The sequence below is a fragment of the Sphingomonas ginsenosidivorax genome, from assembly GCF_007995065.1.
GTDB classification, from domain to species: domain Bacteria; phylum Pseudomonadota; class Alphaproteobacteria; order Sphingomonadales; family Sphingomonadaceae; genus Sphingomonas; species Sphingomonas ginsenosidivorax.
In genome coordinates this window covers 3,796,783-3,912,125 of the sequence record NZ_VOQR01000001.1, presented here as the reverse complement: position 1 = coordinate 3,912,125, position 115,343 = coordinate 3,796,783, and the positions used below count along the sequence as shown (strand labels likewise).

The 115,343-nt window shown below is 68.3% G+C and carries 102 protein-coding genes (2 of these 102 only partly in view); 48 read left to right on the top strand and 54 right to left on the bottom strand.

Annotated features, from left to right (window positions below):
* The 10 genes from FSB78_RS18000 to FSB78_RS17955 all read left to right on the top strand — a co-directional run.
* A protein-coding gene (locus FSB78_RS18000) for a glycoside hydrolase family 2 TIM barrel-domain containing protein (RefSeq protein WP_147083902.1) crosses the window boundary here: on the top strand, positions 1–933 show its 3' end. 1,422 nt of this gene lie to the left of the window's left edge; the window shows 933 of its 2,355 coding nt (coding positions 1,423–2,355); its start codon lies beyond the left edge, outside the window; it ends in the stop codon at positions 931–933.
* Positions 934–988: 55 nt separating this feature from the next.
* On the top strand, positions 989–1,792 hold the full coding sequence (locus FSB78_RS17995; RefSeq protein ID WP_199743220.1) for an IclR family transcriptional regulator: 804 nt from the start codon (positions 989–991) through the stop codon (positions 1,790–1,792).
* A gap of 30 nt (positions 1,793–1,822) precedes the next feature.
* The gene (locus FSB78_RS17990; RefSeq protein WP_277872735.1) at positions 1,823–2,587 is read left to right on the top strand and encodes an L-rhamnose 1-dehydrogenase Lra1; all 765 of its coding nucleotides are present in this window, start codon (positions 1,823–1,825) and stop codon (positions 2,585–2,587) included.
* Between the two features lie 266 nt (positions 2,588–2,853).
* Positions 2,854–3,168 carry an L-rhamnose mutarotase gene (locus tag FSB78_RS17985; RefSeq protein ID WP_147083899.1) on the top strand — a complete coding sequence of 105 codons (315 nt, stop codon included), beginning with the start codon at positions 2,854–2,856 and terminating at the stop codon, positions 3,166–3,168.
* A gap of 5 nt (positions 3,169–3,173) precedes the next feature.
* Positions 3,174–6,179 (top strand): glycoside hydrolase family 35 protein, encoded by a 3,006-nt coding sequence (locus FSB78_RS17980; protein WP_242008384.1) that lies wholly within the window; start codon positions 3,174–3,176, stop codon positions 6,177–6,179.
* Positions 6,176–7,402 (top strand): glycosyl hydrolase 53 family protein, encoded by a 1,227-nt coding sequence (locus FSB78_RS17975; RefSeq protein WP_147083897.1) that lies wholly within the window; start codon positions 6,176–6,178, stop codon positions 7,400–7,402. Before FSB78_RS17980 ends, FSB78_RS17975 begins: the two co-directional genes overlap by 4 nt.
* Complete coding sequence (bglB, locus tag FSB78_RS17970; RefSeq protein ID WP_147083896.1) at positions 7,403–8,518, top strand: beta-galactosidase BglB; 1,116 nt, start codon at positions 7,403–7,405, stop codon at positions 8,516–8,518.
* Between the two features lie 14 nt (positions 8,519–8,532).
* On the top strand, positions 8,533–11,043 hold the full coding sequence (locus FSB78_RS17965; RefSeq protein WP_242008383.1) for a glycosyl hydrolase 115 family protein: 2,511 nt from the start codon (positions 8,533–8,535) through the stop codon (positions 11,041–11,043).
* Complete coding sequence (locus tag FSB78_RS17960) at positions 11,033–12,580, top strand: MFS transporter (protein ID WP_147083895.1); 1,548 nt, start codon at positions 11,033–11,035, stop codon at positions 12,578–12,580. Before FSB78_RS17965 ends, FSB78_RS17960 begins: the two co-directional genes overlap by 11 nt.
* Positions 12,577–13,539, top strand: a complete 963-nt coding sequence (locus FSB78_RS17955) for a glycoside hydrolase family protein (protein ID WP_147083894.1) — start codon at positions 12,577–12,579, stop codon at positions 13,537–13,539. Before FSB78_RS17960 ends, FSB78_RS17955 begins: the two co-directional genes overlap by 4 nt.
* 85 nt (positions 13,540–13,624) lie before the next feature.
* Here the strand turns inward: FSB78_RS17955 and FSB78_RS17950 are convergent, their stop codons facing one another.
* The 7 genes from FSB78_RS17950 to rhmD all read right to left on the bottom strand — a co-directional run bounded on the left by FSB78_RS17950 (position 13,625) and on the right by rhmD (position 20,486).
* Entirely contained in the window at positions 13,625–14,437 is an 813-nt protein-coding gene (locus FSB78_RS17950) for an alpha/beta hydrolase (RefSeq protein ID WP_147083893.1), read from the bottom strand.
* 2 nt (positions 14,438–14,439) lie between these two features.
* Complete coding sequence (locus tag FSB78_RS17945) at positions 14,440–15,504, bottom strand: glycoside hydrolase family 43 protein (RefSeq protein WP_147083892.1); 1,065 nt, start codon at positions 15,502–15,504, stop codon at positions 14,440–14,442.
* Positions 15,501–16,562, bottom strand: a complete 1,062-nt coding sequence (gene rhaT / locus FSB78_RS17940) for an L-rhamnose/proton symporter RhaT (RefSeq protein ID WP_147083891.1) — start codon at positions 16,560–16,562, stop codon at positions 15,501–15,503. Before rhaT ends, FSB78_RS17945 begins: the two co-directional genes overlap by 4 nt.
* Entirely contained in the window at positions 16,559–17,461 is a 903-nt protein-coding gene (locus FSB78_RS17935; RefSeq protein WP_147083890.1) for an amidohydrolase family protein, read from the bottom strand. The genes rhaT and FSB78_RS17935 overlap by 4 nt, the downstream gene beginning before the upstream one ends.
* A gap of 207 nt (positions 17,462–17,668) precedes the next feature.
* Entirely contained in the window at positions 17,669–18,418 is a 750-nt protein-coding gene (locus FSB78_RS17930; RefSeq protein ID WP_147083889.1) for an SDR family NAD(P)-dependent oxidoreductase, read from the bottom strand.
* Positions 18,415–19,284 (bottom strand): 2,4-didehydro-3-deoxy-L-rhamnonate hydrolase, encoded by an 870-nt coding sequence (locus FSB78_RS17925; protein WP_147083888.1) that lies wholly within the window; start codon positions 19,282–19,284, stop codon positions 18,415–18,417. Before FSB78_RS17925 ends, FSB78_RS17930 begins: the two co-directional genes overlap by 4 nt.
* 17 nt (positions 19,285–19,301) lie before the next feature.
* Positions 19,302–20,486: an L-rhamnonate dehydratase gene (gene rhmD, locus FSB78_RS17920; protein WP_147084306.1), complete on the bottom strand. Its 1,185-nt coding sequence runs from the start codon at positions 20,484–20,486 to the stop codon at positions 19,302–19,304.
* Positions 20,487–20,646: 160 nt separating this feature from the next.
* Here rhmD and FSB78_RS17915 point away from each other — a divergent pair, with 160 nt between their 5' ends.
* From FSB78_RS17915 to FSB78_RS17895, 5 genes are all read left to right on the top strand, one after another.
* Complete coding sequence (locus tag FSB78_RS17915; protein WP_147083887.1) at positions 20,647–21,615, top strand: alpha/beta hydrolase; 969 nt, start codon at positions 20,647–20,649, stop codon at positions 21,613–21,615.
* Positions 21,612–22,376, top strand: coding sequence for a (Fe-S)-binding protein (locus tag FSB78_RS17910; protein WP_147083886.1), 765 nt, complete (start codon positions 21,612–21,614; stop codon positions 22,374–22,376). Before FSB78_RS17915 ends, FSB78_RS17910 begins: the two co-directional genes overlap by 4 nt.
* Entirely contained in the window at positions 22,373–23,767 is a 1,395-nt protein-coding gene (locus FSB78_RS17905) for a lactate utilization protein B (protein WP_147083885.1), read from the top strand. The genes FSB78_RS17910 and FSB78_RS17905 overlap by 4 nt, the downstream gene beginning before the upstream one ends.
* Positions 23,764–24,372 (top strand): LutC/YkgG family protein, encoded by a 609-nt coding sequence (locus FSB78_RS17900; protein WP_147083884.1) that lies wholly within the window; start codon positions 23,764–23,766, stop codon positions 24,370–24,372. The genes FSB78_RS17905 and FSB78_RS17900 overlap by 4 nt, the downstream gene beginning before the upstream one ends.
* Before the next feature lie 143 nt (positions 24,373–24,515).
* Complete coding sequence (locus tag FSB78_RS17895; RefSeq protein WP_147083883.1) at positions 24,516–27,563, top strand: TonB-dependent receptor; 3,048 nt, start codon at positions 24,516–24,518, stop codon at positions 27,561–27,563.
* A gap of 54 nt (positions 27,564–27,617) precedes the next feature.
* On the opposite strand, the gene FSB78_RS17890 is transcribed toward FSB78_RS17895, so the two are convergent.
* The 4 genes from FSB78_RS17890 to FSB78_RS17875 form a co-directional block, all read right to left on the bottom strand.
* Positions 27,618–30,011 carry a beta-galactosidase gene (locus FSB78_RS17890; protein WP_147083882.1) on the bottom strand — a complete coding sequence of 798 codons (2,394 nt, stop codon included), beginning with the start codon at positions 30,009–30,011 and terminating at the stop codon, positions 27,618–27,620.
* A complete protein-coding gene (locus tag FSB78_RS17885; protein ID WP_158638037.1) occupies positions 30,008–32,236 on the bottom strand; it encodes a glycoside hydrolase family 88 protein in 2,229 nt (742 codons plus the stop codon). Before FSB78_RS17885 ends, FSB78_RS17890 begins: the two co-directional genes overlap by 4 nt.
* Before the next feature lie 249 nt (positions 32,237–32,485).
* A complete protein-coding gene (locus tag FSB78_RS17880) occupies positions 32,486–34,279 on the bottom strand; it encodes an IlvD/Edd family dehydratase (protein WP_147083880.1) in 1,794 nt (597 codons plus the stop codon).
* A 24-nt stretch (positions 34,280–34,303) separates the two neighbouring features.
* Positions 34,304–35,446 carry an aldose epimerase family protein gene (locus FSB78_RS17875; protein ID WP_147083879.1) on the bottom strand — a complete coding sequence of 381 codons (1,143 nt, stop codon included), beginning with the start codon at positions 35,444–35,446 and terminating at the stop codon, positions 34,304–34,306.
* A 115-nt stretch (positions 35,447–35,561) separates the two neighbouring features.
* On the opposite strand from FSB78_RS17875, the gene FSB78_RS17870 reads away from it, so the two are divergent.
* Positions 35,562–36,866, top strand: a complete 1,305-nt coding sequence (locus FSB78_RS17870) for a sugar MFS transporter (RefSeq protein ID WP_199743219.1) — start codon at positions 35,562–35,564, stop codon at positions 36,864–36,866.
* 99 nt (positions 36,867–36,965) lie between these two features.
* Here the strand turns inward: FSB78_RS17870 and FSB78_RS17865 are convergent, their stop codons facing one another.
* On the bottom strand, positions 36,966–37,844 hold the full coding sequence (locus FSB78_RS17865; RefSeq protein WP_147083878.1) for an SMP-30/gluconolactonase/LRE family protein: 879 nt from the start codon (positions 37,842–37,844) through the stop codon (positions 36,966–36,968).
* A 95-nt stretch (positions 37,845–37,939) separates the two neighbouring features.
* Here FSB78_RS17865 and FSB78_RS17860 point away from each other — a divergent pair, with 95 nt between their 5' ends.
* Genes FSB78_RS17860 through FSB78_RS17830 form a run of 7 tightly spaced genes read left to right on the top strand, consistent with a single transcriptional unit; the run spans position 37,940 to position 44,714 of the window.
* Entirely contained in the window at positions 37,940–39,469 is a 1,530-nt protein-coding gene (locus tag FSB78_RS17860) for an aldehyde dehydrogenase (NADP(+)) (protein ID WP_242008381.1), read from the top strand.
* An 11-nt stretch (positions 39,470–39,480) separates the two neighbouring features.
* A complete protein-coding gene (locus FSB78_RS17855; RefSeq protein ID WP_147083876.1) occupies positions 39,481–40,350 on the top strand; it encodes a 2-dehydro-3-deoxygalactonokinase in 870 nt (289 codons plus the stop codon).
* A complete protein-coding gene (locus FSB78_RS17850) occupies positions 40,347–40,985 on the top strand; it encodes a 2-dehydro-3-deoxy-6-phosphogalactonate aldolase (RefSeq protein ID WP_147083875.1) in 639 nt (212 codons plus the stop codon). Before FSB78_RS17855 ends, FSB78_RS17850 begins: the two co-directional genes overlap by 4 nt.
* Positions 40,985–41,986 (top strand): AraD1 family protein, encoded by a 1,002-nt coding sequence (gene araD1, locus FSB78_RS17845; protein ID WP_199743306.1) that lies wholly within the window; start codon positions 40,985–40,987, stop codon positions 41,984–41,986. The genes FSB78_RS17850 and araD1 overlap by 1 nt, the downstream gene beginning before the upstream one ends.
* Positions 41,983–42,921, top strand: coding sequence for a Gfo/Idh/MocA family protein (locus FSB78_RS17840; protein ID WP_147083873.1), 939 nt, complete (start codon positions 41,983–41,985; stop codon positions 42,919–42,921). The genes araD1 and FSB78_RS17840 overlap by 4 nt, the downstream gene beginning before the upstream one ends.
* 7 nt (positions 42,922–42,928) lie before the next feature.
* Positions 42,929–43,735: a rhamnogalacturonan acetylesterase gene (locus tag FSB78_RS17835; RefSeq protein ID WP_147083872.1), complete on the top strand. Its 807-nt coding sequence runs from the start codon at positions 42,929–42,931 to the stop codon at positions 43,733–43,735.
* 1 nt (position 43,736) lies between these two features.
* Entirely contained in the window at positions 43,737–44,714 is a 978-nt protein-coding gene (locus FSB78_RS17830) for an alpha/beta hydrolase (RefSeq protein ID WP_242008380.1), read from the top strand.
* A 133-nt stretch (positions 44,715–44,847) separates the two neighbouring features.
* Here FSB78_RS17830 and FSB78_RS17825 read toward each other — a convergent pair whose 3' ends face one another.
* Positions 44,848–46,773 carry a rhamnogalacturonan lyase gene (locus tag FSB78_RS17825; RefSeq protein WP_199743218.1) on the bottom strand — a complete coding sequence of 642 codons (1,926 nt, stop codon included), beginning with the start codon at positions 46,771–46,773 and terminating at the stop codon, positions 44,848–44,850.
* A 183-nt stretch (positions 46,774–46,956) separates the two neighbouring features.
* Here FSB78_RS17825 and FSB78_RS17820 point away from each other — a divergent pair, with 183 nt between their 5' ends.
* Positions 46,957–50,232, top strand: a complete 3,276-nt coding sequence (locus FSB78_RS17820; RefSeq protein ID WP_242008379.1) for a TonB-dependent receptor — start codon at positions 46,957–46,959, stop codon at positions 50,230–50,232.
* A gap of 107 nt (positions 50,233–50,339) precedes the next feature.
* Here the strand turns inward: FSB78_RS17820 and FSB78_RS17815 are convergent, their stop codons facing one another.
* From FSB78_RS17815 to FSB78_RS17735, 17 genes are all read right to left on the bottom strand, one after another.
* Positions 50,340–50,984, bottom strand: a complete 645-nt coding sequence (locus tag FSB78_RS17815) for a DUF6250 domain-containing protein (protein ID WP_147083870.1) — start codon at positions 50,982–50,984, stop codon at positions 50,340–50,342.
* Positions 50,981–53,725 (bottom strand): exo-rhamnogalacturonan lyase family protein, encoded by a 2,745-nt coding sequence (locus FSB78_RS17810; RefSeq protein ID WP_147083869.1) that lies wholly within the window; start codon positions 53,723–53,725, stop codon positions 50,981–50,983. Before FSB78_RS17810 ends, FSB78_RS17815 begins: the two co-directional genes overlap by 4 nt.
* Positions 53,726–53,843: 118 nt before the next feature.
* Positions 53,844–54,944 carry a glycosyltransferase family 2 protein gene (locus FSB78_RS17805; RefSeq protein ID WP_147083868.1) on the bottom strand — a complete coding sequence of 367 codons (1,101 nt, stop codon included), beginning with the start codon at positions 54,942–54,944 and terminating at the stop codon, positions 53,844–53,846.
* Complete coding sequence (gene leuB, locus FSB78_RS17800; protein ID WP_147083867.1) at positions 54,941–55,987, bottom strand: 3-isopropylmalate dehydrogenase; 1,047 nt, start codon at positions 55,985–55,987, stop codon at positions 54,941–54,943. Before leuB ends, FSB78_RS17805 begins: the two co-directional genes overlap by 4 nt.
* A gap of 39 nt (positions 55,988–56,026) precedes the next feature.
* A complete protein-coding gene (gene recO, locus FSB78_RS17795; RefSeq protein WP_147083866.1) occupies positions 56,027–56,758 on the bottom strand; it encodes a DNA repair protein RecO in 732 nt (243 codons plus the stop codon).
* A 54-nt stretch (positions 56,759–56,812) separates the two neighbouring features.
* Positions 56,813–57,703: a GNAT family N-acetyltransferase gene (locus FSB78_RS17790; protein WP_147083865.1), complete on the bottom strand. Its 891-nt coding sequence runs from the start codon at positions 57,701–57,703 to the stop codon at positions 56,813–56,815.
* On the bottom strand, positions 57,700–58,650 hold the full coding sequence (locus tag FSB78_RS17785) for a polysaccharide deacetylase family protein (protein WP_147083864.1): 951 nt from the start codon (positions 58,648–58,650) through the stop codon (positions 57,700–57,702). The genes FSB78_RS17790 and FSB78_RS17785 overlap by 4 nt, the downstream gene beginning before the upstream one ends.
* A gap of 68 nt (positions 58,651–58,718) precedes the next feature.
* The gene (gene uvrC / locus FSB78_RS17780; RefSeq protein ID WP_147083863.1) at positions 58,719–60,644 is read right to left on the bottom strand and encodes an excinuclease ABC subunit UvrC; all 1,926 of its coding nucleotides are present in this window, start codon (positions 60,642–60,644) and stop codon (positions 58,719–58,721) included.
* Between the two features lie 302 nt (positions 60,645–60,946).
* Positions 60,947–61,267 carry a DMT family transporter gene (locus FSB78_RS17775; protein WP_147083862.1) on the bottom strand — a complete coding sequence of 107 codons (321 nt, stop codon included), beginning with the start codon at positions 61,265–61,267 and terminating at the stop codon, positions 60,947–60,949.
* Positions 61,268–61,405: 138 nt separating this feature from the next.
* Positions 61,406–62,029 carry a F0F1 ATP synthase subunit B family protein gene (locus FSB78_RS17770; protein WP_199743217.1) on the bottom strand — a complete coding sequence of 208 codons (624 nt, stop codon included), beginning with the start codon at positions 62,027–62,029 and terminating at the stop codon, positions 61,406–61,408.
* Entirely contained in the window at positions 62,022–62,516 is a 495-nt protein-coding gene (locus FSB78_RS17765; protein ID WP_147083860.1) for a F0F1 ATP synthase subunit B family protein, read from the bottom strand. The genes FSB78_RS17770 and FSB78_RS17765 overlap by 8 nt, the downstream gene beginning before the upstream one ends.
* A 69-nt stretch (positions 62,517–62,585) precedes the next feature.
* Positions 62,586–62,813, bottom strand: a complete 228-nt coding sequence (locus FSB78_RS17760; protein WP_055873230.1) for a F0F1 ATP synthase subunit C — start codon at positions 62,811–62,813, stop codon at positions 62,586–62,588.
* A gap of 40 nt (positions 62,814–62,853) precedes the next feature.
* Positions 62,854–63,612 (bottom strand): F0F1 ATP synthase subunit A, encoded by a 759-nt coding sequence (locus tag FSB78_RS17755; protein WP_147084302.1) that lies wholly within the window; start codon positions 63,610–63,612, stop codon positions 62,854–62,856.
* A gap of 70 nt (positions 63,613–63,682) precedes the next feature.
* Positions 63,683–64,003: an AtpZ/AtpI family protein gene (locus FSB78_RS17750; protein ID WP_147083859.1), complete on the bottom strand. Its 321-nt coding sequence runs from the start codon at positions 64,001–64,003 to the stop codon at positions 63,683–63,685.
* Between the two features lie 275 nt (positions 64,004–64,278).
* Positions 64,279–64,671 (bottom strand): YdbL family probable chaperone protein, encoded by a 393-nt coding sequence (locus FSB78_RS17745; protein ID WP_147083858.1) that lies wholly within the window; start codon positions 64,669–64,671, stop codon positions 64,279–64,281.
* Positions 64,671–64,850, bottom strand: a complete 180-nt coding sequence (locus FSB78_RS17740; protein WP_147083857.1) for a YnbE family lipoprotein — start codon at positions 64,848–64,850, stop codon at positions 64,671–64,673. The genes FSB78_RS17745 and FSB78_RS17740 overlap by 1 nt, the downstream gene beginning before the upstream one ends.
* Positions 64,851–64,897: 47 nt before the next feature.
* On the bottom strand, positions 64,898–68,008 hold the full coding sequence (locus tag FSB78_RS17735; protein ID WP_242008378.1) for an intermembrane phospholipid transport YdbH family protein: 3,111 nt from the start codon (positions 68,006–68,008) through the stop codon (positions 64,898–64,900).
* Between the two features lie 90 nt (positions 68,009–68,098).
* Here FSB78_RS17735 and radC point away from each other — a divergent pair, with 90 nt between their 5' ends.
* Positions 68,099–68,785, top strand: a complete 687-nt coding sequence (gene radC / locus FSB78_RS17730; protein WP_147083856.1) for a RadC family protein — start codon at positions 68,099–68,101, stop codon at positions 68,783–68,785.
* A 257-nt stretch (positions 68,786–69,042) separates the two neighbouring features.
* Here the strand turns inward: radC and FSB78_RS17725 are convergent, their stop codons facing one another.
* Positions 69,043–69,543 carry an EF-hand domain-containing protein gene (locus FSB78_RS17725; protein WP_147083855.1) on the bottom strand — a complete coding sequence of 167 codons (501 nt, stop codon included), beginning with the start codon at positions 69,541–69,543 and terminating at the stop codon, positions 69,043–69,045.
* A 201-nt stretch (positions 69,544–69,744) separates the two neighbouring features.
* Here FSB78_RS17725 and purB point away from each other — a divergent pair, with 201 nt between their 5' ends.
* Positions 69,745–71,037 (top strand): adenylosuccinate lyase, encoded by a 1,293-nt coding sequence (gene purB, locus FSB78_RS17720; RefSeq protein ID WP_147083854.1) that lies wholly within the window; start codon positions 69,745–69,747, stop codon positions 71,035–71,037.
* A 44-nt stretch (positions 71,038–71,081) separates the two neighbouring features.
* Here purB and FSB78_RS17715 read toward each other — a convergent pair whose 3' ends face one another.
* Both FSB78_RS17715 and FSB78_RS17710 read right to left on the bottom strand, forming a co-directional pair.
* Positions 71,082–71,708, bottom strand: coding sequence for an HAD family hydrolase (locus FSB78_RS17715; RefSeq protein ID WP_147083853.1), 627 nt, complete (start codon positions 71,706–71,708; stop codon positions 71,082–71,084).
* Positions 71,705–72,004: a DUF3572 domain-containing protein gene (locus tag FSB78_RS17710; protein ID WP_147083852.1), complete on the bottom strand. Its 300-nt coding sequence runs from the start codon at positions 72,002–72,004 to the stop codon at positions 71,705–71,707. Before FSB78_RS17710 ends, FSB78_RS17715 begins: the two co-directional genes overlap by 4 nt.
* Positions 72,005–72,040: 36 nt before the next feature.
* Between FSB78_RS17710 and FSB78_RS17705 the strand changes: the two genes are divergently transcribed.
* On the top strand, positions 72,041–72,403 hold the full coding sequence (locus FSB78_RS17705; RefSeq protein WP_147083851.1) for a response regulator: 363 nt from the start codon (positions 72,041–72,043) through the stop codon (positions 72,401–72,403).
* A 303-nt stretch (positions 72,404–72,706) separates the two neighbouring features.
* Here the strand turns inward: FSB78_RS17705 and rpmG are convergent, their stop codons facing one another.
* Positions 72,707–72,874 carry a 50S ribosomal protein L33 gene (rpmG, locus tag FSB78_RS17700; protein WP_017977469.1) on the bottom strand — a complete coding sequence of 56 codons (168 nt, stop codon included), beginning with the start codon at positions 72,872–72,874 and terminating at the stop codon, positions 72,707–72,709.
* A 169-nt stretch (positions 72,875–73,043) separates the two neighbouring features.
* Here rpmG and FSB78_RS17695 point away from each other — a divergent pair, with 169 nt between their 5' ends.
* The 4 genes from FSB78_RS17695 (at position 73,044) to FSB78_RS17680 (ending at position 75,794) form a co-directional block, all read left to right on the top strand.
* Positions 73,044–73,382: a hypothetical protein gene (locus FSB78_RS17695; protein ID WP_242008377.1), complete on the top strand. Its 339-nt coding sequence runs from the start codon at positions 73,044–73,046 to the stop codon at positions 73,380–73,382.
* Between the two features lie 11 nt (positions 73,383–73,393).
* Entirely contained in the window at positions 73,394–73,945 is a 552-nt protein-coding gene (locus FSB78_RS17690) for a TMEM165/GDT1 family protein (RefSeq protein WP_242008376.1), read from the top strand.
* A gap of 64 nt (positions 73,946–74,009) precedes the next feature.
* On the top strand, positions 74,010–74,195 hold the full coding sequence (locus tag FSB78_RS17685) for a DUF1328 domain-containing protein (protein WP_147083849.1): 186 nt from the start codon (positions 74,010–74,012) through the stop codon (positions 74,193–74,195).
* A 6-nt stretch (positions 74,196–74,201) separates the two neighbouring features.
* Positions 74,202–75,794, top strand: a complete 1,593-nt coding sequence (locus FSB78_RS17680; protein ID WP_147083848.1) for a cisplatin damage response ATP-dependent DNA ligase — start codon at positions 74,202–74,204, stop codon at positions 75,792–75,794.
* A gap of 461 nt (positions 75,795–76,255) precedes the next feature.
* On the opposite strand, the gene FSB78_RS17675 is transcribed toward FSB78_RS17680, so the two are convergent.
* The 3 genes from FSB78_RS17675 to FSB78_RS19695 all read right to left on the bottom strand — a co-directional run bounded on the left by FSB78_RS17675 (position 76,256) and on the right by FSB78_RS19695 (position 78,846).
* A complete protein-coding gene (locus FSB78_RS17675; RefSeq protein WP_147083847.1) occupies positions 76,256–76,885 on the bottom strand; it encodes a carbonic anhydrase in 630 nt (209 codons plus the stop codon).
* Positions 76,886–77,150: 265 nt separating this feature from the next.
* Entirely contained in the window at positions 77,151–77,987 is an 837-nt protein-coding gene (locus tag FSB78_RS17670; RefSeq protein WP_242008374.1) for a glutaminyl-peptide cyclotransferase, read from the bottom strand.
* Between the two features lie 25 nt (positions 77,988–78,012).
* The gene (locus tag FSB78_RS19695) at positions 78,013–78,846 is read right to left on the bottom strand and encodes a cold-shock protein (protein ID WP_147083846.1); all 834 of its coding nucleotides are present in this window, start codon (positions 78,844–78,846) and stop codon (positions 78,013–78,015) included.
* A 430-nt stretch (positions 78,847–79,276) separates the two neighbouring features.
* On the opposite strand from FSB78_RS19695, the gene FSB78_RS17660 reads away from it, so the two are divergent.
* From FSB78_RS17660 to rpoN, 5 genes are all read left to right on the top strand, one after another.
* Positions 79,277–79,897 carry a ribonuclease D gene (locus tag FSB78_RS17660; RefSeq protein ID WP_147083845.1) on the top strand — a complete coding sequence of 207 codons (621 nt, stop codon included), beginning with the start codon at positions 79,277–79,279 and terminating at the stop codon, positions 79,895–79,897.
* Positions 79,897–80,553 carry an LPS export ABC transporter periplasmic protein LptC gene (gene lptC / locus FSB78_RS17655; RefSeq protein ID WP_147083844.1) on the top strand — a complete coding sequence of 219 codons (657 nt, stop codon included), beginning with the start codon at positions 79,897–79,899 and terminating at the stop codon, positions 80,551–80,553. The genes FSB78_RS17660 and lptC overlap by 1 nt, the downstream gene beginning before the upstream one ends.
* A 5-nt stretch (positions 80,554–80,558) precedes the next feature.
* Positions 80,559–81,098, top strand: a complete 540-nt coding sequence (locus FSB78_RS17650; RefSeq protein WP_147083843.1) for an LptA/OstA family protein — start codon at positions 80,559–80,561, stop codon at positions 81,096–81,098.
* A 61-nt stretch (positions 81,099–81,159) separates the two neighbouring features.
* A complete protein-coding gene (gene lptB / locus FSB78_RS17645; RefSeq protein WP_242008373.1) occupies positions 81,160–81,948 on the top strand; it encodes an LPS export ABC transporter ATP-binding protein in 789 nt (262 codons plus the stop codon).
* Between the two features lie 132 nt (positions 81,949–82,080).
* On the top strand, positions 82,081–83,577 hold the full coding sequence (rpoN, locus tag FSB78_RS17640) for an RNA polymerase factor sigma-54 (protein WP_147083842.1): 1,497 nt from the start codon (positions 82,081–82,083) through the stop codon (positions 83,575–83,577).
* Positions 83,578–83,701: 124 nt separating this feature from the next.
* Here rpoN and FSB78_RS17635 read toward each other — a convergent pair whose 3' ends face one another.
* Positions 83,702–84,700: a ligase-associated DNA damage response exonuclease gene (locus FSB78_RS17635; protein WP_147083841.1), complete on the bottom strand. Its 999-nt coding sequence runs from the start codon at positions 84,698–84,700 to the stop codon at positions 83,702–83,704.
* 186 nt (positions 84,701–84,886) lie between these two features.
* Positions 84,887–85,492, bottom strand: a complete 606-nt coding sequence (locus tag FSB78_RS17630) for a hypothetical protein (RefSeq protein WP_147083840.1) — start codon at positions 85,490–85,492, stop codon at positions 84,887–84,889.
* Positions 85,493–85,582: 90 nt separating this feature from the next.
* On the opposite strand from FSB78_RS17630, the gene FSB78_RS17625 reads away from it, so the two are divergent.
* The 3 genes from FSB78_RS17625 to FSB78_RS17615 all read left to right on the top strand — a co-directional run bounded on the left by FSB78_RS17625 (position 85,583) and on the right by FSB78_RS17615 (position 90,594).
* Positions 85,583–88,006 (top strand): ligase-associated DNA damage response DEXH box helicase, encoded by a 2,424-nt coding sequence (locus tag FSB78_RS17625; protein ID WP_147083839.1) that lies wholly within the window; start codon positions 85,583–85,585, stop codon positions 88,004–88,006.
* A gap of 180 nt (positions 88,007–88,186) precedes the next feature.
* The gene (locus FSB78_RS17620; RefSeq protein WP_147083838.1) at positions 88,187–89,125 is read left to right on the top strand and encodes an aspartyl protease family protein; all 939 of its coding nucleotides are present in this window, start codon (positions 88,187–88,189) and stop codon (positions 89,123–89,125) included.
* A 68-nt stretch (positions 89,126–89,193) separates the two neighbouring features.
* Positions 89,194–90,594 (top strand): M20/M25/M40 family metallo-hydrolase, encoded by a 1,401-nt coding sequence (locus tag FSB78_RS17615; protein ID WP_147083837.1) that lies wholly within the window; start codon positions 89,194–89,196, stop codon positions 90,592–90,594.
* Between the two features lie 147 nt (positions 90,595–90,741).
* On the opposite strand, the gene FSB78_RS17610 is transcribed toward FSB78_RS17615, so the two are convergent.
* Positions 90,742–92,703, bottom strand: coding sequence for a potassium transporter Kup (locus FSB78_RS17610; RefSeq protein ID WP_147083836.1), 1,962 nt, complete (start codon positions 92,701–92,703; stop codon positions 90,742–90,744).
* 101 nt (positions 92,704–92,804) lie between these two features.
* On the opposite strand from FSB78_RS17610, the gene pdeM reads away from it, so the two are divergent.
* Positions 92,805–93,467, top strand: a complete 663-nt coding sequence (gene pdeM / locus FSB78_RS17605) for a ligase-associated DNA damage response endonuclease PdeM (RefSeq protein ID WP_147083835.1) — start codon at positions 92,805–92,807, stop codon at positions 93,465–93,467.
* A 140-nt stretch (positions 93,468–93,607) separates the two neighbouring features.
* On the opposite strand, the gene msrA is transcribed toward pdeM, so the two are convergent.
* The 4 genes from msrA to pabB form a co-directional block, all read right to left on the bottom strand.
* Entirely contained in the window at positions 93,608–94,267 is a 660-nt protein-coding gene (gene msrA, locus FSB78_RS17600; RefSeq protein WP_147083834.1) for a peptide-methionine (S)-S-oxide reductase MsrA, read from the bottom strand.
* Between the two features lie 50 nt (positions 94,268–94,317).
* Positions 94,318–94,461: a hypothetical protein gene (locus FSB78_RS19345; RefSeq protein ID WP_199743216.1), complete on the bottom strand. Its 144-nt coding sequence runs from the start codon at positions 94,459–94,461 to the stop codon at positions 94,318–94,320.
* Positions 94,462–94,759: 298 nt separating this feature from the next.
* Positions 94,760–95,959 (bottom strand): pyridoxal phosphate-dependent aminotransferase, encoded by a 1,200-nt coding sequence (locus FSB78_RS17595; RefSeq protein ID WP_147083833.1) that lies wholly within the window; start codon positions 95,957–95,959, stop codon positions 94,760–94,762.
* 47 nt (positions 95,960–96,006) lie between these two features.
* Positions 96,007–97,740, bottom strand: a complete 1,734-nt coding sequence (gene pabB / locus FSB78_RS17590; protein ID WP_199743215.1) for an aminodeoxychorismate synthase component I — start codon at positions 97,738–97,740, stop codon at positions 96,007–96,009.
* Positions 97,741–97,817: 77 nt separating this feature from the next.
* Between pabB and FSB78_RS17585 the strand changes: the two genes are divergently transcribed.
* Complete coding sequence (locus FSB78_RS17585) at positions 97,818–98,474, top strand: MBL fold metallo-hydrolase (protein ID WP_147083832.1); 657 nt, start codon at positions 97,818–97,820, stop codon at positions 98,472–98,474.
* A 252-nt stretch (positions 98,475–98,726) separates the two neighbouring features.
* Here FSB78_RS17585 and FSB78_RS17580 read toward each other — a convergent pair whose 3' ends face one another.
* Positions 98,727–100,346, bottom strand: a complete 1,620-nt coding sequence (locus FSB78_RS17580) for a M28 family metallopeptidase (protein ID WP_147083831.1) — start codon at positions 100,344–100,346, stop codon at positions 98,727–98,729.
* Positions 100,347–100,555: 209 nt separating this feature from the next.
* On the opposite strand from FSB78_RS17580, the gene rpmF reads away from it, so the two are divergent.
* The 5 genes from rpmF to FSB78_RS17555 all read left to right on the top strand — a co-directional run bounded on the left by rpmF (position 100,556) and on the right by FSB78_RS17555 (position 103,619).
* A complete protein-coding gene (gene rpmF, locus FSB78_RS17575; RefSeq protein ID WP_147083830.1) occupies positions 100,556–100,735 on the top strand; it encodes a 50S ribosomal protein L32 in 180 nt (59 codons plus the stop codon).
* A gap of 110 nt (positions 100,736–100,845) precedes the next feature.
* On the top strand, positions 100,846–101,874 hold the full coding sequence (gene plsX / locus FSB78_RS17570) for a phosphate acyltransferase PlsX (RefSeq protein WP_147083829.1): 1,029 nt from the start codon (positions 100,846–100,848) through the stop codon (positions 101,872–101,874).
* Positions 101,871–102,839 (top strand): beta-ketoacyl-ACP synthase III, encoded by a 969-nt coding sequence (locus FSB78_RS17565; RefSeq protein ID WP_147083828.1) that lies wholly within the window; start codon positions 101,871–101,873, stop codon positions 102,837–102,839. The genes plsX and FSB78_RS17565 overlap by 4 nt, the downstream gene beginning before the upstream one ends.
* Positions 102,840–102,908: 69 nt before the next feature.
* On the top strand, positions 102,909–103,205 hold the full coding sequence (locus FSB78_RS17560; protein WP_147083827.1) for an integration host factor subunit alpha: 297 nt from the start codon (positions 102,909–102,911) through the stop codon (positions 103,203–103,205).
* Positions 103,206–103,208: 3 nt separating this feature from the next.
* The gene (locus FSB78_RS17555; protein ID WP_147083826.1) at positions 103,209–103,619 is read left to right on the top strand and encodes a MerR family transcriptional regulator; all 411 of its coding nucleotides are present in this window, start codon (positions 103,209–103,211) and stop codon (positions 103,617–103,619) included.
* A 97-nt stretch (positions 103,620–103,716) separates the two neighbouring features.
* Here FSB78_RS17555 and FSB78_RS17550 read toward each other — a convergent pair whose 3' ends face one another.
* The 8 genes from FSB78_RS17550 to rpmI all read right to left on the bottom strand — a co-directional run bounded on the left by FSB78_RS17550 (position 103,717) and on the right by rpmI (position 111,488).
* A complete protein-coding gene (locus FSB78_RS17550) occupies positions 103,717–105,285 on the bottom strand; it encodes a peptide chain release factor 3 (RefSeq protein WP_147083825.1) in 1,569 nt (522 codons plus the stop codon).
* Between the two features lie 305 nt (positions 105,286–105,590).
* Positions 105,591–106,466 (bottom strand): aldose 1-epimerase family protein, encoded by an 876-nt coding sequence (locus tag FSB78_RS17545; RefSeq protein WP_147083824.1) that lies wholly within the window; start codon positions 106,464–106,466, stop codon positions 105,591–105,593.
* A 111-nt stretch (positions 106,467–106,577) separates the two neighbouring features.
* The gene (gene pheT, locus FSB78_RS17540) at positions 106,578–109,016 is read right to left on the bottom strand and encodes a phenylalanine--tRNA ligase subunit beta (protein WP_147083823.1); all 2,439 of its coding nucleotides are present in this window, start codon (positions 109,014–109,016) and stop codon (positions 106,578–106,580) included.
* Positions 109,013–109,144 (bottom strand): hypothetical protein, encoded by a 132-nt coding sequence (locus tag FSB78_RS19690; RefSeq protein WP_277872727.1) that lies wholly within the window; start codon positions 109,142–109,144, stop codon positions 109,013–109,015. Before FSB78_RS19690 ends, pheT begins: the two co-directional genes overlap by 4 nt.
* On the bottom strand, positions 109,141–110,235 hold the full coding sequence (gene pheS, locus FSB78_RS17535) for a phenylalanine--tRNA ligase subunit alpha (protein ID WP_199743303.1): 1,095 nt from the start codon (positions 110,233–110,235) through the stop codon (positions 109,141–109,143). Before pheS ends, FSB78_RS19690 begins: the two co-directional genes overlap by 4 nt.
* Positions 110,236–110,354: 119 nt before the next feature.
* Complete coding sequence (locus FSB78_RS17530) at positions 110,355–110,675, bottom strand: GIY-YIG nuclease family protein (protein WP_147083821.1); 321 nt, start codon at positions 110,673–110,675, stop codon at positions 110,355–110,357.
* Positions 110,676–110,900: 225 nt separating this feature from the next.
* Entirely contained in the window at positions 110,901–111,266 is a 366-nt protein-coding gene (gene rplT / locus FSB78_RS17525) for a 50S ribosomal protein L20 (RefSeq protein WP_147083820.1), read from the bottom strand.
* An 18-nt stretch (positions 111,267–111,284) separates the two neighbouring features.
* Entirely contained in the window at positions 111,285–111,488 is a 204-nt protein-coding gene (gene rpmI, locus FSB78_RS17520) for a 50S ribosomal protein L35 (RefSeq protein WP_147083819.1), read from the bottom strand.
* A 187-nt stretch (positions 111,489–111,675) separates the two neighbouring features.
* Between rpmI and FSB78_RS17515 the strand changes: the two genes are divergently transcribed.
* The gene (locus FSB78_RS17515) at positions 111,676–113,820 is read left to right on the top strand and encodes an AsmA family protein (protein WP_147083818.1); all 2,145 of its coding nucleotides are present in this window, start codon (positions 111,676–111,678) and stop codon (positions 113,818–113,820) included.
* A 336-nt stretch (positions 113,821–114,156) separates the two neighbouring features.
* Here the strand turns inward: FSB78_RS17515 and FSB78_RS17510 are convergent, their stop codons facing one another.
* Complete coding sequence (locus FSB78_RS17510) at positions 114,157–114,999, bottom strand: inositol monophosphatase family protein (RefSeq protein ID WP_147083817.1); 843 nt, start codon at positions 114,997–114,999, stop codon at positions 114,157–114,159.
* A 67-nt stretch (positions 115,000–115,066) separates the two neighbouring features.
* Here FSB78_RS17510 and FSB78_RS17505 point away from each other — a divergent pair, with 67 nt between their 5' ends.
* Positions 115,067–115,343, top strand: the 5' portion of a protein-coding gene (locus tag FSB78_RS17505; protein ID WP_147083816.1) for a peroxiredoxin. Its footprint extends 287 nt past the window's final position; only the first 277 of its 564 coding nucleotides appear in the window; the start codon lies at positions 115,067–115,069; the stop codon falls past the right edge of the window.

The window sequence follows — 115,343 nt, the reverse complement described above, 5'->3', positions numbered from 1 at the left end:
CGCGAGACCGAACTGGCCAAGGCGCATGCCGACATGCCGAGCCGGATCATCATCGGCACCGAGAACAGCAAGAATCGCGAGAGCTGGCTCGTGGTGCGCGACGACCCCGCCTATTCGGGCATGTTCCTGTGGACCGGCGCCGATTATCTGGGGGAAGCGGACCGGATCGGCTGGCCCGCGATCAGCAATCCTTCGGGCTTGGTAGACCGCATCGACGCGGTGAAGCCGATCGGCTGGGAGCGGCAGAGCTGGTGGTCGACCAAACCGATGGTCAGGATCGCGCGTCGCGTCACCAAGGTCGTCGACGTCAGCGAGATGCCGACGATGGTCGGGATCGCGGTGCCGCAGCCCAAGGGTCCCGGCGCGCTCGCCGACTGGTCCCCCGCCGACCGCGCGGCGCATGACGAGACGGTCGAGGTCTACAGCAACGCGCCCGAGGTCGAGCTGCTCGTCGACGGCCGCTCGCTCGGCCGCAAGCCACGCAATGCCGACGACCGCGCGCGCCAATGGACGGTGCCGTTCGTCCCCGGCACGATCCGCGCCGTCGCCTATGACGGGAAGACGGTCGTCGCGCGCGACGCACTCACCACCGCCGGCGTCCCCGCCGCGGTCCGCCTGACCCCGACGCAGCGGACAATCGGGCACGGCTTCGACGCAGTCGGCTTCGTCGAAGTCGCGGTGGTCGATGCGAAGGGCGTCGTCGTCCCCGATGCCGCCCCCGCGCTGACAGCGAGCGTGACGCACGGCACGCTTGCCGCGTTCGACAATGGCAGCATCACCGACCACACCGCGTTTACCAGCCCGACCCGCAAGGCGCAGGACGGCCGCGCGCTGCTGATGGTGCGTGCGGACGCGGGCACTGCCCCCGTCGCCATCCGCGTCACCGCGCCGGGATTGAAGCCCGGGACCGTGACGCTGACGGTGACGCCATGACCCGTCGCGCAATCGCCGATTGCCAGCATGCAGACCGCGGCTCTAGGATATGGGCATGACGACATCCACGGCCACTGCCGAACAGCCCGAAACCGCCGGTAGCGCAGTCGGCGCGGGCAGCCAGACGCTCATGCGCGGGCTCGACCTGATCGAGGCGGTAAGCCACGAGGTGCTGACGCTCAGCGAACTCGCCACCAAGCTCGACCTGACCAAGAGTACGACGCATCGCCTGCTGAGCGCGCTGGTCGATCGCGGCTATCTCGCCTTCACCCCGCGCGCCGGTTACCGGCTGGGGCCCAAGCTGTTGCTGCTCGGCACGCTCGCGCAGGCACAGGCCGATCTCGTGCAGGTCGCGCGGCCCTATCTTGAGGACCTGTCCGCCTCGACCGAGGATACGGTGCATCTCGGCATCCTCGACGGCGACGCCGCGCTCTATCTCGACAAGGTGCCCGGCCGCCGGCGCATCACCATCTCGAGCCGCGTCGGCGATCGCCAGCCGCTCACCTCGACGGGTCTCGGCAAGGCGCTGATGCTCGATCACAGCCCGAGCTACTGGAAGGACCGCTTCGCCACCGAGCAGGCCGCCAGCGCGTTCAAGGTCGATCCCGTGCTCTGGTTCGATCGGATGCAAGGCTATGCCGCGTGCGGCCGCGCGTTCGATCTCGAGGAGAACGAGGATCAGGTGCGCTGCGTGTCCGCCCCGATCCGCGACGCCGCGGGGAAGATCGTCGGCGCGATCAGCGTGTCGAGCGCGGCGCAATATATGAGCGACGACCGCATGACCGCGCTGACCGACGAGGTCCGCGACACCGCCGCCGCGATCAGCCGCGAACTCGGCCACGAGCCGACCCCGCGCTGACCCCGCGCCGACCCGATTTCCAAGGAGACTATCATGTTGCTCGAAGGTAAAACCGTGCTCGTCACCGGCGCGTCCGCTGGTATCGGCCGCGCCGTCGCGATCGGCTGCGCGCGCCACGGCGCCGATGTCGCATTGAACTTCGCCCGCGACGTGGCAGGCGCGGAAAGCGCCGTAGCCGAGATCGAGGCGCTCGGTCGCAAGGGTATCGCGATCCAGGGCGACGTCGCCGATCCCGCCACCGCCAAGGACTTCGTGTCGCGCGCGACCGAGGCGCTCGGCCGCGTCGACGTGTTCGTCAACAATGCCGGCATCTGCCCGTTCCACGCCTTCCTCGACATGCCGGTCGAGACGTTCGAGCGGACCATGCAGGTCAACCTCCACGGCGCCTATTTCATGGTGCAGGCGGCCGCCAACCAGATGGTCAAGCAAGGCGATGGCGGCTCGATCATCGCGATGTCGTCGATTTCGGCGCTCGTCGGCGGCGAATACCAGACGCACTACACGCCGACCAAGGCGGGGCTGCATTCGCTGATGCAGTCGGTCGCCATCGCGCTCGGCAAGTACGGCATCCGCTGCAACTCGCTGTTCCCCGGCACGATCCTCACCGACATCAACAAGGAAGATCTCGCCGACCAGGGCAAGCGGACGTACATGGAAGGCCGCATCCCGCTCGGCCGGCTCGGCCAGCCCGACGATCTGGTCGGCCCGACGGTCTTCCTCGCCTCCGACCTTTCCAACTACGTCACCGGCGCGTCGCTGCTGGTCGACGGCGGGGCCTATGTGAACCTGCAATAAGGCGATCCGTCTGCGCTGGTCCGTCATCCCAGCGAAGGCTGGGATCTCCCGTGGCTAGCGCGTGACATAGCTGCACGAGGCCCCGCCGCTGGGGTGACGGACTGAGGGAAAGGGGGGAGGCTTGGCGCGCAACCGCCCCCGCGCGACATCGGCTGACCCGGACGCAATACCACGCCGAAGCACACGGTTAGGATTTGACGACGGCCATTCACACCTGTACCAAATAATACAGGTAAATACCACATAATGGGTATGGGAGAGCCGGGATGACGATCCATGCATTCAAGATGCAGCTGAAGCCCGGTGTGATCGACGAGTATCGCAAGCGCCACGACGAGATCTGGCCCGAGCTCACTGCGCTGCTGACCGACAGCGGCATCCATGACTATTCGATCTTCCTCGATGAGGACACGCTGTCGCTGTTCGCGGTGCTTAAACTGCGCGAGCCGAACACGCGCGAGGCGCTGCCGCACCATCCGGTGATGAAGCGCTGGTGGGACCATATGGCGCCGCTGATGGAGGTCGAACCCGACAACCGGCCCAGGGAATGGCCGCTGCCCATGCTGTTCCACCAGGATTGATCGCGGTGGTCCGCCTGTTCACCGCCGCGTTGCTGTCCTCCGTCCTGAGCGTCCCCGCGCAGGCGCAGGTCGCGTCGCCGACGCAGAACCTGTCCGCGCCCGTGAAGACGTTCGGCCGGGTGTCGTACGATGCGCGCTCGCTGATGATCGACGGCAAGCGGCAGGTGATCTGGTCGGCGGAATTCCACCCGTTCCGCCTGCCCAGCCCCGACCTATGGCGCGACATCCTGCAGAAGCTGAAGGCGAGCGGGTTCAACACCGTCGCGATCTATTTCGACTGGGGATACCATAGCCCGAAACAGGGTGTGTACGACTTCACCGGCGTCCGCGACGTCGACCGCGTGCTGCAGATGGCGGAGGAGGAAGGGCTCTACGTCATGACCCGCGCCGGGCCGTATGTGAACGCCGAGCTGTCGCGCGGCGGCTTCCCCGGCTGGCTGGTCAACCAGCGCGGCCGCGCCCGCACCGACGATCCCGCGTATATGGCAGCGGCGGACGAGTGGCTGACGAAGATCGACGCGATCATCGCGCGCCACCAGATCAACGCCGATGCCAAGGGCCGCAAGGGCACCGTCATCCTGCACCAGATCGAGAACGAGCTGGCGCTGACGACGCCCGCGCAGCGCCGCTACATGGATCACCTCTACGCCAAGGCCCGCGCCGACGGCATCACCGTGCCGATCTTCCACAACGACCAGGGCCGCAACGGCTATTGGGTGCCCGAGAGCTCGACTATCCAGAACGTCGTGAAGGGGCCGAACGACCTCTACGCGTTCGACGGCTATCCCGGCGGCACCTGCACCGTCGAGGGCAAGCCGACGCGCGGCTCGGCGGCGCCCGACTGGGGCTTTTACGGCCCCGGTGGCGCGAAGGGCGGCGCGTCCGCCTCGCCTAACACGCCGGGCTTCCTCGCCGAATTCGGCGGCGGCTGGTTCGATTATTGGGGATCGAACGGCGGCTACGAATGCAACGCGATCCAGCGCGGCAAGCGGTTCCAGCGCGTGTTCTACGGCACCAACCTCGCCAACGGAATCGACATCCACAGCGTCTATATGGGCTATGGCGGCACCAGCTGGGGCTGGCTGCCGGGTCCGGTGGTGTTCACCAGCTATGATTACGGCTCGGCGATCTCCGAGGACCGCGGCATCCGGCCCAAGGCGCAGGAGATGAAGCAGCTCGGCGGGCTGATCGCGACCGTTCCCGATCTTGCAGGCATGGTGCCGGCGGGCGCGGTGCAGGTCTCGTCGCCCAATGTGCAGGTGTACCACAACAAGAACCCCGAGAGCGACGCGCGCTTCCTGATGGTGACGCACAAGCCGTCGAACGGGCGGACCGACGACAGCTTCACGATCGCCGCGGACCTGCCCGACGGGCGGTACAGCTTCCCCATGCGACTCAACGGCTATGACGCGAAATGGCTGGTCGCGGGCGTCACGCTCGGCAAGCAGCGGCTGGTCTATTCGACCTCCGAGCTGCAGAGCGCGCTGACGATCGACGGCAGCGACCTGATGCTGCTCTACGGCCGCGCGGGCGAGCCCGGCGAGACCGTGTTGCGCTACACCAGCGCACCCAAGGTCACATTGCTCGAAGGCACCGTGACGAGCGCGTTCGATGCAGCGAAAGGCGACCTGAAGCTCGGCTACGCGCACCAGGGCCGCGCGGTAGTCCGGATCGAGGGCGGCGGCCGTCCCGCGGCAACGCTGATCCTCGCCGACGAGGACGAGGCGGTCCGCTACTGGCGCGACGGCAGCGCCTTGGTGCGCGGTCCGGCGCTGCTCCGCCACGCGACCGCGACCAGCGGCACGCTCGCGCTGACCGGCGATACCGATGCGCAAACGCCGATCGAAATCTGGGCGCCCGCCTCGTCCAAAATGGTGCGCTGGAACGGCGCGCCCGTCACGCTCACCTCCTCCGTGCTTGGCAGCCGTACCGGCACGCTGCCGGGTCCCGCCGCGGTCACACTGCCCGCGCTGACTGGCTGGCGGATGGCAAAGGGGTCGCCCGAAGCGGACCCCGCGTTCGACGATTCACGCTGGCAGGCGGTCGACACGCGCGCGAGCGGCAGCATTACCGCGCGGCCCGACGGCCAGCCCAATCTCGGCATGGACTCCTACGGCTTCCACGACGGCGACGTCTGGTATCGCGGCCGCTTCACCGGCACGCCCGACGCCAAGTCGATCGCGCTGTTTTACGGCGGCGGTGGCGCGGGGATGCTGCAGGTCTGGCTCGACGGCAAGTTCATCGGCCAGCACGAATTGCCGGTCGGCCTCCCCCGCCCGATCACCACCGCACTCGCGAACTTCGCTCTTCCCGCCGCCGCGCAAACCCCCGGCGAGCATGTGCTGAGCGTCACCGTACGCAACAACGGCCACAACTGGGACCTCGACGCCGACGATTTCCACAAGGAAGCGCGCGGGCTGATCTCGGTATCGGTCGCGGCACCGGGCGGGCGCAGCTTCGGCGTGCCGATCGCGTGGAAGATCCAGGGCAAGCAGGGCGGCGAGGACCTCGCCGATCCGGTCCGTGGGCCCGCCAACAATGGCGGCCAGTTCGGCGAGCGCGCGGGCTGGTACCTGCCCGGGTTCGACGACCGGCGCTGGGCGGCGGCGATGCTGCCCGCCGCGACCGCGACCGCGGGCACGACCTGGTACCGCACCGGTTTCGACCTCGCGGTACCCAAGGGCCAGGACGCTACGATCGGCCTTGCCTTCGGCGACACGACGAAGCCGCGATCGGTCGCGCAGTACCGCGTGTCGATGTTCGTCAACGGCTGGAACATGGGCCAGTTCGTCGCGCATGTCGGGCCGCAGCGCGTATTCCCGATCCCGGAGGGTATCCTGAACCACCGCGGCACCAACCGTGTCGCGCTCGCGGTCACCTCGGACGGCGCACCGGGCGATACGCTCGAGGCGGTCAAGCTGGTAACGCTGCGCAATGTCAGCGGCGGCGCGCCGGTGACGATGGTCGCCGCACCAACGCTTCCGTCCGAGCTGAAGGGGCCGAAGCCATGATCACGCGCCGTGGTCTCGGCCAAAGCGCGGGCGCGGCGTGGCTGCTCTCGCTTACGCGCGGCGCGGGCGCGGCGGCGGACGACCGGCGCTCCCCCTATCTGCTCGGCGCGGATGTCTCGTGGATCCCCGAAGACGAGGCCGCGGGCGCGACCTATTACGAGGATGGCGTGCGCAAGGATCCGCTGCTGATCCTGCACGATTTCGGGTTCAACGCGATGAAGCTCCGGCTCTTCGTCGCGCCGCAGAACGGCTATTCGCGGCAGAAGCCGGGCAGCCCGTGGTGCGACCTGCCGCGGACGATCGCCTTTGCAAAACGGATTAAGGCGGCGGGGTTCCATCTGTCGCTGACGCTGCATTACTCCGACGACTGGGCCGATCCGCAGCATCAGGACAAGCCCGCGGCCTGGGCGAAGCTGCCGTTTCCGCAACTTGTCGAGGCGGTCCATCGCCACAGCGTCGACACGCTGTCCGCAATGGCGCGCGCTGGCGTCGCGCCCGACCTGGTCGTGATCGGCAACGAGACGACGTTCGGCATGCTCTGGCCCGACGGTCGCGTGCCGTTGACGATCGCGACGGGCAATCCGCAGACCGACGCGGTGCACATGAACGTGCCCGGCGCGGGCGGCTATGATCGGTTCGCGGCACTGCTAAAGGCCGGCATCGCCGGCGCGCGCGAAGCGGTGCCAGGCGCACAGGTGATCGTCCACAACCATCTCGGGCGGCACTGGCCGATCGTCAAATACTGGACCGACAACCTCATCCAGCGCGGCGTCCGCGTCGATGGCGTCGGCTTCTCCTGCTACCAGCAGCAGGCGCAGGGCGACTGGGCGCGCACCTTCGCCGAATTCACCAAGGCCTATCCGGACCTGGGCTTCGTCGCGCTCGAATATTCGTCGCGCAAACGCTACGTCAACGACCTCGTCCACGCGCAGCCGCATGGCTGGGGTAGCTATATCTGGGAGCCGACGCGGCACCAGGAAGCGATCTTCAACCGCGACGGCCGCAACGCCGGCGAAGGCGCGAAGCCCGATCTGCTCTCGCAGGGCGTCAACGCCGCCGAGGCGCCAGGTGCAGTACCGCCGCTCAAGCCGCCCGCCGGAACGCCCGCATCGAACGGCGTCACGCCGCCGACCGGTCACGGCGGCCGCTACGACGCCGACCCGAAATTCCGCGCGCTCTATCAAGCCATGGCGCGCGACTACCACCTCACCAGGAGACGATAATTGGCTGCCCTCACCCACGACATTCCCCGCGCGGAGGTCACGCACGCGATCGCCAAGCTGATGGACAACCTCGTCAACATCAAGGACGAGACCGGCGAGTTCCTGCTGCACCTCGAAGACGGGCGCATCATCGACACCAAGGGTTGGGCCGGCTGGGAATGGACCCACGGCGTCGGCCTGTTCGGGATGTGGCGCTATTACGAGCAGACCGGCGACCAGGCCGCGCTCGCGATCATCAAGCAGTGGTTCGAGGATCGCTTCGCCGAGGGTACGCCGACCAAGAACATCAACACGATGGCGCCGTTCATCACGCTCGCCTATCTCTACGAGCACGAGCCGGACCCGCGCTACGTGCCCTATCTCGACACCTGGGCCGAGTGGCTGATGGCGCCCGATGGCCTGCCCAAGACCGAGGAAGGCGGCTTCCAGCACATCGTCTTCAACGACGAAAATCCCGGCGAGATGTGGGACGACACGCTGATGATGTCGGTGCTGCCGCTCGCCAAGATCGGCCTGCTGCTGAACCGGCCGCATTATGTCGAGGAGGCCAAGCGCCAGTTCCTCGTCCATATCAAATATCTGTTCGACAAGAAGACCGGGCTCTGGTTCCACGGCTGGGACTTCAACGGCCGCCACAACTTTGCGGAAGCGCTGTGGGCGCGCGGCAATTGCTGGGTGACGATCGCGATCCCCGAGATCATCGAGATCCTCGATCTGCCGCAGGGCGATGCGTTCCGCACCTTCCTGATCGACACGCTCGCCGCCCAGGTAAAGACGCTTGCCGAGACACAGGATGCCGAGACCGGCCTGTGGCACACGCTGATCGTCGACCCGACCAGCTATCTCGAGGCGTCCGCGACCGCGGGCTTCGCTTACGGGATCCTGAAGGGCGTGCGGAAGGGCTATCTGCCGCGTCACTATGAGGCGGTCGGGATCAAGGCGGTCCGCGGCGTGCTCGCCAATATCGACGAGGCCGGCGAGCTGCAGCAGACCAGCTTCGGCACCGCGATGGGCGACACGATGCAGTTCTACAAGGACATCCGCCTGACCTCGATGCCGTACGGCCAGAGCCTCGCCATGGTCGCGCTCGGCGAATTCCTGCGGTCGTACATCTGACCCTGCCGCGCGTCTTGCGGGCGGTCGCCGTCGCCGCGGCGGCGGTCTCAGCGCCGGCATTCGCCGGGCCGCTGGCGTCGTTCGACGGCGGCGGCCTCGCACTCGCGGACGCGCGCGGCGTGGCGCGGGTGATGACGGCGCCCGGCGACTTTCCGGTCGTCGGGATCGCCGCCGCCGATCTGCGCCGTGACCTGTCCGCGGTGTCGGGGGCGAGCGCCGACAACGGCACGCAGATCTGGCTCGGGACGCTCGGGCGCAACCCGAAGATCGACCGGCTGGTGCGCCAGCGCAAGCTCGACGTCTCGCGCCTGCGCGGGGCGTGGGAAAGCTTTGTCATCACCACCGTCGTGAACCCGGCGCCGGGGGTTGCCTCCGCACTTGTGATCGTCGGCAGCGACCGTCGCGGCACCGCGTACGGCGCGTACGAGCTGACACACGCGATCGGCGTGTCGCCCTGGCATTGGTGGGCAGACGTTGCGCCCGAGCGGCATCCGCGCATTTATGCTGCAGCAGGGCTGCAGCATTTCGGGCCGCCCTCGGTGAAATATCGCGGCATCTTCCTCAACGACGAGGACTGGGGGCTTGCCCCCTGGGCAGCGACGACGTTCGAGCCCGAGGCCGGGACGATCGGGCCCAGGACGTACGCGAAACTGTTCGAATTGATGTTGCGGCTGAAAGCCAACATGGTGTGGCCAGCGATGCACAAGGTCACTACGCCGTTCAATGCGAACCCGGCCAATGCGGCGCTCGCCGATCGCTACGGCATCGTGATGGGGTCGAGCCACGCCGAGCCGATGCTGCGCAACAATGTCGGCGAGTGGAAGGCGCCTGCCGAGGATTTCAACTACCTCGCCAACCCCGGCGGCGTGTCGAGCTATTGGCGCAACCGCGTCCGCAGCAACGGCGCGTACGAGAATGTCTGGACGCTCGGCATGCGCGGGATCCACGACAGCGGGATCGTCGGGCCGACCACCGACGACGGCCGGCGCCAGCTGCTCGAACGTATCTTCGCCGACCAGCGCGCGATGCTTCCCAAGCGCGCGCCGCAGGTGTTCACGCCGTACAAGGAAGTGCTCGACGTCTATCGCGGCGGCCTGAAGGTCCCGGGCGACGTCACGCTGATGTGGCCCGACGACAATTTCGGCTATATCCGCCACCTCCCCGACGCAGCCGAGCGCGCGCGGCCGGGCGGGTCGGGCATCTATTATCACCTGTCGTATCTCGGTGCGCCGCTCTCCTATATCTGGCTGTCGACCACCCCGCCCGCGCTGATCCGCGAGGAAATGGGCCGCGCCTGGGATGCGGGCGCGCGGCAGATGTGGGTGGCCAATGTCGGCGACCTGAAGCCTGCCGAACTCGCGACCGACTATTTCCTGCGGCTTGCATGGGACGTGCCGGGGACGCGTGCGAAGCCGATCGATGCCGTGGTATCGGACTGGGCGGCGGATAGCGTCGGGCGCGACCTGGGGCCCGAGCTCGCGGCGATCCTCGCGGAGCACCACCGGCTGAACTTCGCGCGGCGGCCCGAGCATCTGCAATGGTGGCTGCCGGGCCAGCTGTCCAAGGCCAGCCCGCTCACGCCCGACGAGGTCGCCACCCGCCTCGCCGCCTTCGACGCGCTGAGCGCGCGCGTCCGCGCGGTCGCGCCGAAAATCGCCCCGGAGCGGCGCGACGCGTTCTTCGAACTGGTCGACTATCCCGTCACCGCCGCGGGACTCGCCAACGCGCGCGTGTTCGAGGCCGAGACGCATGACCGGCTGCGCGACACGGATCCGGCAGGCGCCGCTGCCGCCGGAGACCGAGCGCGCGCCGCCGATGCTGCACTGACGACGCTGACCCGGCGCTACAATGACGAGCTCGCCAGCGGCAAATGGCGCGGCATGATGGCGGTCGAACCCGCGGACGGCCAATGGCGCCGCTATCGCCTGACCCCGCCGATTTTACCGACTGCAGAAGCATCTCTCACTGTTCCCCGGCGGAGGCCGGGGCCCAGTTGGGAAGGCTCTAGTGGCAGCGGGGCGCCCTCCGTTACCGCCGCTATCCCAACTGGGCCTTGGCCTTCGCCGGGGAGCGGTAGCGGGTTGGCGACGACATCCATCCTCGTCGAAGCAGAAACCACTCAATCGCCGCGCACCGGCTGGCGCCTCGTCGACGGTCTCGGCCGCAATGCCACGGCGATTGCCGCGTCCACGCCGACCACGCTGTCCTATGCGGTCACGCTGCCGCCGGGCCGTTGGCAGCTCGCCGCGGAAGTGCTGCCGACCTACCCCACGATCGAAGGCAGCGGGCTGAAACTGGCGGTCGCGATCGACGGCAACCCGCCAACGACCATCGCCGCCGAGCGCCGCACCGGCGATTCCGCCTGGGCGCGCGCGGTGCTCGACAACCGCCTCGACCTCGCTCTCCCTACCCCGCTGACCGGCGGCGCGCATACCATCGTCGTCACGCTCGACGATCCCGCGCTGATCCTCGACGCGCTCCGTTTCGACCCCGTGCCCATCCAAGGACTGCCCCATGGCCACTGATCCGATCGCCGCCAACCCGGCGCTGCCACTCGCACCCGCACGGCCGGTCCGCTGGTACAATCTGCTCGCGTACGGCTCGAACGACGTGCTCGGCGCGGGTTCGATGGCAGTGATCAGCACCTGGATCCTGATCTTCTACACCAGCTTCTGCGGGTTGTCGGCGGGCGAGGCGACGATCATCTTCGGCACCGCGCGCGTGCTCGATGCGATCACCAGCCCGACGATCGGGCATCTGTCCGACGGTCTCGGCCGGACCTGGCTGGGCCGGAAATTTGGGCGTCGCCGCTTCTTCATCCTGGCCGCGATCCCGTTGCTGCCATCATTCGCGATCATGTGGGTCGCGGGTCAGAATTTCTGGTATTATCTCGTCACCTACGTGCTGTTCGAGATGGTCTACGCGATGGAGATCATCCCGTACGAGACGCTCGCCTCCGAAATGGCGACCGACTACAAGACCAAGGCGAAGTTCGCCGGCGCGCGCATCCTGCTCGGCCAATGCTCTGCGATCGGCGCGGCGTTCCTGCCGGGATGGCTGATCGCGTATCTGGGGCCGGATTCGCCCGACACCTATCTGTACATGGGCATCATCTTCTCGGTGCTGTTCATGGCTGCGGCGGGGTTGCTCTATGCGTTCAGCTGGGAGCGCCAGCGGCCGCCCGGCCTCGACGAACTCGAGGATGCCGAGGAGCGCCCGACGCTCGGCGCGGCGTTCAAGGCGCTGTACCGCAACCTGTTCTCGACGCTGCGCATCCGCGCGTTCCGCCTCCACCTCGGCATGTATCTGGGCGGCTATATCAGCCAGGACATCTACAACGCCGCCTTCACCTATTTCGTGATCTTCGCGCTTGCCGGATCGACCGCGATCGTCGCGAACCTGGTCGGTGTGACGTACATCGTTCAGCTGGTCGCCGTGGTGCTCGCGATCAACTTCGCGTTGCGACTGTCGCCCGCGGCCGCGTACCGGTTCGCGGCGCTCAGCTTCGCGATCGGCGTGCTGGTGTTCCTCGGCATGTACGGCGCGGGCTATACCGCGACCTCGGCGCTGTTCTGGCTGCCGGTGGTGTTCGCAGGCCTCGGCCGCGGCGCGCTCAACTACATCCCCTGGGCAACCTACAACTACATGGCCGATGTCGACGAGATCGTCACCGGACGCCGTCGCGAAGGCGCGTTCGCGGGCGTGATGACGTTCGTGCGGAAGATGAGCCAGGCGCTGGCGGTCATTCTGGTCGGCCAGGTGATGCAGGCGTCAGGCTTTCTCTCGAAGGCGCCGACGCAGAGCCCTACCGCGATCGCCGCCATCGTCGGCGTGCTGGGCGTGGGGACGATCGCGATGCTGATCTTCGGCGTGCTGGTGTCGACGCGCTTCCGGCTGACGCCGCGTACGCACGCGATCCTGCTCGATGAGATCGAGCATTTCCGCGGCGGTGCCCGGACCCCGACAAGCCCCGAGAACGCACGCGTCGTCGAGGACCTGTCGGGCTGGTCCTATGACCGCCTGTGGGGCAACAATCCGGTCGCCGAGGCACAGGCCAAGTGATCGGTCTGGCGATCGCGCTGCTCGCCGCATCGCCGCCCGTCGCGCCCAAACCGCTGTTCCGCGATCCGGTGCACGACGGCGCGGCGGACCCGTCGACGGTCTATGATCCGAAGACGCGCGAATGGGTGATGTTCTACACCAACCGCCGCGCCGACCTGCCGATGGACGATCCGGAGGACGTGCGCTGGGTGCACGGCACCGCGATCGTCACCGCACGGTCGAAGGACGGCGCCCGCTGGCGCTATGGCGGCGTCGCGGCGATCCCGGCAGCGTGCACCGGCGCGACCTTGTGGGCGCCCGACGTCGAGCGGTTCGGCGGAACGTGGCACATGTGGGTGACGGTGGTCCCCGGAATCTTCCGCGACTGGAACGCCCCTCGCTTCCTAGTCCATCTTACCAGCAAGGACCTCAAAAGCTGGAGCTGCGACGAGCGTCTCGACCTAGGGTCGGACCGCGTAATCGATGCCAGCGTCGTCGCGCTGCCCGCTGGCGGCTATCGCCTGTTCTTCAACGACGAGCGAATGAACAAGGCGATCCGCACCGCCGACAGCAGCGACCTGGTCCACTGGAGCGTCAAGGACCGGCTGACCGACACCCCCGGCGAAGGCCCCAAGGCCTTCCGCTGGCGGGGGCGCTGGTGGCTGGTGTCGGACGCCTGGAAGGGCCTGCTGCTGATGCGCTCCGATGACGGCACCGCGTGGACGCGCCAGCCGGGCTATCTGCTCGCCGACCCCGGCAAGGCCGAGACCGATCGCGCCAAGGGGCAGCATCCCGACGTCATTGTCGCGGGCGACCGCGCGTACATCGTCTATTTCGTGCAGCAATCGGGCGAGCCGCGCGCGGCGTCCGATCCGGAGTGGCACCGGCGCAGCGTGCTGCAGATCGCCGAACTGCGCGAGAAAGACGGCGTGATATCAGTCGATCGCGAGGCGCCGACCGAGGTCGTGCTAAAGCCTTGATCGTTCTCCCGCGAACGCGGGAGCCCAGGGTTACGGGCGCTGCGCTACCAGACCCTGGGTTCCTGCGTTCGCAGGAAAACCGGGACTAGAGAAACCCGACCTGCCGCAGCCATGCTTCGCACAGCATCGGCCAGATCGACACCGGCATATCCTTCGTATCCAGCGCGAAGCCATGCGGCGCGTCGCCGAACACGTGAAGCTCCGCCGCACCACCCGCCCGCTGCCACGCGGCATGCAGCCGCCGCGCATTCTCGACCGGCACGACGGGATCGTTGCCCGCATAGACGATGAACGCAGGCGGCGGCGCCGGCAGCAGCTGCGCATCGGGCTGCAGCCGGTCGTACATCGCCTGTTTCTCGACCGGCGGCAGGGACGGCTTGTCGGCGATGATCGTGCGCCCCTTCGCATTGGTCGAGATCGGCGCGTAGCCGATGACGAACAGGTCGGGGCGATCCGCGTCAGATCGCGCAACCCAGTCCGACGGATATTCGGCAGCGAGGCACGCCGCGAGATGCCCGCCCGACGACAGGCCGACGACGCCAACCGGCGTGTCGTCATGCGCGCGGATCAGCCGCATCGCCTCGACTGCGTCGTCGAGCGGTGCGGACGGTCCGTTGGCGGCGTTCGGGAATCGGTGGATCAGGACATAGGCGTTGTACCCAAGCCCGGTGAGCCAACGTGCGACCTGCACGCCTTCGCGCCCGACCATCAGCGCGGTGTAGCCGCCGCCGCCCAGCACGAGCATCGCGCGGCCGTTGAGCTCACGCGCCCGAAAACCGAGCAGTACCGGCGCCTCGACCGCGGAAACCACGGCGACATCGGGTACGGTGGCAGGATCGTCGAACGTCACCGCGGCCGCGTCGCCCCAGAGCGGCCAGACGCTATCGGCGCCGAGCATGCTCAACACCCCGGCGCCGCGCCGTCGAACGACGAATGCCCCGGCACGCACGGGTGCGTCGGATAGGCCTCGCCGTCGAGCTCGGTCGCCTCGCGCACCACCGACAGCCGGTCGCCATCGTCGCGCATCTCGTAGAGTTTCCCGAGCGCATAATTGAACGGCCGGTGGACGATCATCATCAATTTGCCCTCGAATGTGTGGAACAGCATGCCGTGGCCGCTGTCGCGCTCGACCAGCGTGCCGAGCTGCTCCCACGGCCCTTCCAGCCCGCCGGACGTCGAGCGCGCCTGCGCCTCGACATAGCCCTTTTTGCCGTAGCTCGACCACAGCATCAGCAGCTTGCCGGTCTTGCTGCGATAGAGTTCGGGGCCGTCGGTCACGTACACGGTGTCGCCGTCGGGCTGCTTCTGCCCAACGACCCACGACGCCTCGTTCGCACGGAACAGCACGCGCGGCGGTCCGGCGGCGGCGAGGTCGTCGGTGAGCGGGATCGCTTCCATCGTGCCCACGGTCGTCTGCCACCATTCATGCGCATAGACGAGCCAGGGCTTGCCCCTGGGATCGACGTAGAGCGACCCGTCGAGCGTCATCAATTCCTTCGGCGCGATCGGCTCGCCACCGCGCACCAGCGTGTACGGCCCGTCGATCCGGTCGGCGACCGCGAGCACGGTGCCCCGCCGATAGGTCGCGCGCGCGCCGTTGCGGCCGAGTAGGGCTGCGGAATCATGATAGGTCGTGAAGAGGTACCATTTCCCCTTCCACTGATGCACTTCGGGCGCCCAGCTGCCCGCCTTGGCCCAGACGGTGTCGGGCAGCACGAAGGCGAGCTTGGGCTTGCTCCAATGCTTCAGATCGCGGCTGGTATAGACCATCGTGCCGAGCCGCGTGTCGCCGGTCATCGCGACTTCGTTGCGCGTGAACAGGTGATAGGTCTTGGTCGTCTTGTCCGCGACGATCCACGGGTCGTGGAGATGCATCGCGGTCAGCACCAGCGGCGCGTCGTTCGCCGGCGCAGCGGGTGCGGCACCGGCAAGCGCGAGCAGCCCCGCCAGGAGGATTGCCTTCACGCCGCAACCGCCAGGCTGTTGCCATAGCCGATCACGACGGTCGCGAGGATCAGCACGCCGATCCCGCTCCACACGATTGCCTTGATCTTCGCGCCGGCCTCGCGCCACTCGCGGAACGCGAAGCCCCAGAGCGTGCCGAAGATGATGATGCTCGCCATGTGCAGCGTCCAGCTCGAGAAGCCGAGGCGCCCCATCTGGCTTTCGCCCATCGTGTAGAAGAAGAACTGGAAATACCAGGTCACGCCCGCGAGCGCGCTGAGCGCGAAATTGGCGAGCAGCGGGGGGCGGACGCCGTCGTTAGTGCGCCCCGCCCACTGGCCTGCGCTGCGGTTCTTTCGGATCAGGAACGCGCACCACAGCCCGTTGGTGATCAGCCCGCCGAACATCACGAGGCACAGCACCGGCAACCCGGTCCAGAGCGGCCCGGTGCCCGCCGCCGCCGACAGTGCCTTGATCGGCTCGCCTGCGGCGAGCCCGAACGCGAAGCAGGCCGACATGATGCCGGCGCCGATCGCGACGAGAATGCCCTTCTTGAAATCGAACTCGGCAACCACCGCCGCCTTCTGCGCCTCGGTCAGCAACGCATCCTTCTTCGCGCCGGCAAACGCGACGATGACGATCCCGACCAGGGTCAGCCCGATGCCAGCCAGCACGATGCGCCCCGACTGGGTAGCGAGCAGCTTCTCGTGGAACTCCCCGGTGAACAGCGGCGGGATCAGCGTCCCGAACACGGTGCACAGTCCCAGTACCACCGCCATCCCGAGCGAAAGCCCGAGATACCGCATCGTCAGCCCGTAGCCGAGCCCGCCAAAGCCCCAGAGCAGCCCGAACACGATCGGCCACCAGAACGCGGTCGAGGGCGCCTGCCCGAGAACGCCGAGCAGGTCGTTGGTCTGGAGACCCGCGAAGAACCACGGCGCGAACAGCCAGGAGAAGATGCCGCCGGTCAGCCAGTAGATTTCCCACGACCAGCGCTTCACGCCGCGGAACGGCACGTAGAAGCTCGCCGAGGCGAGGCCCCCGAGCCAATGGTACATCACGCCGACCAATGGATTCATATCTCTAGCCCCAGACGATAGATGCGGTTGGCGTTGCGGCCGAACATCGCGCGACGGTCGTCGTCGGTGAAGTCGGCGGTGATCGAATGATACGCCTCGAGATAGCGGTCGATCGGCGCGAAAAGCTTGTCGGTGGGCGTGTCGCTCGCGATCATGCAGCGATCGGGGCCGAACAGGTCGATCGCCTCGAGGACGAACGGGCGGACCTGCTCGAGAGTCCAGTCGCGCGCGATGAAACCGAGACCCGACAGCTTGATCGCGACATGCGGGATCGCGGCGAGCGCGCGGAGCCCGGCGCGCCAATCGGCGATACCATCGGGGTCGCTCAGCACGGGCATGCCGAGATGGTTGATGATGACGGGGACGTCGGGGGTGCGCGCGAACAGCGGGGCGGGGCCGGGCATCTGCGCAGGGTAGCATTGCAGGTCGAACGACAACTCGTGCGCGGCGAGCTTTGCAACGCCCGCCTGCCACTGCGCGTCCTGCGTGACGTTGCGCGGCGTGTAGCTGCGCAGTGAGTCGCGGTGCCAGTTGACGATCTGCCGGATGCCGCGGACGTGAGGGTGCGCGGCCTGCGCGGTGAGCTGCGTGTCGACATCGGGGTCGTCGAGCGGTGCGTAGGCGACGATGCCGCTCGGCAGGCCGTCGGCGTCGGCGATCGCTTCGAGCCAGCGCGTTTCGTCTACTGCCTGCGCAGGGTCCGCGCCTGCGTCGACGTGCACCGCGCCGACGACGTTCCAGCGCGCGAGGTCGGCGCGGTAGTCGGCGATGCCATAATTGCGCGCGATCGCGGCAACGCTGCCATTGGGGCCGTCTTCGCCGAACGGCGGCGTCAGCCACGCATAACGGATGTGGGCGAGGTCCCAGAGGTGGATATGGGCATCGACGAACGGGATCATTGCGGCCTCTCCGGGGGGGGTGCCGTGCCGCTTCGTGTCGAGTGGCTGCGGCGGTAAGGTGCAGTTCGGCGCCACCTCATCCTCCCCCGCCAGGGGGAGGTGGCTGGCGTAGCCAGACGGAGGGGGCGGTAACGACGACATCTGTTTCGTGTCCGCCCCCTCCGTCACCTACGGTGACACCTCCCCCTGGCGGGGGAGGATTGCGGTCTAGAAAGTAGTCCGGCCGCCTGAGGTGTCGAACGTCGATGCGGTGGTGAAGCTGCACTCCTCCGACGCCATGAAGCACACCATCGCGGTCGATTCGTGGATTTCGCCGAGACGACCCATCGGGATCTTGCCGCGCATGTAGTCGACCTGGCTCGCCGGCAGCTGCGCGAGGATCGGGCTTTCGAACGTCGCCGGCGTCAGTGCGTTGGCGATGATGTTCTTCGTCGCGAGTTCCTTGCCGAGCGACTTGGTCAGCCCGATCACGCCCGCCTTCGATGCCGAATAGGCCGATGCGTTGGGGTTGCCTTCCTTGCCCGCGACCGACGCCAGGTTGACGATCCGGCCATAGCCGTTCGCGAGCAAATACGGCACGACCGCGCGGCAGCAATAGAACAGGCCGTTGAGGTTGATGTCGATGACCCGCCGCCAGCTGTCGAGCGGGTATTCGTGCACCGGTCCGGTCGCGCCGGTGATCCCGGCCGAGCAGACGAGGATGTCGACCTTGCCCATCGCCTCGACGCTCGCCGTCGCGGCCGCTTCGACCGCGGCCTGGTCCGAAACGTCGAGCGCGACGACGTGCGCCGCGCCGATCTCGTCCTTCGCCGCCGCCAGCGCGTCGGCGTTCAGGTCCCAAAGCACGACCTTGCCACCTTCGGCGACGATGCGCCGGGCGACGTCCTTGCCGAGACCCGACGCGCCGCCGGTTACGATCGCGCAGCGACCGTCGAAGCGTCCCTGATAGACGCTCATGCGAGCTTGCCCGCGCCGAGGTGACGCCAGGCCACCACGTCTTGACGCTGCGTGCCGAGCTTGGCGATGCCGAGCTCCATCACGTCGCCTGCCTTCAGATACATCGCGTCGGGCTTCTTGCCCTCGCCGACGCCCGGCGGCGTGCCGGTGATGATGATGTCGCCGGGGAACAGCGTCACATACTGGCTGGCATAGGCGATGATTTCCTTCACCGAGAAGATCATCGTTGCGGTGTTGCCGGTCTGCATCCGCGTGCCGTTGACGTCGAGATACATGGCGAGGTCCTGCGGATCGCCGACCTCGTCCGCGGTCACCAGCCAGGGGCCGACCGGGCAGAAGGTGTCGTGGCCCTTGCCCTTGCTCCACTGCGTGCCGCGCTGCTTCTGGTTGAAGCGCTCCGACACGTCGTTGGCGAGGACGTAACCGGCGACGTGGTTCAGCGCATCCGCTTCCTCGACGTAGCGGCAGGTGGTGCCGATCACGACGCCCAGCTCGACTTCCCAGTCGCTGTGCGTCGAATCCTTCGGCAACACGACCTGGTCGTTGGGGCCGGTCAGGCTGGAGAGCGCCTTGCCGAACATGATCGGCTCGCTCGGGATCGGCAGGTTCGATTCGATCGCGTGGTCACGGTAGTTGAGCCCGATCGCGACGATCTTGCCGACGTTGGCGATCGGGACCCCGTAGCGCGGCGTCCCCTCGACGACCGGCAGCGACGCCACGTCGATCGCGGCGAGCTTGGCCAGCGCGTCGGGCGCGAGCGTCTCGGGCGTGAAGTCGGCATGGTCTGCGAGCGAGCGGATGCGCCCGTCGGCATCGACCAGGCCCGGCTTTTCCTGGCCCAGCGGACCGTAGCGGCACAATTTCATGGGAAGCGGCTTTCGACTTAGTGGGTGTAAGGACGGTGCATCGGGATATCCCGATTGAGCTCGACGCCGAAGCCCGGCGCGTCGAGCGCGCTGGCTTTCAGCCGGCCGTTCTGCGGCACGGGCTCGCCGATCAGCTGCGGGTGGAACATCGGCACAACCTCGGTCGGCCCCGGATGCATCATCAGGAACTCGGCGAACGGCGAATTGTGGCGCGTGATCACGAAGTGATAGCTGTAGACGCTCGACCCGTGCGGCACGACCATCTTGCCATGCGCGTCGGCCAGCGCACTGATCTTGAGCAGCTCGGTCACGCCCCCGCACCAGCCGACATCGGGCTGGATGATGTCGCAGCAATCCATCTCGAGCAGCATGCGGAAGCCCCAACGCGTCGCTTCATGCTCGCCGGTGGTGACGAGCATCCCCTTGGGAACGTTGCGCTTCAATTCCGCATAGCCCCAATAGTCGTCGGGGCTGATCGCCTCTTCGATCCATTTCAGACCATGTTCGTGCGCCGCGATCGCCAGGCGGGTGGCGTAGTCGACGTCGAGCGCCATCCAGCAATCGAGCATCAGCCAGAAATCGTCGCCGCACTTCGCGCGCATGTCGGCGATCATCGCGATGTTCTTCTTCATCCCCTCGACGCCCTCGGCGGGGCCGTGGTGGAGCGGCATCTTGCCGCCGATGAAGCCGAGCTCCTTGGCGATGTCGGGACGCGCGCCGGTCGCATAGAATTGCAACTCGTCGCGCACCGCGCCGCCGAGCAGGTGATAGACCGGCTCCTGGCGCAGCTTGCCGAGCAGGTCCCAGAGCGCGAGATCGACGCCCGAGATCGCGTTCACCACGATCCCCTTGCGACCGTAATATTGCGTCGAGAAGTACATCTGGTCCCAGATCTTCTCGTACTCGGTCGGGCTGCGTCCTTCGAGGAAGCGCGCGAGATGCTTCTCGACGATGAACGCCGCGGGCTCGCCGCCGGTGGTGACCGCAAAACCGATCGTGCCGTCCTCGGCCTCGATCTCGACGACCAACGTGCCCAGCACGTTGATGCCGAAGCTCTGCCGCGACTGGCGATATTCGGGATAGCGGCTCATCGGCGTGGCGATGTGATCGTCGATCCAGTGGCCTGCGCCCTGGTCGTGATAGTCGGCGCCACCGCCGCGGACGACGAACGCCCGGACATGCTTGATCTTCGGCAAGGACACGATCGCCACTCTAAGCTCCTCATTCCCCTTCCCGCCACCTCCTCGAACGGGATGCAGGCGGTGTCGGCGCTGTTTACTTTATTCCACTTTATGGGATAGATCGTTACTTGATGAGAATGGCCGCGTCAAACGCAGACTCGGCCGGGCAGAGGAAAAGCGGATGAACGTGGATCGGAGGAGCGTCCTTGCGAGCGCCGCCGCGCTTGGTGCGGTATCGGCGCTCCCGGGTTTCGCGCAGGCAGCGATCCCGCTGCCCGCCGGTTTCGAACGGATGCCGCTCTGGCCCGCGACCCCCCCCGGCGGCGCGGGCGTTCGCGTCACCGAAGTGTCGGCGCTGCGCTACCCCGAACTCGGCACCGATACGCTGTACCAGGATCATGTCGTCACGCCGACGCTGACGATTGTCCGCGCGGCGCGCCCCAACGGCGCCGCGCTGCTGCTGATCCCGGGCGGCGGGTATCGCCGCGTGTCGACGGGTCTCGAAGGCTATGTGATCGCGCGCCGCTTCGCCGCGGCGGGCTATACGTGTTTCGTGCTCAGCTACCGCATGCCCGCGGATGGCTGGACGGCCGGCGCCGATACGCCGCTGCAGGACGCGCAGCGCGGGCTCCGCCTCGCGCGCAGCCTGGCGGCGCGCGAGAAGTTCGATCCGGCTCGGGTCGGCGTGATCGGCTTCTCCGCGGGCGGCCACCTTGCCGCCTGGCTCTCGACCCGGGCCCCGCGCAAGACCTACGCCCCGATCGATGCGGTCGACCGCCAGCCACTGGGCGTGGCGGCTGCTGCGCTGATGTATCCCGTGGTCACGCTGCGCGATCCGTTCGCGCATGCGGGATCGCGCGAGCAGTTGCTCGGCGCCACCCCCGCGGCCGACCGCGTCGCCGCCTATTCGATGGAAGACGGCGTGATGCCCGTACCGCCGCCGGTCTTTCTCGCCCACGCGTTCGACGACAGGACCGTGCCCTACCAGAACAGCCTGCTGATGGCGGCCGCGCTCCGTGCGCAGGGCGGCGCGGTCGAATGCCAATTGTACGAGGCGGGCGGACACGGCTTCGGGATCGGTGCAAAGACGCCGGCGGCGAGCGGCTGGTCCGACGCCTACTTCACCTTCCTGCACAGGCACGGCGTATGACCCCTACCCCTCCCCGAGTGGCCCTGTTCGTCACCTGCCTGGTCGACATGATCCGGCCTCAGATCGGCTTCGCGGCGATCCGCGCGCTCGAGGCGGCCGGGTGCGAGGTCGTGGTGCCCGACGCGCAGACCTGTTGCGGCCAGCCCGCGCTCAATTCAGGGGACCGCGACACTGCCGCTGACCTCGCAAAGCGCGCGATCGCGATGCTCGAACCCTTTGACCATGTCGTCATCCCGTCGGGATCCTGCGCGGCGACGGTGCGCGTGCATTATCCCGAGATCCTCGAACACGACGCCGAATGGGGCCCGCGCGCGATCGCGCTGGCGGCGCGGACGTTCGAGATCCTCGCTTATCTCGACGAGGTCCGCGGCTGGAAACCCGAGGGCGTCGCGCTGGATGCGACCGGGACCTATCACGACAGCTGCTCGGGCCTGCGCGAACTGGGCATCAAGCGCCAGCCGCGCCGGCTGCTCGCCGCGGTCGAGGGGCTGAGCCTCGCCCCGCTGGCGGGGGCGGAGACGTGTTGCGGGTTCGGCGGCACCTTCTGCGTCAAATATCCCGCGATCTCGAACGCGATCGTCGCCGAGAAGGCGACCGCAATCGACGCGACCGGCGCCGACCTGCTGCTCGCCGGCGATCTCGGCTGCCTTATGAACATGGCGGGCAAGCTCAACCGCGAGGGATCGAAGGTCCGCGCGTTCCACGCGGTCGAACTGCTCGCCGGCATGGGCGACGGCCCCGCGATCGGCGAAGAGGCATGAGCGCCTTCACCGACCGCGTCGACACCGCACTCGCCGACCGCAACCTGAAGATCGCGGTCGAGCGTACCGCGGGCACAGCCGAGGCCAAGCGGACGATCGCTGTCGAGGCGTTCCCCGACTTCGAACGCGCCCGCGACCGCGCCGCGGCGATCAAGGACCATGTGATCGCCAATCTCGGCCTGTACCTCGAACGCTTCGAGGCGAATGCGGTCGCGGCGGGGGCGAAGGTCCACTGGGCGCGCACCGCGGACGAGGCCTGCGAGATCGTTATCGGCATCTGCAAGGCCGCGAACGCCAGGAGCGTCGCCAGGTCCAAGTCAATGCTGGGCGAGGAGATCGGCCTGCCGCACGCGCTCGAAGCGGCGGGGATCACGCGGATCGAGACCGATCTCGCCGAACATATCATCCAGCTGGCCGACGAACGCCCCTCGCACATCATCTGGCCGGCAATGCACAAGACGCGCGAGCAGGTGTCGGTGCTGTTCAAGGCCAAGCACCGCGATCCGCACCAGGAAGAGACGATCGCGGCAATGGCCGAAAGCGCGCGCCGCCACCTGCGCGAAGGCATGCTCGCCGCCGATGTCGGCATTTCCGGCGCGAACTTCCTCGTCGCGGACAGCGGCGCGGTCTGCACCGTCACCAACGAAGGCAATGCCGAGCTCTCGCTGGTCCCGCCGCGCGTTCATATCGTCACTGCCGGGATCGAGAAGATCGTGCCGTCGATGGGGCATGCGGTGCATATGCTGCGGATGCTGTCGCGCTCGGCGACCGGCGCGGCGCTCAGCCAGTACACGACCTTCTACACCGGCCCGCGGCGGCCGGGCGACCGCGACGGGCCGGAGGAGATGCACATCGTGCTGGTCGACAATGGCCGCACGATGATGCGCGAGACGGGGCTTGCCAAGATGCTGCGCTGCATCCGCTGCGGCGCGTGCATGAACCACTGCGTCGTGTTCCGGCAGATCGGCGGCCATGCGTATGGCGCGACCTATCCCGGGCCGATGGGCGCGGTGCTCACCCCCGCCTTCGACGGGCTCGCCAAGAACCGCGACCTGCCCAATGCGTGCACGCTCAACGGCAAATGCCAGGAGGTGTGCCCGGTGCGCATCCCGCTGCCGACGCTGTTGCGTGGCTGGCGCGAAAAGAGCTGGCGCGAGGGGCTGGAACCCACCAGCCTGCGCGCCGGGCTCGGCACCTGGGCGTGGTTCGCACGGCGGCCGGCGCTCTACCGTGCCGCGACCGCGTCGACACTACGCGCGATGCGGCTGATGGGACGCGGCGGCTGGCTGTCGAAACTGCCGCTCGCCGGTGCCTGGACCGAGCATCGCGACATGCCCAAACCCGCAGCGCAGAGCTTCATGGCGCAGTACAAGAAGGGACGCCGGTCATGACCCCGCGCGACGCCATCCTCTCGCGGCTGGGCGGCACCGCCACGACCGCGGCGATCGACGCCGAGGCCACCGCGCTGCTGATCGCGCCCGAACGCCCGCGCGTCGATCCGGCCGCACTGGACGAGAGCTTCCTCGAGATGCTGACGCTGCCGAGCATCGCCGCGACAGTCGAGCGGATCGGATCGCTCGACCAGCTGCCGCGTGCGGTCGCCGCCTATCTCGCCGCGCAGGGCCTGCCGCCGGTGCTGTGCGTGCCGCCCGACCCGCGGCTGGCGGCGCAAGACTGGGCGGGGCTGACGCTCCATGACCGCGTCGCACCCGACGAGAACGCAGTCCTCGCCTTCGCACGCTGCGGCGTCGCCGAGACCGGATCGCTGGTGTTCGAGACCAGCCCGACCGCACCGATGCTCCCCAACTTCCTCGCGCTGCACCACATCGTCGTCGTGCCGCGGATCGTCGCGCAGCTCGAGGACGCAATGCTCGGCGGGTCCCAACCGCGCGCGCATTACTGGGTCACGGGCGTTTCGGGCACCACCGACATCGAGGGCACCTATGTCCGCGGGGCGCACGGTCCGCGCTTCCTGCACGTCATCCTGACGGCTTGACGTCGGGCGGCGGCCGCACCCCAAAACCTGACTGACGCCAATTCACTTGCAATTTCGATCAATTATCAGATAAAACGGAACTCCATCCTACATATTGAAACCGGCGGGACGATCGGTGTTTTTTCCAAGGTGAGGTTTCCTGCATGAACCATACGCATATCCGGGCTTCGATCCGCAGCAGCACGTCCCTTGCCGCGCTGGCGCTGACCGCATGCGGGCCCCAGGCGTTGGCGCAGACCGCACCGATCCCCCCCGCCCCGACCCAGCCTGCCGCAACCCAGCCCGCCCCGACCCAGCCTGCAGCACCGCAGCCGGCCGATCCGCAGACCGACGCCGTACCTGCCGCTGCGCCTGACGCCACGCCTGTTGCCGGCCCCGAAGGTGAGGCCGACATCGTCGTCACCGGCTTCCGCGCCTCGCTCGACAGCGCGCTGAACGCCAAGCGGCGCGAGACCGCGGCGATCGACAGCATCGTCGCCGAGGACATCGGCAAGTTCCCCGACAGCAACCTTGCCGAATCGATGCAGCGCATCCCGGGCGTCGCGCTCGCACGCGGCGACGGCGGCGAAGGCAAGAACATCTCGGTTCGCGGCCTCGGCGCCGGCTTCACCCGCGTCCGCATCAACGGCATGGAGGGTACCGCACAGACTGGCGCCTCCGACATCTACGGTGCGCAGAACAGCGGCCGCAGCTTCGACTTCAACGTCTTCCCGACCGAGATCTTCAACGCCCTCGCGGTGCGCAAGACGCCGTCGGCGGATGTCGAGGAAGGGTCGCTCGGCGCCACCGTCGACCTGACCGCGCCCAAGCCGCTCGGCCAGTCGAAGGACTTCGTGATCAGCGCGACCGTGAAGGGCCTTTGGAACGAGGTGTCGAAGGACGTGAACCCGCGCGGTTCGCTGCTCATCGCGAAGAAGTTCGGCGACGGTCGCTGGGGCATCCTCGGTTCGCTCGCCTATCAGGAGCGCAACATCCGCGAGGTCGGCTATTCGGCGGTCGACATCCTGTCCGCCAACACCAATGGCGGCTTCTGCTCGCCGATCGGCGTGACGCCGTCGGTGCCTGCGGTCGGATCGAAGGGTGCAACCGCGACGCAATGCTATCCGGGCAACCCGCGCACCGGGTCGATCGCGGCCTACAACGCCGTGCAGGCCGCACGTCGTCCCGACCTTCCCAACACGCCCGGCAGCGGCGCGTTCTTCCCGCGCATCCCGCGCTATCTGAACTCGGAGCAGAAGCAGCAGCGCATCGGCGGCACCGCGACGCTGCAGTTCCAGCCCGACGAGAAGACCGACATCTCGGTCGACCTGCTCTATTCGCGGTTCCACGTCGTGCGGAACGACAATTACATCGAGGCGATCTCGTTCGGTCGTTCGGGGTCGAACAACGGCATGCCGAACACGTCGATCAAGGACATCACGCTCAGCCCGCTCGGCTCGGTGCAGAGCGCCAGCTATGACGGCGTCGACATCCGCTCCGAGGGCTTGCGCGACAACTTCGTGTCGACGTTCAAGCAGGCGAACATCAACTTCAAGCACGACTTCTCGGATGCGCTGACGGTCACGACGCTGTTCGGCATGAACAAGTCGCGGCTGCAGACCAAGCAGCGCTTCCAGTATTTCATGGACGCGATCGATAAGCCGTTCACCTTCGCGTACAACGGCAACACCACGCCCGACCTGGGCTTCGGCTTCGACGTCGCGAACCCCGCCAACTTCAACTATGCGCCGGGTCTTGCCGACGGTACCGTGCTCGGCGGCTTCAGCTTCCAGGGCGCGCCGCGCTACAACCAGACCACCGGGCTGACCGGCGAGACCAACCTCGACTGGAAGGTCGCCGATTTCTTCACGGTGAAGACGGGCGCGCAATATCGCCGCGCCAACTTCACCACGCTCGGCACCGGCTATTTCACCTCGGACATCACCACCAAGTCGCTGCCGGCCGGCGTCACGCTGGCCAGCCTGTCGATGCAGATCGAAGGCGTGAACGACCTGTGGGGCCACAGCGCGCCTGCGAGCTGGGCGTCGCTCGATCCGACCAAGATGATCTCGACGCTGGGGCTCGACACCGCGCGGACCTGCGGCATCTCGTGCGGCACCGGCCTGTCGCGCGTGCTCGAGGAGGAGAAGAGCGGGTACCTGATGGGCACGTTCGATCTCGAGGATCGCCTGCCGGTCGGCATCCGCGGCGACTTCGGCGTTCGCTACGTCCACACCGACCAGGCATCGAGCGCGATCATCCCGTCGCCGCTCGCGACCTCACCGACCGGCGTCACCGGCCAGTTCAATTCCGCCAACCGCTCGTATGACAACTGGCTGCCCTCGGGCAATCTGGTCATCGAGCCGGTCAAGAGCCTGTTGCTGCGCTTCTCCGCATCGAAGGTGATCGCACGGCCCGAGCTCGCTTCGCTCACCCCGTCGGTGACGATCAACCCGGTCACGCGGTCGGGCAGCCTGCAGAACCCGAACCTGAAGCCGATCAGCGCCAAGACCTTCGACGCCGCTGCCGAATGGTATTTTGCCCCCGGTTCGCTGCTGTCGGTCGCGTACTTCCACAAGAACGTCGACACCTTCGTCCAGAACGTCCCGCAGACCGTCGCGTTCAACACGCTGGGTCTGCCCGAGGCGCTGCTCGCCGGATCCAACACCGCAGCGACCGAGCTGTTCGTGATCTCGCAGCCCGCCAACACGCCGGGCGGCAAGCTGAACGGCGTCGAGGTCAACGCGCAGATCCCGTTCACCTTCCTGTCGTCGCCGTTCCTCAGGAACTTCGGCGTGCTGGCGAACTACACGCACGTCACGTCGAACATCACCTACATCACCGCGACGGCGAACGGCGCCGTAACCGCGACGACGCAGGCGGATCTGCTCGGCCTGTCGAAGAACACCGCGTCGGGCACCGCGTACTACGAGGACAAGAAGTTCAGCCTGCGCGGTACCGTCAACTATCGCGACCCGTTCCTGCGCGGCGTCCCCGCATCACCGGGCAGCGACCTCCAGGTCAACGACAAGACGATGTACGTCGATGCCTCGGCCTCCTACGCCCTCACCGACAACATCAAGCTGCTGGTCGAAGGCACCAACCTGACCGACGAACAGAACCGCATCTATACCGACAGCAAGCGTCAGGACACGCTGTTCCAGACGCGCATCGGGCGCACCTTCACGATCGGTGCGAACCTGCAGTTCTGATCGGAGATCGCCGCGACCCTTCACCGTCCCCCCGCGAAAGCGGGGGGACGGCAGCTAGCGCGCGGTCACAACAAGCTCGCGCTCCGGCACTAGCCGGGCCCCGCGGATCTCGGCGACCTGCGCCGTCCCCGGCAACATCTTCCGCGCCTTCGCGTCCAGATAGATCGGCGCATCCGCACGCAGCGGCAGGACCGTGAGCGTCCAGGGCTTGCCCAGCCGCTCCGCGAAACGGCGCAACCCGATCCGCCAGACCCGCCCGTCCCAGAACGCATCGTCGAGCATCGTGTCGCCATCAAACAGCCGCGCGATGTCACCGCGGTAGTCGATCTCGAGAAACGCATCGCCGCCGGCGGGCAGCGCGCTGCGCGGTATCGTGAACGACCAGGCCGCGGCGGCACGATGCGCCTCGGGCAGCGGCTGCATCGCCGCCTTGGCCGGACCGCCGACCTGGACCGGCGGCGCCTCGCCGGCCGGGCGCAGCGGCGAGAGCGCGATATCGCGGGCGCGGTCCGTGCCGACCGTCGCGGCATACTCGCCGGCGCGCGTCTGCGGCACGGACAGGGCCGCCTGCGGCAGCATCGAGAAGGCGAACCGCGTCTCGCCGCGCTGGCGCAGCACGAGGCGGCCGCCGTCGACGAACAGATCCGCATCGGTGAGCACCAGCCGCCGCTGGCCGAACACGTCCCCGACCCAGGCGCGCTTCGCCGAGGCCTGGTCGAGCACGATCAGGCGCACCCGGCGTCCGTCGCGCGCGGTCGCGGTGATCGTTCGCGTCGCCGACGGCGTCACGCTCGCCAGCACCTGCCCCGCTGCATCGCGCCGCGACGGCACGGACAGCGTCGTGCCGGGTGCAAAGGCGAGCCCCACGACCCCAGGCCCGGTCGCAGCCAGCACATGGATCGGCCCCGCCGCGTCGGTCAGCCGCGTCACCGGCTGCGCGGTCGCCCAGGCCAGCCGGACGCCGTCGAGGTCGAGGTTGATCGGCCAGACGAAGCTCGCATCCGCGGCGATGTCGACCGGCGGCAACCGTACCACGCCGTCCTTCAGCGCCACCTCGAACCGCACGTCGCGGCGTGCGGGCATCGCGGACTGCCGGACATGGTTGTTGACGAACAGGAACGCGGACGCGCCGTCCGAGCGCACCGACCAGCGCAGCGTCGCGAGGTCGGCATTGCCGCTCGGCACCACCGCCGGCTCGCGCGCGGTCATCGTCGCGAGCCGGTCGCCATAGGCGTCGAGGAAATAGTGCAGCGGGCGCAGCGCGGCGCTGACCGGTCCGACTTCGCCATATTGGCCGAGCGGCGCCTGGAAGTCGTAGCCGATCTGCGGCACGTCGTTGTACCCGCCCGACGCCTGCGTCTCCTCGATCGCGCGGCCGTCGACCAGCGGGTTGGCGCCGCCGTGGAACATGTAATAGCCGAGCAGATTGACGCCCGACCCGAGCTGCGCGGTGATCGCGGCGGAGACGTCGATCGGGTCGAGCAACGGCCGCCGCCGGTACATCACCGGCACCCCCGCGCCATATTCGGCGCCGAGGAACGGCGTGTCCGCAGTGTCGGCATCTGCGTCGCCGACCTTCGCGCCGCGGGTCTGCGCGCCGAGATCGCCGCTCACCCGGCTGCGGAAGCGGAACAGGTAGTTTTCCTTGGGTCCCAGCGGCCCAGTCTTCGCCGACCAGGGTTCGTCGACATACCCCCCCATCACCGGCACGACCTGCCCGCGCGGATAGATGGTGTGGTCCCAGCCGGTCACCGTGTAGAGCGGCACGTCGTAGCCGATCCGCCGCGCAAGCGCCTTCAGCGTGGCGATATGCCCGCGGCCCTGCCCCGGCCCGTCGAGATTATATTCGTTCTCGATCTGCATCCCGACGATCGGCCCGCCATCCTTCCACAGCAGCCCGCGGACCTGCGCGCACATGCCGGCCCAGAAGCGGTTCACCTCAGCGAGGTACGCCGCGTCGTCGCTGCGCGGCCGCGTGCGCGCCACCACCCAGTCGGGGATGCCGCCGAACCGCGCCTCGGCATGCGCCCAGGGCCCGGGGCGCAGGAAGAAGAGCATGCCGTGCTTGGCGCAGAGCTGGACGAAGCGGCGCAGGTCGCGGTCGCCGGTCCAGTCGAGTTTGCCCGGCGCGAGCTCGATCTGGTTCCAGATCGCATAGCTCGAGACGATGGTGACGCCCGCCGCCTTCATCTTGAGGATCTCGGCCTCCCACTCCGCCGCGGGAGTCCGCGTGAAGTGGAATTCGCCCATCACCGGCAGCCAGGGGCGGCCGTTACGGGTCAGATACTGGCTATTGATCCCGATCGTGCCGCCGGGCCCCTTGGCGGTCCCCATGTGCAGCTGTCCGCTGCGCGGCGCTGGCGGCGAGGCGGCGGCGTCGACGCGCACCGTCTCTTGCGCCGACGCCGCGGTCGTCACGAGCAACAGGCCGATCAGCGCGCGCCTCATTTGGGCACCGCGAAGCTCGGCGTCTGCGCGCGGACATAGGTTTCCCACGCGGCCCGGTCATGGAACTCGAGGCCCTTGCTCCACGCCGCGCCCGAATAATAGACGAACGGCTTGCCCGGCGTGACCTTGAGGATGACGAGGTAGTTGTCGGCATCTTCGGTCACCTTGGCGATCATCGCCGGGTCGACCATCAGCGCGACCGCCATCGCGCCCTTGTCGGGATCGGTCGGGCCCCAGAAGCTGAACCGTCCGGTCTTGGCGTCGGCGGTCAGCGTGCCCGCAGCGGGCGCCGTGGGCCGTTTCTGGATCCCGATCCCGACCAGCAGCGGCTCGGCCGTATCGGACGACAGAGTCGACACCATCCGCGTGAAATTGGTGCCGAGCGGCAGCGTGAAGCGCCGCGTCTCCCACACCTTCCGCCCCGTATCGACCGGCCAGGGCGCGTAGTCGACGCTGAAATCGGCGACGTCGGGACCGTCCTTGAGGATGCGGTACTTCGCCCAGTTGCGCGAGGTCCACAATTTGTTGGCCTGCCAGATGCCCAGGCCGCCCGCCCCGCGGAACGTGTTGACGTTGTAGAAGTCGATGCCCTCGCCGTGGAAGTCGTGCTGCTTCCCGGTCTTGAGCTGGCGCTCCATGAACGGCCACGGCACGATCTTGCCCCAGGCGTCGATCCCCGAAGTCGAGGGCGGCTCATAGGCCTCGAGCGCGGGGCCGTAGATCCGGTGCGCGGTGCGGTCGTTCTCCCACAGGATATCGTCGTAGCGATACGGCGCGAATTTCACGCTCGCACGCGGCGCACGCTGGTCGGCTGGCGGCGGCGTCAGCGGCAGCGTCAGGCGCGGATTGACGATACCGTCGGCACGGGCGGGCGCGTCGGCCCCATCGCGCGCCGGATCGAAGCCCAGGTCCGATACCGCCTTACGCTCCGCGTTGCGCCGGTCGAACGCCGCCTTCTCCGCCGGCGTCAGCCCCGCCGGCTCGGGACGCAGTACGGGGACGGCCGGCCGGACCGGATCGCGCGGGGGCTCGGCGAGCGGCAGCGGGGTCACCGGCCCGCCCAGCCGCATCACCTCCAGCCCTGCGAGGATCAGCGCGCCGGTACCATAGAGCGCATGGTCGTCGGCCTTGGTCGGCCAGGGCTGGTCGCCCGTCATCTGGACATGGCCGAGCAACCCGTCGGGCTGGATCGCCTTGGTCAGCCCGGCCCAGCCGCGCAGCACGACGGGCAGATAGGTTGTCCGGTCGAGGAACCCGTGGTTGATCCCCCACGCCATGCCGTAGACGAAGAACGCCGACCCCGACGTCTCCGCACCCGCCGGGTCCTGCGAATCGAGCAGGTTGGCGGGCCAGAGGCCATCGTCGCGCTGCAGCTTGGCGAGGCTCGCCGCCATCGTCGTAAGCGTCTCGACGTAGCGCGGGCGCGACGGATAATCGGCGGGCATCGATTCGAGCACGCGCGCGATGCCGCCGACCACCCAGCCATTGCCACGCGACCAGAACACCCGCTTGCCGTTCTTCGCAAAGCGCGTCCCGAACCGGGCGTCGCGCAGGTACAGCCCCTCCGCCGGTGCCCACAGCGCGTCGTGCGTCCGCCACCACGATGTGTTCATCGCCTTCAGATAGGCGGGATCGCCGGTCTGCACCGACATCCGCGCCAGCACCGGCGGCGCCATGTACAGCGCATCGCTCCACCACCACACCAGCCGCCGCGGCGCCGGGTCGAGCGTTAGATAGGGCAGCGCGTAATCGAGCCGCGCGCGCGTCGCGGCGATCTCCGGCTCGCGCCCGCTGCGTGCGTACAATTCCTCATAGGCCTCGCCGAGCGCGATATTGTCGGCATCGAGCATCGCATAGGGTCGCGACCCGCCCTGCAGCCCGAAATTGAAATGCTCGGCGGTGTCGCGCAGGAACGCGGTACCGCCCGACGCATCGGACACCCGCGTCAGCCGGGTCAGCGATGTCAGGAACGCCGCGCTGACCCAGTTCGCCGTGAGCGGCCGGACCACGTCGCCCTTCAACGCCATCGGCCGCGCCCGCAGGTCGGCGATCTGCGTCGCCGCGGTGTGATCGAGCAATGCCAGCACGCGACGCGGGTCGGGTATCCGCTTGCTGTCGAATGCGACGTTCGGTCGCGCCGGTGCGGCAACCACAGGACCGCTTGGCGGCATTTGTGCTGAGGCCGTTCCGGCCATCAGCAGCGGCAGTATGGCGAACAACCTCATCATCGCTCTCCCGTTCATCGCGGTCTGCGCCGCCAGATAATGAACAGGCATACCGCTATGTGGGTAGAGCGACAAGGCGGCATGTATGACAACCGCGAGGCATTGCGATTAGCGAACCAGTAGTCGCCTCCCCGGCGAAGGCCGGGGCCCAGTTGGGAAAGCCTAGGTGACGAAGCACAGTGCCTGGTTACCGCCGTACCCCAACTGGGCCCCGGCCTCCGCCGGGGTACTGAAACGAGGGGTGAACCCCTAGTGGTTGTCGCGTGGCAACCCCATGGTCTGCGCGATCCGCTGATACTTTTCGGCGCCTTCAAGGATCGCGCCGGTGTTCATCTGCCCGACCACCGCGCGCTGGATTTCCTGCCACGGTGTCTGCGACGCGGGATAGCGATAGCCACCCGCCGCAATCAGGTCGGCACGGCGCTGCGCCAGTTCCGCGTCGGAGATCAGCACGTCCGCCGTCCCCTTGTTGAGGTCGATCCGCACCCGGTCGCCGGTCTTGAGCAGCGCGAGGCCGCCCATCGCCGCCGCCTCGGGGCTGGCGTTGAGGATCGAGGGGCTTCCGCTCGTCCCCGACTGCCGCCCGTCACCGATGCACGGCAGCGCGTGGATGCCTTCGGTGATCAGATAGGCCGGCGGCCGCATGTTGACGACTTCCGCCGCACCCGGATAGCCGATCGGCCCCGCGCCACGCATGAACAGCAACGTCTCCGCCGTGATCCCGGTCGCGGGATCGTCGATACGGTGATGGTAATCCTCCGGCCCGTCGAACACGACCGCGGGACCCTCGAACGCGTCGAGATCGTCGGGGTTCGACAGATAGCGTTCGCGGAATTCGAGCCCGATCACGCTGGTCTTCATCACCGCCGCGTCGAACAGATTGCCCGACAGCACGATGAACCCGGCATCGACCACCAGCGGCTTGTCGAACGGGTGGATGACCTTCTCGTCCTCGATCGCGACGCCGCGGCAATTGTCGCCCATCGTCTTGCCGTTGACGGTCAGCGCGTCCTCATGGATCAGCCCCTGGCCCATCAACTGGTTGACCACCGCGGGCACGCCGCCCGCGCGGTAATAATCCTCGCCCAGATATTCGCCCGCAGGCTGCAGGTTCACCAGCAGAGGCACCTTGTGCCCCTCGGTCTCCCAGTCCTTGAGCGGCAGGTCGACGCCGATGTGGCGCGCGATCGCCGACAGGTGGATCGGCGCGTTGGTCGACCCGCCGATCGCCGAATTGACGCGGATCGCGTTGTGGAAGGCGTGCTTGGTCAGGATGTCGGAGGGCTTCAGGTCCTCGGCGACCATCTCGACGATGCGCTTGCCGGTGCGGTACGCGCATTCCTGGCGATCGCGGTACGGCGCGGGGATCGCGGCGGAAGCGGGCAGCGACATGCCGAGCGCCTCGCACAGCGAGTTCATCGTCGTCGCGGTGCCCATCGTGTTGCAATAGCCGGTCGACGGCGCCGACGACGCGACCAGGCGGATGAACTCCGCATCGTCGATCTCGCCCGCGGCGAGCAGCTGGCGCGCCTTCCACACGATCGTGCCCGAGCCGGTCCGCTCGCCCTTGTGCCAGCCGTTGAGCATCGGCCCGACCGACAGCGCGATCGCGGGGATGTTGACGGTCGCCGCCGCCATCAGCGCGGCCGGCGTGGTCTTGTCGCAGCCGATCGTCAGCACCACGGCGTCGAGCGGATAGCCGTACAGCACCTCGACCAGCCCCAGATACGCCAGGTTGCGGTCGAGACCCGCGGTCGGCCGCTTGCCGGTTTCCTGGATCGGGTGGACCGGGAATTCGAGCACGATCCCGCCCGCCTCGCGGATGCCCTCGCGGACGCGCTCGGCGAGGACGAGATGGTGGCGGTTGCAGGGGCTGAGGTCGCTGCCGGTCTGCGCGATGCCGATGATCGGGCGGCCCGACTGGAGTTCCTCGAGGCTCAGCCCGAAGTTCAGGTACCGCTCGAGATACAGCGCGGTCATGTCGATATTGTCGGGATTGTCGAACCAGGCGCTGCTGCGCAGCTTACGCGGGGGGGTCGTCATTACAAAAAGCTCCGGTAGGTCAGGTCAGCGCGTCGTCGACACGCGGAAGATCAGGCTGTGGTGATAGGGATGCGTCGGATCGACGCGCGCCGACCCGAAGGCGGGCTGGTTGGGCGTGTCGGGAAACTTCTGCGGCTCGAGCGCGATGCCGTCGCTCATCCGGTACAGATGGCCCTGCTTGCCGATCAGCGTCGTGTCGAGGAAATTGCCGGTATAGACCTGCACGCCGGGTTCGGTGGTGAGCAGTTCGAGCACCCGGCCCGATGCGGGATCCTCCAGACGCGCGGCGAGCTCCGGCGTCCTGGTCAGCCCCTTGTCGAGCACGAAATTGTGATCATAGCCGTGGCCGAAGACGATCTGCGGATCGCGGCCGTCGCGCACGCCGTCGGACAGGATGCGCCCTCGGGTGAAGTCGAACACGCTGCCCGCGACCGGTTTCAGCTCGCCGGTCGGGATCAACCGTTCGTTGACCGGTGTGAAGCGCGCGGCGGGGATGGTCAGCCGGTGGCCGAGCACGTCGACGGGCGCGCCTTCGCCACCCAGGTTGAACAGCGCGTGGTTGGTCATGTTGACCACCGTCGGCGCGTCGCTGGTCGCGTCGAAGTCGACCGTCAGCGCGCCGTGATCGTCCAGGCTGTAGGTGACCTGCACCTTGAGCGTGCCGGGATAGCCCTCTTCGCCCGCCGGGCTGGTCCGCGCGAGCGTGACGCTCGCCTTCGCGCCCTGCTTGATGCCAACCACGCGCCAGGCCTGCTTGTCGAAGCCCTTGGGCCCGCCGTGCAACGCGTTGGTCTTGTCGTTCCTGGTCAGCTGATAGGTCTTGCCGTCGAGCGTGAAGCTGCCGCCGGCGATCCGGTTGGCATAGCGCCCGATCGTCTGGCCCCAGTAGTTCGGGTGGTCGACATAGTCCTGCAGCCGGTCGTAGCCGAGCGTGATGTCCGCCATCTTGCCGGTGCGGTCGGGCGCGTTGAACGCCTGCAGCAGCGCACCATAGCTGACGATCCGCGCACTGACGCCGTCCGCGCCGGTGAGCGTCACCGCCTCGACCACGCTACCGTCGGCGAGCTTGCCCCAGGGCGCGCGCTCGGCCTTGGCGGCATGGGCGGTCGCCGGCAGCATCGCGCCCGCGACCAGCGCCCATCCAGCCGTGGTAGCGATACCCCTCATGTTCCACTCCTGCACGTCGATGATTTTCCGTTGACCGGTCGCGGTAAATTTAGTCAGACATATCGAAAGAACGCAAGCGCGACGAGCCCTGCCGACGCGCGACAAGGAGAGACTGATGGCCGGACCGCCGCTGAATGCCACCCCGACGGGCACGGCCACCACCGGGGAAGCACCGACCTCGTACCGGTCGGCGCTGACGCTGCTTGCCAGCCTGTTCTTCATGTGGGGGTTCATCACCGTCATCAATGGCACGTTGCTGCCGCATCTGCGCAGCGTGTTCGACCTGTCCTACACGCAGACCACGCTGATCGAATCGGTATGGTTCATTGCCTATTTCTTCGCCTCGATCCCGTCGGCCAAGCTGATCGAGCGGATCGGCTATCAGCGCTCGATGGTCGTTGGGCTCGGCATGATGGCGGCCGGTGCGCTGGTGATGGTGCCGGCGGCACGGCTGCCATCCTATGAAGTGACGCTGTTCGCGCTGTTCGTGATCGCGAGCGGCATCACGCTGCTGCAGGTTGCGGCCAACCCCTATGTGGCCGTGGTCGGCAGCCCCGAGACCGCGTCGTCGCGGCTCAACCTGGTGCAGGCGTTCAACTCCGCCGGCGCGACGCTCGCGCCGTTGTTCGGCGGCTACCTGATCCTCGGTCGCACGACCTCGGGGACGGCCGCCGCCGGTGCGGCTGCGCTGACGCCGGCGGAAAAGCTGGCCGACGCGCAGTCGGTCGTGCTTCCCTATGTGATCGTCGCCGTGGTGCTCGCAGTGCTGGCGGTGGTGATCGCGCGCTTCCCGCTGCCGGCGATGGGTGCCGCCACCCGCCGCAGCGCCAAGGCCGATCGCAAGGGCCATTCGCTCTGGGCGCACCGCAACCTGGTGTTCGGCATCCCCGCGATCTTCATCTACCTGATCGCGGAGATCGGCGTCGGCAACCTGTTCATCAACTTCGTCTCGCAGCCCGAGATCGGCAACCTGACGCACCAGCAGGCGTCGAACTACCTGTTCCTGCTCTGGGGCGGAATGATGGTCGGCCGGCTGGTCGGCGCGTTCGTGATGCAGAAGATGGAGGCCGGTCACGCGCTCGCGATCGCCAGCATCGGCGCGACGATCGTGATGCTGATCGCAGCGGTGACCACCGGCCATGTCGCGATGTGGGCGCTGATCTCGGTGGGGCTGTTCCATTCGATCATGTTCCCGACGATCTTCACGCTCGGCATCCGCGACCTGGGGCCGCTGACCGAGGAGGGCTCGGGCCTGCTGATCATGGCGATCGCGGGCGGTGCGCTGGTCGTGGTACAGGGCTGGCTCGCAGACAGCTACGGGCTGCAGGCCTCGTTCTTCCTGACCGCGGCGTGCGAACTGTACGTCCTGTTCTACGCGCTCTGGGGGTCGAAGCCGGTGGTGCGCGGCGGGCTGAGCTGAGGCGCCCTTATGCCGTCACCCCAGCGCAGGCTGGGGTCTCCCGCGGCTGGCCATGCGGCCCGAACCGGGAGATCCCAGCCTGCGCTGGGATGACGGTGGTTACGAACGCAGACGCGCCACCGGTACCGGCAGCCCGGGCACCTCGACCTCGAACATGAACACACCGCCCGCCAAGGGCTGCTCGGCCAGCTCCGCCTCGGTCAGATCCGCCTTCGCGGTCGTCGCATAGGCCGTGCGCAGGTCCGGCCCGCCCAGTGCGACCTTCGTGACGTTCGCGCAGGGGAAGCGCACCTCGCGCAGCAGGCTGCCGTCGGGCGCATAGCAGCGCGCGCACCAGCCGCCCCAGATCCCGACCCAGACATTGCCCGCGCTGTCGGTGATCGCGCCGTCGGGATTGCCGTGGTCGGGATCGATCCGCACGAAGTCGCGCATCGCGCCGGGCTCGCCGTCCGCATCGATCGTCACCGCGTGGAGGACGCCGCCCGCGGTATCGACATGGTACAGCGTGTCGCCACCCGGCGCGAAGGCCGGGCCGTTGGTGATCGGGACCGCGGGAATCGCCGTCGTCGTCACCGCCGCGCCGTCGAACCGGTGCAGCCGCCCGGTCGGCAGCTCGCAGCCATCGTCCATCGACCCGAACCAGATCGTCCCATCGGCGTCGACCGTCGCGTCGTTGAGGCGGTTGCCCGGCAGATGCGGCTCGACCTCGGCCAGCGGCGTGAAATCGCCCGTCGCGGGATCGAACGTCGCGAGGCCGGTCTGTAGCCCGGCGATCATCCTGCCCCCCTCGGCAGGCAGCACCCAGCCGACCTGCGCGGGCGCCGGCCAGCTTTCGACCGCGTCGGTCGCGGGATCGAGCCGGTGGACACGGTGCTGCTTGATATCGACGAACCACAATTGCTGCGCGGCGGCATCCCAGACGGGGCCCTCGCCGAGCGTCATGGCTCCCTGCCAGACCGTCCTGACCGCTTCTTCCATCTCGCCTCTCCTCGTCGCACCGTTCGTGCCCATATTGCTGGCGGCGCGGCGACTGCCTATAGCCAATGATTAGTCAGACAGAACAGGTGAGAGCGATGACCGACGGTACCAACACGCAATTCGATGCGATCGAGGCGCTCACCGGCAAGCCGATCGCCGCCTATTCGGTCAGCACGCTGGACGACGTGGCCGCTGCCTGCGCCGCTGCCGACGCCGCGTTCGACGCCTATCGCGCGACCGACGCCGAAGCGCGCGCGACCTTCCTCGAGGCGATCGGCGAGGAGATCGTCGCGCTCGGCGACGCGCTGCTCCAGACCGCGCACCGCGAGAGCGGCCTTCCGCTCGCACGCCTGACCGGCGAGCGCGGCCGCACCGTCGGCCAGCTGAAGCTGTTCGCCGATGTCGTGCGCGCCGGCCTCTGGCGCCAGGTGCGCCTCGACAGCGCACTGCCCGACCGCGCGCCGCTGCCGCGCTCCGACCTGCGGATGCGGATGATCCCGCTCGGCCCGGTCGCTGTGTTCGGCGCGTCGAACTTCCCGCTCGCCTTCTCGACCGCGGGCGGCGACACCGCCGCCGCGTTCGCCGCGGGCTGCCCGGTGGTGGTCAAGGGTCACCCCGCGCATCCCGGCACCGACGCGATGGTCGCCGGCGCGATCCGCGCAGCCGCCGCGCGCACCGGCATGCCCGACGGCGTGTTCGGCCATGTCCGCGGGCCGAGCAACGACCTCGGCACCGCGCTGGTCCAAGACCCGCGAATCGCCGCGGTCGGCTTTACCGGCTCGCGCCGCGGCGGCCTCGCGCTCGTCCAGCTTGCGCAAGGCCGCCCCGTCCCGATCCCGGTCTATGCCGAGATGTCGAGCATCAACCCCGTCGTGCTGATGCCCGCCGCACTCGCTGCGCGCGGTGCGGCGCTCGGCACGGCGTTCGTCGGATCGCTGACGATGGGCTCGGGGCAGTTCTGTACCAACCCCGGCCTCGTGCTCGCGATCGAGGGTGAAGGCTTCGACGCGTTCGTCGATTCGGCGGTCGCCGCGATGACCGGTCACGACCCGCAGCCGATGCTGACCGGCGGCATCCGCGAGGCCTTTGCTACCGGTACCGCAGCGCTCGCCGCCAACCCCGCTGTCACGCAGGTCGCCGCCGGCCTCGAAGGCGACGGCATCGCGCGCGAGATGGCGCGGCTGTTCACCACCGACGCCAGCGCGTTCCTGGCCGATGCTGCGCTCGGCGAAGAGGTATTCGGCGCCTCGTCGCTGGTCATCCGCTGCCGCGACCTGGACGAAGTGAAGCAGGTGCTTCGTTCGCTCGAGGGGCAGCTGACCGCGACGATCCAGCTCGACGCCGACGACCACGCCGCCGCTGCCGAACTCGTGCCCTTGCTCGAGCGGAAGGTCGGCCGCATCCTCGTCAATGGCTGGCCGACCGGCGTCGAGGTCAGCCACGCCATGGTCCATGGCGGTCCCTTCCCCGCCACCTCGGACGGGCGCTCGACCTCGGTCGGCAGCCTCGCGATCGACCGCTTCCTGCGGCCGGTCTGCTACCAGGACCTGCCCGCGTCGCTATTGCCAGCGGACGTGCGCGACGGCGCCGCCGGTCCGAAGCTGGTCGACGGCACGCCTGCGTGAACGCAAGGACGATGGGCGCCTATATCGCGGTCGATTGGGGCACCACCAATCGCCGCGCCTATCTGATCGATGCGGGCGGCGCGGTGCTCGACACCGTCCGTGACGACCGCGGCGTGCTGGCGATCGAGCGATCGGAGTATCCGCGCGAAGTGGCCGCGTTGCGCGAGCGGCTCGGCGCGCTGCCGGTGATCGCGGCGGGGATGATCGGGTCGACGCGCGGCTGGGTCGACGCCCCCTATGTGCCCGCGCCCGCCGACCTCCCCGCGCTCGTCGCGGCCCGCGCGGACATCCCGGGCGAGGATGTTGTGATCGTGCCGGGCGTCTGCCTGACGGGTCCGCGCAGCGACGTGATGCGCGGCGAGGAGGTCCAGGTGCTCGGTGCGATCGCCGCAGGGCTGGCGCCCGCCGACGCGCTGTTCTGCCAGCCCGGCACGCACAACAAATGGGTCCACACCGTGGGCGGCCGGATCGTCGACGTCTCGACCGCGATGACCGGCGAGCTGTTCGCGTTGCTCCGCGGCAACGGCGTGCTCAAGGGGATGCTCGACGGCGACGTCGCCGATGGCCCTGCGTTCCGTGACGGGGTCGCGCGCGGCGCAGGCGCCACCGACCTGCTCGTCGCGCTGTTCGAGGTGCGCGCGGGCGTCCTGCTCGGCGCGCTGCCGGCAGACGACGCCGCATCCTTCGCCAGCGGCGTGCTGATCGGTGCCGATGTCGGATCGCGCAACCTGAGCGACCGTGACGTCCATCTGCTTGCGAGCGGTCCGCTCGCCGATCTCTACGCAGCGGCGATCCGCCTGCGCGGCGGCCGCGTCGTGGCCGTCGACAACCAGGCCGGCTTCCTCGCCGGCATCCATGCAATCTGGGGACTGACCCGATGACCGATCCTGCTGCAAGTTTCGCAAAAGCATTCGCCGCCTGTCCGCTGGTCGCGGTCCTCCGCGGCCTGACCCCGGCAGAGGCGCCCGCGATCGGCGACGCGCTGGTCGATGCGGGCTTCACGCTGATCGAGGTCCCGCTCAATTCGCCCGATCCGTTCGACAGCATCGCGCTGCTCGCCAAACGGCTGGGCGACCGCGCGATCATCGGCGCCGGCACCGTGCTGACCACCGCCAACGTCCAGCGCGTTGCCGATGCCGGCGGCACGCTGATCGTGTCCCCCAACACCGACACCGACGTGATCCGCGCGAGCGTCGCCGCCGGCCTAATCTCGCTGCCCGGCTATTACACCCCGTCCGAAGGCTTCGCCGCGCTCGCGGCCGGCGCGCACGGCCTGAAACTCTTCCCCGCCGAGGGCGCCGCGCCCGCCTATCTCAAGGCGCAGCGCGCGGTGCTGCCGAAGGAGACGAAGGTGCTCGCGGTCGGCGGCATCACGCCCGAGACGATGCAGCTCTGGCACGACGCCGGCGCCGACGGTTTCGGGCTCGGCTCCAACCTCTATCGCACGGGCAAGTCCGCCGCGGACGTCGCGCAGGACGCGGGCCGGTTCGTCCAGGCCCTCAAGGAGATCGCATGATGGCCCAACGCCTGCTCCAGCATCGTGACGCCGCAGGCAAGCGCCGGGTGATCTTCGCCGATGACGACGCCGCGCATTTCCTGTCCGGGGTAGAGACCACGCTCGAACTCGCCGGGGCCGCGATCGCCGAGGGCGCGACGCTCGCCGCCGCCGCGCAGGCGCGACTGACCGACGAGACGGTCGACCTCGCCGCCGAACTCGCCGCCGAACTCGCCGCCGGGCGGCTGCTCCCCGCGATCGACCACCCCGATGCCGCGCGGCTGATGCTTGCGGGCACCGGGCTGACGCATCTCGGCTCGGCGTCGGGCCGCGACGCGATGCACAAGGCCGCCGCCGAGGGCAAGCAGACCGATTCGATGCGCCTCTTCCTCGAAGGCATGGAGGGCGGTCGCCCCGCGGCGGGCGAAACCGGCGCGCAGCCCGAATGGTTCTACAAGGGCGACGGCCAGTCGCTGGTCGCCCCCGAAGCGCCGCTCAACGCGCCGTCATTCGCGCTCGACGGCGGCGAGGAACCCGAACTCGCCGGCATCTACCTGATCGGCGACGACGGCACGCCGTTCCGCCTGGGCGTCGCGCTCGGCAACGAGTTCAGCGACCATGTGACCGAGCGCCACAACTACCTCTGGCTCGCGCATTCGAAGCTGCGCCAGGCATCGCTCGGGGCCGAACTGCTGCTCGGCACGCCCCCCGCCGACGTGCGCGGGACCAGCCGGATCGTGCGCGACGGGACGACCGTCTGGGAGAAGCCGTTCCTGACCGGCGAGGACAACATGTCGCACGCGCTCGGCAATCTCGAGGGGCATCACTTCAAATACGCGCCGTTCCGCCGGCCCGGCGACGTCCATGTCCATTTCTTCGGGACGGCGACCTTGTCGTGCGCCGACGGGTTCCAGACGCAGGCGGGCGACGTGTTCGAGATCGAGGCGGCACCGTTCACGTTGCCGTTGCGTAACCCGCTCGCCTTCGCCCCCGAAGCCGCCGTCGCAGTGCGCGCGCTGTGAGCGATCCGATCCGCCTCGCAGTCGTCGGCATGGGCAAGATCGCGCATGACCAGCATCTGCCCGCGATCCGTGACAATGCCGAGTTCCGACTGGTCGCGACGGTCAGCCGCCACGGCGAGGCGACCGATGGCCTGCCCTTTTTCGCGTCGATCGACGAGCTCGCGGCGAGCGGCCTCGCGGTCGATGCCGTCGCGCTCTGCACGCCGCCGCAGGTGCGCCGGTCCATCGCGATGACCGCGATCGCCAAGGGCTGGCACGTCTTCCTCGAAAAACCGCCGGGCGCGACGCTCGCCGAAGTCGTCACGCTGTGCGACGCCGCCGATGCCGCCGGGATCAGCCTGTTCGCCAGCTGGCACTCGCGCTACGCCGCCGGGGTCGAGCCCGCGCGCGCCTGGCTCGCCGAGCGCACGATCACCAGGGCGACGATCACCTGGCGCGAGGACGTCCGCGTCTGGCACCCGGGGCAGCACTGGATCTGGGAGCCGGGCGGGTTCGGCGTGTTCGATCCGGGCATCAACGCGCTGTCGATCGCGACCCGGATCCTGCCGCACGCGTTCTTCGTCGAGCAGGCCGAACTCGACGTGCCCAGCAACTGCGCCGCCCCGATCGCCGCGCGCGTCGACTTCCGCGATACGCAAGGCACCGCGATAGCGATGGACCTGGATTTCCGCCAGGAGGGCCCGCAGAGCTGGGACATCGTCGTCGAGACCGATGCGGGTACGCTGACGCTCGCCAAGGGTGGCGGCGAGCTGTCGTTGCCGGGCGGCGAGACGCCGGCCGGCACCGCGCTGCATGGCGAATATCCAGGCCTCTATGCCCGCTTCGCCGAGATCGTCCGCGCCGGCACGTCGGACGTCGACGTCGCGCCGATACGGCTCGTCGCCGACGCCTTCCTGCGGGGGCGGCACATTCCGGTAGACCCCTTCGTCGAGTAGGATGACCATGCCCAGATTCGGACTTCGCCTTACCGTCGCCCTGCTCGCCGTCGCCGCGGTCGCACCGTCGAGCGCGAAGGCGCCTGCCACGCCGCCGCGCATCTTCATCGCGAGCGATTCCACCGCGCAGGACTACAAGCCCGATAAATATCCGCAGTCGGGCTGGGGCACGATGCTGCGCTGCGCGGTCGATCCGGGCATCGTCATCGAGAACCGCGCGATCGGCGGGCGCAGCACCAAGAGCTTCATGGCCGAGGGGCGGCTCGACGCGATCGCGCGCGACATCCGTGCGGGCGACACGCTGCTGATCCAGTTCGGGCACAACGACGCCAATATGGCGAAGCCGGAACGCTATACCCCGATCCCGGACTATGAGAGCAATCTGAAGCGCTTCATCGGTGTCGCCACCGCCGCTGGCGCGCATGCGGTGCTGCTGACGCCCGTCACGCGCCGCGCCTTCGCCGGCGGTCATCCCACGCGCAGCTTCCCGACCTATTCGGACGCCGCCAAACGAGTCGCCGCGGAGACCGGTACGCCGATCATCGACCTCGCCGCGCTGTCCGAACGCTGGATCGAAGGGGTCGGCCCGGAGGACTCCGCGCGTTATTACCTGCACTACAAGGGCGCGGCCGGAGCCCCCGGCTATCCGAACGGGGTCGACGACGACACGCATTTCAGCGAACTCGGCGCCCGCCGGATCGCGGATATCGTCGCGACCTCGCTCAGCGAGCTGACGCTGCCGATCGCCGCGCACGTCCATGGTGACCGCCCCGCACTGACCCGCGCCGACCCTGCCGGCGGACCGGCCTGCTGAGATGCCAGATACGATGATCGACCGCCGCACCCTCATCGTAGCGTCCCTAGCCGCCCCGCTCGCGACGACGCTCGCGAGCCCCGCCGGCGCGGCGCCCGCGCCGTCGCGCTTTCCGATCTGGCCGGGTGTCGCGCCGGGGATGCCGACGCCGCCCGTCGTCGATGCCTTCGTCAAGCGATCGCCGACCGGCGCGCCCGACGACATCGCTTGGCCGCACGTCGCGACGCCGATGCTGACGGTGTCGCCGGCGGCGGCACCGACCGGTGGCGCGGTGCTGCTGATTCCGGGCGGCGGCTATTCGCGCGTCGCGGTCGGCCGCGAGCCGGGGTCGGTCGCGCGCTGGTTCGCCAGCCAGGGCATCACCGCGTTCGAGCTGCTCTATCGCCTGCCGCACGATCACTGGGCGGCCGGACCCGATACCGCGCTGCAGGATGCGCAGCGCGCGATGCGCGTCATCCGCGCGCGCGCCGCGACCTGGGGGATCGACCCCGCCTCGGTCGCGACGATCGGCTTTTCGGCGGGCGGCCACGTCACCGCACGGCTCGCGTCGCGCGCGTCGCTCGGGACCTATGCGCCGGTCGACGCCGCCGACCGGCTGTCGGCGCGGCCGGTCGTGGCAGGTCTCATGTTCCCGGTGATCACGATGACGGGGCCGCTGGCGCACGCGCAGTCGAAGCGCGAATTGCTCGGCCCCAACCCCGACGAGGCGACCGCGCTGCGCTATTCGGCGGAACGCGACCTGCCCGCCGACATGCCGCCGACCCTGCTCGGCCACGCCGCCGACGACGCCACCGTCAAGGCCGCCAACAGCATCCGCATGTTCGAGGCGCTGCAGGCGGCCGCGATCCCGTCGGAACTCTATATCATCGAGAAGGGCGGCCACGGCGCACCGCTGCTCAAGCCCGACGGGTCGGCGAACCTCTGGCTGGAGCGCTACCTGCTCTTTGCCGGACGGCATGGGTTGAAGGTCCGCGCCTGACGCCACCGCCGCCCCTCACCCGTCACCCCAGCGAAGGCTGGGGTCTCGTGCGGGAGGGCGTCCGGCCCGAACCGGGAGATCCCAGCCTTCGCTGGGATGACGGGAGGGAGGGGCCCCTCCCCATTCCCGGGCGTTACTTTACGTCCTCGGTCTCCATCGGCTCACCCAGATAGAACCCCGTATGCGGCGGCTGGTTGTACGCGGTGTTCTGCCACGCGACGCCCGCACGATAGACCGGATCCTGCGTCAGCGTGACGTAGCGATGCGTGGTCGGGAACGGCGTCGTGTAGATCCGCAGTTCGCGATTGTCCGCGCTGCGCCACACCACCTCCTCGCGCCAGTCGCCGATCAGGTCGGCCTGCAGCGTCGGGTTCGCCTTGGTGCCGTTGTCCGACGCCATGCCCTCGCCCTTCAGCAGCGTCGTCGCGGTGCCGGTCCGCCAGTCCCATTTGCTGATCGTCGTGCCGTCGAGCAGTTCGCGCAGCCGGTCGCCATCCCACCAGATCGCGAAGTTGGTCTGGCGCGGATGCGGGCCGATCGCCTTGCCGTGGACGTCGAACAGGTCGGGCGAGTTCGATCCCCACATCTCCTCGCCGAGATGGCGCGGGTCGATGTCCGCGGACAGCCCGCGGCCGGTGTCGGTCTCGGCCGGCTTTGTCCACAGCACCTCGCCGGTCCGCGCGTCGAGCAGCGCCGATCCGATCCCGCCGTTGCGCTTGACCTCCTCGTGGACGCCGAACTTCTCGAGCCCCGGGCGAGAAGGATCGAGATCGCCGACATGCATCGCATCACCGTGGAACAGCGGCTGCGTCCACAGCCCCTTGCCGGTGTCGTCGATCGCCATCGACCCGTAGATCACCTCGTCGCGGCCGTCGCGGTCGACGTCGGCGATGCTCATCTGGTGGTTGCCGCGGCTTGCATAGTCGGCATTGCCCGGCGCCGAACTGTCGAAGGTCCAGCGCTTGGTCAGCTTGCCGCCGCGATAGTCCCAGGCGGCGACGACAGTGCGCGCATAATAGCCGCGCCCGAACACCATGCTCGGCAGCCGCCCGTCGAGATAGGCGGTGCCGGCGAGGAACCGGTCGACGCGGTTGCCGTAGCCGTCGCCCCAGACGCGGTCCATCTCGTCATAGCTCGGGGTCAGGCTGGCCGAACGCGGCGGATCATAGGCCGCGGTCGCCAGCGCGCGGCCGGTGCGGCCGTCGAACACGGTCAGGAACTCGGGCCCCTTGATGATCCGCCCTTCGAGCGGCGCGACCTTGGTGCCGTCCGCCAGCACCTTCGCGCCGGTGCGGTCGCGCTGCGGAACCTCGCCCTCACGCCCGCGCCAGTCGGCCTTCGCGTCGCCGATGATCGTGCCGACGCCGTCGACGGTGGCGTCGGCGGTCTTCATCGCGACTTCGGCGCGCCCGTCGCCGTCATAGTCCGCGACCTGGAACTGCGTGTAGTGCGCACCCGCGCGAATGTTGCGACCGAGATCGATCCGCCACAGCCGCTTGCCGTCGAGCGTGTAGGCATCGACGAAGACGTTGCCGGTATAGCCGGCCTGGCTGTTGTCGTGGCTGTTGCTCGGATCCCATTTCAGGATGATCTCGTAGCGCCCGTCACCGTCGAGGTCGCCAACGCTCGCGTCGTTGGCGTTGTAGCTGTAGCGCTCGCCCGACGGTGTCACGCCGTCCGCCGGCGGGGTCAGCGAGATCGAGAGATAGCCGGGCTTCCACACCGTCGCGGTGCCGAGCGACGCCCGCGCGCCCGCCATACGCACCGAATAGCGGCCAGTGCCGTCGCCCTTCGCATCGACGAAGTTGGTCGAATCGCTCACCGGCGCCGGCGAGATCTTGCGATCGTCGCGGTAGACATCGAACCGCGCGCCCTTGGGATCGGCCTGCAACGAGCGCCAGCTGACCAGTACGCCGCCTCCCTGCGCCGGGACCGCGACCACGCCGCGATCCAGCCGCTCGGTCACGCGCGCGGCAGAAGCTGCCGCTGCGACGAGGGTCGGCACGAGCACCGCGCATGCCCCTGCGAGCCACAAACCCCTGGATATGCCGTTCTTCATGCTGCCTCTCCTGTGATGCGATTCCGTCACACTTGCTGCCATATCGTAGCAGGACTTTAATTTTTCCAATCTATATTATTGCATTCCATATGTTGGCAACATAAACGATCCGTCATACCGCGTCGCCAGACATGCGGGTCGACGCCGCCGACGGTTCGGACACGGCGTCCAGAGGGGATCGACATGACCGACGCTCAGAATTTCACCGCATCCCGTTCCACGTCGCGCCGCATCACGCGCGCGGTATGCGGAACGACGTCGTCGATGGCGATCGTCCTGGCCTGTGGCATTGCCGGCATGGCGAGCGCGCAGACCGCCGCCCCGACCACGACCCAGACGCCAGCGGCGACGCCGACGGTGACCCCGCAGACCCAGCCGCAGCCCGAAACCGCCCCCGCGCAGGCCGACGCCGCCGCGTCGCCGTCGTCGGCCGCAACGGTCGAGCCCGACCCCGCCGACATCATCGTCGTCGGCACGCGCGCCTCGCTGCAGTCGGCGATCGCGCGCAAGCGCAACGCCGGCACCGTGGTCGACTCGATCGTCGCCGACGATATCGCCAGCTTCCCCGACAAGAATGTCGGCGATTCGCTCGCCCGCGTCACCGGCGTCCAGCTGAGCCGCGACTTCGGCGAGGGCACGCAGGTCTCGATCCGCGGCGTCGAGCCCGACCTCAACCGCATCGAGATCAACGGCGTCACCCAGGCGAGCGCCGAAGGGAACCGCGCCGGCGACTTCCGCGAGCTCGCGACCGAGCTCGTCAAGTCGATCGACGTCTACAAGGGCTATTCGGCCGACCTGACCGAAGGCGGCCTCGGCGGCACCGTCAGCATCGAGACGCGGCGTCCGCTCGAGCTGAAGGATCCGCTCGCCAGCCTGGTCGTCTCCGCGCAGCATCTCGAAACGCGCGACAACTGGCGCCCGCGCATCACCGCACTCGTCGGTACGCCGCATTTCCTGATCGATGGTCTCGGCGTGCTGGCCAACGTCACCTACGAGAACAAGCAGCTCCGCCAGGACTATATCAGCAACACCAACTGGCGACGGATCGCCGATTTCGACCGGTCGAACGAGAAGACCGTCGCCAACGCCGACTATGCCAATTTCAACACCTATGCGAGCTGCGCCGGTGTCGGCGGTGCCAACGCGTCGGCCGCGACCGCGCGTCGCCTCGCCTGCGAGACGCAGTTCTTCGACTGGGTGCCTACCGTGCCCCGCCTGCGCCAGCGTCGCATCGACGACCAGCGCGTCTCGGCCGACTTCCAGGTCCAGTATGAGTTCGCGCACAATTTCCGCGCGTTCGGCGAGGCCGTGCTCAACAACCGCAAGCAGCAGTTGAACGACGTCAACTACTCGCTCGACCTGTCGCGGTTCGAACGCTTCAACTACGACGCCGCGCTGCCCGCTGGCCTGAACGGTGGCACCTCGCGGCCGCAGATCGCCGCCGGTACGTCGACCAGCGAGAACCATGTCGTCACCAGCGTGCAGACCGCGCTCAACTCGGTCAATGTCGGCACCGCCGCCGCCCCGAACTGGAACGGCGCCAGCAACATCCTCAGCGTCCAGCGCCGCGACTTCTCCGATGACCAGCGGACCCGCTACTATTTGACCGGCTTCGACTGGGACGTCGGTGATCTCAAGCTGAAGGGCCTTGCGTCGCACTCGACCGGCCGGACGATCCGCGACACCAACCTGATCTCCTATTCGACCGGCATCAGCGGCGTGACGGTTGATCGCCGCAACGATCTGGGCGTGCCCGTCTTCGTATTCCCCGAGAATTTCGATCCCGCCTCGACCTCGGCCTATGTCCGCCCGGGCGGCGTGAACGCCGCGGGCCGCCAGGCTGGGCCGACGGTGCAGTATCGCCCCGAGGACAAGAACAACAGCGAAGACCAGCTGAAGCTCGACGCCGACTGGGAGACGCACCTGCCGTTCCTGACGAGCATCGAATATGGCGGCCAGTTCCGCTGGCAGAAATACGAAAACTATAACGGCGGCGGCACGCGCCTGTTGACGCCAGCGGTCTCGGCGAACCCGTCGACTGGCGCGGCGGCCGTTCCGGCGGTGTATCAGACCAGCGCGAACGTATCGTACACGACGGTCGTGACCGACACGCCACCCGCGGTGCGGTCGCCCAACACCTATTACATGAGCCAAGCGCAGTACGCGCAGTTCATCGCGAGCAACAGCGGTGTCCTGCCGGGCGCACCGCTGTTCACCAACCTGCAGGGCGCACCCGCCGGCTTGCCGTCGCAGCTGTCGATCCCGAACTTCAACGCTGCCAATCTCGGGACGATCTACGACCTGTCCGGGTTCGACCAGGACCTAGTCCGTAGCGCCGACGGCCAGTCGCAGATTCCCGCGGTGTTCATCAAGGAAAAGGTCGCCGCCGCGTATCTGAAGGGCAATTTCGAACAGGAACTGCTCGGGATGCGGCTCACCGGCAATGCCGGCCTGCGCTACATCAAGACGGTCGACGAGGGACGCGGCACCAATATCAGCCGCCAGACCCGGATCCGTCCGGGCACCGGCGTACCCGGGATTCCGGCGGTCATCGAAACCGTCGTCCTCGGTGCCAACGCCCTGTCGCTGAGCAACAGCTACACCGACTGGTTGCCGGCGTTCAACGCGGCGCTGGAGATCACGCCCAACCTGACGTTCCGCGCCAACTGGGCAAAGAACCTCGCACGTCCCAAGCCGACCGATCTGGTGCCGAACATCAACTGCCTCGACGATACGACGGTCGACATCACCGGTCTCCAGGATGCGTGCACCTCGGGCAACCCCGACCTCGTGCCGTACCGTGCCGATCAGTGGGAGGTGAACCTGGGCTGGTTCCCCAATCGCGATACCGCGGTCAGCATCGGCTATTTCAAGAAGTATGAGTCGAGCTTCATCATCTCGAACGTGACGCGGCCAGACGTGAACCTGTTCCAGGACGGCACGCTGTTCACGGTGCGTCAGCCGGTCAATGGCTTCGGCGCGCTGCTCGACGGCATCGAGGCGAGCGCACAGACCGCGCTCACCTTCCTGCCCGCGCCGTTCGACGGTTTCGGCGCCAGCGGCAACGTCACCTATGCACGCGCGATCCGGACCAACCTGACCAACGTCGCGACCGGCGAGCCGCTCAACGACTATCCCGGCCTGTCGAAGTGGACCGCGAACGCCAGCCTCTATTATGACAAGGACTGGCTGAACATCCGCGTGAACTACAACTACCGGTCGAACTGGCTGGTCACGGTTGCAGACGTCAACTTCGACAACAGCCCGATCTACCGCCGCGCCGAAGGCTATATCGACGCCAAGGTGACGTTCCGCTTCCCCGAGCAGCATACCCAGCTGTTCATGGAAATGCAGAACATCAACAAGGAGTCGTCGAAGAGCTACATCGACAAGGCGCGCCCCGTCGAATATTACTATGCCGGCCAGCGTTTCTTCGCGGGCTTCCAGCTCAAGTTCTAACTCGGACCCGTGCCCGGTCCTGACGGATCGGGCACGTTGCGGCTGTCGGCACCCCGACGCGCAGTCGCTCGCTATGGCCAGGCCCCGTGCCTGGCCTTTTTTTGGGATCAGAGCCGCAGCGACGTGACGGTGACGTTGCGGATCCGCAAATGGCTCTTGGTCGTGCGCAGCCCGAACAAGCCGCTCGTATAGGGGGCGGGATCGGTCAGCGCGAACAGCGGCTTGCCGTCGCGCTCGACCGCGATCCGGCTACCATCCGCGATCAGCCGCACGTGCATCCAGACGTTCGGCGTCAGCATGTCGCCCGGCGCTTGCCTGTCGTCCTGCGGCCGGAGCGGTCGGTCTCCGGCACGCCCGATATAGCGCCGGAATCGCGTCGTCGTGTTCCGGTTGCCGCCGATGCCGACATAATAGGTTTCGAGCCCGTCATAGCTGGCGAACGCGCCGTCACGGGGGCGCAAGGTCGTCGTGCCCGGGTCGCGCGCCATCCAGAACGCGTTGACGTCGCTGACCGCGTCGTTCGCGCCGCCCGCCGATACCGCCATCACATCGTAATCGATCCGGACCGGGCCACTCAGCCGCTGGCGGTACCAGAGCGTGACGCCGTCGGGCGATTGGACATCGATGACGCCACGCTGGATCGACACCTTCGCGCTGCCCTTGTCGGCCTCGATCCGCCACTGAGGCGACCCGTTGCGCGCATCGCCCGCGCTCGCACTGACAAGCAACGCCAGTACCATCCAGCGCATCATGGCGCGCCGTCCATAACCTGTGCGAGCAGCACGAGGTTCGCCGTCGCGGTCACGCCCCATTGCGCCGCGTCATTGGTCGAGACTTCGGTGATCTCGTCGACGGGTTTCAGCACCGCAGCGCCCTCGACACGGTGCGCCGCGCGCGACTGGTCGCGCCCCTCGCGGTCGCCGGTCCCGGTGAACTCCGCCCAGGCCCGCCGCGCCAGCGCCGGATCGTTCCGCTCGCGCGCGGCATAGGCGGTGAAGCGCGAATGCGCCTGGCGCAGGCCGCGTCCCTTGCCGCCGGACCCGGTCTTCGCGCGGAACGCGGCGTCGGGCGCGTTGTAGAAGGCGCAATAGTCCAGCCACGCCTCGCGATAGGCGGGCACGTCGAGCAGTTGCAGCAGCTCGGCGGTGATCTCGAACACACCGAACACACCGTTCAGGTGGCTGAGGCTCACCTGGTCGGCTTGCCCCATGAACCGTCCGGTCTTCAGGTCGAACGGCGCGCCGCCGGTGAACCATTGCTTGGGCAGCGCCGCGATCGACTCCATCCCCGCGACGATGCGGTCGCGCCAGCGCGTGTCGCGCGTGCGCTCCCATTCGGTCAGCCACGCACCCAGCATCGATCCCCAGACGGTGCCGAACTGCACGAACACCTGCCCCGCGGGCAACGCGGTCGTCGTCGCCACCGCGGACGCGCCGCCGGGGGGCAGCGAGCCTTCGTCGCGCGCGCTGACCTTCCGGCCGATATTGACGGTCTGCAACGCATAGTCGCTGTCGACCAGCGCGCGCATCAAGTCGCCCGAGCGTTCGTCGGTGGTCATGTAGTAATAGAAGCGCTTGAACGCGGCGTTCGAGACGCGCTGCTGCTTCGAACTGTCGCCCCAATGCTGCACGCCGTGGCGCGTCCCCAGCCCCTTGAAGCGCCCGACATGATAGACGTCGACCTCGCTGGTATGCCGCGTCATCGCCTCGGCCATACGGAACAGGTCGCCGCGCCCGGTGCGCAGATAGGCATACCACAGCCACAGATCGGTCGAGAGTTCGCTATTGTCCCAGGCGAACCCGCCAATGTCGTAGCGCCAGACATGACGGTCGTTGTCGTAGCTGTGCATGACGTCGCCATAGTTCCAGAACCCGTACCAGCGGCGCTGGTCGACCTGGCCGACGTAGAAGTCGAGCTCGCGGGTGCTGCGCGTCTCGATCGTCGCGCGCGCGGCGCCGCCACCGGCCCGGTCCGGTGCCCAGATGCCGAACAGCCCGGCCTCGTGGATACGCTGCGGCGTCGCGACCAGCCGCGGCGGATGCGCGACCAGGACCGCCATGTCGACCAGCGCGTCGCGCGAGGGCGTCGCGTCGAGCGCCCAGAGCCGGAACTCGGTCGTCCGCGCGATCCCGAGCGAGTCGCCCCAGCCCGGCTCGTAATCCTCATAGGTGATGTCGAGTCCCTGGTTCTGCCGGACGTAATCCGTCATCCCCATCTCGTCATGGTAGAAGCGCAGGTCCATCGCCGGCGCATCGGGCGCATGATACCAGATCGTGAAGCGCGCAGTCTCGCTCGCCGCATCACGGATATCGAGCCGGACCGGCGGACGCTGCCAGAAATCGCCCATCCCGAACGCCACGCCACCGCTCGGGGATCCGACATAGCCGAGCCCCGGCGCGCGCCCCGCGGTATCGACGTCGATCCAGCCATGCCCGGGCTTCGTCCGCTTGGTGATCGTGAAGCCGTCCGAATTGGGCTGGCGCAGCGTGAAGTCGCCCCAGGCGGGGATGTAGCGCAGTTCCCCGCGCACGTTGGCGGGCATGCCCGCCTCGGCCGGCGTCCGCAGCCCCGCCACCTGCGCGTCGCGGAACGCCTTGCCCGGATCGCGGCGCAGGCCCGTCAGCGGCCGCACCGCCTCGGCCCACAACCCGCCCTTTTCGCCCGCGAAGCGGACATGGCGGTCGTGCGGCGCATCCGACATCGGCACGTCGCCGGTCAGGCCGAGCCCGCGCACGAAAACCTTTGCCGGATCCCCGTCGAAGATCAGGCTGTGGACGATCCGCACCGACTGCGCGCCGGCGTGGAAATAGAGCCGCAGCGAAAACGGCATCGTGCCCGCGCCGTGATGCCCGTCGACCTTGATCACCGCGCGCAGCGGCCCGCGCTGCTCGATCGTCGCCGCCGTGATCATCCCCACCGCGCGCGTCATCGCCGGCGGCGTCCCGCCCTCTCCGTCGTCAAGGTCGGGGCCGTCCTGCACCGTCGCGACCAGCTTCACGTTACGCATCGTCTCGCGCGTGCCGACGCTGGCCGCGACGATGATCGCCTCGCCGCGCCGCCCGATCCGCCACTGCCGCGTGCCGACGCTCACGACGATCGCGTCCGCGGTCTCTCGCACCGCGACCGGCATCGCCGGTCTGGCGCCGGCACCCGGCTGCACGCGCAAGCCAGTCGCGCGCCCCGCATCGGCGGCGATCGCATGGCCCGTCCACTTGATCGATCCGTCCGGCCAATAGGCCATCGGCCAGGTCTGCACCGCCTCGGTCCCGAGCCGATAGCCCTTCGCTAGCCGCGTGCCTCGCGGCCAGGGCTGGCCCCAGCTCTGTCCCTCGTGACCGGCCGGCGGTGCGCCGTCGAGCCAGTGGACGTCGCTGTCACTCTGCGCCCGCACCGGTTGCACGGCGGCGTCGACCGCGGCCGGGACCGCCGCCAGTCCGCCGGCCATCGCGGTGGCGGAGAGGAAGCTGCGGCGGGTGATCGGGCTGTCGGTCATGGCACTCTCCTGCATGCGTCCGACGTTCCGTCACGCCGCTGCATCATTTGAGACCATGTTCTAAGTATTGGGAGGTAGCGTCAATAACTTATCCGCCTGCCCGCGGTGCCGACACGCGCTAGTAACGCCCCCAAGTGAATTTCGACGACAGCGCGTAGTTCCACACCGCCCCGACCAGCACGCCGATCAGCGCGGACACCGCCCAGGCGCCGTCGCGAACCTCGTGCAGGAACGCCGCGACGCCGACGTTCGCGACCGCGCCGACCGCGCAGATCACCGCGAACGACACCCAGCCGTCGAGCAGCTGCCGCCACCCCTTCAGCCGCCGGTCGCGATAGGTCAGCGCGTTATTGAGGAAGAAATTGACCGTCAGCGCCGCCAGCGTGGCACCAAGCTCGCCGACCAGGAACGACGCGCCGAGCCCCAGATACAGCGCGGTCAGCACGCCCATGTGCACGCCGACGCCCAGCACCCCGATCGCGGAGAACATCGCGAACCGCACGGGTACGACCCGCCCGAACATCCGGTCGTACAGCGCGATCAGATATTCGAGCGCGACGACGTGATCGAGCTTGCTCTCGCCCTCGGTGCGCGTCCGGAACGTGTAGGGGAGTTCCACGAACCGCAGTGGCCGGGGCGAGGCGGTCAGCAGGTCGAGCAGGATCTTGAACCCGATCCCCGACAGGTGCGGCGTCAGGTCGCGCACGACCTGCGTACGGATCGCGAAGAAGCCGGACATCGGGTCGCTCAGATCGACCTTGAGCACGCGGCGCGACAACCGAGTCGCCAGCGCCGATTTCGCCACCCGGTCGCGGTCCCAGTCGCCGGTCCCGCCGCCGGACACGAACCGCGAGCCGACCGCCACGTCGAGATCGTCGCCGCGCAACCTGTCGAGCATCGCGGGCAACAGCGTCTCGTCATGCTGCAGGTCGCCGTCGATCACCGCGACGACCGGGGCCGCGGTCGCGCACATCCCCTCGATGCACGCCGATGACAGCCCGCGCCGGCCGATCCGCTGGATCACGCGGATGCGCGGGTCGCTCCGCGCGATCTCGCGCGCCTGCGCCGCGGTGCCGTCCGGGCTGTCGTCGTCGACGAAGATCGCTTCCCAGTTCACGCCGCGCAACGCCTGATCGAGCCTGGCCACCAACGTCGGCACGTTCGCCTTCTCGTTGAACGTCGGTATGACCACCGCGAGTTCGAGAAGGTCGGATGTCATCCGATCTGTGCGAGAACGGCGTCGCCCATCGCAGCAGTCGAAAGCGTACCGCCCAGATCGGGCGTCCGCGCGCCGCCCAGGATCGCGGCGGCGACGGCGGCCTCGATCCGGTCGGCGGCCTCGGGCATGCCCAGCGAATGTCGCAGCATCATCGCCGCCGACAGGATCGCGGCGCAGGGATTGGCCTTGCCCTGCCCGGCGATATCGGGCGCCGAACCATGGATCGGCTCGTACAACCCTTGCCCCGACCCGTTGAGCGTCGCGGACGGCAGCATGCCGATCGAGCCTGCGCACATGCTGGCCTGGTCGGACAGGATGTCGCCGAACAGATTGCCCGTGACGATGACGTCGAACTGGCCGGGGTTGCGCACAAGCTGCATCGCGGCGTTGTCGACATACATGTGCGTCAGTTCGACATCGGGATAGTCGGCGGACAGCGCGATCACCACGTCGCGCCACAGCTGCGACGTCTCGAGCACATTGGCCTTGTCGATCGAGCAGAGCCGGCGCTGCCGGGTCCGCGCGGTCTCGAACCCGACGCGGGCGATGCGAGTCACCTCGTCCTCGTCGTACGACATGATGTCATAGCCCTCGCGCCGGCCGGCGGCGGTGGTGCGGATGCCCTTGTCGCCGAAATAGACATCGCCGTTCGTTTCGCGGACGATCACCAGATCGATCGCGCTCGCGACCTCGGGACGCAGCGCGGAGGCATCCTCCAGCCCCTTGAACAAGGTCGCCGGGCGTAGATTGGCGAACAGCCCGAGCTCCTTGCGCAGGCCCAGGATGGCCTGCTCGGGACGCAGCGACCGTTCGAGACCGTCGCAGCTCGGATCGCCGACCGCACCGAACAGGATCGCATCCGACCGCTTGGCGAGTTCGAGCGTCGCGGGCGGCAACGGATGCCCCAGCTGGTGATAGGCCACGCCGCCGACCAGCGCTTCCTGATAGGAAAAGTCGAGGCCGAGCGCGTCGAGCACGCGGCGCGCCTGGGCGGTGACTTCGGGGCCGATGCCGTCGCCGGCGAGTATCGCGATCAGGGGCATGCTATCTCCTCGGTGCTGCCTGTGCCGGGCGAACCCCCGTCACGCAACCGCCCTTTTGAGACGATCGACCAGCCGCTCGCGCGCGGCCAGCGTCTCCACACGCCGATCGACCAGGATATCGCGCGCGAGAAAATGCTCGGTCAGGCGCAGGCCATCGAAAATGTCGTCCCACGACGCCTCGCCGCCGGTGCGCGCGAAGGCGGGCAGGCGCAGCAATTTGGCCTCGTACCCGAACGCCGCACCACGCCCCACCGCGGCCCCGCTGCGCGGGCTGACGAAATCGAGGTCCTCGGTACCACCGCTGGCGACGCAGCGATCGAGATCCAGCCCGAAGCCGAGTTCGGCGAGCAGCAACAACTCGTACCGCACCAAGGCCGCGGCCCAGCCCCGCGCCGACGGCGCCGCCTCGATCGCGTCCAGGGTCCCGCTTAGCGCGTCATGGACGCGGGGATAGGCCTGCGCCTCGGGCAATGCGGTCGCGGTCAGCGCGGTCACCCATTCAAGCGCGGCGGCGGCGAGCGGCTCGCCGTGCAGCGCAGCGCGGCTGTGGACGAGTTCGACGGTCAGCGACGCGAGCTGCTCGCCGGTCCGCGCGCGCCATTCGCCCTGGACCAGGTTGGCGGGCTGCAGCACGGGCCGCATCTGCCGCGACCGGCCGCCACGGACATAGCCGGGCTGGACGCCGTCGTTGCGGGTCAGCGCACGCACGATCGCGCCATGCTCGCCATGCTGGCGGACGGCGACGACGATGGCGGGCGCGCGCAGGTGCATCGGGTCTTATAGGCGTGTCCGACGGCGAAACGATATGCCGCCCGAGACGATCGGCTATCGCCGGACTCGCTTCGCCAGCCGCTGCAGGATCGGGTGCGCAGCGGCCCGTTTCGCGCGCGCCATGGCGCCGTCGAACGTGCCGAGCGCCGCCATCACGCCGCGGTTCGCCAGTGTCGGGCGCAGCAGTAGCAGGTCGACGCACGCCGTTCCCGTCGTTGCGAACTGGCGCTTGTGCTGCCCCTCGCCTTCGGTGAAATCGAACCGCGCGAAGCGGTCGGCGAACAGCTGGCGCATCGCCTCCATCTGCAGCACCGCGCCGGGCGACAGGTCGTTATGCGCGGGATCGTGCCCGACATGGTCGTAGCGCAACGACTCGCCATCGGCGGTGCAGCACAGATACGCCACCGGCCTGCCGTCGACGAACAGCAGCCACGCGCGTACCCGATCCTCGGCGGCCAGGCGCAGGCAATGCCCGGCGTCCTCGGGCAGCCCTGATCCGAGCAGCCGCTCCTGATAGGTCGTCGCCGACACCGCGCGCGCCAGCGGGTGGAACAGCATGATCTCGGTCGGCGTGCGATAGGCACGGATATCGAGAGTCCCGCCGGACGCGGCGGCGAGCTTCTTGGCCTTGCGCTTCAACCCCGATCGCGCGCTGCCCGACAGGCCTGCGAGCCATGCGTCGACACCGATGCGAAGATCGGTGTGATAGCGCACGTAGCGCTGTCGAACCGCGCAGAGCAGACCCCGCCGATCGAACGCAGCCAGCGTCGCCTCGGGCAGCGACGTGACGATGACCCCGTCCGCATCGGCCGGCAGTGACGGCAGCGCGGGCGTCTGCGCCGCGAGCACGGCATCGAGCGACAACCCGACCCGGACTAGCCGTCGCGGGACCGATGCCAGCGTTCGTGCACCGACCTGGAACCGCAGCGGTACGACCGCGGTCATGCGCGTTCGGCGACCCAGTTCGACCAGAGCTGCTCCGCCTGCCGCCAACGCTTGCGCAGCCGGTCGGGACCGAGTGGCAGGTCCTGGCGGTCGAGCGGCAGATCAGGCCGGTCGGCGAAATGCACCGTCGGCAGCACGTCGCGCATCTCGGAAAGGATCGCGCACAGCGTCCGGAAGCGGCGGACGTGCACGGCATTGGCGCGCGTCCCGCTGCGATTGGCGAGTTCGAAGCCGTGGCTGACGATCGTTACCGCGGCATGCTCCGAGACCGCGGCATGTTCGAGCGCGTCGTAGCTTTCGCCGACCGACAGCGCACAGAGCTGGAAGGTGCGCAACCGGCCCGGGCTGTCCTCGATCACCGTCACCGGCACCTCGACGACGCCGCGCGCGGTCGGGGCGATCTGGCGCGGCGGCAAGGTGATCCGGCTCGCGTCGGGGGCTTCGGCGCCATTGTGGCTGCTGTCGTACACGAAGCCGAGCGAGGCCAATGCGGCCAGCGTGTCGTCGTTCGCCGCATAGCTGCCGGCACGGAAGGCGATCGGTGCGGGCGCGCCCGCGGCGACGAGCAGGTCGCGCGCCTGCGTCAGCAGATCGATCTGTTCAGAAAGGCTGTACCGGTAGAGCGCGAAATGCCCGAACGTCGCGCCGCGATCGCCAACCGTCGCGCCGGTCCAGTTGGCGTGGAGGTGGAGCTGCACCTCCTGCCCCGCGGCAAGGATCGTCTCGACGATACGGCGGATCGGATCGAGTCCGAACAGTACTGCCGGCATCGGATCGACGAAGAAGCACGCCTTCAGGTCGTGGCGGGCGAGTTCGGCGAGTTGATAGCGGATCCCGACATCGGCAGGCTCGATCGATCGCTCGTAGATCGCGTCGACGCCGAGCCCCGCCGCGTGATGCCGCCACGCGAACTCAGTGTCGACGGTCAGGAAAACGGGCGTGGTCACGCAGGCTCAGCTACCAGCCGATGGTGAACATTGCGTTTCGACAGCGAGTCTCCCCCTTTTTGGGGACGTTATCGCGAATGGTAGAAATCGTACACCTGTTGCGCGACCATCGCCGACACGCCGGGCGCCTGTTGCAGGTCCTGCAGGCTCGCGTTGCGCACCGCGCGCCCGGTGCCGAAATGCATCAGCAGCGCCTTCTTCCGCGCCGGGCCGATCCCGGGCACTTCGTCGAGCGGGCTCGCGCCGATCGCCTTGCTGCGCTTGTCGCGGTGCGCGCCGATCACGAAGCGGTGGACCTCGTCGCGCAGCCGCTGGAGATAGAAGAGCACCGGCGCGTTGACGGGCAGCTGGAATTCGCGTCCGTCGAGCATGTGGAACACCTCGCGCCCCTCGCGGCCGTGATCGGGCCCTTTGGCGACGCCGACCAGGTTGACGTCCTCGATACCAAGGTCCTCGAGCACAGTGCGCGCCGCACTCAACTGGCCCTTGCCGCCGTCGATCAGCACCAGGTCCGGCCACTCGCCCCCGTCCCGATCCGGGTCCTCCGCCTGCGCCCGCGCGAACCGCCGCGTGAACACCTCACGCATCATCCCGAAATCATCCCCCGGAGTCGTCTCCTTGTTCTTGATATTGAACTTGCGATACTGACCCTTGCGGAAGCCCTCTGGCCCGGCGACGACCATCGCGCCGACCGCGTTGGTGCCTTGGATGTGGCTGTTGTCGTAGACCTCGATGCGATTGGGCGGTTCGGGCAGGTCGAACAGGTCAGCGACCTCGCGCAGAAGCTTCGCCTGCGTGGTCGACTCCGCCTGCCGCCGCTCGATTGCTTCGATCGCATTGCGCTTGGCCTGGTCCATCAGGCGTGCACGGTCGCCGCGCTGCGGCACCTGGATCGCGACCTTGTAGCCGGCCCTGTCGCCCAGCGCCTCGACCAGCAGCGCGCCTTCGGGCAGCTCGCGGTCGAGCAGGATCTGCTTGGGCGGCGGCACCTCTTCGTAGAACTGGCCGAGGAAGCTGGTCAGCACCTCGTCCTCGGGGACGTCGTTGGTGTGTTGCGGGAAGAAGCTGCGATGGCCCCAATTCTGGCCGCCGCGGATGAAGAACGCCTGGATGCCGATCAGCCCGTCCTTGCACGCCATCGCGAAGATGTCGGCGTCGCCCACCCCTTCGGCGTTGATCGCCTGCGTCCCCTGGATGAAGGTCAGCGCGCGCAGCCGGTCGCGCAGCAGCGCGGCGAGCTCGAAGTCCATATTCTCCGCAGCAGCCTGCATCTGCGCGCCGAGCTTGGCCTGCACGCCGGTCGACTTGCCGCCGAGGAACGCCTTGGCGTCGTCGACCAGTTCCTTGTAGCCCGCCGCGTCGATCCGCCCGACGCAGGGCGCCGAGCAGCGCTTGATCTGGTAGAGCAGGCATGGCCGGTCGCGGGTTTTGAAGAAACTATCGGTGCACGAGCGCAGCAGGAACAGCTTCTGCAGCGCGTTGAGCGTGTTGTTGACGCTCCCGGCGCTCGCGAACGGGCCATAGTAATTGCCCTTCGCACGCCGCGCGCCGCGATGCTTCTGCACCCGCGGGAAGTCGTGGTCGTCGCGGAGCAGGATGAACGGAAACGACTTATCGTCGCGCAGCAGCACGTTGTAGGCGGGGCGATAGCGCTTGATCAGCTGCGACTCGAGCAGCAGCGCCTCGGCTTCGTTGTTCGTCGTGACGATCGTCATCGACCGCGTCTGCGCGACCATGCGTTGCAGCCGCTTGGTCAGCCGCTCGACCTGAACGTAGTTGGCGACGCGGTTGCGGAGCGCGCGCGCCTTGCCGACGTACAGCACGTCGCCGCGCGCATCCTGCATCCGGTAGACGCCGGGCCGCACCGGCAGCGTGTCGAGCACGTTGCGGATCGCCGCGACCCCCGCCTGCAGATCGGGCGCTTCGCCACCGCCGCGGACGGTAAAGGTGGATTTGTCTTCGTTGAACCGGTCGGGGGAATTGGGGGACGACATGCGTGCGATCTAGGGATTGCGGCGACTCAACGCCAGCGGAGTGGTTCGTCCAGAAGGACTGGGTTCACGCAAAGCCACGAAGACGCGAAGGGAAGATTTGGTTCGCGCGGAGGCGCGGAGGGCGCGGAGAGGAAGGACCCGCGGCTTAGACCGCCGGAGGCTCCGATCAGTCGGAGATGGCCGATACCGCAGTCCCGGCCAAGCCACCTCCGCGCCCTCCGCGCCTCCGCGCGAAAACCCTTCTCTTTGCGTCTTCGCGCCCTAGCGTGAGGCAGTCTACCTGCCCCTCCGGGGCGAGAAGATTAGGTTTGCGCGAACAGCTTCGTCCCGACGATCCCGATCACCGTCAGCGCCATGAACGCGGCCTGCACGCCGCCGACCTTGTCGCCGAACAGGATGACGCCGCCGATGATCACGCCGATCGCGCCCGCACCCGTCCAGATCGCATAGGCGGTCCCCGCCGGCAGCCCTCGCATCGCGAGCGCCAACAAGCCCATGTTCACGAAGCTGAGGATGATCGGTACGCTCGACGCCTGCCAGGTCGCGACGGTGGCAGCCCATTTCAGGCTGAGCGCCCAACAGATCTCGGTGACGACGGCAATGCCGAGGATGATCCAGGACATACGAATCTCCAACGGGCTCAAGTTGGAGATCCGGCCGCCGGAAACCCGGGAAGAGACGGCCGTCGAAGACGGCGCCGCGATCGCGCGAGCGCCGTCGGAAAAGTTCACGGCCCCGGGGCTAGCCGGAGCGGCGCAGGATCAGATGGGGCGGCCGAGCCCCGAGATCGAGCGATCGATCATCGCGCGGTCGGCGTCGGCACCGAGATGCTCGGTGATGAGCACGCCGGCAGCCTTGGTCGCCGCATCCGCGGCGCGGGCGCGAACCTCGGCGATCGCAGCGCGTTCGGCGGCGGCGATCTTGCCCTCGGCCATCTTCGCGCGGCGGTCCATCAGGTCCTCGGCGCTCGCCTTGGCCTTGGCGATGATCGCGGCGGCGTCGTGATGCGCATGCGCACGCATCGCCTCGGCCTCGCCATGCGCGGCCTTGGCCTTCGCCTCATACTCGGCGCGCAGCGCCTCGGCTTCGGCGCGCAAGGCCTTCGCCTCGTCGAGCTGCGTGCGGATCAGAGAGATCCGGCCGTCGAGCATGCGCCCGATCATGCAGGGCACCTTCTTCCACAGCATCAGCGCGACGACGATCAGCGCTGCGACGGCGACCCAGCCCGTCGAGTTGAGGCCGAGCACGTTGTCGACCGGGTCGACGACGTGATGCACGGTACCGGGCGCAGTGGTGTGACCTTGCAGCCCCTGGTTGTCGATGGCCCCCTCGGGCGCCATGCCCTCGGCCGCGATGACCTTGCCGGGAGTATCGGGATTAGCCATGCGCCGTCGTCCTGCGGACCGCATCGCTCGCCGCGTCCAGGCTGACCTGGAGACCGGCGACCTTGGCGGTCAGTTGCTGTGCGATCTCGGCTGCCACACCCGACAGGTTCGACAGCGCCTCTGCCTTGGCGTTGGCCACGGCGAGATCGTGGTGGCCCAGCCGTTCGGCCAGTTCGACGTCGGCAGCATGGATCTGTTGCTCGAACGTCGCGGTCGCACGCTTGGCGGCGGCCGCCGTCTCGGCCTGTGCCGCGGCGCGGGCGCCGTCCATCTCGGCCTGCCAGTCCGCCTGGACCTTGTCGGCCTGGGCACGCGCAGCCTCAGCCGCCGCCAGATCGCCGGCGATCCGCGCTTCGCGCGCATCCACAGTGGATACGATCTTCGGTACCATCGCCTTGCCGATCCCGAAATACAGGATGCCGAAGGTGATGAGCAGCCAGAAGATCTGCGACGCGTAGGTGGCGGCTATCTGGGAAATCTGAGGCATTGCGTGTCCCTAAAGTCGCAAAAGTCGCATGGATCGACCGGACGCGGGGCGCCCGATCGATCCGGCAAATCAGGCGACGAACACCAGGATGATCATCGTCACGAACGCGAGCAGACCGAGAAGCTCGGCGGCTGCGAAACCGATGAACAGACGGCCCTGCTGGCTGTCGGCCGCGCCGGGGTTGCGCAGTGCGCCGGCGAGGAACTGAGCGAACACGTTGCCCACGCCGAGTGCGGCGAGGCCCATGCCGATCGCGGCCAGACCGGCACCGATCATCTTTGCTGCTTGTGCGTCCATGTCGAAAACTCCCTTGGAAAATCAGTAGTGAAAGAGAAAATTAGTGCAGGTTCACGGCGTCGTTCAGATAGACCGACGTCAGCAGCGCGAACACATAAGCCTGGATCGCAGCGACCAGCAGCTCGAGCAGCGTGATCCCGATCATCAGCACGAAGCTGGGCAGACTGACGATCGCGACATAACCCGGCCCCATGTTGATGCCGTTGATCACGAACGCGGCGAGCACCTTGAGCAGGATATGCCCCGCAGTCATCGCAACGAACAGTCGCAGACCCAGCGAGAAGGGGCGGACCAGGAACGACATCAGCTCGACGACGAAGATCAGCGGGATCATCAACGCCGGCGTGCCGCTGGGCACGAACAGGCTGAAGAAGTGGAAGCCATGCTTGCCGAAGCCGACGAGCAGGACGATCCCGAAGCTGATCAGCGCCAGCACGCCGGTGACGGTCATGTGGCTGGTGATCGTGAAGGGGTGGACGCCGGGGACGATGCCGAACGGCAGAAGCCCGATGATGTTCGCGAACAGGATGAACATGAACAGCGAGAACACGTACGGCACGAAGCGCTTGCCGCCCGGTCCGACGTTCTGCTCCATCATGCCCGAGATGAAGCCGGTGAAACCCTCGACCGCCATCTGCCAGCGCCCGGGCACCAGATCGCGCTTCATGCCGCCGATCATGAATGCCCACAAAGCGGCCAGCGTCACCACCATCCACAGCGCGGAATTGGTGAAGGACAGGTCGTAACCACCAACGATCCAGTGCGAGCCGAACGCCGGCTCGATCAGGAACTGGTGCATCGGATCGATCTTGCCGCCCTGTTCTGCCGCCACGTGGAATCCCTGCCGTCTTGAAACGACAAACGCCCGGCTACTCCGGGCGTTCGCCTGAAATTCGAATGATCTGCCTGAACGCGACCGCTATCCCTAAGAACAGCAGCACGATCAGCCCCCAAGGGCCAGTGCCGAACCAGTGGTCTATCAACCAGCCGATCAGCGCACTGCCGACGAGACTCCCGATCAGCGCGGAGATGACGCGATTGCCTTGCGAATAACCTCGCTCGGCGTCCGGTCCTCTCTGCCCCGTATTGAGCGCCTCTCGACCGCGAGCTTCCCGCAATCGCTCGTCGAGCGCGGAAAGCCGTGGATCTTCGACACCCTGGGGGTCCTGTCCGGGTTCGTTCTCCGCCACGCATGCCCCTCCACCTGTTATTGACCGGGTGAGAAACGCGCAGCGACGAGCGATCCCGCCAAGGCGCGGTCCGTTTAGAAAGGGGGGGTGGCCAAGTCAACCGTGTGACGGGACTGTCATGGTCGGCGCCGACCGGCACCCATCGACAGACACCTCGCCCCGGCGACCCTCGCTCTCCCCGGATATGAAAAACCCCCGCCGAGCAAGATCCGATTCTCGTCGGGCTGACGCCCGTCGGCAGGACCAGCCTTCTTCGCCGGGGCGATGTCGTTCCGTCAGACGCAACGCGAATCGCGCTCCGGCGCCGCCCCCGTCCGCGTCTTCCATACGCCGTCGGGCGTCTTGTATTTCTCGCCCGCGCTGGTCTGCGCGATCAGGTTGCAGCCGCTGGTGAACGCGAGCTGCTCGACGGTCGCGCCGCTTGCCTGCGCCTTGGCGGTATAGGCCGACTTGCGCTGGATGTTGATGTTGTTGACCAGCGCGCGCAGCTCGCCGCTCGCCGCGCCGACGAGTCCCAGATAGCCGTCGGGCTGTTCTCCGACCTCGCCGCCGGCCCGCGCCGCGGCATAGGCCGGATCACGCTGCGCGATCGCCGCGGTCGAAAGGCCGCCCAGGGCCACGGCGGCGGCAACCATGACATGGACCCTGTTCTTGGTGAACGCGTTCATCAGAAAATCCCCGGATTCTGCTGGATCACCTGTTTCGCCTCACCATCGAGTCGAACCACGACGTCCTGCGTCACTTTGATGTTGAGGTTGATCTCGATCGGCTTGTCGGGCGCCGAGACGTTGACGCACCCCGACAGGCTCGCCGCACCCAGAACCGACACGATGATCATCCTCGTCATCCGACCCAAGATCGGCATCCTCTCCAACTTCTGCAATCCTGTTTCGCTCATGGCACGATTCTGCTTTCGGTGGACTGAATGTCGGGGGGAAGAACGGGGGACGCCGGCGGACGCCTGAGCAGCCGCTTCGGGTCGTAGAAGCTCTGCGCCGAATCGAGCAGCCCGCGAAACGGCGCCGCGATGCGGATGTTGAACACGAAGGGGAGCTTTTGCAGCCGGCGGATCAGGAAGTTCGATTTCGCCCCCGCGCCCTGGCTCACGCCCGCGAACCGGACGTCGGTGACCATCTCGCCCGCCAGCGGTCCGTTCATCCCAACGCTGAGCGAGCGGTAGCGCAGCGACTTCAGCGCCTGGAACGCGATATTGCTCCACAGGCCGAGGTCCTTCTGACTGAGATCGCCGACATAGGCGATCGTCCCGCCGCCGGGGCGCACCTTGAGGTCGCCGCCCTCAATTCGCCCGCCGGTGTCGTCGAAGATCATCGGCAGCACGCCGTCGAACACCCCGGTGGCGTTCAGGTTCTTGAAGTCGAACTGCTGCAGGAACTGGTCCGCGGCCATGTTCGCGATGTGGAACGTCATCCGGCGCTCCTTGGGGGCGGAAAAGTCGAGCAGCGTCGGATCGAGCGTCAGCGCCCCCCCCGCAAACGGCCAGCGCCCGCCCTCCACCTGCACGCGCGCCCCGGGCAGCGTCTGGTAGCGGATCGTGCCATCGCTGACCGGGATACCCGGGTTGAGCGTGGCGATCGTCGCCACCTGCCCCGGCGCGCTCTGCAGGTTCAGCAGGTCGGTAAAGCGGATCTCGGTGGCGATCCCCGATACCGGCCCGAATGCCGCGGCCAGGTCGGTGCCCGCGGTGCGGAATACGCCGGTGCTGGTCACGCCAGCCGGCGTCCAGGCGATATGGCCTTCACCCGAGACACTGCCATTCACGTCGGCGATCACGCCGTAGGTCAGCGGGGTCAGCGCATCGGGCTGCAGCGCGCCCTTGGCAAAGGCTATTCCGGCCACCGCAAGGTCGGCGCGCCCCGCGCCGGCGCCGAGATCGTGGCGCAAGGTCACGTCGGCGACCCTGGTATTGCTGATCGGCTCGACCAGAGTGCCGGCTGCCGTGATCGTGCCGTTCGCCAACGCGAGCGTGACGGTTCGCGCGGCAAGCGGCTTGAACCGTGCGGCCGTGGCGGCATCGGACACGCCCATCGCGCCCGTCAGCGACAATACCCCGCCTGCCAGCGCCCAGTCGCCCTCGGCGCCGCCGAGCAGCAGCGGCACGTTGGCGATCTGCCCTGCCCCCCCGGCAAAGCGCCCGCCAAGGCCGTTCGCGTTCGCGCGCCCCTCGACCCGCGCAAAGTCGAGCCGGGTCTGGCGGTCGGGCATGCCGATCCGCGCACCGACGCCATCGACCACGAACCCGCGATCCGCGAGCCGCAGCGTGGCGCCCGTCGTCGTCAGCGCGATCGGCGTCGTGCCCAGCCGGCCCGACAACGTCGCCTCGGCGACCCGGATCCCGCCGCCGATCCGGCCCTGCTCGACACGCACCAGCGCGCCGTCGACCGGACACAGCGTCAGCCGTGTCGGTGCCAGCACCAATCCCGACACCGCCAACCGCCGCAGCGCGAGCGGCGCGCAGGCCGGATTGACGACGAGTCGCGCGCGGCCGTCCCAGGTCGCGGTGACCGGCAGCGACAGATCGTCCACGCGATCGTCGCCGACTCGCCCGCTAAGCGTCGCGGTAGTGCGGATCGCGGTCGCCCCACCCGGCGTCGCGCCGAAGGTCATCGGCGTCAGCGCGAGGCGCGCGCCGCCCGCCGTATAGGGCGCCATCCGCGCGACACCATGGATCGCGGCACCCGCGCGGGGCTGTGCCAGCGATATGCGGCCCTCGGGCAGGCCGCCGCCGCGCATCGCCACCACGGTATCGATCCGGACGCCGCCTGCGGGCCAGCCGACCGTCACCCCGCTGCCCCCAGACACGGTGATACGTCCGCCACTGCGCGCGGCGATCGCGAGGCGCGACACCACCGCCAATCCCTTGCCGCTGCGAAGCCGGAACGCCACCGCGCCGTCTCCGCCGAAATCGCGCGCAGCCGCGGCGAGCGCGCGGGTCGCGGCCTCGGCGAGCGGTGCGACGGGTGTGCCGGCACCCGACGCACTGAGCGCCGTGACGCGCCCCACCACGGCCGGCGCGACCGCGGCCCCGCTGGCGCGGACATTGCCGTCGAAGCGCGTCTCCGCATCGAGCCGATAGGCGCCGGCGAGCTGGAGTTGCGCGGCACGGCCCGCCTGTGCCTGCACCCCCGCCGCGGTCAGGTCGAGCGTGCCGCCGGTCGCCGCCGCGCTGCCATCGAACGCGATCGTCCCGCGCACGCCACCCGATGCGACGCCGGGCGCCCGCGCCGCGCCGGTTGCGAGCCGCGCGGTCCCCCGCCAGCGATCGAGTGCCGCGGACAGACCGAGATCGACCGTCGTCGCAACGCCGGACACCTGCGCCGTCCCGCACCCGATCCGTGCCGCGCGGACCGGGCCGGCGATGCTCGGCTTGTCACCATCGACGCGCAGCCGCACCGCCGCCGTCAATCGCGAAGCCGCGCAGCCGCCGATAGCGAGGGCATCGCTCACCGCGGCTAGCGACCCGCGAAACCCGTCGTTCAGCACTCCCGATCCCGACAGCTTCAGCCCGACCAGCCCCTGCGGCGTCTCCAGCCGCATCCGCGCGTCCGCGACATCGACGTCGAGCGCGGGCAGCGCGAACGGCTTGCCAGACGGCGCTGGCAGCAACCGGTCGATCGCGCCCAGCGATACGCGTCCATCGACCAGCCGCCCGCGCAGCCGCACATGCCCGGCGCGCACGCCGACGAGGTAGGGCCCCGACAGCCCGATCCCGGTCCGCGTCTCGACCCAGTCCGCGACTAGGTCCGGGTTCGCCGGATCGCCCAGCATGACGTTGGTCAGCCGCTGCCCGGCAAGCCCGAAATCGCTGATGCCGTAGCGCGCGGGCACACCCGCCTCCGTCAGTTCACGGTCGATGAACCCTTCCGCGATCGGCCGCCGCGCCACCCACAACGTGCCGAGCGCGACCGGCACGAGCAGCGACGTGCCGAGCAGGATCGGGTAGCGCCGACGGCGAGGGGTGGCCCCTGTATCGCTCGTCTCGCTCACTCATCCACTCCAATCACGCGTGGCCCGAGCATAGGCGGGACCCTGCGCCACAGCAATTGCGCGCCGCGCGCGGCCTGCTAGCATCGTCGCATGGCCGATGGCGACGCCCCAGACGACAAGACGGGCCACCGCGCACGGCTGCGTCGGCGTCTCGCGATCGGCGGCGACGCGCTGCTCGACCACGAACTCGTCGAATATCTGTTGGCGCTCGCGATTCCGCGCCGCGATACCAAGCCGCTCGCCTATGCGCTGCTGCGCGAATTCGGGGGGATCGGCGGCGTCCTTACCGCCGACGGCGAGGCGCTGGCACGCGTGCCGGGCATGGGCGAAACCTCGATCGCCGCGATCAAGATCGCGCACGCCGCCGCAATCCGCCTGCTCCAGGCCGAGGTTGCCGCGCGGCCGGTGCTCGCCAACTGGCAGGCGCTGCTCGATTATCTGCGCGCCGACATGGCCCATCACGCGATCGAGCGGTTCCGCGTGCTGCATCTCAACACCAAGAACATGCTGGTCCGCGACGAGGTGATGAGCGAGGGATCGATCGACCAGGCCGCGGTCTATGTCCGCGAGGTGATCCGCCGCGCACTCGAGATCGGGTCGGCGGCGATTATCCTGGTCCACAATCATCCGAGCGGCGACCCCGCCCCCAGCCGCGCCGATATCGACATCACGCGAACGATCGCGGAGGCCGGCAAGCGACTGGGGATCGCGGTGCACGACCATATCATCATGGGCACCGGCGGGCATACGAGCCTTCGGGCGCAGGGGTTGATCTAGCGGGGGCAAGACCGGCTCTGCTCTCACTATCCTGCCCCGACGCCGTCATTCCAGCGCAGACCGGAATCGCCTCACGGCGGACGCGACGCAGCCCAATAGGAAGATCCCAGCCTTCGCTTGGATGACGAATGTGCCGGGTGGGCTGACGAATCTTCTCTTCCGCGTGAGCGCATTCCACGCAAACCCGCGTGAGCGCATTCCACGCAAAAAACCGCCGGGTGCGAACCCGGCGGCCTTCTCCGCGTGACGAGGCGGCTTTAGCCCTTGGACAGGAACCCGGTCAGTTCCTCCTTCGTCACCGACTTGCTTTTGTTGGTGTCCGCCTGCGCGAACGCGGCGGTGTTCCACTTCTTGGCCTCCGCCGTGCCCGACTTGGCGCTGGGATCGGTCTTCGCCTTGAGCGCATCCATCCAGCCGGCGAACTCGACCTGGCTCAGCTTGCCGTCGCTATCTTTGTCATAGGTCGGGAACTCCGAATCGACGACCTGTGCCACCTGGCTGCCCGTTGCGGCCTGTTCGGTCGGCGCCGCACCCATCGCCTGGGGCACCGCAGGGTCGGCCTGTGCCGTCGTTGAAGGCGCCGCGGTCGTGGATTGCGGAGTCGCGGGCGCCGCATCGGTAGTCGTCGCAGGCGTCGCCGGAGCAACGGTGCCCGTGGTGCTAGCCCGTGCTGAATTCGGGCCAGCCTGTGGCGCAGCCTGCGCAAGCACGGGGGCGGCGATGGTCATTGCACCGGCGAGAAAGACATACTTCAACATTACGTGTCTCCGTCTGTTATCGGGGCTGTTACTCAAAGACCACAGAAGCGATCTTTCGAACAGGTCGGGGAACAAACCGCCGACTGCCGCAATAGGTTCCCAACGCCGTGGTTTGTGCCCGTGCCGCGGGCCTGCTACCCGCCCGCTTCGGGGTTCGCCGGCAGCGCGGGCCCATCCTGTCCTGCGATCCAGAGGTAACCCATGGTCCCCCGCTATTCCCGTTCCGACATGGTTGCGATCTGGACGCCCGAAGCGCGCTTCCAAATCTGGTTCGAGATCGAGGCGCACGCCACCGACGCGCTCGCCGAACTCGGCGTCGTCCCCAAGGAAGCCGCCGCGGCGATCTGGGCCAAGGGCGCGTTCGAGGTCGACCGGATCGACGAGATCGAGCGCGAGACCAAGCACGACGTCATTGCCTTCCTGACCAACGTCGCCGAACATGTCGGCCCCGAGGCGCGCTTCATGCACCAAGGCATGACCTCGTCCGACGTGCTCGACACCTGCCTCGCGGTGCAGCTCGCCAAGGCGAGCGATATCCTGATCGCGGATATCGACGCGCTGCTCGTGGTGCTCAAGCGCCGCGCAATCGAGCACAAGATGACGCCGACGATCGGCCGCAGCCACGGCATCCACGCCGAACCCGTCACCTTCGGGCTCAAGATGGCGCAGGCCTATGCCGAATTCGCACGCAACCGCGCACGGCTCGTCGCCGCGAAGGACGACGTCGCGACCTGCGCGATCTCGGGCGCGGTCGGCACGTTTGCGAACATCGATCCGTTTGTGGAATCGTACGTCGCTGAGAAGCTCGGCCTGTCGGTCGAGCCCGTCTCGACGCAGGTCATCCCGCGCGATCGCCACGCGATGTTCTTCGCGACCCTGGGCGTCATCGCCAGCTCGATCGAGCGGCTCGCGACCGAGGTCCGCCATCTGCAGCGCACCGAAGTGCTCGAAGCGGAGGAGTATTTCTCGCCCGGCCAGAAGGGTTCGTCGGCGATGCCGCACAAGCGCAACCCGGTGCTGACCGAGAACCTCACCGGCCTCGCCCGCATGGTCCGCGGGTACGTAACCCCCGCGCTGGAGAACGTCGCGCTGTGGCACGAGCGCGACATCTCGCACTCGTCGGTCGAGCGCTATGTCGGCCCCGACGCGACGATCACGCTCGACTTCGCGCTCGCGCGGCTGACCGGCGTGATGGACAAGCTGGTCGTCTACCCCGAGCGGATGCTCAAGAACCTCAACAAGATGGGTGGCCTCGTCCATTCGCAGCGCGTGCTGCTCGCGCTGACCCAGGCCGGCGTCAGCCGCGAGGATTCGTACCGCCTCGTCCAGCGTAACGCGATGAAGGTGTGGGATTCGGACGGCGCGCTGTCGCTGCTCGACCTGCTCAAGGCCGATCCCGAGGTCACGCTGTCCGACGCCGAGCTCGAGGACAAGTTCGATCTCGGCTACCACCTGAAGCACGTCGACACGATTTTCGCCCGCGTCTTTGGCTGAGGCGATGAAAGACCTGCCGCCCGTTCACCGCGGGCGGCGGGCCGTCAGGCGCTGGCGGGCGTTGCGTCTGCGAAGCGCGCGGCGATCCAGTCCGCCGCTTCGCGCCAGTCGTCGATCCGCGCATGCGCGTCGGGCGCCTTGGGCACGTGCACCGCGAGCGTCGGTTCGGACACCATGTGCAACCGGTGGACGCCCGGCGCGTGCTTGGCGACCGAGCTATGATGGACCGACAGGTCGTCGACGAACACGGTGACCGTCGCGCCATAGTCCGCGACCAGTCGCGCGACCGGATCGCCCTTGCCGCCCTGGTTGCAGACGACGCGGTGTGCGATCCCGAATTCCGCGAGCTGCTCGATCCGCGGCTGCTGGCAGTCGTCCTGCAGATTGGTGAGGATCACGATGTCGGCGATCGCATCGAGCCGCTGCAGCGCTTCGACCGCGTGCGGCACGAGCGTCTGGCGGTGCATCTCGCCCGGGAAGAACTCGCCGAGCATGCTCCACATCTCCTCGCGCGTCGGCGGCGGACCGCCGTCGCGGCGAGTCATCGCGTCGGAAAAGTCGCCGTGCTGCATCGCGAAGTCGATGTCGTGGCGCTCACCGAGCCAGGTGCCGAAGTGCCGGACCATGTGCAGCAGCACTTCGTCGCAGTCGGAAATCAGCAGCGGCTTCATGCGTCGAACTCCGGTCCGTCGATCTGGGCGCGGGCGCGGACCAGCGCCTCGGGCCTGACGCCCAGCGAGTCGGCGCAGGCGATCAGGTCTGGTTCGTAATTCTCGAGGAAGCCGAGCACCGCGGACATCACCGCAGGCTCGCCGGCGCGCGTCCGCAGGTCGTCGGGGTCGAGACCGGTCATCGCGAGCAGACGCTCGGCGCGGTCCTGCTCGCTCAGTATCCAGACCAGCGCCTGCAGCGCGAGGCTCTCCGCATCGCCCCTGTCGGCGACTTCGTTTGAATCGCGCGTCCGCATTGCCTATCGTCGCCTCTTATCGAAGGGACCGCTCGGGTGGCAAAGAAGGTGCTCGTTGTCGAGGACAACGAACTCAACCTCAAACTTTTCTGTGACTTGCTGAGAGCGCACGAGTTCGTGGCCGAACCGGTGCGCGACGGGCGCGAGGCGGTGGCGCGCGCGCGCGACTTCGCCCCGGACCTGATCATCATGGACATCCAGATGCCGCATGTGACGGGGTACGAGATCATCCTCGAGCTGAAGGCGGACGAGGTGCTGAAGACGATCCCGGTGATGGCGGTGACCGCCTATGCCGGCCGGGACGACGAGGACCGGATCCGCGCGGCAGGGGCGGATGCCTATGTGTCAAAGCCGATCAGCCTGGCGCGGTTCATGGATGCGGTGGGGGCGCTGGTCTAGGGCGCCAGGCTGTCTACAGTCACCGGCCGTTGCCACCCGCCGTCATCCGTTGCCTCCCACCGCCGTCACCCCAGCGAAGGCTGGGGGCTCCCGCGGTAAGGGCGCGACCTGTAACCGGGAGATCCCAGCCTTCGCTGGGATGACGGATTTGTGTGAGCGTGACGGAAGCGTGGTGGGTGACGCGACATGGCGGGCGGGACGACTGTCTTCAGCACTGCCGCAAACGCGCGAAAGCCGCGGACGCTGGCGCCCGCGGCTCTGGATCGCTGGCAATACGAACGGTGCCCATAGGCGCCGCGCGGATTACTTGATCTTGGCTTCCTTGAACTCGACATGCTTGCGCACGACGGGATCGTACTTGGAGAAGGAGAGCTTCTCGGTCTTGGTGCGGGGGTTCTTCTTGGTGACGTAGAAGAAGCCGGTGTCCGCGGTGCTGACGAGCTTGATCTTGACGGTAGTCGGCTTGGCCATGCGCCCAATCCCTAAAGCTGTAAAAATGCGAAAGCGGCGGGCAATGCCGCCGCTCTATCAGGGAGTGCGCATGGCGGATCGCGGTGCCGAAGTCAACTCCCGGCCAGCGGAAACCACGTGTTTACCACCCCGGGTGCAAGATGCACGGATAAGACAATGGAGGCGGACGATGGGGCGGATGTCGGTGCAAGGGGATGGATCGGGACTGGGCGTGGTGAAAGCCGATCTGGCGGCGCGGATCGCCGCAATCGACGTGCGCGCGCCCTATACGCAAGCTCGCGAGCTCGCGCCCGAGATCGATGCGATCCGCGTCATCGCGCATCGCAACGGGCTCAACCCCGTAGTCACGGTCGCGCATTTCGTCGATTCGGCGTTGTCACGCGGGGAGCATGGCGCGCTGGTGCATGGCTGGCTGTCGATCCTCGGCGATGCGATCGTCAGCGAGCGGCAGGACGTGCAGGCGTGCCATGCGTTTGCGGCGGCGTGTTCGGTGCGGCTGGCGGGGTAGTGGATGTGTTAATGGCGGCGCTGGTCGCCGCGGCGCTGGCGCAGGTCGGGGATCGCACGGTGTGGCTCACGGCGATCCTTGCGGACCGATTCGGCACGGGCAAGGTGATCGCGATGGCGGCGCTGGCGCTGATGGCGGCGAGCGGGCTGGCTGCGGCCGCGGGCGCCGTGCTCGCGCCGATGCTGGCGCCCAATGCCAAGCAGCTGATGCTCGCCCTGGCCCTGCTGTTGCAGGGCGGCGGCGCGCTGTTTCCCGCCAAGGCACCCGAACGGCTGGAGCGATGGCGGATCGGCGCGGTGGCGACCGCGGCGCTCGGGCTGTTCATCCTCGCGTTCGGCGACGGGGTGCAGTTCATCGTCGTGACGCTCGCCGCGCGCACTCCGGTGCCGGCGCTCGCCGCGGTGGGTGCGACGATCGGCTCGCTGGCGGTGGTCGTTCCGGCCGCGGTGATGGGGGAAGCGGCGTGGACCAGGCTGCCGCTCCGGCCGCTGCGGATCGCGATCGGGATCCTCTTCCTGGTGGTCGGCGCCGTGCTGGGTCTTGGGGCGGTCGCGCTGATCTAGGAGAACCGTCCCTGCCGGAACGGACGTCCCGCTCGCCTGTTGTCGTTTCAACAGGAGATTTCCCATGCTGAAGCTCGCCATCACCTTTCTCGTCATCGGCCTCGTGCTGGCGCTGCTCGGCTTCGGCGGCGTCGGCGGCGCGTTCATCGGGATCGCCAAGATCCTGTTCTTCATCGCGATCGCGCTGTTCGTGATCTTCCTCGTGCTCGGGCTGCTCGCGGGCAAGGGAATCAAGAACGCGATCGACTGACGCCCGGTGCACGCCTTCTCCGCCCTGCTCGATTCGCTGATCTACACGCGGTCGCGCAATGCGAAGCTGAAGCTGATCGCCGATTACCTGCTGGCGACGCCCGACTCGGATCGCGGGTGGGCGATGGCGGCGCTGACCGGCGATCTCGACCTGCCTGGCGTCAAGCCGGCGATGATCCGCGCGCTGATTGAGTCGCGGGTCGACCCGGTGCTGTTCCGGATGAGCCGCGACTATGTCGGCGATACCGCGGAGACGGTCGCGCTGCTGTGGCCCGAGCCCGTGGTGCCGGTCGACCCCGCGCCGCTGTCGATCGCGCAGGTGGTCGACGGGCTGATGCATTTGTCGCGATCGGATGCACCGGCGGTGCTGGCGGGGATGCTCGACCGGTGCGATGCGGAGGAACGGTTCGCGCTGCTCAAGATGGCGACCGGCGCGCTGCGCATCGGCGTGTCCGCGCGACTCGCCAAGACCGCGCTTGCCAACGCGTTCGGGCTCGAGGTCGATGCGGTCGAGGAAGTGTGGCACGGATTGTCGCCGCCGTACGAAAGCCTGTTCGCCTGGGGTACCGGTGCCGGCGCGCAGCCGACCCCGGCGGACGTGCCGGTGTTCCGGCCGTTCATGCTTGCGCACGGGTTGGAGGATGGCCGCGTCGACCTGGCCGACTATGCCGCCGAGTGGAAATGGGACGGCATCCGCGTGCAGATCGTCCACGTCGCCGGGATCACGCGGCTCTACAGCCGGACCGGGGACGACGTAACCGGCAGCTTCCCCGAGGTTGCAGCGGCGTTCTCGACTCCGGGCGCGGTCGACGGCGAGTTGCTGGTCAGGGGCGAGCACCAGGGCGGGACGCTGGAGGACGGCGGCGGGGCTGCGAGCTTCAACGCGCTGCAGCAGCGGCTGGGACGCAAGACCGTGTCGGCCAAGATGCAGGCCGACTATCCGGCGTTCGTGCGGCTCTACGACATATTGTTCGACGGCGCGGAGGATCTGCGCGAGTTGAGCTGGACCGATCGACGCAGGCGATTGGAAGCCTTCATGCCGAGGTTGGACCCGGACCGCTTCGATCTGAGCCAGGTGATCGAGGCGGAGGACTTCACCGCGCTGGAGGCGATCCGCGCGGGGGCGCGCGATGCGGCGATCGAGGGCGTGATGCTCAAGCGGCGCGACTCGCCCTATGTCGGTGGGCGGCGCGTCGGGCTGTGGTATAAATGGAAGCGCGATCCGCTGACCGCGGATTGCGTGATGATGTACGCGCAGCGCGGGTCCGGGCGGCGGTCGTCCTTCTATTCGGACTATACGTTCGGCTGCTGGACCGAGGAGGGCGAGCTGCTGCCGGTCGGCAAGGCCTATTCGGGGATCACCGACGAAGAGCTCAAGATGCTCGACGGGTTCGTGCGGCGCAACACGCTCAACCGGTTCGGGCCGGTGCGCGAGGTCGAGAAGACGCTAGTGCTCGAGATCGCCTTCGATTCGCTGCACGAGTCGAAGCGGCACAAATCGGGGGTCGCGATGCGCTTCCCGCGGATCGCGCGGATCCGGACCGACAAGCCGGCGGCCGAGGCAGACCTGATCAATACGCTGCGGCGGATGATCGTCTGAGCGGAAGGTGACGAAAGTCACGCCGACGAGTATGTTCTCGCGTCATGCGGCAGGGGCGATTCACGGGTCGAACGAGCGATCCGGGCCTGCCAAAACGCGGCGTGTAGGACAGCGAAATCCTCCCTTGAGGGAGGAAGGGCACCGCCGCCCGACCATCTGCCGTCATTCCCGCGAAGGCGGGAATCCATACTGGCTGGCGCTGATGCAGGACCGCTGGCTCCAAGGGTATGGATCCCCGCCTCCGCGGGGATGACGGAGTGGCGGGGATGACGGAGTGGCGGGGATGACGGAGTGGCGGGGACGACGGAGGGCGGGGGTGACGGAGGCCGGGATGACGGGATCCGCGGGGACAACGGCATCCGCGGGAACGACGGCCCCCGCGGGGACGATGGCCTTCGCGGGGAGGACGATCGCGGACGGGGTCGGATGGACCTGCCGCCGACGATCGTCCCGACCGGCCCTTAGGCGGCGGCGAATGCGCCGTTTTCGCCGAGAACCATCAGCTTGCCGTCGTCGATCGCGAACACCGCGCCTTCGAGGCTGAGCGTGCCGGCGTCGAGCCCGGCCTGGACGAACGGGAAGGTCTTCAGGTTCGCGATCGAGACCTTCACGCCTTCCTTCTCGAGCGCGGTCTGGCCGTCCGCGCCCGTGCCGACATCGGCGACGACCTTTTCGCGCGCGTCGTCGAGCAGCTTGATCCATTCGGCCACGAAGCCGCCCTCGCCGGGCTTCGCATCGCGCAGCGCGCCCGACAGCGAGGCCTTGACGCCGCCGCACTGGCCATGACCGAGGACGAGGATTTCCTCGACCTTGAGCACGGTGACTGCGAATTCGACCGCGGCGGACACGCCGTGCAGACCGCCGCTGGGATCGAACGGCGGCACGAGGTTGGCGACGTTGCGCACGACGAAGACCTCACCCGGGCGCGTGCCAAAGATTGTCGCAGGGTCGACCCGGCTGTCGGAGCAGGCGATCACCATGACCTTCGGGGTCTGGCCACCGGCGAGCTCGGTCCATTTTTCGCGCTCGTCGATCCATTCGTTGCCGCGGAAGCGGTAATAGCCGTCGATCAGATCCTTGAACTTGCGCATGTAGTGCCTTTCGCTGTTTGGGGCCGTTTCGGGCGTGAGATGGTGGTTCATGAACTTTTTGTCATCTTCGCAGTGCCGCGGAATTCGAGGAAGCGCGCGGAATTTGCGGCGAGTTGCGACCGAGACGTTCAACTTTGGCTGTGGGTGAGACACGTCCGCACGGTACGCGCCCATGCGCGAGCCGGCCTCCGCATTCTGCAACGCCGCGGGCTCGATCCGGGTCCCGGCGCTCCCGCACCGCACGCCCTTTCGCAGAGCACAACCTTCAGCGGGGTTCGTCTATCCGGATCTCGAACAGCGTGGGCCAGTATTTGCCCGTCACGAACAGGCGATCGCCCTTTGCGTCCCAGGCGATGCCGTTGAGCACCGAATCGGTGCCGGTCGGGCCGATCTCGGCGACCAGCGGGCGCAAATCGATGACCGCGGTGACGCGGCCGGTGGCGGGGTCGATGCGGACGAGGAAGCCGGTGCGCCAGACATTGGCGAGCACGGCGCCGCGGACATATTCGAGTTCGTTGATGTCGCGGAGCGGCCGGCCGTCGATCGTCACGGGGACGCGGCTCCGTTCGGCGAGCGTCTTTGGATCGCGGAAGATCAGCGTGGGCGAGCCGTCGGACTGGATCAGCCGGGTCGCGTCCGCGGTCAGGCCCCAGCCTTCGCCGGTGTAGCGGGCCCGGCTCCCGGGCTTGAGCGTGCGGACGTCCCAGTGATGCGCGATGCCGTCGTGCCAGGTGAGGCTGATCAGCTGGCCGGCCCAGAGCGCGAGGCCTTCGCCGAACTGCGCGGGCGGGATCGTCGCTCTGGCAAGGATCTTGCCGCTGGCAAGGTCGACGCGGCGGACGTCGGACGCCCCCTCCTGCCCCGTGCTCTCGTAGAGCGCGCCGTCATGCCAGAGCAGGCCTTCGGTGAAGGCCCTGGGATCGTGCGGGTAGCGCGCAACGATCGTCGCGCCGAGCATCGGCGCCTTGTCGGACGTGGACGTGGCAACGGGTGACGGCGCGGGCTTCGCAGCAGGCACTGCCTGCCCGGCTTCCGCCGCGCGCACGAAAACGGCCGGCCCCGCCAAGGCGAGACCGACCGCAATCATGAACTTTCCGATCACGGATGGGTCCGGATCAGAAGTCGGTTCAGCCGCCTGCGCTAAGGTTGACGGCAGCGTACTTGCCGCGACGATCGACCTCGAGCTCGAACTCGAGCTTGTCGCCCTCGTTCAGCGTCGACATGCCGGCGCGCTCGACGGCCGAGATGTGGACGAACGCGTCGGGCTGTCCGTCGTCGCGCTGAATGAAGCCGAAGCCCTTCATCGCGTTGAAGAACTTGACCGTGCCGGTCGCCTTCTCGCCGGTCAGCTGACGCTGTGCGCCACCGGCACCTGCGCCGCCACGGGGCGCTTCGTCACGGTCGCGCGGCGGGCCGCGGTCGGTGACGGCCATCGGCTCGCCGTCGATCTTGAGCTCGGTTGCCGAGATGCGGCCACCGCGGTCGACCAGGGTAAAGCCGAGCGGCTGACCCTCGGCCAGGCCGGTCATGCCAGCCTGTTCGACGGCGCTGATGTGAACGAACACGTCCTCGCCGCCGTCATCGCGGACGACGAAGCCGAAGCCCTTCTGCGCGTTGAAGAACTTGACCACGCCGGTGCCTTCGCCAACGACCTGGGGGGGCATGCCGCGGCCTGCGCCGCCGCCACCGCCCGAGAAGCCGCCGCCACCGCCGCCGCTGCGGAAGCCACCGCCGCCGCCGCCGCCGCCGCCGAAGCGATCGCCGCCGCCGCCGTAGCTGCTGCCGCCGCCGAAGCGATCGCCGCCGCCGCCGTAGCTGCTGCCGCCACCGTAGCTGCTGCCACCGCCGTACGAGCTGCCGCCGCCGAAGCCGCTGCCGCCTTCGTCACCGCCACCGAAGCTGTCGCGCTTGTCGCGGCCGCGCCCGCCACGGTTCCCGCGGCCACCTTTATCGAAACCCATAAGCCCTGATCGTCTTCCCGGTTCGCCCGCAAATCTCTCCAAAAACCCCCGTGCCGGACGACAAACGCAGGTTCTCCGGCGCGAAACCTTTTGCGCCTTACCGGTACCCCTAGCGCAAAATGCAAGCGGTCGCGAACAGAATCTTGTTCGGAGTCAACCATTCCGGAGGAATCATGGCCGAACCGTGGCACGGAAGGCACGGGTTGAGGCATTTTCGTGCGTGATGCTGATGTGGGTCAGGAACACGGATCAGGGCCAACACCCGGTCGTCATCCCCGGCTTGGCCCGGGACCCGGGGGTTACGGGCGGAGTCGTCAGAGCCTCCGGGTCCTGACTTTCGTCAGAGTGACGCAAGGGGATCGACCGGCGCGTGTGTGAGCGGCGCGATACACCGCTTGAGCGGGGGTGCGCGGACCGCTAGGGCCCGGGGATGACCGTATATCTGCACGAACACGACATTCCCGCCGACTTGTTCGCCCCCGGCGCATCGATCGCGGTCGATACCGAGACGATGGGACTGATCACGCCGCGCGACCGGCTGTGCCTGGTGCAGCTGTCGGACGGCGGGCCCGACGAGCATCTGGTGCGATTCGCGGCGGGCGCCGGCTATGATGCGCCGAACCTGAAGGCGCTGCTCGCTGATCCCGCCCGGCTGAAGCTGTATCATTTCGGCCGATTCGATATCGCCGCGGTCCAGCATTATCTCGGCGTCGTCGCAGCCCCGGTCTATTGCACCAAGATCGCATCGCGGCTGGTGCGGACCTATACCGACCGGCATGGCCTCAAGGAGCTGGTGCGCGAACTGCTCGGGCAGGACATCTCCAAGCAGCAGCAATCGTCGGACTGGGGCAGCCCGACCTTGAGCGACGCGCAGAAGGACTATGCGGCGTCGGACGTCCGCTTCCTCCACCGGTTGAAGACCGAGCTCGACATGCGGCTCGCACGCGAAGGCCGGACGGCGCTGGCGCAGGCGTGCTTCGACTTCCTGCCGACGCGCGCGGCGCTCGATCTGGCCGGATGGCCCGAGATCGACATCTTCGCGCACGCCTGATGATCACCACGGTCCCACCCTCGGCGGTCGCGCGGCGCGAACGGTCCAAGCGGCAGCTCTGGGCGCAGCCCGGTGGCACGCACGACCGGCTGATCGCGGTCGCGCGCGTGGGGCTGCCGACGCTGATCGGCGTGCTGGCGGCATTCCTGGTGATGGCGCCGCTGACCGCGGGCGGCGACGTGTCGTTCGTGCTCGACAAGAACAAGGTCGATGTCGCGTCCGAGCGGCTGAAGCTGCAATCGGCGCAGTATCGCGGGCAGGATTCGAAGGGCCAGGCGTTCCGCTTGGATGCCGGGTCGGCGATCCAGAAGAGCTCGGCCGAGCCGATCGTCCAGCTCAACAAGCTCGACGCGCATATCCAGCTGACCGATGGCCCGGCGCAGATCAAGGCGAACACCGGGCGCTACGACATGGACACGCAGAAGGTGCAGCTCGACGGGCCGCTGAACTTCACCGCGGCGGGCGGCTACGACCTCAAGACCAACGATGCGACGCTCGACCTCGCCAACCGGACGATGCGCAGCGGCGGTGCGGTCAACGGCACCGTGCCGCAAGGCGTGTTCAGCGCCAACGCGCTGCGCGCCGACCTGGAAGGGCGCACCGTGACGCTCGATGGCAATGCGCGCTTGCGGATCGTCCCCAGAGGGGCGAAATAGCCGCCATGCGCCTGTCCCTTCTCGCCGCCCTGCTCGTTTCGCTGCCCGCGAGCGGCGCCCTTGCGCAAAAGGCGCATAATTCCAACGCGCCGATCGATTTCGGCGCGGATCATATCGAGCTGCAGGACAAGGCCAACCGCGCGGTGCTGTCGGGCAACGTCTCGGTCAGGCAGGCCGAGATGACGCTGAATTCGGCACGGATGACGGTCGCCTATACCGGCGAGGTCGTCGGCGGGAACCCGCAGGTATCGCGGCTCGACGCGAGCGGCGGGGTCACCGTCAAGCGGCCGGACCAGACCGCGCGCAGCCAGTACGCGATCTACGACCTCAACCGCCGCATCATTACGATGCTGGGCGCGGTGACGCTGACCCAGGCGGGGAACACCGTGAACGGCGGGCGGCTGACGATGAACCTGGATAGCGGGCGCGCGGTGATCGACGGATCGTCGGTGGCGGGCAGCAAGGGCGCGACCGGCGCGACGTCGGGCGTGACGCAGACCGGCGGGCGCGTGACGGGGACGTTCTCAGTCCCCAAGCGCAACTGACCGGACGGTCCCGGCGACCGTCCGCGACTTAGAATTAACCTGTTTTTGCGAGACGTTGGCCATGGACGCGACCACCCCGCCCCCGATCGACGGATCCGCGACGGCGCCGATCGTCGAAGCGCCGGTCGCGCACGGACTCCAGGTCGTCTCGATCGCCAAATCCTATGACAAGCGCACCGTTCTGACCGACGTGTCGGTGTCGGTCGGGCGCGGCGAGGTCGTCGGGCTGCTCGGGCCGAACGGCGCGGGCAAGACGACCTGCTTCTATTCGGTGATGGGGCTGGTGAAGCCCGATTCGGGCCGCATCATGCTGGACGGCGAGGACATCACCAGCCTGCCGATGTACCGCCGCGCGATCCTGGGGCTGGGATATCTGCCGCAGGAGACGTCGATCTTCCGCGGGCTCAACATCGAGAAGAACATCCTCACCGTGCTTGAGCTGTCCGAGCCGGACAAGGCCGCGCGCGAGCGGAAACTCGATACGCTGCTCGAGGAGTTCGGGCTGACCCGGCTGCGGACCGCGCCGGCGATGGCGCTGTCGGGCGGCGAGCGACGGCGCGCGGAAATCGCGCGCGCGCTCGCGGCGGATCCGTCGATTATGCTGCTCGACGAGCCGTTCGCGGGGATCGACCCGATCTCGATCGCAGACATCCGCGACCTGGTGAAGGACCTGAAGCGGCGCGACATCGGCGTGCTGATCACCGACCACAACGTCCGCGAGACGCTGGAGATCGTCGACCGCGCGTATATCATCTATGACGGGCGCGTGCTGTTCTCAGGGTCGCCGGCCGAGCTGGTGGCGGACGCCAATGTGCGGCGGCTGTATCTCGGCGAGGGGTTCTCGCTCTAGGGCTATGGGGACCAACGCGCCTCTTTCCGTCATCCCAGCGAAGGCTGGGATCTCCCGGTCGGAGGGCGCGCCCTTGCCGCACGAGACCCCAGCCTTCGCTGGGGTGACGGGTTTGGGTTGGGGCGGCCGTCCATGAGTCTCGCGCCGCGTCTCGACCTGCGCCAGTCGCAATCGCTCGTGATGACGCCGCAGCTGCAGCAGGCGATCAAGCTGCTCGCGCTGTCGAACCTGGAGATCGAGGGGTTCATCGCCGAGGAGGTCGAGCGCAACCCGCTGCTCGAGGCGAGCCCGGCCGAGGACGGCGACATCCCCGATCGCGAACCGGTCGCCGAGGTCCGCGACGAGCGCGTCGCGGCGGACGAGTTGCTCTCGGGCGCGGGCGGCGCCGCCGAGCCGGCGCTCGACGTCGACTATGCGACCGAGAGCCATCAGCAGGACAGCATCGCCGACGGCGGCAGCGGCAATGACGGCGCGCTGTCGATGACCGGGGCGAGCACGGGCGGTGCTGGCGGCGAGGACGGGCCCGATCTCGACGCGTTCGCGGATACCGGGCTCAGCCTTGCCGACCATCTGATGGCGCAGGCGGGGTCGGTGGTGGGGCAGGATGATGCGTTCATTGCAGCGCATCTGATCGACCAGATCGACGAGGCGGGGTATCTGAGCGTGCCGGTGCGCGAGATCGCCGAGCGGCTGGGCGTGCCGCTGGCGCGGGTCGAGCGCGTGCTGGGCATCATCCACACCCTCGATCCGACCGGGGTCGGCGCGCGCGATCTCGCCGAATGCCTCGCGCTGCAGGCGAAGGAGGCGGACCGCTACGATCCATGCATGGCGCGACTGATCGAGAATCTCGACCTGCTCGCGCGCGGCGAACTGACGCGGCTGAAGCGGATCTGCCAGGTCGACGACGAGGACATGGCGGACATGATCCGCGAACTACGCGGCTACGACCCGAAACCCGGGTGCCGCTATGGCGGCGAACCGTCGCAGGCGGTGGTGCCCGACCTGTTCGTCGCGCGCACCAAGACCGGCTGGGGGATCGAGATCAACAGCGCGACGCTGCCGCGCGTGCTGGTCAACCGGAGCTATTATACCGAGCTTGCAGGCGGCCAGCAGGACAAGGCGTCGAAGGCGTGGCTGACCGAGTGCCTGGCGAGCGCGAACTGGCTGGTAAAGGCACTCGACCAGCGCCAGCGGACGATCATCAAGGTCGCGACCGAGATCGTGAAGCAGCAGGAGGCGTTCTTCCTGAAGGGCGTCGCCCACCTGCGGCCGCTGACGCTGAAGCAGGTGGCGGATGCGATCGAGATGCACGAATCGACCGTCAGCCGGGTGACGAGCAACAAATATGTGAGCTGCGCGCGCGGGCTGTACGAGCTGAAATATTTCTTCACGTCGGCGATCCAGGCGGCGGACGGCGGGGATGCGGTGTCGGCGCAAGCGGTGAAGGCAGCGATCCGCGGGCTGATCGCGACCGAGGGGGCGAAGATTTTGTCGGACGATACGTTGGTCGAGCTGCTCAACGCGAAGGGGTTCGACATCGCTCGGCGGACGGTGGCGAAATACCGCGAGGCGCTGGGGATCGGGAGTTCGGTGCAGCGGCGTCGGGCTCGGACGTTGGAAGGGGCGTAACCTTCGCTCCTCCGTCATGCTGAACTTGGTTCAGCATCCACGTCCACTCGGGCGCTATCGCCTGGGGACGGGTGGACCCTGAAACGAGTTCAGGGTGACGGAAAGTGACGGGCGTGACGGGGGGTTAGTCATCCTCGTCCTCGAAGCCCACCAGCGCCAGCGCGCGTGCCTTGATCTGGCGGGTCATGCACCAGTGGACGAGGGCGTCCTCGCGGCCGTGGGTGACCCAGACTTCCTTGGGGGCGATCTCGGTCAGGGTGGTGGTGAGTTCGTCCCAGTCGGCATGGTCGGACAGGATCAGCGGGAGTTCGACGTTCTTCTGCACCGCGCGCTGGCGGACGCGCATCCAGCCGCTGGCCATCGCGGTGATCGGGTCGGGCAGCCGCCGCGACCAGCGGTCGTTGAGCGCGCCGGGCGGGCACATCACGACATGGCCCGCCATCTCCGCCTTCCTGGTGTCGCCGACGGGGATGAGGTCGCCCAGCCGGACGCCGTGCTCGACATAGAGGTCGCAGAGGCGTTGCAGCGCGCCGTGGATGTAGATCGGCGCCTCGTGCCCGCGCTCGCGCAGTTCGGCGATGACGCGTTGCGCCTTGCCGAGCGCGTAGGCGCCGACGACGACGCACCGATCGGGGTTGGCGTGGAGCGCCGCGATCAGCTTGTCGATCTCGTCGCCGGTGTCGGGGTGGCGGAAGACGGGCAGGCCGAACGTGGCCTCGGTGACGAAGACGTCGCATTTGACCGGTTCGAACGGCGTGCAGGTCGGGTCGGAGCGGCGCTTGTAATCGCCCGAGACGACGATGCGTTCGCCGCGATAGTCGAGCACGATCTGCGCGGAGCCGAGGACGTGGCCGGCGGGGACGTAGCCGATGTCGACCTCTCCCATCCGGATCGTTTCGCCGTACGCGACGGAGTTGCCGGCCTGCGGGCCGTAGCGCGCGTCCATGATCGCGAGAGTCTCGGGCGTGGCCCAGACCGCCTCGTGCCCGCCGCGGGCGTGGTCGGCATGACCGTGCGTCACCAGCGCGCGTGCGACGGGGATCGAGGGGTCGATCCACGCGTCGATCGGCTTGACGAGGATGCCGTGCGGGTGGGGTTCGAGCCAGTCGCCGAGCTTTGCCATGGGGGTAGTACGCGCGGGGGGTGGGTTGGGTGCCAAACGGGGGTCCCTATCCTCCCCCGCCAGGGGGAGGTGGCGCCGAAGGCGTCGGAGGGGGCGGTGAGTGATGCGCTCTCGACCCGCGCACTGCGCGTCCGCCCCCTCCGTCACGCTGCGCGTGCCACCTCCCCCTGGCGGGGGAGGATCATTCTAGCGCCGCCGGCCGACGTGGACGGTCGCGAGGATGCCGTCCATTGCGGCAGCTGCCACCGCCTGGGTCGGCGCGGTGCGCGACGGGGCGCCGGCGGCCTTGATGCTGTAGGTGATGCGGTCGACCGCGTAGCACGTGCCCTCGACCACGGTGCGCAGGTTGGTCGCAGCGATGCCCTGGCTCATGCCGGCGTCGCCGTTGCTGTACGCGGTCCAGCGATGGCCGCCGAGCATGCGGTCGGGCAGGCGCCGGCCGTTCGGCCCCTTCGCGCCGTCGGTGCCGCAGCGGGCGATGACGCCGGCGTCGCGGCTGAAGCCGATCTGGACCATCTCGATCACCTGACCGACGCCGTCGCGGGGCTTGGCGATCTGCCAGAAGCGCGCGACGCCGATACCGCGGCCGACAGGCTTGCCGTCCCACATCGTGCGCCAGCCGGCGGTCATCAGCGCGCGGCCCGAGAAAGTCCGCGTCGGGTTGAGATTGGCCGGGTGCGACAGGCGGACCCGGCCGCCTGCGCCGACGAAGAACTTCGTCGCGGCATCGGCATTGGCGAATGGCAGGAGGGCGAGCAACGACAGTGGCAGGAGGCAATAGCGAAGCAGCACGAAGAGCCTTTCGATCGGGTCGGACGTCAAAAAACAGGACGCGGGGCGCACGTCCATGGCGGTCCGACATTACGCCCCCATATCACGACGATGCGTGAACAGGCCGTGACCGACCTTCCCCCGATCCTGGAAAACTGGTTCGCCGCACGGGGTTGGCGGCCGCGGCGGCATCAGGTGGAGATGCTGGAGCAGGGTCGCGCGGGGCGACATGCGCTGCTGGTCGCGGCGACCGGCGCGGGGAAGACGCTCGCCGGGTTCCTGCCGACGCTCTCCGAACTCGTCGAGGACCCGACCGAGGGGCTGCACACGCTGTACGTATCGCCGCTGAAGGCGCTGGCGGTCGACGTGCAGCGCAACCTGATCACCCCGATCGAGGAAATGGGGCTCGACATCCGCGTCGAGACGCGGACCGGCGACACGCCGTCGGACAAGAAGGCGCGGCAACGCATCAAGCCGCCGCAGATCCTGCTGACGACGCCCGAATCGCTGTCGCTGCTGCTGAGCTATCCCGACAGCTTCACGATGTTCGAGGGGATCCGCACGATCGTGGTCGACGAGGTCCATGCGTTCGCAACCGGCAAGCGCGGCGACCTGTTGTCGTTGTGCATGGCGCGGTTGCAGCGGATCTCGCCGGGGATGCGACGCGTCGCGCTGTCGGCGACGGTCGCCGATGCCGATGGCTATCGCGCGTGGCTCGCCCCCGATGGCGATATCGACCAGGTCGCGAGCGTGGCTGGCGAGGCGGGCGCCGAGCCCAATATCGAGATCCTGCTCCCTGAGGGGCGGATCCCCTGGTCGGGGCATTCGGGGCGCTATGCCGCGGAACAGGTGATGACGCAGATCGAGGCGCACCGGACCTCGATCGTGTTCTGCAACACGCGCAGTCTGGCGGAACTCATCTTCCAGGATCTGTGGAAGGTGAACGTCAATTCGCTGCCGATCGGGGTGCATCACGGGAGCCTCGCCAAGGAAGCGCGGCAGCGCGTCGAGGGGGCGATGGCGGAGGGCAAGCTGCGCGCATTGGTCGCGACCGCGAGCCTCGACCTGGGGGTAGACTGGGGCGATGTCGACTGCGTGATCCAGATGGGCGCGCCCAAGGGATCGTCGCGGCTGCTGCAGCGGATCGGGCGCGCGAACCACCGGCTCGACGAATCGTCGGAGGCGATCGTCGTGCCGGGGAACCGGTTCGAATATCTGGAAGCGCGCGCGGCGCTGGATGCGGTCGAGGCCGGCGAGCTCGATGCCGACATCTTCCGCGAAGGCGGGCTCGACGTGCTGGCACAACACGTGATGGCGTGCGCGTGCGCGGCGCCGTTCCACCAGGACGCGCTGCTCGACGAGATCCGCTCCGCCCTGCCCTATTCCGCGCTGCCGACCGACACGTTCGAGCGTGTGCTCGGGTTCATCCGCGACGGGGGCTACAGCCTCAAGGCCTATGACAAGTTCAAGCGGCTGACGCAGGATGCCGATGGGTCGTGGCGCGTCAGCCACCCTAAATTCATCGGCCAGCATAGGCTGAACGCAGGAATCATCGTCGAGGCGACGATGCTGCAGGTGCGGTTCAACAACGGGCGGCAGCTCGGCAAGGTCGAGGAAGCATTCGCGTCGACGCTGTCGCACGGTGACACCTTCTTCTTCGCGGGGCTCAGCCTCGAGGTGATGAAGATCGACACCGAGGATTTGATCGTCCGTGCGACGTCGCGGCCGGCGCGGATCCCGACCTATGGCGGCAGCCGGATGCCGCTGTCGACCAACCTGGCCGCGCGGGTGCGCGAATTCCTCGCGACGCCGCAGGAATGGTCGCGGTTTCCCGACGATGTGCGCGAATGGCTGGAGTTCCAGGCCTATCGATCGGTGTTGCCCAAGCCGGGGCAGCTGCTGGTGGAAACCTTCCCGCGCGAGGGGCGGCACTACATGGTCGCGTACAGTTTCGAGGGGTGGAACGCGCACCAGTCGCTGGGCATGCTGATCACGCGGCGGATGGAGACGCAGGGGCTGAAGCCGCTCGGGTTCGTCGCGAACGACTATGCGATCGCGGTGTACGGGCTGGAGAAGATCACCGACCCGGCGTCGCTGTTCTCGTCGGACATTCTCGAGCACGAGTTCGTCGACTGGGTGCAGCAGTCGCACCTGCTCAAGCGCGCGTTCCGCGAGGTGGCGGTGATCGGCGGGCTGGTCGAGCGGCAGCATCCGGGCAAGCGCAAGACCGGCAAGCAGGTCACCTTCTCGACCGACCTCATCTACGACGTGCTGCGCAAATATGAGCCGACGCATCTGCTGCTCGAGGCGGCGTGGGCGGATGCGCGCGCGCGGATGACCGATGTCGGGCGGCTGGCGAACCTGCTCGACCGGGCGGCGGACACGATGCTGCACGTCGATGTCGAGCGGGTGACGCCGCTCGCGGTGCCGGTGCTGACGCTGATCGGGCGCGAGAAGGTGTCGACGGGGAATGCCGACGACGCGCTGCTGGTCGAGGCGGAGGCCTTGGCGGCGGAGGCGATGCGGGTGGATTAGAGGTTCCAATCCTCCCCCGCCAGGGGGAGGTGGCGCGCGTAGCGTGACGGAGGGGGCGGTAAGCGCCACCTCTGTTCCGCGTCCGCCCCCTCCGTCGCCTTCGGCGCCACCTCCCCCTGGCGGGGGAGGATTGGACGAGGGCCGCTTGCCAAAGGGCCGGATCGGGCGCAGCTTGGGTCCATGAAGGGCCTGATCGCCGTGTTGCTCGCTGCCGCGTCGCCGCCGGCGCAGCTGGTGATTCCGCCGCCGACGCCACCGCCTTTGCCGCTGACCGACGAGAGCGTGCTGCTGCTCGGCGACGTGGCGAGCCGGATGACGGTGCCGGTCAGGATCGGCACGCGCGGGCCGTGGCCGTTCGTGATCGATACCGGTGCCGAGCGGACGGTCGTCGCGCGCGAGCTGGCGGGCGTGCTGGGGCTGGCGTCGGGCGGCAATGTCCGCGTCACGACGATGACGGGGACCTCGACCGTGGATACCACGCTGGTGCCGGGCCTGGCGGTCAGCACGATCCGGCAGAACGTGATCCGCGCGCCCGCGCTCGAGGCGCGCAACATGGGGGCGCTGGGCATGCTCGGGATCGACGTGCTGCAGGAGCACAAGGTCCGGATCGACTTCGACCGCAAGCGGATGACGCTGCAACCCTCGACCCGGCGGCGCACGATCGCGCGCGGGACCTCCGACGAGATCGTCGTCACCGCGCGATCGGTCTATGGCCAGCTGATCGTGACGGACGCGCATTGGCGGAACACGCGGATCGCCGTCATCATCGACACCGGGTCGCCGGTGACGATCGGCAACGCCGCGCTGCGCGCCGCGATCGGCGGGCGCGCCAAGCCGATCGGGCCGATCAGCGTGGTCTCCGCGACCGGGCAGCAGCTGGTCGCCGACGGGCATCTGGTCGACGACGTCACGCTCGGCGGGATCGGCTTCACCAACGTGCCGATCGCGTTCGCCGAGGTCGCGCCGTTCCGCCGGTTCCGGCTCGACACCCGCCCCGCGATCATGATGGGGATGGACATGCTGCGGCTGTTCCGCGTCGTCCAGATCGACTTCGCCAACCGCGAGATCCGCTTCACGGTGCCGCGCAGCGGGGCCGCGCCGCCGCGGTTCGGGATCTGAGCAACCGGGGAGGTTGCGTGGCCTCTCGATTGCCGCTCTATTTGGCGCAGACGACAAGAGGGGGACGCATGACCATCCGCAAGGCCTTGATGGCCGCTACCGCGCTGCTGACGATTCCGGCCGCCGCCACCGCGCAGTCGCGGCCCGACCAGAAGGCGTTCTTCGGGCTGTACAAGGAGCTGGTCGAGACCAACACGACGCTGTCGGCCGGCAGCTGCACGCAGGCCGCGGCGCAGATCGGGGCGCGATTGAAGGCGGCGGGCTATGCCGACGCCGACCTCACCTATTTCTCGGTGCCCGAGCATCCCAAGGATGGCGGGCTGGTCGCGGTGCTGAAGGGCAGCGACGCGAGCATCAAGCCGATGCTGCTGCTCGCGCATCTCGACGTGGTCGAGGCCAAGCGCGAGGACTGGGTCCGCGATCCGTTCAAGCTGGTCGAGGAAAGCGGCTATTATTACGCGCGCGGCACCGTCGACGACAAGGCGCAGGCGGCGATCTGGTCCGATACGCTGATCCGCTTCAAGACCGAGGGCTTCCGCCCCAAGCGGACGGTCAAGCTGGCGCTGACCTGTGGCGAGGAGACGACGTTCGCGTGGAACGGCGCGGAATATCTGGCCGCGAACAAGCCCGAGCTGATCGCCGCGGAGTTCGCGCTGAACGAGGGCGGCGGTGGGCGGCTGGGCGACGACGGCAAGCCGCAGCTGCTCGCGATCCAGGTCGGCGAGAAGGCGGCGCAGAACTATACCTTCGTCGCCACCAACGCCGGTGGGCACAGCTCGCAGCCAACGCCCGCCAATGCGATCTACGAGCTCGCCGATGCGGTGAAGGCGGTCCAGGGCTATGAATTCCCGGTCCGGTTCACCGATACGACGCGCGCGTTCTTCACCGCCACCGCGAAGAGCAGCCCGGGCGAGACCGGGGCTGCGATCACGCGGCTGCTGGCCAACCCCGAGGACAAGGCGGCCGACGCGATCGTCAGCCGCGACAAGGCGCTGCATTCGACGCTGCGCACGACCTGCGTCGCGACGTTGCTCAACGCCGGCCATGCCGAGAACGCGCTGCCGCAGCGCGCGACCGCGAACGTCAACTGCCGGATCTTTCCGGGCGAGAGCGTCGACGGTACGCTCGCCAAGCTGAAGGAACTGGCGGGCGCGAAGGTGACGGTGACCGCCAACCAGCCGGTGCGCCCGACCGCGATCCCGCCCAAGCTCGATCCGAAGATCACCGGGCCGGCGACCAGGATCGCGGCGAAGTATTTCCCGGGGCTGCCGCTGTTGCCGCTGATGTCGACCGGCGCGACCGACGCGGTGTTCATCGGGGGTATCGGCATCCCGGTCTATGGCGCGCCGGGGATCATGATCGAGAAGGATTTCGGCGGGATCCACGGGCTGAACGAGCGGATCCGGATCGAGTCGCTGTACCGCGGGCGGGATTACCTGTTCGACCTGGTGAAGGCGTATGCGGGGTAGGCTCGACCTCGCCCAGCCCTAGCCGTCATTCCCGCGCAGGCGGGAATCCATACTGGCTGACCGCGCGGCTCCATCGCGATCGTCGGAGGATATGGATCCCCGCCTCCGCGGGGATGACGGACTTGGGGTGAGCGCTCCTGCCCGCCCCTAAACCGTGACCTGTTCGCCGAGCTCGAGCACTTTCCCCGGCGGGATGCGCAGGAAGTCGGTGGGGTCGCTGGCGTTGCGCTGCAGGAACATGAAGATGCGGTCCTGCCAGGGCGGCATGCCCTTTTCCGCGTCGGGCTTCAGCGTGTTGCGGCCGATGAAGAACGAGGTGCGCATCGGGTCGAGGCCGAGCTGTTCGCTGCGGCTGCCGACGCCGAGGTCGCGCGGCACGTCGGGCGATTCCATGAAGCCGTAGGTCAGCACGACGCTGGAGAAATCGTCGTTGACGCGCTCGACCTGCGCGCGGTCCTCGTCGGCGACGAACGGCCGGTCGGCGGTACGGACGCTGACGATCAGGTTGCGCGCGTGCAGCACCTTGTTGTGCTTGAGGTTGTGGAGCAGCGCGCCCGGCGTCGCCTTGGGGTTGGCGGTCAGGAACACCGCGGTGCCCGCGACGCGCTCGGGCGGGCGCTTCTCGAGTGCGGCGGCGAGGTCGAGCAGCGGGATGCTCTGGCGCTGTTCGAACGCGCGGACGATCTTCTTCCCGCGGACCCAGGTCCAGATGATCAGCCCGATCGCGGCGGCGACGACGAGCGGCACCCAGCCGCCCTCGATCACGCGCAGGATGTTGGCGCCGAAGAAGATCAGGTCGAGCGTCAGGAACGGCAGGATCGCGGCGAGCGCGAGCGGCCGCGACCAGTTCCAGCGATGCCGCACGACGATATAGGCGAGCAGCGTGGTCACCACCATCGTGCCGGTCACCGCGATGCCGTACGCCGCGGCCATCGCCGACGAGGTCTTGAACTGGATCACGAGCACCAGCACGCCGAGCAGCAGCAGCCAGTTGATCGCGGGCAGATAGATCTGCCCCGCGAAATTCGCCGAGGTCTGGCGGATGCGCAGCCGGGGCAGCAGGCCCAACTGGATCGCCTGCTGCGTCAGGCTGAACGCGCCGGTGATCACCGCCTGGCTGGCGATGACGGTGGCGAGCCCGGCGAGCACGACGAGCGCGGGCCGGACCGGCTCGGGCGCCATCAGGAAGAACCAGTCCTGGTTGACGAAGGGCACGCCGCGCCCTGCGGCATCCTCGAGCCGCGACAGCGCGAACGCGCCCTGCCCCAGATAGTTGAGCGCGAGCGCGGGGAGCACGAGCAGGAACCAGCCGAGCCGGATCGGCTTGATGCCGAAATGGCCCATGTCGGCGGTCAGCGCCTCGGCCCCCGTAACCGTCAGGAACACGGCGCCGAGCACGAACAGCCCGATCACGCCGTGCGTGGCGAGGAACATGATGCCGTAGCTCGGCAGGAAGACGCGGACGATCGAGGGCTCGTCGGCGATATGCCAGAGCCCCAGCCCGCCGATCGCGAGGAACCAGAGGATGCAGACCGGGCCGAACAGCTTCGAGACGTGCGCGGTGCCGCGCGACTGGATCAGGAACAGCGCGACGAGGATCGCGATGGTCAGCGTGCGGACCATGCCCTCGGAGAAGATGTGCGCCGCGCTGGGGATCGTGCGCAGCCCCTCCATCGCGGACAGCACCGACAGCGCCGGCGTGATGATCGCGTCGCCGTAGAACAGCGATGCGCCCGCTGCGCCGAGCACGATCGCGACTCGCGGTCGCACCCCGGTCGCCCGCCTGGCAAGCGCGGCGAGCGCGAGCACCCCGCCCTCGCCCTGATTGTCGGCGCGCATCAGGAACAGCACGTATTTGACCGTGACGACGAGGAACAGCGACCACAGCGCCAGGCTGAGCACGCCGAGGATCTCGGACGGATCGATGCCGTCGCCCGCGGTCTGCGACAGCGCCTCGCGGAACGCATAGAGCGGGCTGGTGCCGATATCGCCGAACACGACGCCGATCGCGCCGACGGTGAGCGCCAGCAACGCCGGGTGCACGTGCACATGCGCCGCCGAGGATGCGGTGGCGTTGGGATGGACGGAAATTCCGGTTACGGACGACATGGCGCGAAAAGCGCTCCTCCACGGATGACGGCGCGCTTTACGCCGATTGCGGCGGCGCACAAGAGCTTGATTCGCAGCAGCACCGGCGGCATGGCGGGCGGATGGTTCCCTTTTCGTTCGGCGGACACGCGCTTTTGGCGTTGCCCCAGGGGGCGCTGTTCTGGCCCGCGCGCCGCGCGTTGCTGGTCGCCGACCTGCATTTCGAGAAGGCGAGTTGGTTCGCGCTGCGCGGGCAGATGCTGCCGCCCTATGATTCGATCGCGACGCTCGCCGACCTGACCGCGCTGGTCGCGGCGACGGGCGCGGACGAGATCTGGTGCCTGGGCGACAGTTTCCACGACGTCGATGGTTGCGACCGGTTGCCCGAGCGCGCGCAGGACATGCTCCGCGCGCTGACCGGGTCGACGCGCTGGACCTGGATCACCGGCAACCACGACCGCCAGATCCTCGACCGCTGCGGCGGCGAGGTGGTCGACGAAGCGGTGGTCGACGGGCTGGTGCTGCGGCACGAGGCCGACCGGGCGGAGACGCGGCCCGAGCTGTCGGGGCATTTCCACCCGAAGCTGCGCGTGCGCGTGCGGGGCAAGCAGGTGGCGCGGCGGTGCTTCGTGGCGACGACGACCAAGCTGATCCTGCCCGCGTTCGGGGCGCTGACCGGGGGGCTGGACGTCGATCATCCGGAGATCGTCCGCGCGGTCGGGCTTGGCGCGGAGGCGCTGGTGCCGGTTGCGGACCGGATGCTGCGGTTTCCGGTCGCGGCGTAGGACACTCTCAATCCTCCCCCGCCAGGGGAGGTGGCACGCGTAGCGTGACGGAGGGGGCGGAGAGGCAAACACCTGTTCCGTGCCCTCCCCCTCCGACGCCTTCGGCGCCACCTCCCCCTGGCGGGGGAGGATCGGAAAGGTCAGCTGGCGATCGTCGGGAAGGCCTTGCGGAACGCGGCGAGCTTGGGCTTGTCCCAGGCGACGATGTACGGGTGCGTCGGGTTCCGGTCGAAGAAGTCCTGGTGATACGCCTCGGCCGGATAGAAGCCGCCGGTCTCAATTCTGGTCACAATCGGCTTCGCGAACGCGCGGGTCTTGCCGAGCTGCGCGATGTACGCGCGGGCGACCTGCGCTTGCGCCGCGTTCTGCGGGAAGATCGCCGAGCGATAGCTGGGGCCGCTGTCGGGGCCCTGGCGGTTCAGCTGCGTCGGATCGTGCGCGATCGAGAAATAGACGCGCAGCAGCGTGCCGTAGCTGACGCGGCGCGGGTCATAGGTGATCTTGACCGCCTCGGCATGGCCTGTGCTCTCGGTCGAGACCTGGTCGTAGGTCGCGGTCGCGCGCGTGCCGCCGGCATAGCCGTTGGTGACCGAGGTGACGCCCTTCACATGCTCGAACACCGCTTCCAGGCCCCAGAAGCATCCGCCCGCGAAGATCGCGGTCTGGCGGCCCGGGGTGGCGGGCACGTCGGTCGCGACCGCGGGAATGACCACCGCGCGCTCGGCCTGCGCCATGCCGGTGGTCACGCCGAAACCGAGCAGGGCAGTCGCGCCGGCGATGGTGAGGAGGATGTTCTTCATGGACGACATATGGGTTGCCCGGGGGCCGTCGCCAAGGACTGCGGGAGGCCTCAGCGGTCCTGGACGATGCCCGAGACATGCGTGCGCAGCGCCTGGGTTTCCGCTGCCGGCTGGAGCACGAGCAGCCCGATCGCGCCGAGCACGAAGCCACCGCTGAACTGCCACAGGAAACTCGACTTGATGATGCTGCGCATTGTTTGCGTCCCTTGAGTGTCGATGCCGATGCCGCCCGATAGGACAGCGCCAGTGCCGTAACCGCCAGATCGTCCCGATCCCGGTTCTGCACAATGTCGTTTTTAGAAACGCTCCGGTGAACGCCGCGTGATGCGGGCGTTCATCGCAGAGCAGGGTTGCGCCCTCTTCGATCCTCCCCCGCTAGGGGGAGGTGGCGCCGAAGGCGACGGAGGGGGCGGACACGGAACAGGCGTTACCCTGCCCGCCCCCTCCGTCAGGCTGCGCCTGCCACCTCCCCCTGGCGGGGGAGGATTGCGGTTACTTCAGCGCCGCGCAGGCGGTCTGGATGCGGGTGCAGGCTTCGCGGAGCAGCGCGTCCGAGGTCGCGTAGCTGATCCGGAACGCCGGGCTGAGACCGAACGCCGCGCCCTGCACCACCGCGACCTTGGCATCGTCGAGCAGATAGCCGACCATCGCCTCGTCGGTGTCGATCAGCCGGCCCGACGGGGTCGACTTGCCGATCAGCTCGGCGAACGACGGGTAGACGTAGAACGCCCCCTCGGGCGTCGGGCAGTGCATGCCGTCGATCTGGTTGAGCATCGACACGACGAGATCACGACGCCCCTGGAACGCGGTGTTGCGCTCGGCGAGGAACGACTGGTCGCCGTTGAGCGCGGCGACGGCTGCGGCCTGCGCGATCGAGCACGGGTTCGAGGTCGACTGCGACTGGAGCTTGGCCATCGCCTTGATCAGCCACGACGCGCCCCCTGCGTAACCGATCCGCCAGCCGGTCATCGCATAGGCCTTCGAGCAGCCGTTGACGGTCAGCGTGCGCTCGAACAGCTCGGGACACGCCTCCGCGATCGTCGCGAACTTGAAGCCGTCATAGACGATATGCTCGTACATATCGTCGGCGAAGATCCACACGTGCGGGTGCCGCGCGAGTACCGCGCCGAGCGCCTTCAGCTCGTCGATCGTGTAGCCGGCGCCGGTCGGGTTGGACGGCGAGTTGAGGATCACCCACTTGGTTTTCGGCGTGATCGCGGCGTCGAGCGCGGCGGGATCGAGCTTGTAGCCGACCTCGGGGCCCGCCTTAACGATGACGGGGACGCCGCCGGCGAACTGCACGACGTCGGGATAGCTGACCCAATAGGGTGCGGGGATGACGACCTCGTCGCCCGGGTCGATCGTCGCGACCATCGCGTTGAACAGGGTGTGCTTGCCGCCGACGTTCACGCTGATCTGGTCGGTCGCATAGGTCAGGCCGTTGTCGCGTGCGAACTTCGCGGCGATCGCCTGCTTCAGCTCGATCGTGCCGTCGACGTTCGTATACTTCGTCTGGCCGGCGCGGATCGCAGCGATCGCGGCCTCCTTCACGAAGTCGGGCGTGTCGAAATCGGGCTCGCCCGCGCCAAGGCCGATCACGTCGACACCGGCGCGCTTCAGTTCCAGCACGCGGCTGGTGATGGCGAGCGTGGGCGACGGGCTGATGCGGCCGAGAGCGGCGGAGGCGTGCATGACGGAACCTTTACGGTAGGGGCGGCGCGGCTATGCCCCGCGACGCGCTATTTCGCAACTGCAACAATGGCAGGAACGAGGCCGCGGAGCGCATTTCCGATACGGAATCCGTGGGTCAGGTCGGCGCGGGTGAGCCGGCCCTCGACCGCCTGGCCGGTCGCGAGCAGCTCGGCGCGGAGCACGCCCGGCAGCAGCGCGCGGGCGGGCGGCGTGACCAGGGTTTCGCCGCGCGGCACGAACAGCGAGGTGAAGCTGCCCTCGGTCAGCGTGCCGTCGGGATGTTCGAACAGCACCTCAAAGGTGCCGGCCGCACGACGCGCCGAATCGTAGAAGCTGCGGTCGCTGGTCTTGTGCACGAGGCGAAAATCGCTCGGGTCGACGGGCAGCGGGACGATCGCGACCTCGGCGAGCGCGGGCGAGAGGGGCAGGCTGCCGACCTCGATCGCGACCGCGCCCGACGCGGCGAGCAGCAGGCGGAGCCGGCGCGGTTCGCGCAGGCGGAAGGTCGCGGCCTGGAGCTCGTTGCGCATCGCGTGGCGGTCGAAGACGAAGCCGAGCGCATCGGCGCTCGCCTTCATCCGCGCGAGATGGCGTTCGAGCAGCGGGATGCCGGTCTCGGGATCGAACGCCATCGTCTCGATCAGGTCGAGCGGGCGCTGCCCCGCGGTGACGAACGCGGCCTTGGCGAGGCATTCGCGGCGCTCCTCGCCCGCCTCGCTGTCGGCTACGACGCCCGAGCCGAGGCCCATCGTCGCGGTGGTGCCGTCCACCTCCAGCGTGCGGATCGCGACGTTGAACATCGCGTCGCCGTTCGGGTCGAGCCGGCCGATCGACCCGGTGTAGAGCCCGCGGGGGCGTGCGTGTTCGACCTCGGCGACGATCTCCATCGCGCGCTGCTTGGGCGCGCCGGTGATCGAGCCGCAGGGGAAGAGCGCGGCGAGGACGTCGATCGCGTCGCGGCCCGGGTCGAGCGTCGCGGTGATCGTCGAGGTCATCTGGTGGACGGTCGGATAGGTCTCGATCGCGAACAGCTCGGGGACCGCGACGTGACGGGCGATGCGCGACAGGTCGTTGCGCATCAGGTCGACGATCATCAGGTTCTCAGCACGCTGCTTGGAGTCGGCGGCGAGTGTCGCGGCAAGCGCGCGGTCGGCATCGGGCGTCTCGCCGCGGCGCGCGGTGCCCTTCATCGGGCGACAGGTGAGCGCGCCGTCCTCGAGCGCGAAGAAGAGTTCGGGGGAGAGCGACAGGAAGCGGCGCTCGCCGGTGTCGATCAGCGCGCCGTAGCCCGCCTGCGACTGCGCGCGGAGCCGCGCGTAGAGCGCGAGCGGATCGCCGACGAAGCGAATCGTCGCGGCGAAGGTGAGGTTGGCCTGGTAGATGTCGCCGGCCGCGATGAGCTCGGCAACGCGCGCGAAGGCGGCGGCGTAGCCGGGCGCATCGAGCTGCGGCTGCGGCGGGCTCGCACGCGCGCCGGCGGGGTCGGGCAGCAGCGCGGCCACGTCGCCGGGGTCGTGCCAGCCGTCGAACAGACCGAACCAGAGCAAGGGCCCGTCCTGCGCCATGCCGACGGGGCGCGCGGCGAGTGCCTCGCCCGCTTCGTAGGTCAGGTAGCCGGCAGCGTGGAGGCCGTCGGCGCGGGCCTTCCGCAGGGCTTCGAGCGCGGGGAGAACCTCGGCCGACGTGTCGGCGCGGACGATCCGTCGCGGGTCACGATAGAGTCGCGGCGCCGCGCCACCGTCGCGGGCATCGTCCAGCAGCACGAAAGGCGCGGTCAGCATCGCCCCAGATGCACGCGGCGCCCGCGTAACCGCAAGCGACGATTGCCGGAAAGCGCGGCTGTGCCTATTTTGTCGCCATGAACCAGCCCCTTCGCGCCTCCATCGTCGTCGTCACCCCCGTCCAGCAGAACTGCACGATCCTCTGGTGCACCGCGACGATGAAGGCCGCGATCGTCGATCCGGGCGGCGACCTGCCGCGGATCAAGGCCGCGCTCGCGGCGGCGGGCGTGACGCCCGAGAAGATCCTGCTGACGCACGGCCATATCGATCATGCCGGCGAGGCCAAGGCGCTCGCCGACGATCTGGGCGTGCCGATCGAGGGGCCGCACGAGGCCGATCGGTTCTGGCTGCAGCGGCTCGACCAGGATGGCCCGAAATACGGGATCGCCGGTGTCAATTTCGAACCCGACCGGTGGTTGGTCGAGGGCGACACGGTGACGGTCGGCGAGCTAGTGCTCGATGTCTACCAGACGCCGGGGCATACCGAGGGGCATGTGATCTTCCACCACGCGCCGTCGAAGTTCGCGCAGGTCGGCGACGTGCTGTTCCAGGGGTCGGTCGGGCGGTCGGACATGCCGGGCGGGAATCACCAGGTGCTGGTGCAGTCGATCGTCGAGAAATTGTGGCCGCTGGGGAGCGACACGACGTTCATTCCCGGGCACGGGGCCGCGAGCACGTTTGCGCATGAGCGCGCGACGAACATGTTCGTGAGCGATCGGGCGCTGGCGGGGTAGAGCCGTTCCTCCCCTGCAAGGGGAGGGGGACCATCCGCAGCATGGTGGAGGGGTGTCCACGCCAATTGGAGGGCGACACCCCTCCGTCTGGCTGCGCCAGCCACCTCCCCTTGCAGGGGAGGATTTCACCGCCTGGCTGGTCATCCGCCCCAATTCTCCGTCACCCTGAACTTGTTTCAGGGTCCACCGAACCACGGGCGATAGCGGTTGTGGGTCGGTGGATGCTGAAACGAGTTCAGCATGACGGGGGTGTCAGCGGCGCTCCGCTGCCGTTTCGGTGCGGATCGCCTTGAACTCGGAGCCGTCGCGCCATTGCGGCCAAGCGCGGCTGTTGGCGAGCTTCCCGCCGATCGTCGCGAACAGGTCGACGTCCTGTGCCGCACCGCGCAGGTCCCAGCTCGCGTCCCAGGCGTCGCAGGTCTGATGGTAGCATTTCATGTAGCCGTCGAGCCACGCCTGCCCCGCGACCCGGCCGCCCTTGACGAGATCGGGCGCGCCGCTGATCGCCATCAGCAGCAAGGTCGGCACGCCGCGGCGCGCGACCGAGAAATGGTCGGCGCGGTAGAACAGCCCGCGTTCGGGGAGCGCTTCGGGCGTGACCGCCCTGCCCTTTGCCCTGGCGGCGTCGGTCAGCATGTCCTCGAGGTCGTTCTGGCCAGCGCCGACCAGCATCACGTCGCGCGCGGGGCCGGCGGTCTGCAATATGTCGAGCGTCAGGTTGGCGACGGTCTTCGCGGCGGGATAGACCGGGTCGACCGCATAGGTCTCCGAACCGAGCAACCCGCGTTCCTCACCGCTCCACAGCGCGAAGACGAGGCTGCGGTCGGTGCGGGGCTTCGCGGCGAAGTGCCGCGCGAGCTCGAGGACGCCGGCGACGCCGAGGCCGTCGTCGTTCGCGCCGGGGCGGATCGTGCGGCCCTGCGCGTCGGGCGCGCCCTTGCCGTACGCATCCCAGTGCGCGCCGAACATGACGACTTCGTCCGGATGACCGCGGCCGGGGAGCTTCGCGAGGACGTTGCGGCTTTCCGCGCGGTCGAAGGTGACGGGGAGGTCGGCGGAGAAGGCCTGTTTGAGCGCGACGGGGCGAAAGTCGCTGCGGCGGGCGGCTTTACGCAGCGTAACGAGGTCGAGGCTGGACGCGGCGAAGAGCCGGGTCGCGGCGGCCCCTTCGAGCCAGCCCTGGAGCAGGACGCGCGCGTTCGGGTCCTTGCGGACGATGTCGTAATTCTCGCCCGCGGGCGCGGTGACGGTCGCCCAGCCATAGCCCGCGCCGGGGGTGTCGTGGACGATCAGCGCGCCCACCGCGCCGCGCCGCGCGGCTTCCTCGAACTTGTAGGTCCAGCGGCCGTAATAGGTCATCCGCCGATCGCCGAACTTCCCCGCCGAATCGTCGCCGGGCGTCGCCTCGAAATCGGGGTCGTTGACGAGGAAGACGGCGATCTTGCCCTTCAGGTCGAGGCCCTTGAAATCGTCCCAGCCGCGCTCGGGCGCGGTGACGCCGTAGCCGACGAAGACCATCGGTGCGTTCGCGATCGCGACCTTCGCGACCGGGCGCACGGTGCTGACATAGATGTCGCGGCCCTGCACGAGCGGGACGCCCGCGGTCATCGTGCCGGCGCCGAGGCGCGTGTGGACGAGCGGCACGGCCTGCGTCCACCCGCCGTTCGGGCCACCGGGCTGGAGCTTCAGCGCCTTGAACCGCGCGACCAGCCAGTCGATCGTCTTCGTCTCGCCGGGTGTGCCCGGCGCACGACCCTCGAACGAATCGGATGCGAGCGTCTTAACGTCGGCAGAGAGACGCGCGGCGGATCCTTGCGCGAGGGCGGCGGTCGCGCAGGTGACGGCGGCAAGCGTGATGGCGTAGCGGAGCATGCGTGGCCCTGGTTATGAGAGGCTGTGGGGAACGGGGGACCTGCCACGCCCCGCGCACCCTTGCAACGCGGGCGATTCTCGCTATAGCGCCACGCTTCGCGATGTGTCCGGCCGTATGGTAGCCTGCGCGGCCGACATTCTCGTCGGTTGCCGAGTTGTCCGTCCGGGCGTATCGGAGCCCCGACCTTTTAGAAGAACAAGGTGCCGAAATGGCCGTCCCCAAAAGAAAAACATCGCCCTCCAAGCGTGGCATGCGCCGTGGTCACGACTCGCTGACGATCGCGTCGTTCCAGGAATGCCCGAACTGCGGCGAGCTGAAGCGCCCGCACAACCTGTGCAATTCCTGCGGCCACTATAACGGTCGCGAAATCGTCTCGGTCCAGGGCTAAGCAGCTTTTGGAACAGGCGGTGGCGGCTGTCCGTTGATGGGCACCGCCGCCGTACGACGCACGTCGTCGTGCGTTTTCCGAAGCCTTTAAGCACTTGCGAAGGACGTAGCATGCCCGACAGCGGCTGGATCGCGGTCGATGCGATGGGTGGCGACGACGGGCTGGCAGTCATGCTTGCCGGCGTGGCGATGGCGCGCAACCAGTTTGCCGGCATGCGCTTCCTGCTGGTCGGCGACGAGACCGCGATTCGCGAGGGGCTGAAGGCCCATCCGAACCTGTCGCAGCATTCCGAGATCGTCCACGCGCCGGAAGTCGTCGGGTCGAGCGACAAGCCGACCCAGGCGATCCGTCGTGCCAAGACGACATCGATGGGCATCGCGATCGACCTGGTGAAGAAGGGTCGCGCGTCTGCCGCCGTGTCGTCGGGCAACACCGGCGCGCTGATGGCGATGGCGAAGCTCAGCCTGCGCATGCTGCCCGGAATCGACCGGCCGGCGCTGGCGGCGCGGCTGCCGACCCTCGGCGATACCGACATGGTGATGCTCGACCTCGGTGCGAACACCGAGTGCGATGCGCGCAACCTCGTCGAGTTCGCGGTCATGGGCGCCGCCTATGCGCGCACCGCGCTCGACATCGCGCATCCCCGTGTCGCGCTGCTCAACATCGGCAGCGAGGACATGAAGGGCACCGACGAGATCCGCGACGCGGCAGCCCAGCTGCGCGCGATGGCGGCGGTCGACATGCAGTTCAACGGCTTCGTCGAGGGCGACCGGCTGTCGCGCGGCGAGGTCGACGTCGTCGTCTGCGACGGCTTCTCGGGCAATATCGCCCTGAAGACCGCCGAGGGCACCGCGCGATTCGTCGCCGACCTGCTCAAGCGCGCGTTCCGCAGCTCGGTACGCTCGAAACTGGGCTTCCTGATCTCCAAGCCCGCGACCGAGTTGCTGCGCGATCACCTCGATCCCAACAATCACAACGGCGCGGTCTTCCTCGGGCTCAACGGCATCGTCGTGAAGAGCCATGGCGGCGCCAACGAGCGCGGGGTCGCGACCGCGATCGGCAACGCCGCCAAGATGGTGAAGAACGACCTGATCCGCCGCATCGCCGACGATCTGGGTACGCTGGAGAAGGCCGCGTGATCCGCAGCGTGATCACCGGGACCGGCTCCGCCCTCCCCGCCCGCCGCGTGTCGAACGCGCAGCTGGCCGAGCAGGTCGACACCAGCGACGAGTGGATCGTCGAGCGCACCGGCATCCGATTCCGTCACCTCGCCGGTCCCGACGAGACCACCGGTACGCTCGCCTATGACGCATCCAAGGCCGCGCTCGCCGCGGCGGGGTGCCTGGCGCAGGATATCGAGCTGATCGTGCTCGCGACCGCGACGCCCGACCAGACCTTCCCGAGCACCGCGACCAAGGTGCAGGCGATGCTCGGCATCGACGATTGCGTCGCATTCGACGTCGCGGCGGTCTGCTCGGGCTTCCTCTATGCGGTGCAGGTCGCGGACAGCATGATCCGCAGCGGCGTTGCGAAGCGCGCGCTGGTGATCGGCGCCGAGACGTTCAGCCGGATCCTCGACTGGGAGGACCGCACCACCTGCGTGCTGTTCGGCGACGGCGCTGGCGCGATCGTGCTCGAGGCGCAGGACACGCCGGACGAGGGCGGGCGCGGGATCCTGACAACCAAGCTGCACGCCGACGGTCGCCACAACGAGCTTCTCTATGTCGATGGCGGGGTGTCGACCACCGGCACCGTCGGCAAGCTGCGCATGAAGGGCCGCGAGGTGTTCCGCCATGCGGTCACCAACCTGGCCGCGGTGATGACGGAGTCGCTCGCGATGGCGGGTGTCGAAGCGTCGGACGTCGACTGGGTCGTGCCGCACCAGGCCAATGCCCGCATCCTCGACGCCACCGCGCGCAAGCTGGGACTGGCGCCCGAGCGCGTCGTCGTGACCGTCGACCAGCATGCCAACACCTCGGCCGCGTCGGTGCCGCTGGCGCTCGACGTCGCGGTCCGCGACGGGCGGATCCGCGAGGGCCAGATCGTCGTCCTCGAAGCGATGGGCGGCGGGTTCACCTGGGGCGCGGCGGTCGTCCGCTTCTAGGCGGTTCATAAAGCGCTTTCGGTCCGGTACGGCCGTGTGTAGATTGTCATTTGGCCGGGGAGAGTATCGATGACCACAGGGACGTTGACACGAGCTGATCTTGCCGAATCGCTGCACCGCGAAGTCGGCCTGTCGCGCGCGGACTCCTCGAAGATCGTCGAGCAGATCCTGGCCGAGATGTGCGGGGCGCTGTCGCGGGGCGAGAACGTCAAGATCTCCGGTTTCGGCACCTTCGTGCTGCGCGACAAGGGTGAGCGCGTCGGTCGCAATCCCAAGACGGGCATTGAGGTGCCGATCGCGCCACGCCGCGTCCTGACCTTCCGCGCCAGCCAGATGATGCGCGAACGCATCGTGGGCGCGGGGTAAGGCATGGCGGACTCGCCAGTCGATCACAGGGCCGGCGATCAAGCGGGCGGCGACGAGAAGGGCGGCGGCCAGAAGGCCCTCGATCAGAAGAGCGGCAAGACCAGCACCGCGTTCCGGACGATCGGCGAATTGTCGCGCGAGACCGGGCTGCCGCAACACATCCTGCGCTATTGGGAGACGCGCTTCCCGCAGCTGCGCCCGCTGCAGCGCGCCGGCAACCGCCGCTATTACCGGCCCGAGGATGCGCGGCTGGTGCGAAAGATCGACGCGCTGCTGAACCGCGACGGCTATACCGTGCGCGGCGTGCAGCAGCTGCTGACCAAGGAGGCCGGCGACGACGTGGCCACGCCGATCGACACGCTGCGCGCGATCCGGGATTTGCTGGCGCGGGCACTGGCGGAGGATGGGGTCTGATCCCGTCACCCTGAACTTGGTTCAGGGTCCACCTACCCGCGGGCGCTAGCGACTGCGGGTAGGTGGATGCTGAAACGAGTTCAGCATGACGGTGGCGCTACCGTTCCCGCGTGGCGGCGAACTTCACCTTGGCATAGCGGTCGGCGATGTAGCCGACTTCCCACGCGCTCTTCGCCAGGAACACCGGGTTGCCGTCGCGGTCCTTCGCCATCGCGCCGCGATTCTGGTCCATGAAGTCCTTGAGGTCGGCGGGCTCGGCCGCGCTCACCCAGCGTGCGGTGTCGAACGGCGCGGGCTCGAGTCCTGCCGCAACCTTGTACTCCGCGTCGAGCCGGCTCAGCAGCACCTCGAGCTGGAGCTGCCCGACCACGCCGATGATCCAGTTCGAGCCGATGTCGGGGTAGAAGACCTGCGTCACCCCCTCCTCGGCCATGTCGTCGAGCGCTTTGCGCAACTGCTTGGTCTTGGCGAAATCCTTGAGCACGACGCGGCGCAGGATCTCGGGCGCGAAATTCGGCAAGCCGGTGAAGCGGACGTCGGCCTTTTCGCTGAGCGTGTCGCCGACACGCAGCGTGCCGTGGTTCGGGATGCCGATGATGTCACCCGGGAACGCCTCGTCGGCGAGCTCCCGGTTCTGCGCGAAGAACAGGATCGGCGAATGCACCGCGATCGGCTTGCCCGAGCCCGACGGCGTGAGCTTCATCCCGCGCTTGAACACGCCCGAACACAGCCGCATGAACGCGATGCGATCGCGGTGGTTGGGGTCCATGTTCGCCTGGACCTTGAAGACGAAGCCGGTGACCTCGGTCCCGTCGGGGCTGACGGGGGCAGGCTCGGCGGGCTGCGGGCGCGGTTCGGGCGCATAGTCGGCGAGCGCGCCGATCAGTTCGGCGACGCCGAAATCCTTCAGCGCCGAGCCGAAATAGACCGGGGTCAGGTTGCCCGCGCGGTAGGACTCGGCGTCGAACGCGGCATAGCCGCCTTGCGCGAGCTCGGCTTCCTCGACGAGCTTTTCGAGGCCGTCGGGGGTGAGGATGTCGGCGAGCTTGGGGTCGTTGAGGTCGGTGAAGGGGATCGGCTTGCCGAGATATTCGCGGCTGTCGCCTTCGGGGCGGCTCAGCGTGTTGGCGTAGAGGTCGTACACGCCCTCGAACTCGCCGCCCATGCCGACCGGCCAGCTCATCGGGCAGACGTCGAGCTGGAGCATCTCGGCGACCTCGTCGAGCAGCTCGAACGGCGCGCGGCCCTCGCGGTCGACCTTGTTGACGAAGGTGATGATCGGCACGTTGCGCAGCCGGCAGACCTCGAACAGTTTTCGCGTCTGCGGCTCGATGCCCTTGGCGGCGTCGATCACCATGACCGCGGAATCGACCGCGGTCAGCGTGCGATAGGTGTCCTCCGAGAAATCCTCGTGGCCCGGCGTGTCGAGCAGGTTGAAGGTGATGCCGTTCCGCTCGAACGTCATCACCGACGAGGTGACCGAGATGCCGCGCTGCTGCTCGATCTTCATCCAGTCGGAGCGCGCGCGACGGTTCGCCCCGCGCGCCTTCACCTCGCCGGCGAGATGGATCGCGCCGCCGAAATAGAGGAGCTTTTCGGTCAGCGTCGTCTTGCCGGCGTCGGGGTGCGAGATGATCGCGAAGGTGCGGCGGGGGGAGATGGTCATGAGGGGATCCGGCGAGCCGATTCGGCTCGGAAGTTGAGGAAGTTCACGCTACGTCCCCCCTCCCTTCGCCCCCGCGCGCCGGTTTCGGCGGACGGGGCGAGGAGAAGAGACGCGGTGGTCATGTGGCGTGCTCTTGGCAGATGTGGGGCGTGTAGGACAGCCTGCACGCATCCTCCCCTGCAAGGGGAGGTGGCGCGCAGCGCCGGAGGGGTGACCCCGGTGGTTATGCGGGGGCCTTTTTCAGCGGAGACATCCCTCCGTCAGGCCTTCGGCCTGCCACCTCCCCTTGCAGGGGAGGATTTCGATCATGGCACCAAAGTCACGCTCATGCCGATATGCTTCGTGTCACCGGCTGCGACCTCGAACACGCCCGGCTTGTCGCGGTAGTCGCCGGTATAGCCGCTGGGGTCGGCGATGCCGTGCCAGGGTTCGACGCAGACATAGGCGGCGCCGGGCTTGGTCCAGATGCCGAGTTTCGGCGTGTCGGGGAAGGCGATGGCGAGGTGCGGGCCTTGCGGGGCGCCGTAGATCACCGCGTGGCTCTTCACGTCGTCCCAGACCAGCGCGTCGGTCGCGAACAGGTCGTCGCGCAGGAACAGGTCGCGGCCGTCGAGCGGCGACACGCGCTCCTCGCGGGCGATCGTGCCGTCGGAGGCGATCACGCGGAGTGCGTCGGGCTCTTCGGATTCGAACATGATGCGGTGCACGGCGCGATCCTGGCCGTAGGGGAGCGGCCAGGCGAAGGCGGGGTGGAAGCCGAAGCTCGCCGGTAGCGTCACGTCGCCGGGGTTGCGGACCTGCGCGTCGATCGAGAGCGTCGGGCCGTCGAGCGTGAAGACGATGTCGAGCGCGAAGGCGAACGGATACGCGGCCCGTGTCTCGTCGCTGTCGGTCAGGCGGAAGGTGGCGGACGTCGCGGTCTGGTCGACGACCGTGAAGGCCGAGCGGCGCGCGAAGCCGTGCTTGGGCATCGGATAGTCGCGGCCGTCGAGGCGGATCACGCCATCGTTCACCACGCCGACGACGGGGAAGAGGAGCGGCGCACGGCCGGTCCAGAAGGCGGGATCGGCGTTCGTCATCAGCTCGCGACCGGCGGCGTCCTTCAGCGACGTCAATTCGGCGCCGAACGGGTTGATGACCGCCGTCAGGTCCGCCGATGCGATCGTGATCATTTCGTTCATTCCAATCCCTCCGTCATGCCGGGCTTGTTCCGGCATCCACCGTTCCGCGTGAGCAACCAGCCGTTGGGCAAGACCAACGGTGGACCCCGGACCAAGTCCGGGGTGACGATGCTAGTTCCGCAGGCTCGCGCCCTGTTTCGCCGCCGCCGCAACGACCTTGTCCGCCACCGCCTTGAGCTCCTCGTCGGTAAAGCTCCTGGCGGTCGGCTGCAGCACGATCTCGACCGCGACCGACTTGTGGCCGTCCTCGACGCCCGCGCCGGTGAACACGTCGAACACGCGCGCCGAGACGATCGCCGCCTTGTCCGCACCCTTCACCGCGCGGACCAGCGAGTCGGCGGCGAGTGTGGTCGGAACGAGGAACGCGAAGTCACGGCGGACGGCCTGCAGTGCGGGCGGGGTGTAGGCGGGGCGCATGAAGCCCGACGCGCGCTTGGGCGGGATCGCGTCGAGATAGAGTTCGACGCCCGCGACCGCCCCGTCGAGGTCGAACGCCTTGAGCACCGAGGGATGCAGCATGCCGAAGCTGGCTAGGATCGTCTTGGGTCCCAGGCGCAGCGTACCCGACTGGCCCGGGTGCCAGGCATCGCCCGCCTCCCCCCCTTCGGCTGCGCTCAGGACAGGCATGACCTGCAGATTGTCGACCGGTGCGCCCGCCGCGGCGAGCAAAGCGAGCGCCTCCGCCTTGGCGTCGAACGCGTCGAAGCCGGCAGCCTTGCCCTCGCGCCAGCCCCGTGCGCGCCGGTCGCCGGCGAGGATCACGCCCAAGGTCGGGCGCTCGGCTTCGGCGCGGTAGCGGCGGCCGATCTCGAACAGGCGGACGGTCTGCGCGCCGCGCTTGAGATTGCGCGCGGTCGCCGCGAGCAGGCCGGGCAGCAGCGACGGGCGCATGACCTTGAGGTCCTCGCTGATCGGGTTGGCGAGCGTCCAGGCGCCGCCGCCGAACGGCGCGGCTTCCGCCTCGGACAGGAAGCTCCACGTCACCGCCTCGTCGAGGCCGCGGGTGGCGGCGGCGCGGCGGGCGCGGCGTTCGAGCTTTTGCTCGGACGTCGCGGTGGGGGTCGCGACGCCCGGCATGCGCGGCAACGGGGTCGAGGGGACGCTGTCGATCCCGACGATCCGGACGATCTCCTCGACCAGGTCGGCGGGGCCGTCGACATCGCGGCGCCAGCTGGGGATCGTCACCGGCCAGGCGCCCGCGATCGTCGCGAACAGCGCGTCGCTATAGGCGTCGGGCGTGGTGATCGCGCCGACCGAGAAGCCGAGCGAGAGCAGGATCCGCGCCTGCCGCTCGGGCGCGACGTGGAGCCCGCCCAGGTCCGCGCACAGCCGCGGGTCGTAGGTGACGAGGCGCGGCGCGACCGGCGGTTCGCCGGCGCGCGTGACGCCGCTCGCGCTGCCGCCGCAGATCTCGAGCACCAGCGCGGTCGCAATCGCGAGCCCGTCGTCGAGGAACGCCGGGTCGACGCCGCGTTCGAAGCGGCTGCGCGCGTCGGAGGTGAGCAGCAGCTTCTGACCCGTCCGCGCGATATGGTCGGGGTCGAACCAGGCGCATTCGACGAGCACGTCGGTCGTCTCGGGCGCGACGCCCGAATGCTCGCCGCCCATGATGCCGCCGATGTCGTGGACGCTGGTGTCGTCGGCGATGACGGTCATCGTCGCGTCGAGCGTGTAGGTCTTGCCGTTGAGCGCGACGACCTGTTCGCCCGCCTGCGCCTTGCGTGCGACGAGCCCGCCGGTGAGCTTGGCACGGTCGTAGACGTGCAGCGGGCGGCCGAGGTCGATCATCACGTAGTTGGTGATGTCGACGAGCGCGGAAATGGGCTTCTGGCCGATCGCAGTCAGGCGGCGGCGCATCCAGTCGGGGGAGTCGCCGTTGGTGACGCCCGAGACGGTCTGCGCGAAGAAGGCGGGGCAGCCTTCGGGGTCGTCGGTGCGCACGTCGGGGCCGGCGCCCTCGCCCGCCACCGGGGTGGCGACGAGCGGCTTGAGCGTGCCGAGCCCGAACGCGGCGAGATCGCGCGCGATGCCGCGGACGCCCATGCAGTCCTGGCGGTTGGGCGTGATCGCGACGTCGATCACGGGATCGGTCAGCCCGGCATAATCGGGATAGGGCGTGCCGACCGGCGCGTCGTCGGGCAGCTCGATGATACCGTCATGGTCGTCGCCGAGTTCCAGCTCGCGCGTCGAGCACATCATGCCGTTCGATTCGACGCCGCGGATGCTCGCGACCTTCAATGTCACGTCGAGGCCGGGGACATAGGCGCCGGGCGCGCCGAACACGCCGACCAGCCCGGCGCGCGCGTTGGGGGCGCCGCAGACGACCTGGAGCGGGCCGTTGCCTGCGTCGACCGACAGGACCTGGAGCTTGTCGGCCTGCGGATGCGGTTCGGCGCTGAGCACCTTGCCGATCCTGAACGCGGCGAGCTTTTCGCCGGGATTCTCGACGCCTTCGACTTCGAGGCCGATCCGGGTCAGCGCGTCGACGATCCGGTCGAGCGTCGCGTCGGTATCGAGGTGCTGCTTGAGCCAGCTGAGGGTGAACTTCATGCGCCGATGTCCGTATCGATGACTGCCGTCATCCCAGCGAAGGCTGGGATCTTGCTGGGGCTGGTGCCGTGGTCACCAACGGGGAGACCCCAGCCTTCGCTGGGGTGACGAAGATTGGTGAAGCTCATGCCCCCACCCCAGCGCTCAGCGTCGGGACGTCGAGGCTCGAAAAGCCGTAATGCTTGAGCCAGCGGATATCGCCGTCGAAGAAGGCACGCAGGTCGTCCATGCCGTATTTGAGCATCGCGAGGCGGTCGATCCCGCAGCCGAACGCGAAGCCCTGCCATTCCTCGGGGTCGAGCCCGCACGCTTCGATCACCTTCCGGTGGACCATGCCGCTGCCGAGGATTTCGAGCCAGCCATCGGGCTCGGCGCCGCCGATGACGCGCTTGCCCTTCACCAGCGTGTAGCCGACGTCGATCTCGACCGAGGGTTCGGTGAAGGGGAAATAGCTCGGGCGCATCCGCAGGACGATGTCGTCGCGCTCGAAGAACGCCTTCACGAACGTCTCGAGCGTCCATTTGAGATGGCCGAGCGTGATGCCCTTGTCGATCACGAGGCCCTCGACCTGGTGGAACATCGGCGTGTGCGTCGCGTCGGAATCCGAGCGATAGGTGCGGCCCGGCGCGATGATGCGGATCGGCGGCTTCTGGCTCAGCATCGTGCGGATCTGCACGGGCGACGTGTGCGTGCGGAGCAGCGAGAAGGTCGTCTTCTCGTCGGCGGTGCCCGCGGCCTTCGCGTCGATCCCCTGCTGCAGGTAGAAGGTGTCGTGCATCGCGCGCGCCGGATGCGTCTCGGGAATGTTGAGCGCGGAGAAGTTGTGCCAGTCGGTCTCGATCTCGGGCCCGGTCGCGACCGCGAAGCCCAGATCGGCGAAGATTTCCGCGAGTTCGTCCATCACCTGGCTGACCGGGTGGATCGTGCCGGCGGGCAGCGCCTCGGCAGGCAGCGTCATGTCGAGCGTCTCGCTCGCGAGGCGCGCGTCGAGCGCGGCGCGTTCGAGCGTCGCCTTGCGGTCGGCGATCGCGGTGGCGACGGCCTCGCGCAGGCCCTGGATCGCGGGGCCCTGCACCTGGCGTTCGTCGGGGCTCATCTTGCCGAGCGTCTTCAGGAGCGCGGTGATCGTGCCCTGCTTGCCGAGCGCCTCGACGCGGCACGCCTCGAGCGCATCGAGCCCGGGCGACGCGGCGATCGCGGTCAGCATGTGTTCGCGCATCTGGTCGAGGTCGTTGGTCACAGTGTCGCAATCCTAACTTCGTCATCCCCGCGGAGGCGGGGATCCATACTGGCTGCCGTAGCGCCTCTATACCTGGCCCTCGAGATGAAAGCCCTCGCCTAGCGGGCACCGCGACTTGGAACGGGGTCCAATCCCAGGCCGATCGCCAGATCGTCCCAATCCGGATTGTCGCGCTCGATAAGGGTCACCTTCCAGTCGCGGTTCCATGTCTTGAGCTGCTTCTCGCGCGTGATCGCAGCGTCCATCGTGTCGGCCATCTCATAGTGCACCAGCCGGACCACGCCGTAGCGGGACGTGAACCCCTTGATCAACCCTTCGCGATGCTGGTGCAGCCTTCCGAGCAGGTTCGACGTCACGCCGATATAGAGGGTGCCGTGCTTGGCGCTGGCGAGGATGTAGACGCAGGGTTGCCGCTCCATCACCTTTCCCGTCATTCCCGCGAAGGCGGAGATCCATCGTGGCGAACGATGCGGTCTATTACAACGGGTTGCCAGTATGGATTCCCGCCTGCGCGGGAATGACGGAGGTAGGGCGGCGGGGGGGCGGGAATGACGGAGGAAGGGGAGCCGACCGCATCGGTCCCGACACGAAAAAGGGCGCCGGTGTTGCCACCGACGCCCCGTATCCGGTCGCTACAGACGCGCTTACGCGGTCTGGGGCAGAGCCGCCTTCGCCTGGGCGACGATCGCGCTGAAGGCTGCGCCCTCGTGCATCGCGATGTCGGCAAGGACCTTCCGGTCGAGCTCGATGCCGGCGAGCTTAACGCCGTGCATGAACTGCGAATAGGTCAGGCCCTCAGCGCGGACGCCGGCGTTAATGCGCTGGATCCACAGGCCGCGGAACGTGCGCTTCTTAACCTTGCGGTCGCGGTAAGCGTACTGGCCGGCCTTCTCGACGGCCTGGCGGGCGATGCGGATGGTGTTCTTGCGACGGCCATAATAGCCCTTCGCCTGAACCAAGATACGCTTGTGCTTGGCGCGGGTGGTTACACCCCGTTTTACGCGTGCCATTCTCTAATTCCTCTCAGCTCAGCTCAGGCCGTAAGGCGCCCAGGCCTTAACCGCTGCGGTGCTCGCCTTCGACAGCAGCTTGGTGCCGCGGTTCTGACGGATGTACTTGCCGTTGTGGTGGGCAAGACGGTGGCGCTTGCCGGCAACGCCGTGCTTGAGCAGGCCGGTGGCAGTGAGCTTGAAGCGTTTCTTGACGCCGCTCTTGGTCTTCAGCTTGGGCATTTTCATCCTTTCGGTTGACGAGAGAGACGCTGAAACCGCCGCGGCAGCCCACACTGGCCGGGCGATTCGTAAGGCGCGAACCTCTCGAGGAAGCGGCGCGCATAGCCGCATGCACCGCCGGACGCAACCATGGTGGAACCCTGAGGGCATGGTGGAACCCTGAGGGCGCCCATGCGATACCCCTAGCATGGACGCGACCGCACCGACCGAACCCCCTGCGGCGCCCCCCGCCTCCGTTCCACCCCCGGTCGATCCGCGCCGCACCCGGCGGCGGCGGATCGTCCGCAACACGATCCTCGGCATCATCGGCGCGATCTTCGCGGTGTGGCTGGTGCTCTACATCACCAAGGGGCGGTTCCTCAAACACACGTTCGAGCGCGTCGTCGGCGCGCAGACGCACCGCAAGGTGACCGTCGGCGGCGATTTCCAGCTCTATTTCGCGCCGTTCAGAATCAAGTTCTACGCCGAGAATTTCATGATCTCGAACCCCGACTGGGCGACGCGGCCGACCCTGTTCCAGGCCAAGCGCCTCGACACCCGGATCGCGCCGCTGTCGCTGCTGTTCGGCAAGCGTCGGCTCTACTGGCTCGACCTGGTCGACGGCGCGGTCGACCTGGAATGGAACGCCGCGCACAGCGCCAACACCTGGACGTTCGACACCGGCAAGAAGGGCGGCAAGCCGCTCGAATTCCCGCGGATCGACGTGGCGACGGTGACGGGCACGAGCGTGCGCTATCTCGATCCGCGGATGCGCGTGCTCGCGGACCTGAAGGTCGACGACATCCGATCGGTCGACGCGCAGATCGGCCGCGCGGTCGGGGTGAAGGGCAAGGGCCGGCTGCGCGACACGCCGTTTACCGTGACCGCGCAGCTCCTCTCGCCCGACGCCACCGCCAATCGCGGGCAGAACAAGCTGGTCGCGCGGATGCGCGCGGCGGGCAACGTGATCGACGTCGCCGGCACGCTGCCGAGCATCGCCGATATCGAGAACGTCCCGCTCGCGGTGACCGCGCGCGGCGCCAACCTGTCGACGCTGCTCGGCGTGATCGACGTCGCGATCCCGAACACGCGCACCTATCGACTGCGCGGGCAACTGGTGAAGCATGGCGAAGAATATCGCTTCACGCGCCTGACCGGCGGGGCGGGCAATACCGACCTCGCCGGCAGCCTGACGATCACCAACGGCGCGCGGATCCATCTCGAGTCCGTGCTGGCGACCAGGAGCCTCGACATCGTCGATGCGGCACCGTTCATCGGCTACAACCCCGACATCGTCGAATCGAAGGGCGCGGTCGCCGCTGCGGCTGCGACCGGTGCAGGGCCGCAGCGGCTGCTGCCCGACGCGAACCTGCCGATCGAGACTATGCGGCTGTTCGACGCGGACCTGAAATGGACGATCGGTGTCGTCAAATCGAAGAACATCCCGATCTCCAACGTCGACCTGACGCTCGACCTCGAGCGCGGGCGCCTGGCGCTGTCGCCGCTGACGTTCGCGATGGCGCGCGGCAACGTCTCGTCGGACGTGGTGTTCGACACGCGTGCACGACCGAGCGCGGTGTCGTACGACATACGCCTGGCGCCGACCCCGATGGGGCGGCTGCTCAAGGGCTATGGGCTGGTCGAGGCGGGCACGACCGGCACGATCAAGGGCCGGATCGAGCTGAAGGGCCGCGGCGATTCGATCCATGATTCGCTCGCGACGTCGCAGGGCCGGATCGCGTTCGTGATGCCGTCGGGCGCGCTGACGGTGCGCAACGTGCAGCTCGCCGAGCTCGACATCGGCACGTTCGCGCAGCGGATGTTCCAGGGCAAGCTCGACGAGCCGGTGCAGGTCAATTGCGGGCTGATCGGCTTCACCGTGCGCGGCGGCGTCGCGGCGGCGGATCCGATCCTGATCGACACCCGGAAGAGCGTGATCATTGCGCGCGGCGGGTTCAGCTTCCGCAACGAGGCGATCGACCTCGCCTTCCGCGCCGATTCGAAGAAGTTCAGCCTGTTCGCGGGCCAGTCGCCGGTCGGCATCGACGGCGTGTTCGCGGCGCCCGGTCTTCGCGTGGTAAGCCCGGACCTGCTCGCGCGCGCGGGCACCGGCCTCGGCCTCGCGCTGGTCGCGACGCCGCTCGCCGGCGTGCTGGCGTTCGTCGACGTCGGCGATGCCAAGGCGACCGCGTGCGGCCCGGTGCTGGCCGGCGCGACCGCGACCGCGCAGCGGACCACCAAGGGCCAGCCGCGCGACGATGTCGGGCGCGGCACGCCCGCCAAGGCGGAGAACGGCAAGGCGTCGGACGCGGAGAAGAAGGGGCAGAAGAAGAAGTTCCTGGGAATCTTCTAAGGCATGGTCCTTGCCCCTTACTCCCGTCATCCTGACGAAAGTCAGGATTCAGGGTTATGGGCGGACGCGTTTGGGGCTCTGGATCCTGACTTTCATCAGGATGACGGAGGGGTGTGAGAGGCAACGGCGGTGCCGTGTCCTCCCCCTCCGTCAGCCTGCGGCTGCCACCTCCCCCTGGCGGGGGAGGATCGTGATGGCTCGCCCACCCCCGCCCCCTGTCATCCCAGCGAAGGCTGGGATCTTTGTGGGGCCAGGTGCGCGCTCTGCGTCGTAAGACCCCAGCCTTCGCTGGGGTGACGGGTGGGGGACGTGACCGATCGGCAATGACGCCTGGAGCTAGTGGTCGTGGCCGTCGTGACCCTCATGGTCGTGCCCTTCGTGCCCGAGCACGCCGTGCATTGCTTCCAGCACCTCGTCCATCCGTGCGGGATCGCCGATCGCGAGGACATGGCCTTCGCTGGCCGCGGTGAGCGGTTCGCCGTTCCAGTCGCACATCCGCCCCCCGGCGCCCTCGACGATCGGGACCAGCGCGGCGAAGTCGTAGAGCTGCAGCCCGGATTCGCACACGATGTCGAGATGCCCGCTCGCGAGCAGGCCGTAATTATAGCAGTCGCCGCCATAGACCGGCCCCTGCCGCGGCTTGCCGCCCGAGACCGCGGCGACGAGCGCGAGGAAGGGCTGGACGTCGCCCTCGTCGAACAGATGCGGGCTGGTCGTCGCGACGATCGCGCCCTCGAGCGCGGCGCAGGCCCGCGTGCGGACGGGGACGCCGTTGAACGTCGTCGGACGGCCAGCGACCCCGACCCAGCGTTCGCGCTGGATCGGCTGGTCGATGATCCCGAGCACCGGCCAGCCATCCTCGACGAGCGCGATCAGCGTGCCGAAGATCGCGCGGCCGACGGTGAAGCTGCGCGTGCCGTCGATCGGGTCGAGCACCCATTTGCGGTTGGTGACCCCTAGCTTCTCGCCATGTTCCTCGCCGATCACGCCGTCCCCCGAGCGTTCGGCGTCGAGCAGGCGGCGCATCGCGGTTTCCGCCTCGCGGTCGGCGAGCGTCACCGGCGAGCGGTCGTCCTTGATCTCCAGCCCGAACTCGCGGCGGAAATAGGGGCGGATGACCGCGCCCGCGGCGTCGGCGAGGCGGTGGGCGAGATCGATATCGGCTTGCGTGACAGGCATCGACATTGCCTATCGCAGACGCACGCGCTGCGCTAGGATCGGCGCAAACCTGGATGAGGAAATGCCGATGCGCCGCCTGCTGCCGACCGCCGCCACCCTGACTGCGACTGCCCTGACCGCTGCCGCCCTGACGCTGGCGGCGCCCGCCGGTGCGACGCTGGCGACCGGCGCGAAGGCCCCCGACTTCACCACGCGCGGCGCGATCGCGGGGAAGGTGTTCACGGTGCATCTGGCGCAGCAGCTGAAGAAGGGCCCGGTCGTGCTCTACTTCTTCCCCGCGGCCTATACCGGCGGCTGCAACGCCGAGGCGCACGCCTTTGCCGAGGCGATCCCCGCCTTCACCA

Coding starts and splice junctions, on each gene's coding strand:
- FSB78_RS17995 (WP_199743220.1), top strand. CDS start 989: ATGACGACATCCACGGCCACTGCCGAACAGCCCGAAACCGCCGGTAGC.
- FSB78_RS17985 (WP_147083899.1), top strand. CDS start 2,854: ATGACGATCCATGCATTCAAGATGCAGCTGAAGCCCGGTGTGATCGAC.
- FSB78_RS17975 (WP_147083897.1), top strand. CDS start 6,176: ATGATCACGCGCCGTGGTCTCGGCCAAAGCGCGGGCGCGGCGTGGCTG.
- FSB78_RS17960 (WP_147083895.1), top strand. CDS start 11,033: ATGGCCACTGATCCGATCGCCGCCAACCCGGCGCTGCCACTCGCACCC.
- FSB78_RS17950 (WP_147083893.1), bottom strand. CDS start 14,437: ATGCTCGGCGCCGATAGCGTCTGGCCGCTCTGGGGCGACGCGGCCGCG.
- rhaT (WP_147083891.1), bottom strand. CDS start 16,562: ATGAATCCATTGGTCGGCGTGATGTACCATTGGCTCGGGGGCCTCGCC.
- FSB78_RS17935 (WP_147083890.1), bottom strand. CDS start 17,461: ATGATCCCGTTCGTCGATGCCCATATCCACCTCTGGGACCTCGCCCAC.
- FSB78_RS17930 (WP_147083889.1), bottom strand. CDS start 18,418: ATGAGCGTCTATCAGGGACGCTTCGACGGTCGCTGCGCGATCGTAACC.
- FSB78_RS17925 (WP_147083888.1), bottom strand. CDS start 19,284: ATGAAATTGTGCCGCTACGGTCCGCTGGGCCAGGAAAAGCCGGGCCTG.
- FSB78_RS17915 (WP_147083887.1), top strand. CDS start 20,647: ATGAACGTGGATCGGAGGAGCGTCCTTGCGAGCGCCGCCGCGCTTGGT.
- FSB78_RS17910 (WP_147083886.1), top strand. CDS start 21,612: ATGACCCCTACCCCTCCCCGAGTGGCCCTGTTCGTCACCTGCCTGGTC.
- FSB78_RS17905 (WP_147083885.1), top strand. CDS start 22,373: ATGAGCGCCTTCACCGACCGCGTCGACACCGCACTCGCCGACCGCAAC.
- FSB78_RS17900 (WP_147083884.1), top strand. CDS start 23,764: ATGACCCCGCGCGACGCCATCCTCTCGCGGCTGGGCGGCACCGCCACG.
- FSB78_RS17895 (WP_147083883.1), top strand. CDS start 24,516: ATGAACCATACGCATATCCGGGCTTCGATCCGCAGCAGCACGTCCCTT.
- FSB78_RS17890 (WP_147083882.1), bottom strand. CDS start 30,011: ATGAGGCGCGCGCTGATCGGCCTGTTGCTCGTGACGACCGCGGCGTCG.
- FSB78_RS17885 (WP_158638037.1), bottom strand. CDS start 32,236: ATGAGGTTGTTCGCCATACTGCCGCTGCTGATGGCCGGAACGGCCTCA.
- FSB78_RS17880 (WP_147083880.1), bottom strand. CDS start 34,279: ATGACGACCCCCCCGCGTAAGCTGCGCAGCAGCGCCTGGTTCGACAAT.
- FSB78_RS17875 (WP_147083879.1), bottom strand. CDS start 35,446: ATGAGGGGTATCGCTACCACGGCTGGATGGGCGCTGGTCGCGGGCGCG.
- FSB78_RS17870 (WP_199743219.1), top strand. CDS start 35,562: ATGGCCGGACCGCCGCTGAATGCCACCCCGACGGGCACGGCCACCACC.
- FSB78_RS17865 (WP_147083878.1), bottom strand. CDS start 37,844: ATGGAAGAAGCGGTCAGGACGGTCTGGCAGGGAGCCATGACGCTCGGC.
- FSB78_RS17860 (WP_242008381.1), top strand. CDS start 37,940: ATGACCGACGGTACCAACACGCAATTCGATGCGATCGAGGCGCTCACC.
- FSB78_RS17855 (WP_147083876.1), top strand. CDS start 39,481: ATGGGCGCCTATATCGCGGTCGATTGGGGCACCACCAATCGCCGCGCC.
- FSB78_RS17850 (WP_147083875.1), top strand. CDS start 40,347: ATGACCGATCCTGCTGCAAGTTTCGCAAAAGCATTCGCCGCCTGTCCG.
- araD1 (WP_199743306.1), top strand. CDS start 40,985: ATGGCCCAACGCCTGCTCCAGCATCGTGACGCCGCAGGCAAGCGCCGG.
- FSB78_RS17835 (WP_147083872.1), top strand. CDS start 42,929: ATGCCCAGATTCGGACTTCGCCTTACCGTCGCCCTGCTCGCCGTCGCC.
- FSB78_RS17830 (WP_242008380.1), top strand. CDS start 43,737: ATGCCAGATACGATGATCGACCGCCGCACCCTCATCGTAGCGTCCCTA.
- FSB78_RS17825 (WP_199743218.1), bottom strand. CDS start 46,773: ATGAAGAACGGCATATCCAGGGGTTTGTGGCTCGCAGGGGCATGCGCG.
- FSB78_RS17820 (WP_242008379.1), top strand. CDS start 46,957: ATGACCGACGCTCAGAATTTCACCGCATCCCGTTCCACGTCGCGCCGC.
- FSB78_RS17815 (WP_147083870.1), bottom strand. CDS start 50,984: ATGATGCGCTGGATGGTACTGGCGTTGCTTGTCAGTGCGAGCGCGGGC.
- FSB78_RS17810 (WP_147083869.1), bottom strand. CDS start 53,725: ATGACCGACAGCCCGATCACCCGCCGCAGCTTCCTCTCCGCCACCGCG.
- FSB78_RS17805 (WP_147083868.1), bottom strand. CDS start 54,944: ATGACATCCGACCTTCTCGAACTCGCGGTGGTCATACCGACGTTCAAC.
- leuB (WP_147083867.1), bottom strand. CDS start 55,987: ATGCCCCTGATCGCGATACTCGCCGGCGACGGCATCGGCCCCGAAGTC.
- recO (WP_147083866.1), bottom strand. CDS start 56,758: ATGCACCTGCGCGCGCCCGCCATCGTCGTCGCCGTCCGCCAGCATGGC.
- FSB78_RS17790 (WP_147083865.1), bottom strand. CDS start 57,703: ATGACCGCGGTCGTACCGCTGCGGTTCCAGGTCGGTGCACGAACGCTG.
- uvrC (WP_147083863.1), bottom strand. CDS start 60,644: ATGTCGTCCCCCAATTCCCCCGACCGGTTCAACGAAGACAAATCCACC.
- FSB78_RS17775 (WP_147083862.1), bottom strand. CDS start 61,267: ATGTCCTGGATCATCCTCGGCATTGCCGTCGTCACCGAGATCTGTTGG.
- FSB78_RS17770 (WP_199743217.1), bottom strand. CDS start 62,029: ATGGCTAATCCCGATACTCCCGGCAAGGTCATCGCGGCCGAGGGCATG.
- FSB78_RS17765 (WP_147083860.1), bottom strand. CDS start 62,516: ATGCCTCAGATTTCCCAGATAGCCGCCACCTACGCGTCGCAGATCTTC.
- FSB78_RS17760 (WP_055873230.1), bottom strand. CDS start 62,813: ATGGACGCACAAGCAGCAAAGATGATCGGTGCCGGTCTGGCCGCGATC.
- FSB78_RS17755 (WP_147084302.1), bottom strand. CDS start 63,612: ATGCACCAGTTCCTGATCGAGCCGGCGTTCGGCTCGCACTGGATCGTT.
- FSB78_RS17745 (WP_147083858.1), bottom strand. CDS start 64,671: ATGAACGCGTTCACCAAGAACAGGGTCCATGTCATGGTTGCCGCCGCC.
- FSB78_RS17740 (WP_147083857.1), bottom strand. CDS start 64,850: ATGACGAGGATGATCATCGTGTCGGTTCTGGGTGCGGCGAGCCTGTCG.
- radC (WP_147083856.1), top strand. CDS start 68,099: ATGGCCGATGGCGACGCCCCAGACGACAAGACGGGCCACCGCGCACGG.
- FSB78_RS17725 (WP_147083855.1), bottom strand. CDS start 69,543: ATGTTGAAGTATGTCTTTCTCGCCGGTGCAATGACCATCGCCGCCCCC.
- purB (WP_147083854.1), top strand. CDS start 69,745: ATGGTCCCCCGCTATTCCCGTTCCGACATGGTTGCGATCTGGACGCCC.
- FSB78_RS17715 (WP_147083853.1), bottom strand. CDS start 71,708: ATGAAGCCGCTGCTGATTTCCGACTGCGACGAAGTGCTGCTGCACATG.
- FSB78_RS17710 (WP_147083852.1), bottom strand. CDS start 72,004: ATGCGGACGCGCGATTCAAACGAAGTCGCCGACAGGGGCGATGCGGAG.
- rpmG (WP_017977469.1), bottom strand. CDS start 72,874: ATGGCCAAGCCGACTACCGTCAAGATCAAGCTCGTCAGCACCGCGGAC.
- FSB78_RS17695 (WP_242008377.1), top strand. CDS start 73,044: ATGGGGCGGATGTCGGTGCAAGGGGATGGATCGGGACTGGGCGTGGTG.
- FSB78_RS17690 (WP_242008376.1), top strand. CDS start 73,394: ATGGCGGCGCTGGTCGCCGCGGCGCTGGCGCAGGTCGGGGATCGCACG.
- FSB78_RS17685 (WP_147083849.1), top strand. CDS start 74,010: ATGCTGAAGCTCGCCATCACCTTTCTCGTCATCGGCCTCGTGCTGGCG.
- FSB78_RS17675 (WP_147083847.1), bottom strand. CDS start 76,885: ATGCGCAAGTTCAAGGATCTGATCGACGGCTATTACCGCTTCCGCGGC.
- FSB78_RS19695 (WP_147083846.1), bottom strand. CDS start 78,846: ATGGGTTTCGATAAAGGTGGCCGCGGGAACCGTGGCGGGCGCGGCCGC.
- FSB78_RS17660 (WP_147083845.1), top strand. CDS start 79,277: ATGACCGTATATCTGCACGAACACGACATTCCCGCCGACTTGTTCGCC.
- lptC (WP_147083844.1), top strand. CDS start 79,897: ATGATCACCACGGTCCCACCCTCGGCGGTCGCGCGGCGCGAACGGTCC.
- FSB78_RS17650 (WP_147083843.1), top strand. CDS start 80,559: ATGCGCCTGTCCCTTCTCGCCGCCCTGCTCGTTTCGCTGCCCGCGAGC.
- lptB (WP_242008373.1), top strand. CDS start 81,160: ATGGACGCGACCACCCCGCCCCCGATCGACGGATCCGCGACGGCGCCG.
- rpoN (WP_147083842.1), top strand. CDS start 82,081: ATGAGTCTCGCGCCGCGTCTCGACCTGCGCCAGTCGCAATCGCTCGTG.
- FSB78_RS17635 (WP_147083841.1), bottom strand. CDS start 84,700: ATGGCAAAGCTCGGCGACTGGCTCGAACCCCACCCGCACGGCATCCTC.
- FSB78_RS17625 (WP_147083839.1), top strand. CDS start 85,583: ATGCGTGAACAGGCCGTGACCGACCTTCCCCCGATCCTGGAAAACTGG.
- FSB78_RS17620 (WP_147083838.1), top strand. CDS start 88,187: ATGAAGGGCCTGATCGCCGTGTTGCTCGCTGCCGCGTCGCCGCCGGCG.
- FSB78_RS17615 (WP_147083837.1), top strand. CDS start 89,194: ATGACCATCCGCAAGGCCTTGATGGCCGCTACCGCGCTGCTGACGATT.
- FSB78_RS17610 (WP_147083836.1), bottom strand. CDS start 92,703: ATGTCGTCCGTAACCGGAATTTCCGTCCATCCCAACGCCACCGCATCC.
- pdeM (WP_147083835.1), top strand. CDS start 92,805: ATGGTTCCCTTTTCGTTCGGCGGACACGCGCTTTTGGCGTTGCCCCAG.
- msrA (WP_147083834.1), bottom strand. CDS start 94,267: ATGAAGAACATCCTCCTCACCATCGCCGGCGCGACTGCCCTGCTCGGT.
- FSB78_RS19345 (WP_199743216.1), bottom strand. CDS start 94,461: ATGCGCAGCATCATCAAGTCGAGTTTCCTGTGGCAGTTCAGCGGTGGC.
- FSB78_RS17595 (WP_147083833.1), bottom strand. CDS start 95,959: ATGCACGCCTCCGCCGCTCTCGGCCGCATCAGCCCGTCGCCCACGCTC.
- pabB (WP_199743215.1), bottom strand. CDS start 97,740: ATGCTGACCGCGCCTTTCGTGCTGCTGGACGATGCCCGCGACGGTGGC.
- FSB78_RS17585 (WP_147083832.1), top strand. CDS start 97,818: ATGAACCAGCCCCTTCGCGCCTCCATCGTCGTCGTCACCCCCGTCCAG.
- FSB78_RS17580 (WP_147083831.1), bottom strand. CDS start 100,346: ATGCTCCGCTACGCCATCACGCTTGCCGCCGTCACCTGCGCGACCGCC.
- rpmF (WP_147083830.1), top strand. CDS start 100,556: ATGGCCGTCCCCAAAAGAAAAACATCGCCCTCCAAGCGTGGCATGCGC.
- plsX (WP_147083829.1), top strand. CDS start 100,846: ATGCCCGACAGCGGCTGGATCGCGGTCGATGCGATGGGTGGCGACGAC.
- FSB78_RS17560 (WP_147083827.1), top strand. CDS start 102,909: ATGACCACAGGGACGTTGACACGAGCTGATCTTGCCGAATCGCTGCAC.
- FSB78_RS17555 (WP_147083826.1), top strand. CDS start 103,209: ATGGCGGACTCGCCAGTCGATCACAGGGCCGGCGATCAAGCGGGCGGC.
- FSB78_RS17550 (WP_147083825.1), bottom strand. CDS start 105,285: ATGACCATCTCCCCCCGCCGCACCTTCGCGATCATCTCGCACCCCGAC.
- FSB78_RS17545 (WP_147083824.1), bottom strand. CDS start 106,466: ATGAACGAAATGATCACGATCGCATCGGCGGACCTGACGGCGGTCATC.
- pheT (WP_147083823.1), bottom strand. CDS start 109,016: ATGAAGTTCACCCTCAGCTGGCTCAAGCAGCACCTCGATACCGACGCG.
- FSB78_RS19690 (WP_277872727.1), bottom strand. CDS start 109,144: ATGAGCTTCACCAATCTTCGTCACCCCAGCGAAGGCTGGGGTCTCCCC.
- pheS (WP_199743303.1), bottom strand. CDS start 110,235: ATGCGCGAACACATGCTGACCGCGATCGCCGCGTCGCCCGGGCTCGAT.
- FSB78_RS17530 (WP_147083821.1), bottom strand. CDS start 110,675: ATGGAGCGGCAACCCTGCGTCTACATCCTCGCCAGCGCCAAGCACGGC.
- rplT (WP_147083820.1), bottom strand. CDS start 111,266: ATGGCACGCGTAAAACGGGGTGTAACCACCCGCGCCAAGCACAAGCGT.
- rpmI (WP_147083819.1), bottom strand. CDS start 111,488: ATGCCCAAGCTGAAGACCAAGAGCGGCGTCAAGAAACGCTTCAAGCTC.
- FSB78_RS17515 (WP_147083818.1), top strand. CDS start 111,676: ATGGACGCGACCGCACCGACCGAACCCCCTGCGGCGCCCCCCGCCTCC.
- FSB78_RS17510 (WP_147083817.1), bottom strand. CDS start 114,999: ATGCCTGTCACGCAAGCCGATATCGATCTCGCCCACCGCCTCGCCGAC.